Here is a 111,746-nt window from a genome sequence, read left to right on the forward strand (position 1 = left end):
CCTGTGGAACATGTCCATCGGCGAAGTCAACACCGACCTCGACGCGCCGTGGCTGGACTTCACCAAGGGCGACCGCCGCGTCACCGTCGTGGACGCCGCCACGTTCCAGCAGGTCAAGGTGATCGACATGCGGCAGCGCCTGGACGCGTTCGGCCGCTCCGACCTGTCCGACTCGGTGCGCCCGGTGGCGTTCACGCCCGACGAGTCCAAGCTGTACTTCCAGGTGTCGTTCTTCAACGGCTTCCTGGAGTACGACGTCGCCGCCGACCGCATCACCCGCGCCAAGACCCTGCCCAAGAACCCGGCGACCAGCGAGGACCGCACCACCTGGGTCAACGACTCCCGCCACCACGGCATGTCGATGAACCCGGCCGGCACCAAGCTGTGCGTCGCGGGGACCATGGACGACTACGCCACGGTCGTGGATCGAGAGACCCTCGCCGAGGGGCCGCTCGTCCCGGCGGCCAAGCCGTACTGGGCCACGGTCAGCGGTGACGGCAAGGCGTGCGTGATCTCCGAGAGCGGCGCGGACCGGGTGACCGCGATCGACTTCGCGACCGGCCGCAAGATCACTTCGGTGCCGGTGGGCGACCACCCGCAGCGCGTCCGCATCGGGCACGTGCCCGCCGGCTGGACCGGTCCGGCGGTGGGTTGAGTGGGGCGGGTCGGTTCGGCGGTGGGTTGAGGCGGAGGTCCGGCGGGTCCGGGGGTCCGGCTGGTCCGGCTGGTTCGGCGGGGTCGGCGGGGTCGGCGGGGCCGTGCCTGCCGGGCCCGTTCCACCCCGCGTGACCGCCTTGGGCGCGGTAGGTTGGACTGCGCCGGGCGGCTGACCTCACAGGTGCTTTGTTGCACGCTGCTGGCCATAGCGGGGTACTGGCAATTACCGTGTTGACCGTGTCCGAACCGGTAGCCATGCACATGAGCGACGGCCTGCTCAACGCGCCGACGTCGCTGCTGTTCGTCGCGGTCGCCGTGGTGGGGGTCGGCGTCGCCCTCGCCAAGGCCCGGGGTGACCTGGACGACCGCACCGCGCCGCTCGCGGGCCTGGTGGCGGCGTTCGTGTTCGCCACCCAGATGCTCAACTTCCCCGTGCTGCCCGGCGTCAGCGGGCACCTGCTGGGCGGCGCGCTCGCCGCGATCCTGGTCGGACCGTGGGTCGGCGCGCTGTGCGTGACGATCGTGCTGGTGGTGCAGTCGCTGTTCTTCGCCGACGGCGGCGTGACGGCGCTGGGCGCGAACGTCACCAACATGGCCCTGATCGGCACCGCCGTCGGCTACCTGACCGCCGTCGCCCTGCGCGGCCTGGCCAAGCGCGGCAAGGGCGGCCTGGCGCTGGTCGCGTTCCTGTCCGCGCTGGTCAACACCGTGCTGGCGAGCTTCGGCTTCGTCGTGGAGTACGCGATCGGCGGCGCGGGCGGGGTCTCGTTCGGCACCGTCGCCACCGCCGTGCTGGGCGTGCACGTCCTGATCGGCATCGGCGAGGGCATCATCACGGCCGCCACGGTCACCGCCGTCGCCGCCGCCCGACCCGACCTGGTGTACCTGCTGCGCGGCGTGCCGCAGAAGCTGGAGCTGAAGGCGTGAAGCGCTTCTTCGTGTGGTTCGCGCTGGTGAGCCTGGTGCTCGCGGGCGCGGTGTCCTACTTCGCCAGCTCCGACCCCGACGGGCTCGACTTCGTCACCGAGGAGCACGGCATCGCCGAGCACGCCCGGGACCACCCGCTGGCCGACGGCCCGTTCGCCGACTACGCGCTCGGCGGCGACGACCGGTTCACCGGCCTGGCCGGCGTGGTCGGCGTGGTGTTGACGCTGGTCGTGGCCGGCGGGCTGTTCTGGTTGCTGCGCAAGCGTTCGCCGACGGCCCGGTGAACGGCGTCCTGCACCGGCCGGGCGACTCGCCGGTGCACCGCCTCCCGCCGCAGGTCAAGATCGTCGCCGCGGTGGTCTCGGTGCTGTGCGTGGTGGCCACGCCGCGCGAGGCGTTCCCCGCGTTCGGGATCTACCTGCTGGCGATCACGGCCGTGTGGTTCGTCGCCCGCATCCCGCCGACGTGGTTCGCGTCGCGCGCTTTGATCGAGCTGCCGTTCGTGGTGCTGGCCTTCGCACTGCCGTTCACCGGCCACGCCCCGTACGCGGACTTCTTCGGCGTGGCGGTGTCCGTCGAAGGCGCGCTGGCCGGCTGGAACATCCTGGCCAAGGGCACGCTCGGCGTCCTGGTGTCGCTGACCCTGGCCGCCACGACCGCGCCGCAGGACCTGCTGCTGGGCCTGCAACGCCTGCGCATGCCGTCGGTGCTGGTCACCATCGCCACGCTCATGCTGCGCTACGCCGAGGTCGTGGTCGCCGAGGCCAAGCGCATGCGCGTCGCCCGCATCTCCCGCGGCGACGACCCGCGCTTCCTGTGGCAGTTGGGCGCCACCGCGAAGGGCGTCGGCAGCCTGTTCATCCGGTCCTACGAGCGCGGCGAGCGCGTGCACCTGGCTATGGTGTCGCGCGGCTGGACGGGCCGGATGCCGGACGGGCGGGGGAGCGTGGCGGTGGAAGCGGTGCCCGCGACGACGACCGCGCCCGCGTTGCTGGTGGAGAAGCTCGCGTTCGCCTACCCGGACGGCCACCAGGCCCTCTACGGGGTGAACCTGCGCGTCGAACGCGGCGAGCGGGTGGCGGTGCTCGGCCCGAACGGCGCGGGCAAGACGACCTTCGTGCTGCACCTGAACGGCGTGCTGAGCGGGGGCTCGGGGCGGATCGAGGTCGCGGGCCTGCCGGTGACCAAGGAGAACCTGCGCGAGATCCGGCGTCGGGTGGGCGTGGTCTTCCAGGACCCCGACGACCAGCTCTTCCTGCCCACCGTGCGCCAGGACGTGGCGTTCGGCCCGGCGAACTTCGGGCTGCGCGGGGAGGAGTTGGACGAGCGGGTCCGGGCGGCGCTGGCGGCGGTCGGGATGTCCGACGTGGCCGACCGCTCGCCGCTGCACCTGTCCGGTGGTCAGCGCCGGCGGGTGGCGTTGGCGACCGTGCTGGCGTGCGACCCGGAGGTCCTGGTGCTGGACGAGCCGTCGGCGAACCTGGAACCGGTCGCGCGGCGCGAGCTGGCCGAGGTCCTGCTGGGCCTGGACCGGACGATGCTGATGGTCACCCACGACCTGCCGTACGCGCTTCAGATGTGCCCGCGCAGCGTGCTCGTCGACGGCGGCGTGGTGGTGGCGGACGGCCCGACCCGCGAAATCCTCGCCGACGCGGACCTGTTGGCGCGGCATCGGCTTGAACTCCCGTACGGCTTTCGCCTGGACTAGCTGGTGGCGCTTGGTTTGAGCGGCTCGTGGGCGCTGTGCGTGGGTGCAGTGCGCGGGTGCTGTGCGTGGGTGCAGCGCCCACGAGCCGGGTCCTACGGGATGGGGCCTACGGGCTGGTGCAGGTCACTTCGGGTAGCGGGTTGGTGCCGGTCGTGCTCGCGGTGAAGCCGAAGGTCACCGATTGCTCGACGCCCACGGTCCGGTTCCACTCCGCGTTCTTGACGACCACCTCGGCGCCCGAGCCGGACTTCACGCCGTTCCAGACGTTGGTGATGGTCTGGCCGCCGGAGAACGTCCACTTCGCGGTCCAGCCGTTGTACGGGCTGGTGCTGTGGTTCATGATCTCGACCTCGCCCTGGAAGCCGCCGTTCCAGGTGCTGGTGATCTTGTAGATCGCCATGCAGTGCGACCCCGACGGGGGAGGGGTCGTGGTGGTGGTGGTTGTGGTGGTCGTCGTCGTGGTGGTGGGCGGGGTGGTGCCGCCGGGCCGGCCGACGCCGGTCACCTCGCCGTTGCCGCCGTCGAAGACGACGTCGGAGCAGTTGTAGAAGGTCTCCGTCGAGTCCGAGCGCTGCCACACCGAGTAGACGATGTGCCGGCCGGACTTGCCCGACGGGAGCCGACCGCTCCAGTAGTAGTGGCCCTCCGCCGTGCCGACCGAGCCCGAGCGGGGCGGGTCGGTGACCGACAGGAACGGCGTGGACTCCAGGTCGCTCCACGCCAGCGGGCGGTTCGGGCTCCAGCTGTCCTTGGTGACGTAGAGCCGGAAGGTGCCCGGGTGGTGGGCCCACATGTTGTAGGCGTAGTTGAAGTTGGCGCCCGCGGTCAGGTGGGTCACCGGGTAGTCGTCACGGGCGATGTCGAAGCCCGAGAACGTGGGGTTGTTGCCGCTGCAGAGCTTGCCGTCCGGGATGAAACCCGCCATCCGGCCGGCGCCGTCGGAGCGCAGCACGCCGAACCAGTTGTAGAGCGCGTTGGTGCCGCCGGCCTTCACCGCGGCGTCGCAGGCCGGGTTGACCGGGACGATGTTGCCCTGCGGGGTCAGGCCGTCCTGCCAGCACAGGTACGTGCGGCTGCCGGGTTTCATCATGGCGCCGTGGGCGGACGCCGTCGTCGCGTTCACGAGCACGGCGACCAGCAGCCCGGCGGCAGCGAGCGCCGCCGCGGCGAACCATCGTCGGGTCGTCACGTACGTCACCTCCTCGTCGAGGTTCTGGGAGCGCTCCCAGACGGGCTGACTGTAACGGGCCGGTGCCGTTCTGTGAACGAAATGCCGCCTTATGGCCTAGTTCGCCCGTCTCAACGGGTCACCGCTCCGCGCTCTCTAGCTCGGACGCGCTTCGCGCTCTCAAGCGGACGCGCTTCGCGCTCTCAAGATCAAGGGCGGCCTGGAGGCCGCCAGTGGGGGTGACGGGCGTCGTGTCCCCCACCGCATGGCCTGGCGGAGCCGACCACACTTTCCCGGGGTCGGTCGAAAAACTTTTGCTCGTCCCTCGCAAAACTTTTTGGCCCGACCCCGGGAAAGTGCGGTAGCCCTTCGGGCAGGCCATACGGTGGGGGACACGAAGCCCTCGGTTTGTGCATGAATGCACCGCCGCGCGGAGCGCGGCGAAGAGCTGAGCTGAGCTGAGCGCGGAGCGGGGAGTGGGGAGCGGGGAGCGGGGAGCGCGGAAAAGCCGCGCTGTGCGCGGAAAAGCCGTGCGTGCGAAAAAGCCCGTACGCGTGGGGGCGGTGGTGCGAAGCTGGCCGGTGCCGGTGCCGGTGCCGGTGCCGGTGCCGGTGCGGGTGCGGGTGGGTGTGGGTGTGGGTGTTGGGCGGGCGCGGCGGGTTTAGTGGGCTGGTTCTGAGGCGTTTTCCGCGGGAATGTCAGACCCCCGTGAGACCATGGAGACGGGGGCCGGAGGCCGCCCCAACTCCTCCGCCGCGCGGTGCGGGGCCAGGCGTCGCATGCCCGCCGCCGCGCACCGTCGCACCACCCCGGGCTGCTCCCACAACAACCGCAACCCCCGCCGCAGTAGCAGCGGCACGGGCTTGCGCGCCTCTGCCACGTCCCTCGCGAAGCGCCGCACGAACGTCACGAAAGCGTTGGGCGTCAACACGATCGCGTCCGCCAACACCCCCGCCTCGCGGCAGCCGGCCACGAGCCGGTCCGCGAAAAGGCCCTCCGCGATGAACGGCCCGTCCGCCTCCACCACCCGGCACCCGACCCGGCGGTCCTCGCCCAGCACGTAAACCGGGGCCTCGACCCGGCCGGTCGTCGCCAGTTCGATCACGGCCGCCAGCGCGTCCGCGGTGTGCCACGACTCCTCGGCGTCCCAGTCCGGCCGACCGTTCGCGTCGCGCGGCAGCGCCGGGTCGTCGCCCTCGCGGTAGAAGTCGTCCAGGCGCAGCACGGGCCAGCCCAGGTGGGCGGCGAGGGTGGACTTCCCCGAACCGGACGGACCGGCGAGCAGCACGACGCGGGGCTGAACGGCAGGTGACGGCACGGGGTGCAATGGTCGCACATCCACCGCTTGTCCGGGCGTGCAGGGGAAGTGCTCCGCTGTGCACCGGCGCTGGCACTCAGCGCGACGGCCCGCCACGATGTCGGTCATGGAACGCGTGCGCGACGAGGAACACGCTCGACGGCTGCTCAAGGACCTCGAACGCGACAAGCCGCGGCACGAGCGCCCGCCGGACGTGGCCGCGCCCACCGGGGCCGGCTCGGCGGACGTCGTGGCGCAGGGCGGCGACCGGATCGCGCTGGACCCGGCCGAGCTGGCGGAGGCGCTGCGCCGGCTGGACGGGCTGCACGACGAGATCGAGACCCGGCTGGGGGAGTCCGTCGAGCTGGAACGCCCGTTCGGCGATGGCCGCGGCCCGGTCGCCCGGCACATGCGCGCGGCGTTCGGGCTGCGCGGCGGGCACAGCGGGGTGCAGGGCGCGTTGCGGTCCTACCTGGACGAGCTGGGCGCGTTGCGCGAGGCCCTGCGCCAGGTCGGCACCACCCACCAGACCCAGGACGAGGCCGTCGCGGACACGATGAGGCGCAAGTGACCGAGCAGCGCAAGAACCGCTTCCACTCCGACGACCACCGGCCGAGCGCGCGGGCGTTGCGCAAGGCGCGGCGGGTCCGGCGGCAGAAGGAGGCCAACCGGCTGCCGGAGAAGTTCGGCGACATCAACTGGGCCGTCTACACCCACCGCGAGCTGTGGGACATGGTCAAGTCCGCCGACACCGGCCGGATGGGCAAGCGCGCCCACGACTGGCAGGCCCTGGCCGCCGAGGTGGACCGCGCCACCGGGGACGTCCAGCAGCTGGTGCAGCGGCTGGTCGTGTCGTGGCACGGGCCGTCGTCGGTCGTGGCGGCGGAGTCGGCGTCCCGGCTGACGGAGTGGGCGGCCGACGCGTCGCGCCGCGCGTACGGGGTCGGCACCGGCATGACGGCGTACACGTCGGCGGTGGAGGAGGCGGCGCGGCGGATGCCCGAGCCGGTCCACCCGGACGCGGAGAAGTGGTTCCGCGAGGGGTACGACGTGACGACCCTCGACGGGCCCGAGGGCGCGTACTTCCTGCGGCAGCTCCTGGACGACCACAAGCCGGACAAGGAGGAGCAGCAGGCGGCGAAGGCGCGGGCGGTGGACGTGATGGTGGCGTACGAGCACGCCAGCCGCGGGGTGCACGAAGGGTTGCCGACGTTCGACGCCCCCGCGCCGCCGGGTGCGCGGATCGCGGCGGAGCAGGTTCCGGCGGAGCAGACCGCGCGGCCGGTGTTCGACCCGGAGACGCCTGCGCCCGGTCGGCAGGACACTACGACCGTTGCGGCGGTGACCGGGCCGGGTGGTGCGGCGGTGACCGGGCCGGGTGGTGCGGTGGGTTACGGGCCGGGTGGGGCTGCGGGTTACGGGTCTGGTGGGGCTGCGGGTTACGGGTCTGGTGGCTTTGGGCCCGGTGGGGCGGCGGCCGGTGGGTTCGGGCGTGGTGGTGGCGGGTTCGGGCCGATGGGGCCCGGTGGGGCGGCTGGTGTGCTGGGTGGTGCGCCGGGTGTGGCGGCGGCTCGGGGTGGGGTCGTGGGGTCCGCGGCTGGTGGTGCGGGTTACGGCATGTACCCGCCGTTGGCCCCGGCGAACCGGGAAGAGGACCGCGAGCACCGCAACCGCTACGACGACGGCCTGGACCTGCTCGACGACCTGCCGCCCGCGTTCCCGCCGGTGCTGGGCGAATGAGCGACGGCTTCCGGGTCGATCCGGACGAGCTGGCCTGGTACGCGAACCGGCTCGCCGAGTCGGCCGACGAACTCGCCCACGTCGTGTCCGCTGTGGACGGTTCGGTGGGCGACCTGGGGCCGCAGGGGATCACCGAGGCGGTCGACGGGCTGGTCGCCGGGTGGGTGGACCGGTTGCGGGCGGTGGGGTTGGCGGACGTGGCGGTGTCGGTGCGGGAGGCGGGCGAGGCGTACCGGCGGGCGGACGAGTTGCCGTGACCGACTACCGGGGTTTGGGGTTCGACCCGACGCCGGGTGACGCGGAGGCCGTCGCCGCGGTGAGCCGGCGGTGTGCGCTGGGTGTGGACGTGCCGGCGGTGCCCGCGGGCTGGTCGGGTGCGGCGGCGGAGGGGTTGGCGGCGCGGTGGGAGGCCGTGGTGTCCGAGTTGGCGGCGGTGCGCCGTGCGATGCGGGCGGCGGCGGAGGTGCTCGACGCGTGGGCCGGTGAGCTGCTGGGCAACCGGCGGCGGGCGGAGGAGTTGGACGCGCGGGCGGTGCGGTTGCGCCGGGGGCTCGCGGACGCCGCCGACGAGGTGGACCACACCGGGGCGTTGGCGTCGTTCACCCCGGCGCACGGCGAGTCGCACGCGGCGGCGGTGGCCCGGCACGACGAGTTGGCGCGGCGGCTGGAGGAGGTGCTGGCGGAGGCGCGGGCGCTCGAACGGGACCACCACGCCGCGGCCCGCCGGGTCGCCGAACGCCTGCGGGGAACCGAAGCCACGCCTGCCGGTGCGGGCGGGGGCTTCGCTGAAACGCTGGTCGGGTTCTCGGTGGCGGCGGAAGAGTTGGCCTCCGTGTTGTTCGGTGGGCGGCCGCCGGCCCCCGATTCCATTGTCGCGCGCGGGTACGACGATTCCGGTGGTGTGGCCGGTGCCGACGGTGGTGCGCGGCGGGCGGGGGCGGCGTTCTTGGCGGGGCTCGGGTGAGGGTTCCCCCTGTGCCGGGGGTGACCCCGGTGGCGTTGGGTGCGCCCGAGCGCACGGCTGCCGAGCTGGTCGAGGTGTTGCGGCGGATCAAAGGGGTGCGCGATCCCGGGCTTGAGGTGTCCGCCGTCCAGGCCGCCGACCTCGCGCATCGGCACGGGGCCGCGTTGCTCGCCGTCGTGGAGCACCCGCGGGCCGATCCGGCGTTGCTGGTGGCGGCGGTCGTGCCGGGGGAGCGGGTGCCCGACGACCGGGTCGGGTTGGGGCTCGACGGGGCGGCCGTCCTGGACGTCACCGAAGGGGTCACCGCCACCGGGTACCCCGTGGTGATCATCGAACGGGCGTCGGCCGTGGGCGCGCAGCTCCAGGTCGTCGTGCGTGCCGGTCGGACGGCCGTCGTGTTCACCCTGCACTCGCCCACCGGGCGGGGCTGGTTGGACGTCTCCGAGGTGGCCGGGCGGTTCGTGTCCGGGATCGAGTTCAGCGGGAGCGGTACCGCGTCGGCGTCTCGCCCACGACCTGGCGGAACGTCCGCGAGAAGTGGGCGGCGCTGACGAAACCGCAGTCCCGGGCGATCTCGCCGATGCCCTTCGCCGCCTTCGCCGGGTCGCTGAGCAACGCCTTCGCCCGGTCGATCCGCAAGCCCCGGATGCGCTCCGACACGCCCTGGCCGTCGTCGAACAGCTGGTACAGCCGCCGCCGCGAGATGAACAGCGCCTCGGCCACCCGGTCCGCGCTCAACGCCGGGTCGGACAGGTGTTCGCGCATGTAGTCCAACGCCTCCCGGCGGCGCGAGGCCAGGGCGTCCACGCGGTCCAGTTCGGCTTTCAACGCGCTGCGCAGCACCAGTTCCGCCAGCCCGACCAGGTGGTGCGACAGGCCGCGCGGGTCCAGCGCCCGCGCTGCGGCCAGCACGTGCGCCACGGCGCCGGTGAACACCGCGCGCAGCGGCGGCTCGACCGGGACCGGTTGGAACATCAGCGGTTTCAGCTCGCCGAAGCCGATGGTCAGCCGCGCCTCCGCGACGGTCAGCAGCACCACGCCCTCGCGGGAGGCGTGCAGCGACGCGTCCGGCAGCCGCAGCGCCGCGCCCCGCTCGGGCAGGCCCTTGGGCACCGCGCAACCCATCAGCAACTGGACCTCCCGCGGCGGCGCGCCCCCGAGCGCGGCCCTGGCCGCCGCCGCGCCCGACGCCCGGACGGTGAGCAACCCGTGGCCGACGTCCATGCCGGGCAGCGTACGAGCCCACGGCCCCGCGCCCGAGTCCGCGAGGTCCGCTCGGGTTCCCGGGAACTTCGGCGATACCCGCCCGCGCACGCGCCCCGCCCCACTACCTTCGGTCGGCATGGCACGCCGTTCCGGGACCGCGGTCGTCCTGTCCCACCTGGAGTTCGACCTCCTCTGGGAGGACCTGGGCGCGGGTGACCCGCCCTACCCGCTGGAAGTCCCCTCGCACGGCGAGACGATGGCCGAGCGGGACGCCCTGGGCGCGCGGGTGTTCCAGGCGCTCGGAGCGGCCGGCCTGGCCGACGGCGAGGACGTCGCCCCCGAGCTGGAGGACCTGTTCGGCCACCTGACCGGCAGCACGCTGTCCGTGGACGCCCTGGTCTTCCGCCCCCGGCCCTGGCGGGTGCTGGCCGCCGTGCGCGGCGGGCGCGGGGTGCTGGCGGTGCTCAACGACCGCGAGGTCGCGCTCGAACCCGTCACCGACCTGGTCCCGGCCGTGGCGAAGGTCGTCGGCGACGCCCGACCCGGGCCCGGCGACCAGGTCCGGCTGCCCCGCGGCGCGTTCTCGGCGGCCGTCGACGCCTACGCGACCGGCGGCTACGCGGCGCTGGAACGCGCGCTGGCCCAGGCGGGCGTCACCGGGCGCGCCACCCGGGCGCTCACCACGCTGCTGGAGTCCGGCCGGGGCGCGGCGGGCCAGCTCGCCGCCACCGGCCCCGGCGGCCGGACACCCGTGCTGAGCTGGACCGACACCACCGCCGGCCGGTACGCGATGGTGCCCGAGGACGTCGCCGGCGAACCGTGGGTGCGCATCGTCCCGGCCGACGGCGCGGCGCTGGTGCGTCACCTGACCGCGTTGCTGGACGAGGTCCGCTGACCGTCCGACCACCACGCCGGCGCCACCTCGGCCACCACCGCCGTGCCCTGCGCGAGGGCGTCCTCGGTCGCCGCCTCGGCCAGCCGCCGCACGACGCGCGCGAGGTCGTCCGGCCGCAGGGTGAACGCCGACCGGTCGAACTCCAGGCCGACGAGCTTGCCGTGCAGGTCCACGGTCACCGACACGCCGTCGCCGGCCGCCTCGCCGCGGATGTCGTCCAGCCGTGCTCCCAGGCCCATCAGACCCTCCACGTCGTCGGGGTGGTGTCCTCGACCTCGTCCGACCCGCTGGTGCCCAGACCCAGCTCGCCCAGGTCGCCCAGGGCGTGGGCGGCGCGGGCGTCGGCCCGCGCGGTGGCGGTGTTCACCAGGGTCAGGATGGTGCGGGCCAGGTCGCTGCCCTGGCGCAGCGCGCGGCCGTCCAGGGTCAGGTCCAGCAGGCAGCCGCCGGGGCCGACCTCCACCGCGACCCCGCGGTCCGGGTCGTGGGCGTGTGCGCTGATCACGGGTGCACCCCTCCGTAGAACTTGCCCGAGCCGAGGCTGTGGGTGTTGCGGCGGACGGCGTCGCCGGAGTTGCCCTCGATGAGGGTCACGGTGCCGCCGTCGACCTTCTCGACGATGCCGATGTGCGTGCTGGTGGCCGGGCTCTGCGGCCCGGTGCCGAACAGCAGCACGTCACCGGGGCGGACGTGCTTGAGGTTCGTGTACGCCTTGCCGTTGCGCTGACCCCACCGGAAGACGTCACCGGTGAACGGCAGCAGCGGGATGTCCACGCCCGCCTTGCGCCACATGGCCGTGGCGAACGACGAGCACCACGCCGCCGTCGGGCCGTACGGGTTGCGGTTGCTGCCCGGCGGGTTCTCCCGCGTGCCGATCTCCCTGCGCGCCTTGGCCAGGATGGTCCGCGCCCGGCCGCGCTCGCGGGCCCGGGACGGCCTGGCCCGGCCGCGGGTGCGCTCCGGCCGGGCGTCGGCGACGCCGTCGTGCTCGACCTCGCGCTCCAGCGCCTTGAGCCTGCGCGCGGCGTCTTCGAGCTCGTCGCGGGCGGTGCGGAGCGCGGCGGCGGTCTCCTTGGTGTAGCGGGGTTCGAGGTCGGCCGCCGCGGCGACCGCCTTGAGCAGGGCGGCGCGCGTCCCCACCGCCACGCCGGCGTCGAGGACGCGCACGGCCCGGTCCAGGTACTCCTCGACGGCCTGGCGCGCCCGCGTGTGGTTGGTGGCGAGGGTGGCGCTGACGCCGGCGACGACCCTCTCCGCGTCCCGGGCGGCGTCGGCGGTGACCCGGAGTTGGCGGCCGATCCGGTTCGAACGCTTCTCGAAGCCCTCGGACTGGTCGCCCCTCCAGTTGTCCAGGACGGTCCGGGAGGCCTTGCGGTGGTCCTCGTGGCCCTCGGTGAGGGCTTCGGCGGTGCGGTTGAGCGCGTACTGGGCCTTGACGGCGTCCTCGGCCTTGCCCGCCAACGCGTTGCGGTGACCGATCATGCTCTCGGCGAAGTGCTTCGCCAGCGCGCGGGTGTCCACAGTGGTCAGTCCTTCAGGGAGCGGGCGGTGTCGTCGTCCTGGTCCCGGTAGGACCGGGCGGCGCGGGCGGCGGAGTCGGCGAGCCGGTCGGTGTTGTGCGCGACCGCCTTGACCTGCCCGCGCAGGGCGGCGGCGAACCCGTCGAGGGCTTCGGCGAACCCGGACTGCCGGCCGACGCGCCCGAAGCTGTCCTCGGCGATCTCCCGGACGTCCCGCACGTGCCCGCGGCCCAGCGCGGTGAGGTCGTCGGCGGTGCCCCGGGTCCGCCGGGTGAACTCCCGCAGCACGTCGAGGTCCACGGAGAACCCGCCCGACCCGCCGCGACCACCGCCGCCACCCGAACCGCCGCCGCGGGAGCCGTTGTCGCGCAACGCCTTCACGCCCCGCCGCGCCTCGTCCAGGTACCGCCGGTAAGCGCCGTTGGTGTAGGTGGACCACGGCGTCCAGGACCGGCCGTCGCCGGAGATCCGGTTCGCCGCCTTCGCGTTCTCCGCCGGGTCGAACAGCTCCCGGTCGGACTCCAGCCCGAACTCGCGCCGCCGCGCGGGTCCGAGCGAGCCGAGCATGTTGATCTGCCACAGCCCGTAGGAGTCGTCGGGCGGCACGTCGTTGTGGGCGCGGGGGTCGCCGCCGGACTCGGCCAGCGCCACCGCCACCGCGATCGTCAGGTCCTCCCCGCGGAACCCCGCGTCGTGGGCGTGCCGGGCGATCTGCTCGGGACTCAGCCTGCTCATGACGCCGACCCTGGCCCGGCCGCCACCCCGCCGGGTACCCCCGTTGCACGCTCGGACAGCGGCTGTGCACGGGGGAGCTACAGTCGAACATGTGAACGAAGGGCTGTTCGACGAGGGCTTGTTCGGCGCCACCGACGAGGAGAAGGCGCAGCGCATCGCCGCCAACGCCCCGCTCGCGGTGCGGATGCGCCCCCGCACGCTGGACGAGGTGGTCGGCCAGGGCCACCTGCTCGGCCCCGGCGCGCCGCTGCGCCGGCTGGTGGAGGGCTCGTCCCCGGCGTCGGTGATGCTCTACGGCCCGCCCGGCACCGGCAAGACCACCCTCGCCACGCTCGTCTCCCAGGCCACCGGCCGCCGGTTCGCCGCGCTGAGCGCCCTGTCGGCGGGGGTGAAGGAGGTCCGGGCGGTCATCGACGAAGCGCGCCGCCGCCTGGTGCGCTCCGGCGAGTCGACGGTCCTGTTCATCGACGAAGTCCACCGGTTCTCCAAGACCCAGCAGGACGCCCTGCTCGGCGCGGTGGAGGACCGGATCGTGCTCCTGGTCGCCGCGACCACCGAGAACCCCTTCTTCTCGGTCGTCTCACCCCTGCTGTCCCGCTCGCTGGTGCTCCAACTGCGCCCCCTGAGCGACGACGACGTCCGCGCGCTGGTCCGCCGCGCCACCGAGGACGAACGCGGCCTCAACGGGGCCATCACCATCGCCCCCGACGCCGAGGACCACCTGGTCCGCCTGGCCGGCGGCGACGCCCGCCGCGCCCTGACCGCCCTCGAAGCGGCGGCGGACGCGGTCACCGACGGCGTCCTGGACCTGGCCACCCTGGAGGCGACGGTGGACAAGGCGGCCGTGCGCTACGACCGCCAGGGCGACCAGCACTACGACGTGACCAGCGCGTTCATCAAGTCCATCCGGGGCTCGGACGTGGACGCGGCCCTGCACTACCTGGCCCGGATGATCGAGGCGGGCGAGGACCCGCGGTTCATCGCCCGCCGCCTGGTCATCCACGCCAGCGAGGACGTGGGCATGGCCGACCCGACGGCGTTGCAGACCGCGGTGGCCGCCGCCCAGGCCGTCCAGCTCATCGGCTTGCCCGAATGCGCCCTCAACCTGGCGCAGGCCACCGTCCACCTGGCCACCGCGCCCAAGTCCAACGCGGTCACGGTCGCGATCGGCGAGGCCATGTCCGACGTGCGCAAGGGCCTGATCGGGCAGGTCCCGCCGCACCTGCGCGACGGCCACTACGCGGGCGCGGCCAAGCTCGGCAACGCCCAGGGCTACCGGTACCCGCACGACGTCCCCGAGGGCGTGCTGACCCAGCAGTACCCGCCGGACGACCTGGTCGGCCGCGACTACTACGCCCCCACCGGTCGGGGCGCGGAGCGCTACATCGCCGAACGCCTGCCCAAGCTGCGCAAGGTCGTGCGCGGGGACGAGCAGAAAACCTGATGACGATCACGGCTGCCGTCTGCGACGGTGTGCGCCGTGACGGATGCGCCACCGCCCAACGGGCACGCCCTCCTCGACTTCAACTCACCGCTCTCGGACGCCAAGTCCTACGAGCTGATCGCCGGCCTCGGCGACCTCCGGGACAAGACGGTGGTGGACTACGGCTGCGGCTGGGCCGAACTGCTGCTCCGGGCGGTGGAGCACGCGCCGGGGGCGACCGGCGTCGGGGTGGACGGCGACGACTACGCCATCGCGCGCGGCACGGCCAACGCGCGGGCGCGCGGCATCGCCGACCGGGTCCGGCTGGAGTTGGGCGACGTGACCACCTGGGACGGGCCGGTCGCGGACGTGGCGATCTCCATCGGCGCCTCCCACGCCTGGGGTGACGCCCGCGCGGTGCTGGCGGCGATGCGGACCAGGATCCGCCCCGGCGGGCGCCTGCTGCTGGGCGACGGCTACTGGGAGCGGGAACCGTCGGACACCCTCCGCGAGGCGTTCCAGGGCGACGCCCTGGGCACCTTCGAGGACCTGGTGGACCTCGCCCTGGAGTCGGGCTACCGCGTGCTGCGGCTGACCACGGCCAGCCGGGACGAGTGGGACAGCTTCGAGTCCCGCTGGTGCGCCGCCCGCGAGCTGTGGCTGCTGGACAACCCCGACCACCCCGAGGCCGCCGCGGTCCAGAAGGTCGTCGACGACCACCGCGACCTCTGGATCAAGGGCTACCGCGGCGTGCTGGGCTTCGCGTACCTCACGCTCGCCCGCCGGTGAGGGACCCCCGTCCCGTCCGGTCGGGGATGCCGGACGGGACGGGGGTCCCGACCCGGAGCCTGCGGTCACCCACGCGCACCAGCGTCTCGATCGACCTCGTCGTGTAGGCGGGCGGGGCGATCACGCCCGAACAGCGGCTCGCGCCCGACGCCGCGGCCACCGAGCGCGCCACGGTCACCTCGTACTGGTTGTCCAGGCCCTGCACGGTCACCACGCGCACGTCACCGCCCTCGACCGGGCGTTCGTCCACCGCGAGCACCGAGTCCACGCCGCGCAGCCCGAAGGTCTTGCGGACCGCGATCTCGGCGTACTGCGACCACGGGCTCGGCGCGGACGTCCGGCCCCGCAGCTGCTCCGCCACGACCTGCCCGACCAGCGCCGACTTCGCCACCAGGGCCGCCTCGCCGGGGTCGAGCTGGCCGTGCAGGAAGCCGTCCGGCACGACCAGCAGGTTGCCCGCCCACCGGTCGCCGCCCACGTGGCTGACCTCCCACGCCCGACCGGGGTGGTTCTCGCCCAGCACGGCCGCCAGGGGCCGACCCAGCACCGCGCAGCACATGTCCTTGGTGCCGTGCGTGCAGACCAGGAACAGGGGGCCGTCGACGCGCTCGCCGTGGCCGGGGACGCCCGCCGCGACGGCGGCCACGTCCAGCGACGCGAGGTCGGCCAGGTCGGCGACCTCGATCTTCTCCAGCCACCGGTTGCCCGGCACGCCGCTGCCCACGTAGACGGTGTGCGGCGCGTCGGGGTCGCGCTGGTGGCGGCCGGGACGGCGGATCAGCAGCGGGCGCAGTCCGGCGGCCCGCGGCCCGTCCAGCCGCCCCGGCCCGAACACCGAGGCCAAGGTCTGCTCCAACGCGTCGGCGGGCCACGGGCCGGGCTGCTCGACGAGCAGCCACGACGTCATGAGCGTCGCCGTCCCGGCCGGGTTCCCGCCGAGCTGGCGCGTGAGGACCGCGCAACCCGGCAACCAGTCGGAACTTATGTTAGGCATACCTAAGCCTAACGGATCACTCCGGCGCGAGCACCCCTTGTGTGACCAACTCTCCGAGCAGCGCCCGGACGGTGGCCCGGTCGAGGACCGGCGCACCCGCCTCGACCAGCTCCTTGATCGGGTGCCGAGCGGCGCCGACCAGGACCTCCAGCACCGGGGCGGCGGCCTTCGCGAACACCAGCCGCTTGCCCGCCGCGGCCAGCGAAACGGTGTCCCGTCCCAGGTCAAGCACAGCACGCGGGGTCAGCAGCCGCACCTCGGACTCGTCGCCCGGCGGGAGGAGGTCCACCGTCGCCGTCCACGGCAGGCCCACGTGCGAGATCGCGGGGGCCTGCGCGTCGCGGTGGTCCAGGAACCGCGCCACCACGTCGTCGTCCAGCAACGCGGCTACGCGTTCCCGCAACTCACGCGCCCGTTCGGCCTTCTGCTCGGGCGTGCCGAACCGGGGCAGGTCGGTGCGGAACACCTCCTCGGCGCGCAGCTGGTCGGCCAGCCACGCCACCAGGTCCACGCCGGTCGCCCGGTTGAACCCGATGGTCAGGTGCAGCGACTCCTCGCCGACCGCGGACACGTCGTGCCAGTGCCCGCGCGGCACGTAGAGGACGTCGCCGTCCTCCAGCATGAAGTCGTCGATCGGCTCGCCGGTCGGCTTGTCCGGCAGCACCACGTCCCGCTGGAGCGGCGCGGGCCGGGTCACGCCGTGCACGCGCCACCGCTTGCGGCCGGAGATCTGGATGATGAGCGCGTCGTGGTCGTCCCAGTGCACGTCGAAGCCGTGCGTGACGCCCCACCCCGCGTAGAGGTTGACCTGGACCCGTTCCCGCAGTTCGTGCTCCAGTTGGGCGGCCAGGTCGCCGACGGGTCCGAACATCTCGTGGACGGAGTCGAGCACCAGCGTCGCGCCGCCGCGCATCTTCTCGGCGAACGCGGCGGGCAGCAGCCGGGACACCGGTCCCGTGCGCCGGGTCTCGACGGTCTCGGCGTAGGAGTGCGTCGGGACGACCTCGCCGCCCCGCGCGAGCCGCAGCCGGGGGAACTCCAGCCGGTGCTGCCGCAGCACCCGGTTGACCTCCGACCACGGCAGCAGCTCGGCGAACCGCCCCGCCCGACCGGTGAACCGCTGGTGGGTCCGGCCCTGCACCGCGTCGAAGAACTGGCTGACCCCGATCGGTGCGACGAGGTCAGCCAGGGTCGGGACGGTCACTCAGTCGTTGCCGTCGGTGTCGTCCAGGGCGCCGTTGGCCTTGTTGCGGTCGACCGCGCTGGTCAGCGACTCGGCGCTGAGCAGCAGACCGCTGGCCTGGGGGGTCTCGTTCTCCATGCCGGTTCCTCCTCGGGTGGGGGGGGTCGGACGGAAGATCACGCTACGACAACGAACTCGGCGAAGTCATCGGTCATTTGAGTAGTCCTCACTCCGATCCCGTCACGTGGGAACGGCCCAAGGGAGATCCACCAGAGGTCATTCGGGTGCCACCCGGTAACCTCTCTGGAACCACGCCCAAGCTCGCCTTTCAGGAGGACTCGTGTCGCCAGGGCAGATCGCCGCGCTGGTCGCCGCCGGCGCGTTCGTGCTGCTGGTGATCCTGCTGGCCATCCCGTTGATCAAGCTGGGCCGCACGCTGGACGAGGCCACCATCGCCATCCGCAAGGCGCACCAGAACAGCGACCCGATCTTCAGCGGCGCGAACACCACGATCACGCACGTGAACACCCAGCTGGAGCGGGTGGACGGCATCACGGCCAACGCGCGCGCGGTCACCGGCAACGTCTCCGCGCTGACCTCGCTGTTCACCGCCACCCTGGGCGGTCCGCTGGTGAAGGCGGCGGCCCTGTCCTACGGCGTCAGCAAGGCCGTCAAGGCCCGCCGCAAGGCCGCCCAGGAGCCCAAGAAGCACTCCCGCCGGGGTCGGCGATGAGGCGCCTGTTCTGGTTCGGGCTGGGCATCGCCGCGGGCGTGTTCGCCACCCGCAAGGCGGGGCAGGCCGCGCACGCCGCCACCCCGGCGGGCATCGGGGCCAACGTCGGCGAGGGCCTGCGGGAGCTGGCCGGCGCCATCGGGTCGTTCGGCGCGGAGGTCCGCGCGGGAATGACCGAGCGCGAGCAGGAGTTGCAGGACACCGTGGAACGCCAGACGGGCTTCACGCCGGGTCGGCGAGCGCGCAGGGCGAACGACCGCTGAGGTCGTTCGCCTCGCCGTGCCCTGATTTCCACTCGTAGACCCAAGGACAACCCGTGCAGACCCACGAGATCATCAAGCGCTTCCGCGAGCACTTCGAGAACAACGGCCACACGGTCGTGCCGAGCGCCTCGCTCATCCTGGACGACCCGAACCTGCTGTTCGTCAACGCCGGTATGGTGCCGTTCAAGCCCTACTTCCTGGGCGAGGCCCCGCCGCCGTTCAAGCGCGCCACCAGCATCCAGAAGTGCGTGCGCACGCCCGACATCGACGAGGTCGGCAAGACCACCCGCCACAACACGTTCTTCCAGATGGCGGGCAACTTCTCCTTCGGCGACTACTTCAAGGAAGACGCCATCCGCCTGGCCTGGGAGCTGGTCACCAACCCCCAGGACAAGGGCGGCTACGGGTTCGACCCCGAGCGCATCTGGGTGACCGTCTACGAGGACGACGACGAGGCCCAGCAGCTGTGGCAGAAGGTCGCCGGCCTGCCCACCGAGCGCATCCAGCGCCGTGACGGCAAGGACAACTACTGGGACATGGGCGTGCCCGGCCCCGGCGGTCCCTGCTCGGAGATCTACTACGACCGCGGGCCCGCCTACGGCAAGGAGGGCGGCCCGGTCGTCGACGAGGACCGGTACCTGGAGATCTGGAACCTGGTTTTCATGCAGGACGAGCGCGGCGAGCTGAGCCCCAAGCTCGGCCACAAGCCGGTCGGCTCGCTGCCGAACAAGAACATCGACACCGGCATGGGCGTCGAGCGCGTGGCCGTGCTGTTGCAGGGCGTGGACAACGTCTACGAGACCGACCTGGTCCGCCCGGTGATCCAGAAGGCCGAGGAGCTGTCGGGGCGCAAGTACGGCGACAACCCGGTCGACGACGTCCGGTTCCGGGTCATCGCCGACCACGCCCGGTCGGGTGTCCTCATCGTCGGTGACGGCGTCACCCCCGGCAACGAGGCCCGCGGGTACGTGCTGCGCCGCCTGCTGCGCCGCATCGTCCGCTCGGCCCGCCTGCTGGGCGTGACCGAGCCGGTGCTGGTGCAGTTCGCCGAGGTCGTGCGGGACGCCATGGGCCCGGCCTACCCGGACCTGGTCAGCGGGTTCCCGCGGATCGCCCAGGTGCTCAAGGCCGAGGAGGACACGTTCCTGCGCACCCTGGAGGCCGGGTCGCGGATCTTCGACAACGCCGCCGCCGAGGTCAAGGCGGACGGCCGCGCCACCCTGCCGGGTGACAAGGCGTTCCAGCTGCACGACACCTACGGGTTCCCGATCGACCTCACCCTGGAGATGGCCTCGGAAGCGGGCCTGACCGTGGACGAGGACGGGTTCCGCAAGCTGATGGCCGAGCAGCGCGCCCGCGCCAAGGCCGACGCCGCCGGCAAGAAGACCGGCCACGGCGACCAGACCGTGTACCGGGAGCTGCTGGAGCTGGGAGCCACCGAGTTCACCGGCTACTCCGAGCTGGCCTCCGAGGCCACGCTGCGCGGCATCATCAGCGAGGGCAAGCGGGTCCGCTCCGCCAAGGAAGGCGACATCGTCGAGGTCGTCCTGGACCGCACCCCGCTCTACGCGGAGTCCGGCGGCCAGGAGAGCGACGCCGGCGTGATCGTCTCCGGCGGCGCCGAGCTGGAGGTCGTGGACGTCCAGAAGGTGGCCCGCAAGCTGTGGGTGCACCAGGTGCGGGTGGTCTCCGGCGAGATCGCCGAGGGCGAGCACGTCGAGGCCCGCGTGGACCCGGAGTGGCGCGTGGGCGCCCGCCAGGGCCACTCGGGCACGCACGTCGTGCACGCCGCCCTGCGCCAGGTGCTCGGCCCGTCGGCGTTGCAGAGCGGCTCGTACAACAAGCCCGGCTACCTGCGGTTGGACTTCGCCTGGACGGGTGGCCTTTCCGACGAGACGCGCAGCGAGATCGAAGAGGTCTCCAACCTGGCCGTCCGCAAGGACCTGCCGGTGCGCGTGGTCTACACCGACATGGGCGGCGCCCAGGAGATGGGCGCGGTCGCCCTGTTCGGCGAGACCTACGACGACACCGTGCGCGTGGTCGAGATCGGCGGCCCGTGGTCGCGCGAGCTGTGCGGTGGCACCCACGTGGAGCACTCGTCGCAGATCGGCCCGATCACCGTCATCGGCGAGTCGTCGGTCGGTTCGGGCGTGCGCCGCCTGGAGGCCTACGTCGGCATCGAGGCGTTCAAGTACCTGGCCCAGGAGCGGGCCCTGGTGCAGAACGTCGCCGCCATGCTCAAGGTGCCCGACGCCGAGGTCCCGGCCCGCGTCGAAGCCCTGGTGGAGCGGCTGCGCAACGCCGAGAAGGAGCTGGAGCGGGTCCGCGCCGCCCAGCTGATGTCCTCCGCCGGGTCCCTGGCCGAGCAGGCCCTGGACGTGCGCGGCGTCGCCCTGGTGGCGCTGGCCCTGCCCGAGGGCACGGCCGCCGCCGACGTGCGGACCCTGGCCGGCGAGGTGCGCAACCGCCTCGGCGACCGGCCCGGCGTGGTCGGCCTGTTCGCCCCCGACGGCGACAAGGTGAGCTTCGTGGTGGCCACCACGGCCGCCGCCCGCGACCTCGGGCTGGCCGCCGGCAAGCTGGTGCCCGCGTTCGCCCCGGCCGTGGGCGGTCGCGGCGGCGGCAAGCCGGACCTGGCCCAGGGCGGCGGCACCAACCCCGCCGGGGTCGGCGAGGCCCTCGCCGCCCTGCGCACCGAGGTGGACCGCGCCGTTGAGCAGCACTGACCGTCCCGGCGTCGACGACCCCGGCCTCGGCCGGAGGCTGGGCGTCGACGTCGGCTCGGTGCGGGTCGGGGTGGCGCTCAGCGACCCCGGGGCGTTCCTCGCGACCCCGCTGGTTACCCTGTCGCGTGACGAGAAGACCGGCCGGGACCTGGTGGACCTGGCCGGGCTCGTCACCGAGCACGACGTCGTCGAGGTCGTGGTCGGACTGCCCCGAACCCTGGCCGGGCGGCACGGGCCGGCGGCGGAGGCGGCGGCGGCGTACGCTGCGGCGTTGGCCGAGCGCGTCGCACCGGTTCCGGTGCGGTTGCACGACGAACGGCTCACCACCGTCACGGCCGGCCGTGTGCTCGCCGAGCGCGGGGTGAAGGGCAAGAAGCAACGCGCCGTCGTGGACCAGGCAGCCGCCGTCGAGATCCTCCAGTCCTGGCTGGACGCGCGGGCGCGACATGTGGCCCGCTCCGCGGACGAGGAGCAGGCCCCCGGACCGAAGGACCGCACGTGAGCGACGACCTCGGGTTGTTCAGCGAACCTGACGTGCAGCACCGCGAGCAGGACAGGCAGCGCGGCAAGGCCGCGGCAGCCGCCCGCCGGGCCAAGGCGCGCCGGAAGAAGACCGTGCTGTGGCTCGTGGTGGCGCTGGTGCTGGTGGGAGGTGGCGCCGGCGCGTACTACGGGTACCAGCAGCTGCGCGGCATCGGCTCCTACGAGGACTTCGAAGGCGCCGGCGAGGGCGACGTCGTGGTCGAGGTCAAGGACGGCGACCTGGTGACCACGATCGCCACCTCGCTCAAGGAGCAGGGCGTCGTGGCCAGCGCGCGGGCGTTCACCGAGGCGGGGGAGGGCGACTCGCGGGTCACCGCCATCCAGCCCGGCTTCTACCTGATGAAGACGAAGATGTCGGGCAAGGCCGCGGTCGAGCGGATGGTCGACCCGAAGGCCAAGGTCGTGCCGCTGGAGGTCAAGGGCGGCAACGTCCTGCACGACATCACCGCGCCCGACGGCAAGGTCACCAAGGGCATCCTGACGATGCTCTCGGAGGCCTCCTGCGCCGAGCTGGACGGCGTGAAGAAGTGCGTCACCCCGCAGGAGCTGCGGGACGCGGCGGAGAACGCCGACCCGGTGGCCCTGGGCGTCCCCGACTGGGCCGTGCCGGACGTGACCAAGGCGCCCAAGGAGCACCGCCTGGAAGGCCTGATCACCCGGGGCCTGTACCACCTCAAGCCGGGCGCGTCGGCGGTGGAGCTGCTCAAGAGCGTCATCGAGACGTCCAACACCAGGCTCCAGGGCTACGGCATCCCGGGCGGCACGACGAAGACCGGGTTCCGCCCGTACGAGGTGCTGGTCATCGCGTCGCTGGTGGAGAAGGAAGGCCTGGAGAAGGACTTCGGCAAGATCTCCCAGGTCATCTACAAGCGGCTGTCGGAGAACCACATCCTCCAGTTCGACTCGACGGTCAACTACAAGCTGGAACGCCCGATCATCACCACCAGCGACGAGGACCGCGAGCGCTCGGGCCCGTACAACACCTACAGCGTCAAGGGCCTGACCCCGACCCCGATCGGCTCGGTGAGCCGCGAGGCCATCACCGCGGCCATCACGCCCGAGCCCGGTGGGTTCATGTACTTCGTGAAGTGCGAGAAGGACGGCACGTCCTGCTTCTCGGACAACATCGACGAACACAACCGCCTGGTCGCCAAGGCGCGCGCGGAGGGTGTCTTCTGACCGTGGCCGCACGTCACGCCGCGGTGATCGGCTCACCGGTGTCGCACTCGCTGTCCCCCGTGCTGCACAACGCGGCCTTCGCGGCCCTGGGGTTGTCGGACTGGTCCTACGGGCGCGTCGAGTGCGCGGAGGACGGCGTGGAGGCCCTGGTCAGGGGCTTGGACTCGTCGTGGGTGGGCTTGTCGGTCACCATGCCCGGCAAGCGCGCCGCCCTGGCTGTGGCGTCCTCGGTCTCGCCGCGCGCCGCTCTGGTGGGGGCGGCGAACACGTTGGTGCCCACGGCTGAGGGCTGGCACGCCGACAACACGGACGTGGACGGCGTGTTGGGCGCCCTGCGCGCGGCGTGCGGCTTCACTTCCGGCTCCCGAGGCGTGCTCTTGGGCGCCGGCGGCACCGCCACGGCCGCTCTGGTGGCTCTGGCGTCCGTGGGCGTGCGGGACGTGTCGTTGGTCGTGCGCTCGGTGAGCCGGGCGGGTGAGGCTTCGGCGTGCGCCGAGCGAGCCGGTGTCTCGTTGACCTTGGTCCCGTGGGACGAGGCGGACTTCGCCGGTCTGGCGGCTGCGTCGGACGTCCTGGTCAGCACGGTCCCACCGGCGGCCACCGAGCCGATCGCGTCGGAACTGGCCGAGTCGCCGTGCGTGCTGGACGTCATCTACCACCCGTGGCCGACGCCGTTGGCCTACGCGGTGGAGAAGCGCGGCCGTGCCCTGGCGACCGGCCTGGACATGCTGATGCACCAGGCGTTCGGCCAGTCGGAACAGTTCACCGGCCGACCCGCTCCGCGCGAGGCCATGCGCACGGCACTGCGCGCCGCCACGGACAACGTCCTCCCGCTGCCGCTGGGGGAGTAGCCGGGAACACACGCCGGAAGGCCCTGCCCGCGTCGAGGGTGCGGGCAGGGCCTCCCGGAGTGGATCAGGCCTCGTCGAGGTCGGTCGCGATGAGCGACGCGATGGCTTCCAGCGCGGCGTCCGCGCCGTCGCCGTCGGCGGCGAGCACGACCTCGTCGCCGTGCATCGCCCCGAGGGTCATGAGGCCCAGCACGCTGGCCGCCTCGACCGGTTGGCCGTCCTCCTTGCGGATGGTGACCTTCACCGGCTGACCGGCCGCGGCCTTCGCCAGCACCGCCGCCGGGCGGGCGTGCAGGCCCACCTTGCTCGCCACGGTGACCCGTCGCTCAGGCATGATCCGTCCTTTCGTCGTTCACGGATGTGCAGGTCAGGACGCTGCCGCGCCGGACTTGCCGTCCTTGTTCCCGCCGCCGTCCGCCTCCACGGCGCTGGGGTCGGCCTCCGGGTCCTCGTCCTCGTTGCGGCCCGGCGTGCGCAGGTTCCACTTGGTGATGACGAACCGGAACAGGAAGTAGTAGACCACCGCGTAGACCAGGCCGAGCAGGATGATCAGCAGCGGCTTCTGCGCGATGCCGAAGTTGAGCGCGTAGTCGATGAAGCCGGCCGAGAAGTTGAAGCCGTCGTGGATGCCCAGCGCGTTGCTGATCGCCAGCGACGTGCCGGTCAGGAACGCGTGGATCACGTACAGCGGCCACGCCACGAACATGAACGCGAACTCCAGCGGCTCCGTGACGCCGGTGATGAACGCGGTCAGCGCCGCCGAGCCCATGATGCCCGCGATGAGCTTCTTCTGCGCCGGGCGGGCCGTGTGGATGATGGCCAGCGCCGCCGCCGGGAGGGCGAACATGAAGATCGGGAAAAAGCCGGTCTGGAACGTGCCCGCGGTCGGGTCGCCCGCCAGGAAGCGCGGGATGTCGCCGGTCTTGCCCTCGTACTCGCCGAACTGGAACCACACGATGTTGTTGACGATGTGGTGCAGGCCCAGCGGGATCAGCAGGCGGTTGACGAAGCCGTAGATGCCCGCGCCGACGATGGTGCTGCCCGTGACGGCTTCACCGACGGCCTTCAGCCCCTCGTTGAACCAGGGGTAGATCAGGCCCATCAGCACGCCGAGCACCACCATGATGCCCGCGACGATGATCGGCACGAACCGCCGCCCGCCGAAGAACGCCAGGTAGGGAGGCAGCTTGATGCGGTGGTACCGCTGCCACAGCACGGCGGTCAGCAGACCGACGACGATGCCGCCGAGCACGCCGTAGTTGATCAGCACGGGTTTGGCGGCCGGGTCCGTCGGCTGGTCCAGGACCAGCGGCGACATCGCCTTGAACACGCCCGTCAGCACCACGTAGCCGACCACGGCGGCCAGACCGGTGGAGCCGTCGCCGCGGCGGGCGAAGCCGACCGCGATGCCGACCGCGAACAGCAGCGGCAGGTTGGCGAACAGCGCGTCACCCGCGTTGCCGATGACGGTCGCGACCTGGTTCCAGCCCAGCCCGTCCTTGCCGAGCAGGTCGTCCTGGCCCAGCCGCAGCAGCAAGCCTGCGGCGGGCAGGACGGCGATCGGCAGCATGAGGCTGCGACCGAACCGCTGGAGACCTGCGAGTCCCTTGATCTCACGGCCGCCGGTCGCCTGAGGGGCGCTGGCGCTCATGGGTTACCTCCCTTGGCGGAGAAAGGGCCGGATTCCGGGACGGTCCGGTCCAGTTGCATGGTCACCTGGTAGAGATCGCCCCGGTACCAGGACGTCATGTCCTCCACGGGGCGCCCAGCGGAGCTGGTGACCCGGCGGAAGACCAGCAGCGGACTGCCGGTTCGGACACCCAGCAGCCTCGCGGTCTCCGGGTCTGCGCCTTCGGCCCAGACCGTCTGCCCGGCGTGGTCGAGCTGGACGCCGTAGGTGTCGGCGAGCAGCGTGTAGAGGGAGCCGGTCAGGTCGTGCCGGTGCAGGTCGGGGACGACCCGCCGGCTGTACCAGCCGCGCTCCACGGCCAGCGGCACCCCGTCGGCCCGGCGCAGCCGGACCACGTGGCACGCGGGCTCGTGCGGGGGCAGGCCGAGCGCGGTGGCCGCCGCGGGCGGCGGGACCTCCTCGGCGCACCCCAGCACCTCGGTCGCGGGGGTGAGCCCGCGCCTGCGCATGTCGTCGGTGAACGACTCCAGGTAGAGCTGGACGTCCATCCGGCGGCGGGCGGTGAACGTGCCCCGCCCCTTCGCCCTGGTCAGGAGGCCCTCGGCGACGAGCTGACCGACCGCCGCGCGCACCGTGATCCGGGAGACCCGGTACCGCTCGGCGAGGTCGCGCTCGGACGGGATGGCGGAGCCGGGGGGCAGCTCCTGCTCGGCCATGCGCCGCAGGATGTCGCGGAGCTGGGCGTGCTTGGGCTTGGGCCCGTCCACGATCTCGTCGCGGTTCATGACACCTCCCCGTGCTCGCGCTCGCAGACCGGGATTGGTACTTTCCGGTCTAGACCAGTTGGTGCGGGGAGGATGCTCCGCGCGCCAAGCGGGTGTCAACCGCCGTTACGCGACCGTGGCCGAGCGGTGGCACCCTCACCACAGGTGTGTCGAGAGAGGACTGCGAAGTGGCGGACGACAAGGCGGCTGGGATCCTCGCCGCGCTCGGTGGGGCGGACAACATCATCGAGATCGAGCCGTGCATCACGCGGCTGCGCTGCGAGCTGGAGGACGGCTCGGTCGTGGACGAGGCGGCGCTGAAGAAGCTCGGCGCGCACGGCGTCATGCGGCAGGGCAACGTGGTCCAGGTGGTCGTGGGCCCCGAGGCCGACACCATCGCCAGCGACATCGAGGACCTCCTGTGACGGTGCGCGTGGGCAGTCCGGTCAGCGGGCGGGTCGTGCCGCTGTCCGAGGTGCCGGACCCGGTGTTCGCGCAGGCGATGGTGGGCCCGGGGATCGCCGTGGAGCCCGACCGGGTGGCGGCCGAGGTCGTGTCCCCGGTGGACGGCACGGTCGTCACGCTGCACCCGCACGCGTTCGTCGTGGCCACCGGCGACGGCGCGGCGGTGCTGGTGCACCTGGGCATCGACACCGTGAAGCGCAAGGGCGAGGGCTTCACCCTGCACGTGGTGAAGGGTGAGTCGGTCCGGGCCGGCCAGGCGATCGTGACCTGGGACCCGGCCGAGGTCGAGGCCGCCGGCTTCGCCCCGATCTGCCCGGTCGTCGCGCTGGACGCCGGCGCGGACGCGCTGCTCGACCAGGCCCCGGACGGGCCGGTCGCCGCGGGTGACGCGCTGTTCTCCTGGCGGCGCTGACCTCCTCACTCGACGGCGGGCGCGACTGAATGGACCATTCAGTCGCGCCTCGCCTTGTGCGCCGAACGGCCCAGTCGGCACGCTGGGTCCATGGTCATCCACTCGCTGTCAGGTCTTCTGGTCGGGGCCTTCGGGGCCCGTCTGCTGCGTTCGCTGCCGCGCGGCGCGTCCGTGCACTGGGCGTGGTGCGCGCTGCCCACCGCCGGTCTGTGGGCCCTGTCCGCCGCCGCGGGGGTGCCGCCCCGGTGGCTGCCGGTGTCGTTGCTGGTCGCCTGGCTGGGCGTGCTGCTGTCCGTCGTGGACTTCCGGCACCGACGCCTGCCCGACGCGCTGACCCTGCCCGCCTGTCCGCTGGTGGGGGGTGTGCTGGCGGTGTGCGGGGCGGATCTCGCGCGTGCCCTGGGTGGTTGCCTGGCGTACTTCGGGCTGCACTTGGTGGTGCACCGGCTGTCACCGGCGTCCCTGGGCGGGGGAGACGTGAAGCTGTCCGGGGCGCTGGGTGCGGTGCTGGGGTCGGTGTCGTGGGTGGCGCTACCGGTGGGCGCGGTCCTGGCGAGCGCCATCACGCTGTTGGTCGCGCTGTGGCGGCCCAGGGACGGGCCGCCGCACGGGCCGGGGCTGGTCGGCTCGACGTGGCTGGTGTCACTGGCCGGTGGGTAGCGGCGGCGCGCACCTGACAGATTCGGGTGCGACGTCGGTAACCAGGGCTCTCGGTGCTGTTAACGCTGTGAAAGGATTCGCGGCGTGCTGCGCTGGATCACCGCTGGGGAGTCCCACGGACCGGCCCTGGTCGCCGTGCTGGAAGGCATGGTCGCCGGGGTGGAGGTCACCACTGCCGACCTGACCGCCCAACTGGAGCGCCGACGGCTCGGGTTCGGGCGGAGCCCCCGCATGGGGTTCGAGGCCGACGAGGTCGAGATCCTCGGCGGCGTCCGCCACGGCCTCACCCAGGGCGGGCCGATCGCGGTGCGGATCGGCAACACCGAGTGGCCCAAGTGGCAGAAGGTGATGTCCGCCGACCCGGTCGACCCGGGCGAGTTGAAGCCGACCGGCCGCAACGAGGCCCTCACCCGGCCCCGGCCCGGCCACGCCGACCTGCCCGGCATGCAGAAGTTCGGGTTCGACGAGGCCCGGCCGGTGCTGGAGCGGGCCAGTGCCCGCGAGACCGCCGCGCGGACCGCGTTGGGCACGGTGGCCAGGCACTTCCTCAAGCAGGTGTTCGACGTCGACGTCATCAGCCACGTGGTGTCGATCGGGAAGGCCGGGACGCCCGAGGACGCTCCGGTGCCGGGTCCGGGCGACCTCGACGCGATCGACGCCAGCCCGGTGCGGGCGTTCGACCCGCGCGGCACCGAGGCGATGGTGGCCGAGGTCGAGGCGGTGAAGGACGCGGGCGACACGGTCGGCGGCGTGATCGAGGTGATCGCCTACGGCCTGCCGCCGGGCCTGGGGTCCCACGTGCACTGGGACCGCCGGCTCGACGCCCGGCTCGCGGGCGCGCTGATGGGCGTGCAGGCGATGAAGGGCGTGGAGATCGGCGACGGCTTCACCACCGCGCAGCGGTGGGGCAGCCAGGCGCACGACGAGATCGACCGGGGCGCCGGCCCCAAGGGCGTGACGCGCCGCTCGAACCGGGCGGGTGGACTGGAAGGGGGGATCACCAACGGCGAGCCGCTGCGCGTGCGCGTCGCCATGAAGCCGATCTCCACCGTCCCCCGCGCGCTGTCCACTGTGGACGTCCGCACCGGTGAGCCCGCCGTGGCGATCCACCAGCGGTCGGACGTGTGCGCCGTGCCGCGGGCCGGCGTGGTGCTGGAGTCCGTCGTGGCGCTGGTGCTCGCCGAGGCGGCGCTGGAGAAGTTCGGCGGCGACTCGATCGCGGAGACCAAGCGGAACGTGGCGTCCTACCTGGAGGCGCTGGAAGCGCGCTGGGAGGGGCTGTGAGCCCGCGCTTCGTCGTCCTGGGCCCGCCCGGCGCGGGCAAGACGACCGTGGGTCAACTGCTCGCGGCCCGGCTCGGCGCGGCCTTCCGGGACACCGACGACGACGTGGTCGCCACCGCCGGCAAACCCATCTCCGACATCTTCACCACCGACGGCGAGCCGGCGTTCCGGGCGCTGGAGGAGGAGGCGGTCGCCAAGGGCCTGGCCGAGCACGACGGCGTGCTGGCGCTGGGCGGCGGGGCGGTGCTGTCCGCCGCGACGCGCGAGCGGTTGGCGGCGCACACCGTGGTGTTCCTCAACGTCGGCATGGCCGAGGGCGTGCGGCGGACGGGCCTGTCCACCGCGCGGCCCCTACTGGCCGGCGTGAACCCGCGCGCCACCTTCAAGGCGCTGCTGGACGCCCGGCTGCCGCTGTACCGGGAGGTCGCCACGATCGAGGTGGACACCGACCAGTTGGAGCCGGAGCAGGTCGTCGACGCCGTCCTGGCGAAGGCGGAACGGACCTGACCCGGTGGACGTGACCGCCGCTCGCGTCCTCGCGCACCGCGCCGCGGTGCAGGGGCTGCACGACGGCGACCTGGGCGTGCTCGCGTTGGGCGTGGTGGACAGCCCGCCGAACACGGGCGCCGCCGCCCTGGCGGTGCGCGCCCGGCACCGCCTCGACCGGTTCCCCGGCGGCGTGCGGGAACCGGCGGAGCTGTGGGGCGAGGAGGAGTTGGTGCGCGTGCTCAGCCTGCGGGGCGCGCCGCACCTGCACCGGGCGGCCGACGTGCCCGGCCTGCGCCGGCTGCTGCGCCCGCGCACCCCGAAGCAGTTGCAGGCGTGGTGCGGCGGGATGCCCGCGCCGGAACTGTCCGATGTGGATCTCGTGGTCGAGCTGATGCGCCGGGAGTTCCCCGGCGAGACGGCGACGAAGGGCGAGCTGTCCGGCGCGATCAGCCGGCACCTCCCCGAGCGCGCCCGGCCGCACTGCGCGCGGTGCGGCGTCGAGCACGTCATCGAGGGGTTGTTCCGGCTGGGCACCCTGCTCGCGGGCATCGAGCTGGAGCCGCGCGGGGCGAGGCTGGTGTTCCGCGCGCCGGGGCCGAACGACGAGGGCGACTCGACGCTGCTGCGCGACTACGCCCGGTACGTCGGCCCGTTCACCAGGGCGGACGCCGAGAAGTGGCTCGGAACCGGGCCGCGCGCCGACTGGCCCGACCTGCGACCGGTGACGGTCGAGGGCAGGAAACTGCTCGCGCTCGCCGACCCCGCCGCCGCCGACCCCGCCGCCGCCGACCCGGCCGCCACTGACTCGGCCGCCACCGCCGACTCGGCCGCCGCCGCCGACTCCGACTCGGCTGCCGATCCCGGGCTGGCCGACTTCTTCGCCGCCGACGCCCCCGAGCCGCCGGCCGGACTGCTGCTGTTCCCGCGCGACCCCTACCTGCTCGGGCCGCGGTGGCTGGTCGCCGAACCGGACGTGGCCAAGCGCGTCTGGCGGCCGGTGGGCAGTCCCGGGGCCGTGGTCGTCCGCGGCCGGGTCGTGGGGGCGTGGCGGTACGAGGTGAGCGGGCGGACGATGATCTTCCGCGTCGACGGGTGGGCCCGGGTCGAGGGGGCCGCCCGGAAGGCGTTGCGGGAGCAGGCCGACGTGCTCGCCGGGGTGTGGGGCGCGAACGCGCTGGAAGCGACCGTGGTCGAATGGTGACCCGACAAGAGGAGTGGTGATGGGCGAGCCGGTGCGCATCCGCGTGGCCGCGGAGCGGCCGTACGACGTGCTGGTGGGTCGCGGCCTGCTCGGCGACCTGGTGGACGGCCTGCGCGGCACGGCCAAGGCGGCGATCGTCCACACGCCGACGCTCGCCGAGACCGCCGAGGCGGTCCGCGCGGAGCTGGCGGAGGCGGGGATCGACGCCCACCGCGTCGAGGTGCCCGACGCCGAGGACGGCAAGGACCTGCGCGTCGCGGGCTACTGCTGGAACGTGTTCGGCCAGATCGGCCTGGGCCGCGCCGACGCCGTCATCGGCCTGGGCGGCGGCGCGGTGACCGACCTCGCCGGGTTCGTCGCCTCCACGTGGATGCGCGGCGTGAAGCTGGTCAACGTCCCCACGACCCTGCTGGGCATGGTGGACGCGGCGATCGGCGGCAAGACCGGCATCAACACCGACGCGGGCAAGAACCTCGTCGGCACGTTCTACGAGCCGCACGCGGTGTTCGTCGACCTGGCCACCCTGGAGACGCTGCCGCGCAACGAGCTGGTCGCGGGCATGGCCGAGGTGGTCAAGGGCGGGTTCATCGCCGACCCGGCCATCCTCGACCTCATCGAGGCCGACCCCGAGCAGGCGCTCGACCCGACCGGGGACGTCATCGAGGAGCTGGTCCGGCGCAAGATCCAGGTCAAGGCGGACGTGGTGTCCACCGACCTGCGCGAATCCGACCTGCGCGAGATCCTCAACTACGGCCACACCCTGGGCCACGCCATCGAGCGCCGCGAGCGCTACCGGTGGCGGCACGGCGCGGCGATCAGCGTCGGCCTGGTGTTCGCCGCCGAACTGGCCCGCCTCGCCGGCCGCCTGGACGACGCGACCGCCGACCGGCACCGCAGCGTCCTCACCGCGCTGGGCCTGCCCACCAAGTACGACCCGGACGCCCTGCCGCAGCTGCTGGAGGGCATGAAGTCGGACAAGAAGAACCGGTCCGGCGTGCTGCGGTTCGTGGTGCTCGACGGCCTGGCCAAGCCCGGCCGCCTGGAGGGCCCGGACCCGTCGCTGATCGCCGCCGCCTACTCCGCGGTCGCCGACGAGCCGAAGACCGGCGGGAGCGTGCTGCTGTGAAGGTCCTCGTGCTCAACGGCCCGAACCTGGGCCGCCTCGGCACCCGGGAGCCGGACGTCTACGGCCGGACGACGTACGCCGACCTGGTGCGCCTGTGCGAGGACACCGGCCGCGAGCTGGGCGTCGAGGTCGAGGTGCGGCAGACCGACTTCGAGGGCGAGATGCTCGGCTGGCTCCACCGGGCGGCCGACGACGCGACCCCGGTGGTGCTCAACCCGGCCGCGTGGACGCACTACTCGGTGGCGGTGCGCGACGCGTGCTCCCAGCTCACCGCGCCACTGGTGGAGGTGCACATCTCGAACGTGCACAAGCGCGAGGAGTTCCGCCACCACAGCTACATCTCGCCGGTGGCGGAGGGCGTGATCGCGGGCCTGGGCGTGCAGGGCTACGCCCTCGCGCTCCGCTGGCTGGCCGCGAAGCTGGGCCCCGTCGAGGCGTGACGGGCGAGGAGGCCGGCGGGGTCGCGGCGGGCGGGGCGTGCACGGCGCGCTGCACCACGTCGAGCTTTGGGCGCCGGGCTCGGTGGGTGCCGGCCAACACGGACGGTTTCGAAGTGGAGTTGGTCGCGTCCGGTCGGTAGTCACCCGGAAGAGTGAGTGGATCTCTACACTGGACCGGAACCGGGGCCCGCGCACGTCGCTCCCGGTGATCGACACCGGAAGTGGAGACCATGCCCGGCCCGACGAGGCTTCTCGGATGCGCCCTCGCCGTCGCGACCGTCACCGCCTGCGCGCCCGGCGTCGCGGACCCCGCGCCGCCCGCCGCGGCACCGGTGACCACGACGACGAAGCCCGCCCCGAGCAGACCCCCGCAGCCGGTCAAGCCCGTCACCACCGAGCGCGGCCGGCAGAGCCCCGGCGTCGTCGCCGCGGGTTCCGAGGCCCCGTACAACTACGCCCCCTCCGCGATGCTGGAGGGCGGCCGGTACCGGATGTGGTGGTGCAGCCAGGTCCGCCACGCCGAGCCCGGCGGGGACGACGTCCTCTACGCCGAGAGCGCCTCACCGGACGGCGGGTTCGCCGGTCCCGACGGCAGTTCGGGCCTCCCCGTCCTCTCCGGCAGCGTCCACGGCTGGGACGGCGTGCACGCGTGCGACCCGTCCGTGCTCAAGGTCGGCGGCACCTACTACATGTACTACACGGGCGCACCCGGCGACGTGCCCTTCGGCAGCCTGGTCGGCGTCGCCACCAGCCCCGACGGCATCAACTGGACCCGCGCCGCGGGCGGCAACCCGATCCTCGGCCCGGCCAACGACACCATCCGCGACAACCACTACGGCAGCGGCCAGCCCTCGGCGCTGTTCGTCGACGGCTGGTTCTACCTGCTGTTCACCGACACCACCGCCAAGGCCGCCGGGTGGAACGGCGCGGGCCAGTTCGTGCTGCGCGCCAAGGACCCGACCTTCGCCAACCAGGTCGAGGCGCTGGGCGCGGGCGGCTGGGAGAAGGTCGCCGACACCCGCAAGCCGCGCACCCGGTCCGTGGTGGACGCCTTCAGCGCCGACTGGATGTACGTGGACGCGCTGCGCGCCTTCGTGATCGCCCACTCCACCGACGCGGGCACCACGCTGACCTTCTGGAACCACGACTTCGCCACCCAGCCCTTCCCGCCGGTCCACGTGCCCGGCCCGTGGAAGGAGGGCCCCGGCCTGGTCCGCACGCCGGAGGGCCACGCCCCGATCTCCGCCGACGACCCGTGCGGCCGGCTGTCCGTGGACGTCATGCGCGCCACCGTCACCGGCGCGGCGGGCGCGCCCACCGACATCGCCCACTTCGGCCTGGACCTGGTCAACGTGCCGGGCTGCCGCACGAAGGCGCAGGCCGCAGTGCTCAACGGGTTCGCGGTGCCGTCCCCGGAGAACACCATCGACCTGATCGTGGACGGCAAGGTGGTCCGGGTCGAGCGCCGCTCGGTGACCGACCGCCTGGCCACCCGCATCCTCGCGCAGCGCCCGGACATCGTGGACGAACTGCCCGTGGTGGCCCGCATCCCGGCCGGCGTGAAGGCGGTCCGCGCGCCCAACGGCCAGACCGGGCTGCTGGTGGACGGCAAGCTGTGGCGGGTCGGGCCGGAGGAGGTGGCGAAGTTGAACTCGTCGCCGGTCACGGCGGTCACCCAGCAGCAGTGGGACGCCTTCGACCACGCCGGCAACTTGAACCGTTAGCGCGACCGGGACCCGTCGGGCTGCGGCAGGGCGTTGCCCAGCGCCAGCCCGATCCCCGCCGACGCCATGACCAGCAACGCGGTGAACGCGGCACCGCCGGTCAGCGCCGCACCCAGCGACTCCAGGCCCGTCTGGTCCACCACCAGCGACTTGCCCACCACCCCCGCCACGCCCGCGACCGGCCCGGCCACCAGGGCGGCGAAGAACCACACCATGCCCGGCCCCTCCAACCGCCGCCACGCGTCCAGCGCGCCCCACAGCACGCCCGCCACGACCACCAGGCCCAGCGCGATGTAGCGCAGCGACGACGACGCCCCGGGGCTGTGCACGGCCACCGCGTCCGTGCCGACCTGCACCCCGCCGTGCAGCAATCCCATCCAGAGCCCTCGGGGCAGCCACCTGCGCATGGACCCCACCCTAGGCCCACTGTGAACCCACGCCGATGCCTCTAGGCTGCGGGTATGCCGCACGCGACACGCCGCGCCGCCCTGCGCGCCACGCTCCGGGACCGGGAGCTGGACGCCCTGCTGGTGACCAACCTGCTCAACATCCGCTACCTCACCGGGTTCACGGGGTCCAACGCCGCGCTGCTGGTCTCCGCCGAGTCCGACGCCGGCACCGTGTTCTGCACCGACGGCCGCTACCTGACCCAGGCCGAGCGGCAGGTGCCCGACCTCGAACGCGTCATCGACCGGCCGTGCGACCTCGCGCTGGCCCAACGCGCGCACAAGGACGGCGTGCGCCGCGCGGGCTTCGAGAGCCACCACGTCACCGTCGACGGCCTGGACGCGCTGGGCGACGCCGCCGAGGACGTCGAGCTGGTCCGCGCGCCCGGCCTGGTCGAGCAGCTGCGGCTGGTCAAGGACGACGCCGAGGTCGAGGCGCTGCGCATGGCGTGCGCCGCCGCCGACCGGGCGCTGGCGAGCCTGATCGAGCACGGCGGCCTGCGCGCCGGCCGCACCGAGCGGGAGATCGCGCGCGAGCTGGAGAGCCGGATGCTCGACCACGGCGCGGCCGGTCCGAGCTTCGAGTCGATCGTCGCCACCGGCGCGAACTCCGCCGTCCCGCACCACCGGCCCACCGACGCCGTCGTGCACGCCGGCGACCTGGTGAAGCTGGACTTCGGCGCGCTGGTCGACGGCTACCACTCCGACATGACCCGCACCCTGGTCGTCGGGCAGGCCGCGGACTGGCAGCGGGAGCTGTACGAGCTGGTCGCGACCGCGCAGCAGGCGGGCCGGCACGCGCTGGCGCCCGGCGCGGCGGTGTCCGACGTGGACCGCGCGGCCCGCGAGGTGATCGAACGCGCCGGCCACGGGGACCAGTTCCTGCACGGTCTGGGACACGGCGTGGGCCTGCAGATCCACGAGGCTCCGGCGTTGTCCAAGGCGGGTGACGGTACACTTCTGCCCGGTATGGCGGTCACCGTCGAGCCCGGTGTGTACCTGGCCGGGAAGGGTGGTGTCCGCATCGAGGACACGCTCGTGGTGCGCGAAGGCGGCCCCGAACTCCTCACCCTGACCACGAAAGAGCTAGTGGTCGTCTGACGCCCGAACACACGTAACAGGAGAGCCCACCCCGTGGCCACGACCAACGACCTCAAGAACGGCCTGGTGCTGAACCTCGACGGCCAGCTGTGGACCGTCACCGCGTTCCAGCACGTCAAGCCGGGCAAGGGCGGCGCCTTCGTGCGCACCACGTTGAAGCACGTCCTGTCCGGCAAGGTCGTGGACAAGACCTTCAACGCGGGCACCAAGGTCGACACGGCCACCGTGGACAAGCGGAACATGACCTACCTGTACAAGGAGGGTTCCGACTTCATCTTCATGGACGGCGAGACCTACGACCAGATCCCGGTCCCGGCCGAGACCGTGGGCGACGCCGCCAACTACATGCTGGAGAACCAGGAGGCGATGGTCGCCACCCACGAGGGCGTCCCGCTGTTCGTGGAGCTGCCGACCAGCGTCGAGCTGGTCATCCAGCACACCGACCCGGGCCTGCAGGGCGACCGCAGCACCGGCGGCACCAAGCCCGCAACCCTGGAGACCGGCGCGGAGATCCAGGTCCCGCTGTTCGTGACGACCGGCGAGAAGATCAAGGTCGACACCCGCGACGGCCGCTACCTCGGCCGGGTCAACAACTGACATGGGCGCTCGGAGCAAGGCCCGCAAGCGCGCGGTCGACGTCCTGTACGAGGCCGACCTGCGGGCCATGGACGCGGTGACCCTCCTCGCGGAACGCGTGGGGTCCCCGGACGTCCCGCCGATCAACGACTACACGGTGGGCCTGGTCGAGGGTGTCACGGCGCACAAGGCGCGCATCGACGACCTGATCTCGGAGCACTCGGAGGGCTGGACCCTCCAGCGCATGCCGGGGGTGGACCGGGCCGTGCTCCGGGTGGGCCTGTACGAGCTGCTGTGGGCGGCCGACGTGCCCGACGCGGTGGCGATCGACGAGGCGGTGGAGCTGGCCAAGCAGCTGTCCACCGACGACTCGCCGCGGTTCGTCAACGGCGTGCTGGGCCGGATCGCGGTCATCGCGGACCAGCTCCGGGCGGTCCTGTAGGCCTCGTGGAACGACGCGAACCCCCGTCAGGTGCGTCCTGTCGGGGGTTTCGTGCTGTTCAGGCCCGCGCGGGGCCCACGGCCAGGGCCGCCCTCCACGTAGAGCGGCCCTCGTCGTCAGTTGCCCGTCCCAGTGCGCAACGCGTGCTCAGTCTTCCTTGGCCGGGCGCGCCTCGGGCGGCAGGACGCCCCAGTCGATGAGCTGCTCGGTCAGCTCGCCCGGCGTCATGTCGTAGATGATCGCCAGGGAGCGCAGGTCCTCCGTGCGGATCGACAGGACCTTGCCGTTGTAGTCGCCGCGCTGGCTCTGGATGGTGGCCGCGTACCGCGCGAGCGGGCCGACCTTCTCCGCGGGGAGCTGTTGCAGGCGTTCCAGGTTGATCACGATCTTCGTCGCGGGTTCGGCGCCCGACGGCACGCGGCCCTCGGGGAGCAGCTCCGCGACCGGCACACCGTAGAAGTCGGCCAGCTCCGCGAGCTTCTGCACGGTCACGGCCCGGTCTCCGCGCTCGTACGAGCCCACGACCACGGCCTTCCAGCGACCGCCGGACTTCTGCTCGACGCCGTGCAAAGACAAGCCCTGCTGCTGGCGGATCGCGCGGAGCTTTGCCCCCAGCGCCTTGGCGTAGTCGCCCATGTGGCGGTTCTCCGTTCATTCGCCCCGTCAGCCGGTAGGGGACTGCCGCGGGGAGGCTTAGATCAATACGCAGAGTAATGATTGCTCTCCGTGGTCACCAGGTCAAGCTGATCTCGCCGGCCCAGGTGGGCGAGACCACGCGGACCACCCGGTCGATCGAACCCCGGAACCTGATACGGTGCTGGTCAGCCCGGTCGCAACCGGGTGTCCGACGTCCTTTAAGGACCCGTCCAGCGAGGCGGGGAAGGAGGTCCAACCGTGGCGCCACGTCAACGTGGCGCGACGGACCCGGCCGGGGAGCGCGAGCTCCTGTCGGCCGGCGACGTCGCGCGCACTGTCGCCCGAATGGCCCATCAGATCATCGAGAAGACCGCTCTCGATGCACCGAGCGCACCCGAAGTAGTCCTGATGGGGATTCCGAGCCGGGGTGCGCCGCTCGCCCGCCGCCTCGCGGCGAAGATCCGGGAGTTCAGCTCCGTGGCCGTGCCCACCGGCACGCTGGACGTGACCCTCTACCGGGACGACCTGCGCCGGGGCCCCACGCGCCCGCTGGAGGCCACGCGGCTGCCCGAGGGCGGCATCGACGACCGCCTCGTCGTCCTCGTCGACGACGTCCTGTTCTCCGGCCGCACGATCCGCGCCGCCCTGGACGCCCTGCGCGACCACGGCCGGCCCCGCGCCGTGCAGCTGGCGGTGCTGGTCGACCGGGGGCACCGGGAGCTGCCGATCCGCGCGGACTACGTGGGCAAGAACGTCCCCACCGCCCGGTCCGAGGAGGTCCACGTGCTGCTGGAGGAGTTCGACCAGCGCGACGGGGTGGTGCTGCGGTGAGGCACCTGCTGTCCACCGAGGGCATCGACCCGGCGGAGGCCACCGCGATCCTGGACACGGCCGCGAACCTCAAGAAGTCCCTGGAGGGGCGTGAGGTGCGCAAGCTGCCGACGCTGCGCGGGCGCACCGTCATCACGATGTTCTACGAGAACTCCACCCGCACCCGCGTGAGCTTCGAGATCGCGGGCAAGTGGATGAGCGCGGACGTGGTCAACGTCTCCTCGTCGGGCTCCAGCGTCAGCAAGGGCGAGTCGCTGCGCGACACCGCGCTGACCCTCGCGGCGGCCGGCGCGGACTGCGTGATCGTGCGCCACCCGGCGTCCGGGGCCGCCCACCGGCTGGCCGACTGGCTCAAGCACACCGGCACGTCCGTGGTGAACGCCGGCGACGGCATGCACGAGCACCCCACCCAGGCCCTGCTGGACGCGGCCACGCTGCGCGAGCGGCTGGGCGAGCTGCGTGACCGCCGGATCGCGATCGTCGGCGACGTCCTGCACAGCCGGGTCGCCCGCTCGAACGTCCACCTGCTCACCGCCCTGGGCGCGCACGTGACCCTGGTCGCCCCGCCGACCCTGCTGCCCAGCGGTGTGGAGCGCTGGCCGGTCACGGTGTCGCACGACCTGGACGCCGACCTGCCCAGCCAGGACGCCGTGATGCTGCTGCGCGTGCAGGCCGAGCGGATGCACGGCGGGTTCTTCCCCAGCGCCCGCGAGTACTCGATCGCCTACGGCCTCAACGAGCGCCGCCTGGCCCTGCTGCCCGACCACGCCGTGGTGCTGCACCCCGGTCCGATGCTGCGCGGGATGGAGATCGCCTCGTCGGTCGCCGACTCGCCGCGCGCGGCCATCACCGACCAGGTGCGCAACGGCGTGCACGTGCGCATGGCCGTCCTCTACCACCTGCTTGCACACGAGGAGGAGACCCCGTGAGCACCCTGATCCTCAGGGGAGTACGACCGTACGGCGAAGGCGACCCGGTGGACGTGCTGGTCCGCGACGGGGTCATCGCGGAGATCGGGTCCCCGGACGCGGGGGACGCCGAGGTCGTCGAGGCCGATGGCGCGGTCCTGCTCCCCGGCTTCGTCGACCTGCACACCCACCTGCGCGAGCCGGGCCGCGAGGACACCGAGACCATCGAGACCGGGTCCCGCGCCGCCGCCCTGGGCGGCTACACGGCGGTCTTCGCGATGGCCAACACCGACCCGGTCGCGGACAACGCGGTCGTGGTCGAGCACGTCGCCCGCCGGGGCCGGGAGGTCGGCCTGGTGGACGTCCACCCGGTCGGCGCGGTCACCGTGGGCCTGAAGGGCGAGAAGCTCGCCGAGCTGGGCACGATGGCCAAGACCGGCGTCCGGGTGTTCTCCGACGACGGCCACTGCGTGCACGACCCGCTGATCATGCGCCGCGCGCTGGAGTACTCCAAGGCGCTGGACGTGGTGGTCGCGCAGCACGCCGAGGAGCCCCGGCTGACCGTCGGCGCGCAGGCCCACGAGGGCGAGCAGGCCTCGCGCCTGGGCCTGCAGGGCTGGCCGGCCGCCGCCGAGGAGGCGATCGTGGCCCGCGACTGCCTGCTGGCCAAGCAGGTGGGCGCCCGCCTGCACGTCTGCCACGTGTCCACCTCGGGCACCGCGGACGTGCTGAAGTGGGCCAAGGCCCGGGGCACGAAGGTCTCCGCCGAGGTCACCCCGCACCACCTGCTGCTGACCGACGACCGGCTGGCGACCTACGACCCGGTCAACAAGGTCAACCCGCCGCTGCGGACCGGCGCCGACGTCGAGGCGCTGCGCCAGGCCCTCGCGGACGGCACGATCGACTGCGTCGCCACCGACCACGCCCCGCACGCCGTGCAGGACAAGGACTGCGAGTGGTCCGCCGCCCGCCCCGGCATGCTCGGCCTCCAGACCGCCCTCTCGATCGTCGTGGCGACCATGGTCGAGACCGGTCTGCTGGACTGGCGCGGCGTGGCGCGGGTGATGAGCGAGCGCCCCGCCGCGATCGCGGGCCTGCCCGACCAGGGCCGTCCGATCGAGGTCGGCGAGCCCGCCAACCTGGTCCTGGTGGACCCGGACGCCCGGTGGACCGTGCGCGGCGCGGAGCTGGCCAGCATCTCGGCCAACACGCCGTTCGAGGGCATGGAGCTGCCCGGCCGGGTCGTGGCCACGGTGCTGCGCGGGCGCGTGACGGCGACCAGCGGAAGGATCCCGGCATGACCCGCGTCCTGCTGTCCCTGGCGATCCTGGCCGTGTTCCTGCTGTGCCTCTACGGCATGTGGCGGGGCTGGCAGAACCGCGCGAAGCGCCAGGCGGCGCTGCCCGCCTTCCCCCAGCCGCCCGCGGCCACCGGCGCGGCGACGCTGGAGACCACCGGCGTGTACGTGGGCACGACCCTCGGCGACAACTGGCAGGACCGGGTCGCCGTGGGCGACATCGGCCACCGCGCCGAGGCGACCCTGAAGCTGACCGACACCGGTGTGCTGGTCGAGCGCACCGGCGCGAGCCCGATGTGGATCCCGTTGGAGGACGTCCTGGACGCCCGCACCGCCCGCGGCCTCGCGGGCAAGGTGATGGGCCCGGACGGCCTGCTGGTGCTGCGCTGGCGCAACGCCGGCCACACCTTCGACACCGGGTTCCGCGGCGACGACAAGGACGTGTACGAGCAGTGGGTGCAGGCACTGGGAGGCCGCAAGTGACTTCTCCGGCAACGACGGCCGCGGCGCTGGTCCTGGAGGACGGCCGCGTGTTCCGCGGCGAGTCCTACGGCGCGATCGGCGCGAGCCTCGGCGAGGTCGTGTTCTCCACCGGCATGACCGGCTACCAGGAGACGCTGACCGACCCCTCCTACCACCGCCAGATCGTGGTGCAGACCGCGCCGCAGATCGGCAACACCGGCTGGAACGACGAGGACGACGAGTCCGGCCGCATCTGGGTCGCCGGCTACGTGGTGCGCGACCCCGCGCGGGTGCCGTCGAACTGGCGGTCCACGCGCAGCCTGGACGACGAGCTGGTGCGCCAGGGCGTCGTCGGGATCGCGGGCATCGACACCCGCATGCTCACCCGCCACCTGCGCGAGCAGGGCGCGATGCGCGCGGGCGTGTTCTCCGGCGACGAGCTGGGCAGCGTCGAGGAGATGCTCGACCGCGTCCGCACCTCGCCGCAGATGAAGGGCGCCGACCTCGCGGGCGACGTCACCACGCCGCAGCCGTACGTGGTGGACGCGATCGGCGAGCGCCGCTTCCGCGTGGCCGCGCTGGACCTGGGCATCAAGTCCAACACCCCGCGGATGATGGCCGCGCGCGGCATCGAGGTGCACGTCCTGCCGCTGACCTCCACCGTGGACGACGTGCTGTCGGTCAAGCCCGACGGCGTCTTCCTGTCCAACGGCCCCGGCGACCCCGCCACCCAGGCGCACGCCGTGGAGCTGACCCGCAACGTCCTGGACCGGAAGGTGCCGCTGTTCGGCATCTGCTTCGGCAACCAGATCCTGGGCCGCGCGCTGGGCCGCGACACCTACAAGATGCGCTACGGGCACCGCGGCATCAACATCCCGGTCATCGACGTCGCGACCGGCAAGGTGGCCATCACCGCGCAGAACCACGGCTTCGCCCTGGAGGGCGAGCCGGGGGAGGAGTTCGCCTCCGACTTCGGCCGCGTCCAGCTCAGCCACTACTGCCCGAACGACGGCACGGTCGAGGGCGTGCGCGCCCTGGAGGTGCCCGCGTTCAGCGTGCAGTACCACCCGGAGGCGGCGGCCGGTCCGCACGACGCCGCCCCGCTGTTCGACGAGTTCGTGACGATGATGGAGCAGGGGCGCTGACATGCCGAAGAGGACCGATCTCAAGCACGTGCTCGTCATCGGCTCGGGCCCGATCGTCATCGGCCAGGCCTGCGAGTTCGACTACTCCGGCACCCAGGCGTGCCGCGTGCTGCGCGAGGAGGGCCTGCGGGTCAGCCTCGTCAACTCCAACCCCGCGACGATCATGACCGACCCGGAGTTCGCCGACGCCACCTACGTCGAGCCGATCACCCCGGAGTTCGTGGAGAAGGTCATCGCCGCCGAGCGCCCGGACGCCGTCCTGGCGACCCTGGGCGGCCAGACCGCGCTGAACACCGCCATCGCCCTGCACGAGCGGGGCGTGCTGGAGAAGTACGACGTCGAGCTGATCGGCGCGGACATCGACGCCATCCAGCGCGGCGAGGACCGGCAGATGTTCAAGGACATCGTGCGCAAGATCGGCGCGGAGGTCCCGCGCAGCGCGGTGTGCAAGACCATGGAGGAGGTCCGCGAGACCGTCGCGGAGCTGGGCCTCCCGGTGGTCATCCGGCCGTCGTTCACCATGGGCGGCCTCGGCTCGGGCATGGCGCACACCCACGAGGAGCTGGAGCGGCTGGCCGCCACCGGCCTCGCGGAGTCCCCGGTCACCGAGGTGCTGATCGAGGAGAGCGTGCTCGGCTGGAAGGAGTACGAGCTGGAGCTGATGCGCGACCGCAACGACAACGTCGTGGTCGTGTGCTCCATCGAGAACATCGACCCGATGGGCGTGCACACCGGCGACTCGGTGACCGTCGCGCCCGCGATGACCCTGACCGACCGCGAGTTCCAGCAGATGCGCGACGTCGGCATCGCCGTCATCCGCGAGGTCGGCGTGGACACCGGCGGCTGCAACATCCAGTTCGCGTTCAACCCCGAGAACGGCCGCATGGTCGTGATCGAGATGAACCCGCGGGTGTCGCGTTCCTCGGCGCTGGCGTCCAAGGCGACCGGTTTCCCGATCGCCAAGATCGCCGCGAAACTGGCCATCGGGTACACGCTCGACGAAATCCGCAACGACATCACCGGCGAGACGCCGGCGAGTTTCGAACCGACGCTCGACTACGTCGTGGTGAAGGTGCCGCGGTTCGCTTTCGAGAAGTTCCCCGGCGCGGACCGGACGCTCACCACGACGATGAAGTCCGTCGGCGAGGCGATGTCCATCGGCCGCAGCTTCATCGAGGCGCTCGGAAAAGCGCTGCGGTCCATGGAGACCAAGGCGGGCGGTTTCTGGACCACCCCGGACCCCGAGGAGAGCCTGGAGTCCACTCTGGACGCCCTCCGAAAGGGCCACGACGGACGCCTCTACACGTTGGAACGCGCGTTGCGCCTGGGCGCGACCATCGAGCAGGCGCACGAGGCCTCCAAGATCGACCCGTGGTTCATCGAGCAGATCGCCTGGCTGGTCGAGCTGCGCCGGGAGATCGAGGACGCCCCCGTGCTGGGCGCGGACCTGCTGCGCAAGGCCAAGCGGGCGGGCCTGTCCGACCGCCAGATCGCCGCGCTGCGCGCCGAACTGGCAGGTGAGGACGGCGTGCGCAACCTGCGGCACCGCCTGGGCGTGCGGCCGGTGTTCAAGACCGTGGACACCTGCGCCGCCGAGTTCGCCGCGCGCACCCCGTACCACTACTCGGCCTACGAGCTGGACCCCGAGGCCGAGACCGAGGTGACCGAGCAGCCCGACAAGCCGAAGGTGCTGATCCTGGGCTCGGGCCCCAACCGCATCGGCCAGGGCATCGAGTTCGACTACTCGTGCGTGCACGCGGCCATGGCGCTGCGGGCCGCCGGGTACGAGACGGTGATGGTCAACTGCAACCCCGAGACCGTCTCCACCGACTACGACACCTCCGACCGCCTCTACTTCGAGCCGCTGACCTTCGAGGACGTGCTGGAGGTCGTGCACTCCGAGCAGCGCTCGGGCACCGTCGCGGGCGTCGTCGTGCAGCTGGGCGGCCAGACCCCGCTGGGCCTGGCGCGCCGGCTGGAGGAGGCGGGCGTCCCGGTCGTGGGCACCCCGCCGCACGCCATCCACCTCGCCGAGGACCGCGGCGCGTTCGGCCAGGTGCTCACCGACGCGGGCCTGCCCGCGCCGAAGTACGGCACCGCGACCTCGTTCGCGCAGGCCAAGAAGATCGCCGACGAGATCGGCTACCCGGTGCTGGTGCGCCCGTCGTACGTGCTGGGCGGGCGCGGCATGGAGATCGTCTACGACGAGCAGTCGCTCAAGAGCTACATCGCCCGCGCCACCGAGGTCTCCCCGGAGCACCCGGTGCTGGTCGACCGGTTCCTCGACGACGCCATCGAGATCGACGTGGACGCCCTGTTCGACGGCGAGGACGTGTTCATCGGCGGCGTGATGGAGCACATCGAGGAGGCCGGCGTGCACTCCGGCGACTCGGCCTGCGCCCTGCCCCCGATCACCCTGGGCGAGACCGACATCGACAACGTCCGCCGGTCCACCCGGGCCATCGCGGAGGGCATCGGCGTGCGCGGCCTGCTCAACGTCCAGTACGCGCTCAAGGACGACGTCCTGTACGTGCTGGAGGCCAACCCGCGCGCGTCCCGCACGGTGCCGTTCGTGTCCAAGGCGACGGCGGTGCCGCTGGCCAAGGCCGCGGCCCGGATCATGCTCGGCGCGAGCATCGCCGACCTGCGCGCCGAGGGCCTGCTGCCGGCCACCGGCGACGGCGCGAAGCTGCCCCAGCACGCGCCGGTCGCGGTCAAGGAGGCCGTGCTGCCCTTCCACCGGTTCCGCACGCCGGAGGGCCACGGGGTGGACTCGCTGCTCGGGCCGGAGATGAAGTCCACCGGCGAGGTCATGGGCATCGACGTGTCCTTCGGCACCGCCTTCGCCAAGTCCCAGACCGCCTCCTACGGCTCCCTGCCCACGTCGGGCCGGGTGTTCGTGTCGGTGGCCAACCGGGACAAGCGGGCCATGATCTTCCCGGTCAAGCGGCTGGCCGACCTGGGCTTCGAGGTGCTGGCCACCGAGGGCACGGCCGAGGTGCTGCGGCGCAACGGCATCCCGTGCACGGTGGTCCGCAAGCACTCCGACGGCGAGAAGAACATCGTCGACGCCATCCTCGACGGCCACGTCGACATGATCATCAACACCCCGTACGGCAACAGCGGGCCCCGCGTGGACGGCTACGAGATCCGCACGGCGGCGGTCGCCAAGGACATCCCGTGCGTCACCACGATCCAGGGCGCGGCGGCGGCCGTGCACGGCATCGAGGCGGCCATCCGGGGCGACATCGGCGTCCGGCCGTTGCAGGCCCTCCAGGCGGCGCTGCGGGGTGAGGGATGACCTTCGCGCAGCGGCTGGCCAAGGCCGTCTCGCAGCACGGACCGCTGTGCGTGGGCATCGACCCGCACCCCGGCCTGCTCGACGCCTGGGGGCTGCCCCGGGACGTCTCCGGGTTGGAGCGGTTCGCCCTGACCTGCGTCGAGGCGTTCGGCGGTCACGTGGCCCTGGTGAAGCCGCAGGCGGCGTTCTTCGAGTCCCACGGCTCGAAGGGCGTGGCGGTCCTCGAACGCGTCCTGGCGGACCTCAGGGACGCCGGGACGCCGGTTCTGGTGGACGCCAAGCGCGGCGACATCGGCTCGACCATGGCGGCCTACGCCCAGGCGTACCTGTCCGACGGCTCGCCGCTGGCCGGCGACGCGGTCACCCTGTCGCCCTACCTCGGGTTCGGCTCCCTGGAACCGGCGCTCGAAGCCGCACGGGCGAGCGGGCGCGGCGTGTTCGTGCTCGCCCGCACGTCCAACCCGGAAGGGGCCTCCGTGCAGTGCGCGGAGGTCCCCTCCGGGGGCTCGGTCGCGCAGTCGGTGGTGGACGAGGCGGCCCGCCGCAACGCCGGCGCCGACCCGCTCGGTGACGTCGGCCTGGTCGTCGGCGCGACCCTCGACCGGCTCGACATCGACCTGTCTGACCTGCACGGATACGTCCTGGCACCGGGGTTCGGCGCTCAGGGCGCGACCGTGGCGGACCTGCGCCGGCTGTTCGGGGACGAGCTGCGCGGGGTGCTGCCGACCAGCTCCCGGGACGTCCTCAAGCACGGCCCGGACTCCGCATCCTTGCGGTCTGCGGCGCGGCGCGTGGGGGACTCCCTGGAGATGTGATCACCATCAAATCGCGACACGCTTTGCGGTGTCCGCTCACCTGCGTAAACGTTGTTTGGTACGGTCCTGGCCACCGACGGGTCCATACCCCATCGAGCGCATACCACAGGGGTCGTGCGCAGGGCGTTACCGGTGGCGGTGGCGGAGGCGTCGGGGGGTGTTGGTACTACTACCACCCGCCGCGGCAACCAGGCGCTGGAAAAGTTTCACCTGACTGGGACCACCTTGCGCCCAGGCAATTGCGCTTGGAGTACGGTCGCGGCACCGATCCAGAATTGAAATTCCCACACCACGGAGGAAATCGTGGCCCTTCCCCAGCTTACCGAGGAGCAGCGGGCCGCAGCGCTGGAGAAGGCTGCTGCCGCTCGTCGCGCTCGGGCTGAGCTCAAGGAGCGCCTCAAGCGTGGCGGCACGACCCTGACGGACGTGCTGAAGGCCGCCGAGAGCGACGAGGTCCTTGGCAAGATGAAGGTGTCCGCGCTGCTCGAAGCCCTTCCGGGCGTCGGCAAGGTTCGCGCGCAGCAGATCATGGAGCGGCTTGAGATCGCTCCGAGCCGTCGGCTGCGCGGCCTCGGCGAGCGGCAGCGCAAGGCGCTGCTCACCGAGTTCAGCGGCGAGTGACTGATGGCACCGGGGCGGGGTCGGGCGTGCGCGCCCGGCCCCGCCTCACCGTCCTGAGCGGGCCCTCGGGCGTCGGCAAGTCCAGCGTGCTGGCCGAGCTGCGGCGCATGGGGCCCGATGTGCACTTCAGCGTCTCGGTGACCACCCGGAAGCCGAGGCCGGGCGAGGTCGACGGCGTCCACTACCACTTCGTGGACCGGGCCGAGTTCGACGAGATGGTCTCGAACGGCGAGCTGCTGGAGCACGCCGAGTTCGCGGGCAACTGCTACGGCACGCCCCGCGCGCCCGTCGTGGCGGCGCTGGCGTCCGGGCGGCCGTCGCTGCTGGAGATCGAGCTCCAGGGCGCGCGCCAGGTCCGGGCGGCCATGCCGGAGGCCCAGCTGGTGATGCTCGCGCCCCCGTCCTGGGAGGACCTGGTGGGGCGGCTGACCGGCCGCGGCACCGAGGACCCCGCCGTGGTGGCGCGCCGGCTGGAGATCGCCCGCGAGGAACTGGCGGCCGAACCCGAGTTCGACCAGGTCGTCGTGAACGACGACGTGAAATCCGCCGCCGCGCGCTTGCTACACTTGGTGGTCGGCCCAGCGCCCGACGCGTGATGACGCGTGTCCGCGGCGGCTGCAGGACGCCACCCGCTTTGCACAACCAACCGCAGGAGCGTTGACGAGTGACCACGCACACCGAGCTGGGCCCGCTGTCGGGTTCCCCGGAGGGCATCACCAACCCGCCGATCGACGACCTGCTGGAGCAGGTCAGCTCGAAGTACGCGCTGGTGATCTACGCGGCCAAGCGGGCGCGTCAGATCAACGACTACTACGCGCAGCTCGGCGAGGGCCTGCTCGAGTACGTCGGCCCGCTGGTCGAGCCGGGCCCGCGCGAGAAGCCGCTGTCGATCGCGCTCCGGGAGATCCACGCGGGTCTGCTTGAGCACACCGAGGGCGAGTGACGCAGGCGTCTGAAGCCCCTGCCAAGCCCCGGGTCGTGCTCGGGGTGGGTGGGGGCATCGCCGCGTACAAGGCGTGCGAGGTGCTGCGCCGGCTCACCGAGTCCGGGCACTCCGTGCGCGTCGTGCCCACGGACGGCGCGCTGAAGTTCGTCGGCGCGGCCACGTTCGAGGCGTTGTCCGGGCAGCCCGTGCACGCCGACGTGTTCTCCGACGTGCCGTCGGTGCAGCACGTCAAGCTGGGCCAGGAGGCCGACCTGGTCCTCGTCGCCCCGGCCACGGCCAACCTGCTCGCCAAGGCCGCCGCCGGCCTGGCCGACGACCTGCTCACCAACACCCTGCTGACCGCGCGCTGCCCGGTCCTGCTGGTCCCCGCGATGCACACCGAGATGTGGGAGCACCCGGCGACGCGGGCGAACGTGGCGCTGCTGCGGTCGCGCGGCGTGATCGTCGCCGAACCCGCCAGCGGGCGGCTGACCGGCAAGGACACCGGCAAGGGCCGGCTGCCCGAGCCGAGCGAGATCGTCGAGCTGGCCCGGCTGCTGCTGGAGCGCCCCGACGCGCTGCCCCGCGACCTCGAAGGCGTCCACGTCGCCATCTCCGCGGGTGGGACGCGTGAGCCGCTCGACCCCGTGCGGTTCCTGGGCAACCGGTCCTCCGGCCGCCAGGGCTACGCGCTGGCCCGCGTCGCCGCCCAGCGCGGCGCGCGCGTGACGCTGGTCGCCGCGCACACCGCCGACCTGGCCACCCCGGCCGGCGTCGAGCTGGAGCGCGTGGGCACCGCCGCCGAGCTGCGTGACGCGATGCACTTCGTCGCGAAGGACGCCGACGTGGTCGTGATGGCCGCCGCCGTGGCCGACTTCCGGCCGGTGGCCAGCGCCGAGCACAAGATCAAGAAGACCGACCGCGACCCCGACCCCGTGGCCCTGACCCGCAACGCCGACATCCTGGCCGAGCTGGTCGCCGCCCGCCGGGACGGGCAGGTCGTGGTGGGGTTCGCCGCCGAGACCGGCGACGGCGAGGCCGACGTCCTGGAGTACGGGCGCGCGAAGCTCAAGCGCAAGGGCTGCGACTTCCTCGTCGTCAACGCCGTCGGCGACGGCCGCGCGTTCGAGGTCGAGGACAACGCGGGGTGGCTGCTGTCCGCCGACGGCGCCGAAACCCCGATCCCGCACGGGTCGAAAGCCCGGCTGGCGTCCGCACTGTGGGATGCCGTAGCCCCTTCCGCCCGACGATGACCAGCTGGGCGGATCGCCGGATAAGCTTCGACGACCGCATGGATGCCAGATAGGGAGTGCCGTGAGCCAGCACAGCAGCAGGCTGTTCACCAGTGAGTCGGTGACCGAGGGGCACCCGGACAAGATCTGCGACGCGATCAGCGACTCGATCCTGGACGCGTTGCTGGCGAAGGACCCCCGATCGCGCGTGGCGGTGGAGACCCTGATCACCACGGGCCAGGTGCACGTGGCCGGTGAGGTCACCACGGAGACCTACGCGGACATCCCGTCGATCGTGCGGGAGAAGATCCTGGAGATCGGCTACGACTCGTCGGCCAAGGGCTTCGACGGCCGCTCGTGCGGCGTGAACGTGGCCATCGGCTCGCAGTCCCCCGACATCGCGCAGGGCGTGGACACCGCCTACGAGGAGCGCGTCGAGGGCGCCGGCGACGAGATCGACAAGCAGGGCGCGGGCGACCAGGGCCTGATGTTCGGCTACGCGTGCACCGACACGCCGGAGCTGATGCCGCTGCCGATCGCGCTGGCGCACCGCCTGTCGCGGCGGCTGACCGCGGTGCGCAAGGACGGGACGATCCCGTACCTGCGCCCGGACGGCAAGACGCAGGTCACCATCGAGTACGCGGGTGACCAGCCGGTGCGCCTGGACACCGTCGTGGTGTCCACGCAGCACGCCGACGGCATCGACCTGGAGAAGCTGCTGGGCGTGGACGTGCGCGAGCACGTGGTCGCGCCGGAGATCGCCGAGCTGGGCCTGGACACCGCCAACGTCCGCCTGCTGGTGAACCCGACCGGCCGCTTCGTCATCGGCGGCCCGATGGGCGACGCCGGCCTGACCGGCCGCAAGATCATCGTGGACACCTACGGCGGCATGGCCCGCCACGGTGGCGGCGCGTTCTCCGGCAAGGACCCGTCGAAGGTGGACCGCTCCGCCGCGTACGCGATGCGCTGGGTGGCCAAGAACGCGGTCGCCGCGGGCCTGGCGACCCGCATCGAGGTGCAGGTGGCGTACGCGATCGGCAAGGCCGCGCCGGTGGGCCTGTTCGTGGAGACCTTCGGCACCGAGACCGTGGACCCGACCAAGATCCAGCAGGCGATCAGCGAGGTCTTCGACCTGCGCCCGGCCGCGATCATCCGCGACCTGGACCTGCTGCGCCCGATCTACGCGCCCACCGCCGCGTACGGCCACTTCGGCCGCACCGACGTCGAGCTGCCGTGGGAGAGCACCGACCGCGCCGACGCCCTGCGCGCGGCAGCGGGTGCGTGACCGTTTAGCGGACCGGCTGGTCCGCGGCGAGTCCGTGGACCTGACCGACCAGGAAGTACCCGCGTCGCTGATCCGGGACCTGTTGACCGACGACCTCGATCAACGCGGTCTCCGGATCAGCGGCGCGCGCGTCTCCGGGCAGCTGGACCTGTCCGACGTGCGCGTGTCCCGCCCGCTGGTGCTGCGCGACTGCGTCGCGTCCGAGCCGGTCCTGCTCGACCGCGCCCGGTTCGCCTCGGTGGACCTCAGCGGCCTGGTCGCGCCCGCCGTGTCCGCGCCCTGGCTCAAGCTCGACCACTACCTCCTGCTCCAGAACGCCCGCCTGACCTGCGAGGACGGCTGGGCGCTCGACCTGGGCGAGGCGGAGGTCGGGGCGCACGTCAGCCTGCGCGGCTCGTCGTTCAAGGGCGTCGGGTACGCGGTGCACGCCACCAAGCTGCGCACCGGCAGCCAGGTGTTCCTCACCGACGTCCGCGCCGAGGGCACGGTCCGCTTCGACGGCGCCCGCATCGGCGGCAGCCTGCGCTGCCACGGCGCACGGCTGTCCTCGACGGGGTCGGCGCTGCTCGGCGTGGACATGCAGGTGGACGAGAACCTGTTCCTGGGCGAGGGGTTCGAGGCCGTCACCACGTCCGACCGGTACGCGGCGGTGCGCATCCGAGGGGCCCGGCTGGGCGGCCAGCTCGTGCTGCGCGGGTGCTCGCTGCGCGGCGCGCTCGCGCTGGACGTGAAGCAGGTCCGGGCGGGCATGGAGATCCTGTTCAACCCGTCCCTGGTGCACGGCGCGGTGGAGCTGGACGGCCTCACCTACGCCGGCGTGCCGCGTGACGCGACCGTGGACGAGTGGCTGACCCTGCTGGCGGCGCGCACCCCCTGGTACGCCAGCCAGCCCTACAACCAGTTGGCCGCCGCCCACCAGGCCGCCGGCAATGAACGGGACGTGCGCCGCATCCGCGTGGCGCAACAGCGCGACCTGGTCCGCCGGGGCCGCCTGTCCCGCTGGGGCCGCCTGTGGCACCGGGTGACCGGCGCGACCGTCGGCTACGGCTACCGCCCGGCGATGGCCCTGGTCTGGCTCCTGGGCACGCTGCTGACCGCGGTGCTCCTGGTGGCGGGCGTGGCCGGGCCGTCCGGGCTCGTGCGCTCCTGCTCGACGGTCGACCAGATCGGCCACGCCCTCAACGCCGTCACCCCGCTGGCCAAGCCGGAGGGCGTGAAGTGCCAGATCCCCACGACGACCGGCCTGGGCACGTTCGTGGTGGTCTCGACGTGGGTGCTGCAACTGCTGGCTTGGGCCTTCGCCACGCTGTTCGTCGCGGGTTTCACCGGCTTGGTGCGCAAGAACCCCTGAGGTTCATCCACGGCCGATAGAACGTCGGTCATGTCGGTTTCGCGTCGCACCCTGCTCACCGCCGCCGGCCTGGGCGCCGCGGGTTCCCTGTTGCCGCCCTCGGTGTACGAGGCGTTGGCGCGGGAGCCCCGGCGCGGTGGCCTGTCGGCGATCAAGCACGTCGTCCTGCTCATGCAGGAGAACAGGTCCTTCGACCACTACTACGGAACGCTGCGCGGGGTGCGCGGGTTCTCCGACCGCAACGCCCTCGACGGCGTGTTCGACCAGTCCGGCGTGCTGCCGTTCTCGGTGCGCGAGGCGCGCGGGTCGAAGGACGTCCAGTACATCGGCGACCTCGACCACAGCTGGGACGGCGGCCACCGGGCGCTGCGCGGCGGCTGGCACGACAACTGGGTGCCCGCCAAGACGGCCGCGACGATGGCCCACTACGACCGGCTGGACCTGCCGTTCCACTACGAGCTGGCGGACACGTTCACGCTGTGCGACGCGTACTTCTGCTCGGTGCCGACGTCAACCAGCCCGAACCGGAACTACTGGGTGAGCGGCTACACGGGCTTCGAGGCGTCGGGCGCGCGGGCCGTCGGCAACTCCGCGTACGCCGAGGACACCCACCCCGGCTACCCGTGGACCACGTACCCCGAGCGGCTGACGGAGGCCGGGGTGTCGTGGAAGGTGTTCCAGGAGTGGGACAACTACCAGGACAACAACCTGGAGTTCTTCACCCGCTTCAAGGACATCGCCCGCAAGGCGCTGCGCGGCTCGTACAAGTCCCTGGACTCCTTCTACGCGGCGGTGTTCCGCTCGACCAACCCACTGGAGATACTGGCGCGCCTGGAGGAAGGCGTGGCGCTGCTGTCCCCTCCGGAACGCGCCCTCTACGACGCGGCCCTGCGCCGCGTCCGGCCGGGTTCGCTGGGCGCGGAGTTCCGCGCCGCGGTCGAGTCGGGCCGCCTCCCCGCGGTCTCCTACCTGGTCCCGTCCTCGGTGGACTCGGAGCACCCGGGCGCGTCCTCCCCGGCCGCCAGCGCCTCCATCACCTACCAGGTCCTGGACGCGCTCGCCTCGGTGCCGGACGTGTGGGACTCGACCGCGCTGTTCATCACCTACGACGAGAACGACGGCTACTTCGACCACGTGCCTCCGCCTCGCCCACCGCGCGCGGAGCGCGACGAGCACGTGGGCGACCGCCCGCTCGGCCTGGGCCCGCGCGTGCCGATGACGGTGGTGTCGCCGTGGACGGTCGGCGGGTACGTCTGCTCGGAGGTCTTCGACCACACGTCCAACACGCGGTTCCTGGAGCGGTGGTTGGGCGTGGCGGAACCGAACATCAGCGCGTGGCGCCGCCGTGTGGCCGGCGACCTGACCGGAGCGTTCGACTTCACCCGCCGCGGCACCCGCCCGGTGGTGGCGGCCCCCGGCCCGGTGCCCCCGGCCACCCCGCGCTGGCGCCCCACCCCGCCGGCCGACCAGCGGATGCCCGTGCAGGAACCCGGCACCCGCCCGGCCCGGCCGCTGCCGTACCAGCCGGACGTGGCGGGGCGGGTGGTGGACGGGGCGGTGCGGTTGTCGTTGCGGAACGCGGGGAAGTCGAGCGTGAACCTGGCGCTGTACCCGTACCGCGGCGAGTTCGAGTACCCGGTGCACTTCGACGTGGCGGGTTCGACGGAGTTCACCGTGCCGTTCACGGGGGAGTACAGCTTCACGGTGCTGGGCCCGAACGGTTTCCGCCGGGAGTTCGCCGGCGTGGCGGGGGAGTCGGTGGGGGTGGAGTCGTCGGTGAACGGCCACAGCCGGGTGCTGACGGTGACGTTGGCGAACGCGGGCGACCGCGAGGCGGTGTTCGAGGTGCGGGGCGACGGCCGGGACTTCCGCGTGGCGGTGCGCCCGGGCAAACGCCGAACCGTGCCCTGGCTGACCGCCTTCCGCCACGGCTGGTACGACCTGACCATCCGCACCACCACCTTCCACCGCCGCCTGGCCGGCCACGTGGAAAACGGTCGCGAAAGCCTCTCCGGCTGAGCGGCGGCGGCTGCGTGAGTCGGCCGGACGGCGGCGAGGCGCGCGGCGTCGAGGGGCCGGCGGCGGCGAGGGGCGCGGCGTCGGGCTCGCCGTCGGACGGCGGGGCCTCGGGGCCGGCGGCGGGGCGCGGCGGCGGGGGCGCGGCGGCGCGCACCGCCGGCTGCGGTTCCGGCGGGCAGCGCAGCGCTGCGGCGGCTGGCCTCGGCCGGGCGGCGGTGGTGAAGGTGCGGCGGCGGGCAAGGCGCACTTTGGGCGGCGTGGGCGGCCCGGCTTGTGAGCTGAGCGGCCCGGTGAGCGGCGGCGGGTGTCAGAGGACTTCGAGCGGGTCGAGTTTGATCCTGATCGGGGTCGGGTCCTTGCGGGCGCTGCGGGTGGCCTGGAGGGCGGCCAGGTGTTCGGACAGGGCCTTTCCGTGGGCCCGGGACACGCGGACCAGGGCGCGTTCGCGCTGGTCGTCGTCGGACAGCGGGACCGGGCCCAGGATTTCGCCGGTCGGCGGCAGGGGCAGGTCTTCCAGCGCCGTGGCCAGGGCGTCCGGCGGCCCGTCCAGCGTCGCCATGCGGACTGCCGGCGGGAAGCCCAGCTCGGTCCGGGCGGCCAACTCCTGGCTCGCGTGCCACACCGGGTCCCAGCGGACCAGGGCCTGGACCGGCGGCAGGCTGGAGTCGGCGACCACCACGACCTTGCCCGCCGGGCGCGCCAGGGCCGCCGCCGTCATCCACCGGCGGAGGGTCTCTTCCGTCGCCCGCAGGTCGGCGCGGCCGAGCAGGGCCCAGCCGTCGAGCAGCAGGACCGCGCCGTAGCCGCCCTCCGCCGTGGGTTCCGCGCCCGGCGTGGCCACGACCAGCGCACGGCCGCCCGGCACCGCCGCCAGCACCTCGTCACCGCCGGACGTGCGCACGGGGATGCCGCTGAACGCCCGCCCCAGCTCCTCGGCCGTCCGGCGCGCGCCGATCACCTGGCCGCGCAACCGCCGCGACCCGCACGCCGGGCACCGGAACGCCGCCTCCGTCGCCCCGCACCACCGGCAGTACGCGGGCTTCGGCACGCCGTCGTCCGTGCCGCCCGGCAACGCCAGCGGGCCCGCGCACCGGCGGCACCGCGCCGCCACCCTGCACTGCCCGCACGCCAGCGCCGGCACGTACCCCCGGCGCGGCACCTGGATCAGCACCGGCGCGTTCTCCGCGAACGCCGCCCGCGCCGCGTCGAACGCGATCGAGGGCAGCCGCGCACTGCGCGCGGCGGGATCCTTCACGTCCTGCCACGCGCTGTCGCCCACCGCCGCCACGCGCGGCGCGACCGCGCGCAGGGTCTCGCGCGCCGCGACCACCTCGTGCGCCCAGCCGCTGTCCACCAGCAACTGCGCCTCGGCGGTCCGCGCGAACCCGCCGACCAGCAGCGAAGCCCCGCTCAGGTGCGCCCGCTGGACCAGCACGTCCCGCACGTTCGGGTACGGCATGCGCGGCTCGGTGTGCAGGTCGTCGCCGTCGTCCCACACCACGGCCAGCCCGAGGTCGTGCACCGGCGCGAGGGCCGCTCCCCGCGTGCCCAGCACCAGCCGCACCGACCCGCGCCGCACGGCCAGCCACCGCCGGTACCGCTCGGCGGGCCCCAGGTCGGCCGACAGCGTGACCACCGCGTCGGGCCCGGCCAGCGCCGCGCACGCCGCGTGCAGCCGGGCGAGGTCGCGGTGGTCCGGCACTACCACCAGCGCACCCCGACCCGTGCTGACCACGGTCGTGGCCGCCTCGGCCAGGCGTGCGGGCCAGTCCTCGGCGGGCAGCGCCTGCCACACCGCCCGCGCCGTCCGGCCGGCCCGCAGGGCGTCCAGCAGGTTCGGCCCGAACGGGTACCGCGACCAGCCCTCGGCCGAGGGCGCCGCCGGAGCCGGCGCCGGCTCCGGGGACGGCTTGGCCTCGGTGCGGGCGTGCCGGGGTGGCACCGCCATCCGCAGCACGTCGGTCAACGTGCCCGCGTACCGGTCCGCCACCGCCCGCGCCAGGGCCGCCACCTCCGGGGACAGCACCGGCTCCGGTGAGATGACCCGGTCCAGGAACGTCAGCTTGCGGCCGTAGTCCGACTCCTCCACGCGTTCGAGGAGGTAACCGTCGACCAACTGGCCCGCGAACCGCACCCGCACCCGGCAACCGGGCACCGCGTCCGCGTCCTGTTCGGTCGAGACCTGGTAGTCGAACGGACGGTCCAGATGAGGCAGCGGAACGTCCACACAGATCCGGGCGACGGGCAGCGTCGACGCGGGTACGCGTTCCCCGCGACGAGCGCTCGCCTTGCCTGCCATGCGCTGAGGTCTACCAGAGTGCCTCCTCGTGGTCGTCGGGACGGTGGGCCGGGTTGTATGACGTCATGGACCTAGTTTCGAACATGTGTTCGAATAGTGCAAGATCACTTTCGGGTGAACGTCGGGTCGAGCACGTGGTCCAGATCGGCTGCTGAGAAGGCGCTGACCAGCGCGTCCCGCCCCTCGGTGAAGTGCCCCCAGCTGTCGAAGTGCACCGGAACCACCCGGCGCGCCCCCAGGATCCGCGCCGCCGTCGCGGCCTGCGCGCTGTCCAGTGTGAGCAACGCCCCGTCGAAGAGCACCGTCCGCGCGGCGCCGGCGAACAGCACGGCGGTGTCCACCGGCCCGAACCGCTCGGCGATCCGCTCGACGACGTCCAGCGAGGCGTTGTCCCCGCTGACGTACACCGTCGGCAGGTCGGCCGCGGTCAGCACGAACCCGATGACCTCGCCGGTGATCGGCTTGCACCCGTCGGGGCCGTGCTGGGCGGGTGTCGCCGTGACGGTCAGGGCGCCGCCGTCGGGTCGGGGCAGTTCGACGTGCTCCCAGGGCGCGAGCCCGCGCGCCGTCCCGCCGAGCCGCTGGGCGCCGCCGCGGGTGGTCAGGGTCAGCGGCACGTCGGCGAGGTACGCGCGACCGGCGCGGTCGAGGTTGTCGGGGTGCTCGTCGTGGGAGAGCAGGACGGCGTCGACCCGGCCCAGTTCCGCCGGGGTGGTGGCGGTCGGGGCGGTCTTGGTCAGGACGCGCGTGCCGCCCACGGAGTAGTCGCCGGGCGCGTCGAAGGTCGGGTCGGTGAGCAGGCGCAGGCCGCCGACCTCGATCAACGCGGTAGGACCGCCGAAGGTGCTCACGGTGGTCACGGGTTCCCCCTTGTCATGGATAAACGCGGTGTTTGCCGTGAGGAACCTAGCCGCGCCTCACGGGAAAACGCAAGCGTTACCATGAGGGCCATGGAGGTGGTCCCGGCCGCGGGCGCGGAGCAGTACCCGGCGCTCGACTTCGCGAACAGCGCGTTGGCGCTGCCCGGTGGGCAGTACCTGGACCTGTTGGGGGAGCCGGGGAGCGCGTCGCGGTGGTTGGCGGCGCACGACCTCGCGCCCGAGGACGCCGGGCTGCGGGAGATGTGCGCGGCGCAGTTGCGGGCGTTGCGGGAGCAGATCCGGGCGTTGCTGGCGGCGCGGGTCGACGGGATGCCGGCGCCGGCCGGTGCGCTGGTCGCCGTGAACGACGCCCTGACGCGGACGCCCACCGCGGCGCTGTTGCGCTGGGACCCGGTGCGCGGGCTGCATCGCGAGGCGACGCACCCGGTGACCCGGATCGTGGACCACGCCCTGGCGGTGCTGGCGGCGAACGCGGCGGACCTGTTGACCGGGGAGGACGCGGAGCGGTTGGCGGCGTGCGGATCGCCGCCGTGCAACCGGTACCTGCTGCGCACGCACGCCCGACGGCACTGGTGCTCGACCCGCTGCGGGGACCGCGCGCGGGCGGCTCGGGCCTACGCGCGCCGCAAGGGCGAGTGAGCGGCGGGCCGCGGTTCCGCGAGCCTGGGCAGCGGCCGCCGCGCCGCGGTTCCGCGAGCCTGGGCAGCGACCGCCGCGCCCGGTTCCGCGAGCCTGGGCAGCGGCCGCCGGCCCCCGATTCCATTCTCCCACCGGGGTACGACAATTCGGCGTTCCGGTGACAGTGCGGGCCGAAGGGCGCGTCGAGCGGGGGTTCTCCGGGGGAGCGGTTAGGAGTACAAGGGAACGATGCTCCGGTCGACCAGCACCCTCGCCGCCCTCGTCGTGGTGGCCGCCCTCGTCGTCCCGACCTCCACCGCCAACGCCACCGAAGCGCCCCGCGAACCCGAAGCCGTCGGCGCGGGCGGGGTCGTGGCCAGCGTCGACCCCGACGCCTCGCAGATCGGCATCGACGTGCTGCGCCGCGGTGGCAACGCCGTGGACGCCGCCGTCGCCACCGCCGCCGCCCTCGGCGTCACCGACCCGTTCTCCGCGGGCATCGGCGGCGGCGGGTTCCTCGTCTTCTACGACGCCCGGACGCGCAAGGTGTCCACGATCGACGGACGGGAGACCGCGCCCGCCGCCGCCACCGAGAACCTCTTCGTCGAGAACGGCAAGGCGATCCCGTTCGCCGAGGCGGTCACCAGCGGCCTGTCCGTCGGCGTCCCCGGCACGCCCCGCACGTGGCAGCGCGCCCTCCAGCGGTGGGGCACGATCTCGCTCGACAAGGCGCTCAAGCCCGCCGAGGACCTCGCCCGCCGCGGCTTCACCGTCGACGCCACCTTCCACCGCCAGGTCACCGAGAACGCCGCCCGGCTCGGCGACTTCACCTCCAGCGAGGCCCTGTTCCTGCCGGTCCCGGCGGTCGGCAGCACCTTCCGCAACCCCGACCTCGCCGACACCTACCGCGCGCTGCGCAAGGACGGCGTCTCCGCCTTCTACAAGGGCGGCGTCGGGCGGGACGTCGTCAAGGCCGTCAACCAACCGCCGGTCAAGCCCACGTCCACCCGGACCGTCCGCCCCGGCGCGATGACCATGACCGACCTGGGCAACTACAACGCCCCGCAACGCGAACCCAGCCACACCACCTACCGCGGCCTGGACGTCTTCGGCATGGCCCCGCCGTCCTCCGGTGGCACGACGGTCGGCGAGGCGCTGAACATCCTGGAGACCACCAAGCTCGCCGACGAGTCCCGCACCCAGTACCTGCACCGGTTCCTGGAGGCCAGCCGGCTGTCCTTCGCCGACCGCAACCGCTGGGTGGGTGACCCGAGCTTCTCCGACGTCCCGACCGGGGAACTGCTGTCCCAGGCCTACGCCGACAGCCGCGCGTGCCTGATCTCCGCGACCACCGCCATGCCCGGCGCGGTCGCGCCCGGGAACCCGCGCGACCCCGAGCCGTGCGGCACGGACGGCACCGAGGCGCCCACCCCGTACGAGGGCACCGACACCACGCACCTGACCGTCGCCGACCGCTGGGGCAACGTCGCCGCCTACACCCTCACCATCGAGCAGGAGGGCGGCAGCGGCATCGTCGTGCCCGGCCGCGGGTTCCTGCTCAACAACGAGTTGACCGACTTCTCCTTCACCCCGGTCACGCCGGGCGTCCCGGACCCGAACCTGCCCGGCCCGAACAAGCGCCCGCGCTCGTCGATGTCGCCGACGATCGTCCTCGACCACGGCAAGCCGGTCATGGCCCTCGGCTCACCCGGCGGCGCGAGCATCATCACCACCGTCCTGCAGGTCCTGACCCAGCGCCTGGATCGCGGCCTCACGCTGCGCCAGGCCATCGAGGCGCCCCGCGCGTCCCAGCGCAACGCCACCAACACCCAGGCCGAGGCCGCGTTCCTGGCCACCCAGGACGACGAGGCCCTGACCGCCCTGGGCCACCGGTTCGCCTCGACCGGCGAGATCGGCGCGGTGACCGCCGTCGAACGCCTGCCCGACGGCCGGTGGCGGGCCGCCGCCGAACCGACCCGCCGGGGTGGCGGCGCGGCACGCGTCGTCTGGCCCCGCTAGTCGACAAGGGGGCGGCCCCACACCGGGGCCGCCCCCGTCAGTGCAGGGGTTCGCTCCGCAGCACGGTCCGGTCCGCCGCGTACGCCGTGAGCCGCACACCCTTCAACACCTGCGGCTCCAGCGACGGCAGCGCGACGACCCCGGCGAACATCCGGTCCTTCGACTCGACCAACGTCGCCGACGTCAGGTCCTCGGCCAGCGACCACGACGCGGTCAGCCGGTGCGCGTGGTTCCACACCGCCTCGGCGTGGCGGTCGAACAACTAGGCGAACGCGGCCCGGTCACCGCGTCGCCACAGCTCGCCGTCGGTCTCGGCCAAGCGCGCCGCCCCCTGCGTCGTGGCACCCCTCATGCACCTAAGTAGCCGCACCGGTCACCGTTGTTGCAGTCGGCTCATCCCAGATGATGAGCCGCACGGGCTACTCCGAGCGGACGCGCGCTTACGGACCCGCGCGGCACCTTGGTGGTACCGACGAGACCAGGGGAGGCCGACATGACCACCATCACCATGACCACCACGCAGACCAAGACCCCCGCGGTCCCGCACGGCGTGCTGACCGCCACGCGTTTCCTGGGTCACTTCCTCGCCGCGCTGGTGGGTGTGATCCTCCTCGGCCGGGGCATGGAGCACTGACCCCTCGCGCGCTCTCCTAGACTGGCCGTCTGCCCCGTTGCGAGGAGAGTGCGTGACCGTCCAACCCATCCGGCTGTTCGGCGACCCGGTGCTGCGGACCCCCGCCGTCGAGGTCACCGACTTCGACGCGGAGCTGCGCAAACTGGTCAAGGACCTGTGGGACACCATGAGCGACGCCGGGGGCGCGGGGCTGGCGGCGCCGCAGCTCGGCGTGGGCCTGCGCGTGTTCACCTACCACTGCGACGGCTTCGCCGGGCACCTGGTGAACCCGACGTTCGACGTCGTCGGCGAGGAGTTCCAGGAGGGCCCCGAGGGCTGCCTGTCCATCCCGGGCATGTCCTGGGACTGCCGCCGGCACCTGCACGTGGTCGCGCGCGGCTGGAACATGCACGGCGAGCCGGTCGAGGTCGAGGGCTCGGACCTGCTCGCGCGGTGCGTCCAGCACGAGACCGACCACCTCGACGGCGTGCTGTTCCTCGACCGGCTCGACGAGCAGACCCGCAAGCAGGCCATGCGCGAGATCCGGCAGCAGTCCTGGTTCGACGGCGGGGTGCCGACGCTCAAGCAGTCGCCGCACCCGCTGTTCGGGGGTGGTGCGTGATGCGGCTGGTGTTCGCGGGCACGCCCGAGCCGGCGCTGCCGTCGTTGAAGGCGTTGCTGGAGTCGCGGCACGAGGTGGTGGCCGTGGTCACCCGCCCGGACGCGCCCGCCGGCCGCGGTCGGCGCGTCGAGCGCTCGCCGGTCGCGGCGCTGGCCGAGGAGCACGGCATCGAGGTGCTGACGCCGGCGAAGGCGTCGGACCCGGACTTCCAGGCGCGGCTGCGCGCGTTGGAACCGGACCTGTGCCCGGTCGTCGCCTACGGCGCGTTGCTGCCCGAGTCGGCGCTGGCGATCCCCGTCCACGGTTGGGTGAACCTGCACTTCTCGGTGCTGCCCGCGTGGCGCGGCGCGGCCCCGGTGCAGGCGGCGGTGCGGCACGGTGACGACATCACCGGGGCGACGACGTTCCGGATCGTCAAGGCGCTGGACGCCGGTCCGGTGTACGGGGTGGTGACCGAACGGGTGCGCGAGCGCGACACGGCGGGCGACCTGCTGGCGCGGCTCGCGGAGTCCGGGGCCCGGCTGCTGGTGTCCACTGTGGACGGCATCGAGGACGGCACGCTGCGCCCGGTCGAGCAGTCCGAGGAGGGCGTCAGCTACGCCCCCAAGGTCACCGTGGACGACGGCCGGCTGGACTTCGCCGCGCCCGCGGCGGCCCTGGACCGGGTGGCCCGCGCGGTGACGCCGGACCCGGGCGCGTGGGCGGAGTTCCGCGGCGAACGGCTCAAGCTGGGACCGGTCGTGCCGGTCGAGGAGGACGGCCTGGCGCCGGGTGAGCTGAAGGTGGAGCGCAAGCGCGTGCTGGTTGGCACGGGCACCACGCCCGTGGAGCTGACCGAGGTGCAGGCGCAGGGCAAGAAGCGGATGCCCGCCACGGACTGGGCGCGCGGCGTCCGCATCGAGGCGGGGGAACGGATCTCATGACACAGCGCTCGTCCCGACCTTCCCGACCGCGTGGCCCGCACCCGCCGCGCCGCCGCACCGGCCCGTCCCGCCCGCCGGTGGAGGACCCGGCGCGGCAGGCGGCGTTGGACACGTTGCGCGCCGTGCGGCAGCGTGACGCCTACGCGAACCTGGTGCTGCCGGGGCTGTTGCGTGAGCGGCGGATCACCGGTCGTGACGCGGCCCTGGCCACGGAACTGGCTTACGGGACCTCGCGGGCACTGGGGTTGCTGGACGCGGTGCTGACCGCGTGCTCGGACCGGCCGTTGTCCGAAGTGGACGGTTCGGTGCTGGACGCCCTGCGGTTGGGGGCTTATCAGTTGTTGCGCACGCGGATCCCGGCGCACGCGGCCGTCGCGTCCACTGTGGACCTGGTGCGGGCCGAGCTGGGGTCGGGGGCGGCCGGGTTCGCCAACGCGGTGCTGCGGCGGGTGACCGAGCAGGACGAGGCGGGCTGGGTCGAGGAGGTCGCGCCGGACGAGGACACCGACCCGGTCGGTTACCTGGCCATGGCCCATGCGCACCCCCGGTGGATCGCGCAAGCGTTCGCGGAAGCCCTGGGTAGTCGGGGTGAGCCGCTGCGGGAGGCCCTGGCGGCGGACGACGCACGGCCGCTGGTGCACCTGGCCGCGAGGCCGGGGGAGTGCAGCGCTGACGAGTTGGCGGCGATGACGGGTGGGGACGTCGCGCCGTATTCACCCTATGGGGTGCACTTGGAGGCCGGAGCGGGTGATCCCGGTGACCTGGACCCGGTGCGCGAGCGGTTGGCTTCGGTGCAGGACGAGGGCAGTCAGCTGTGCGCGCTGGCGTTGACCCGGGTGCCGCTGGAGGGGTCGGACGAGCGGTGGCTCGACCTGTGTGCCGGGCCGGGTGGCAAGGCGGTGCTGCTGGGGGCGCTGGCTTCGTTGTCGGGGGCTTCGCTGGACGCGGTGGAGAAGGCGCCGCACCGGGCGGAGTTGATCCGCAAGGCGGCGGGGGAGTTGCCGATCACCGTGCACGTGGGTGATGGGCGCGATTCCGGGTTGCCCGAGGGCGGGTTCGACCGGGTGTTGGTGGATGCGCCTTGCACCGGGTTGGGGGCGTTGCGGCGGCGGCCGGAGGCTCGGTGGCGGCGGCAGCCTTCCGATGTGGCGCCGTTGGCGCGGTTGCAGCGGGAGTTGTTGACGGCGGCGTTGGGGTTGGTGCGGCCGGGTGGGGTTGTGGCGTACGTGGTGTGTTCGCCGCACCTGTCGGAGTCGGTGGGGGTGGTGGCGGACGTGGCTCGGCGGACTGGGGCTGAGCGGTTGGACACGCGCGAGTACTTCCCCGGGGTGCCGGATTTGGGCAGTGGGCCGCATGTCCAGTTGTGGCCGCACATGCACGGGACGGACGCGATGTTCTGCTCCATGTTGCGTCGCCCGGCCTGATCGTTCACGTGTCGGATCGTCGGATTGTTGAACGATCCGACGATCGGCGTGTCTTGTGTGTTGGGTCGTGTGCGGCGGATTGGGTGGTGAGTGAGAGCGGGGGTTGTGGGATTGTTGAGCGATCCTTCGATTGACTTGTTGATCAGGGGGTATCGGTGAGTGGGCGGCCGGTGTTGGGGCTTGTCGCGTCGGCGGCCGGTGGTGTGGAGGGTTGGTTGCGGCCCGGGTTGGCCGAACCGCTCGCGCGCCAGGGGTGGCGGTTGGCCGTCACGCTCACCCCTACCGCAGCGCGGTGGCTGGAGGCGCAGTTCGCCGAACTCGGCGCATTGACCGATCTGCCGGTCCGGTGGACCTCCCGGCTGCCCGCGGAACCCAAACCGCACCCCGTCCCCGACGCCTTCGTGTTCGCCCCCGCCACCCTGAACTCCATCGCGAAACTCGCACTCGGCATCAGCGACAACCAAGCCCTCACCGTTCTCTGCGAAGCCCTCGGCCGCGGCACGCCCATGGTGGTTCTCGCCCAAGTTGGCCCAGACCAATCCCATCATCCCGCCTATTCCCGCCACCTGTCGGTCCTGCGGGACGCGGGTGTGAGCGTCGTCTCGGGCGGTCCTGGGGAAGTGCTGAAAGAACTGTCCGCCGTTGCGCCATTCGTCGCACCGGACAATAACTCGTGAATTGACAGCCAACCGAGACGCGTAGCAGGCTGGCCCGTGTCGAAATCGCACGGCCGGGATCGTGAATGGGCTTCGGTTCTCCGGTTCCTGTCCGCACCCGGTGGCCTGTTGGCAATCGACGGCCCGCCGTGCACCGGCAAGTCCCTCCTCCTGCGCGACGCGGTCGACGCCGCCCGCGCCCGCGGCTACACCGCCGTCCTCGTCCACCCCGGCGAACTGGACGACCTCCGGCCCGGCACGAACCCCCTGGTCGCCATCGACCACGCCCACGAGGACGCCGCCGCCGTCCTGGCCGCGCTCCCCGACCTGCGCGCCCGCGGCACCACCACGCTGCTCGCCCTCACCGGCGCCCACGCGGGCCCGGACCTGCGCCGCGTCCTGCCCGCCTACGGGGAGGTCCTCACCCTCGGCCCGGTCGGGGACGACGTCGTCGCCCAACTGCTCAAGGACGTCCTCGGCGCGGAACCCGAACCGGCGCTGCACACCCTGGTGTCCTCCGCGGGCGGCAACCCGCGGCTGGTCGTCGAGCTGATCACCGGCCTGCGCGAGGAGAACCGGCTCGACGTCCGCGACGGCGTCGCCCGCCTCACCGGCACCGGCCTCCCGCACCGCGTCGCCACGCTGGTGTGCGGTCAGGCCGACGCCCTGTCCACCGGGGCCGCGCAACTGCTGCGCGTCGCCGCCGTGCTGGGCCGGTCGTTCCTGCTTCAGGACGTCGCCACGATGATCGGCCGCCCCGCCGGCGCGCTGCTGCCCGCCGTGGACGAGGTGCTGGCCTCGGGACTGGTCGTGTCCGCGGGCGTCCGGCTGGAGTTCGCCTCCGAACTGGGCCTGCGGGCGGTCGTGCAGGCGATCCCGCCGTCCGTGCTGCACGCCCTGCGCCACGACGCCGACCTGCTGCGCGCCGACCTGCGCGAACTGCCGCCCGCGACCCCCGCCGAGCAGCGCGGCGCGGCGGCGGTGCACGACGTCCGGCAGCTCGCCGCCGGCGGCCGGCTCGGCGCGGCCATCGCCCTGGCCCGCGAGACCCTCGCCCGGCGCCTGCACGCCGGTCCCGCCGCCGAGCTGCACACCACCCTGGCGGGCATCCTGCTCGCCGACGGCCGCCCCGCCGACGCCGTCGCCGAGATGGAGCACGCGCTGTCGGTGACCACCGCGCCCGAACCGCTGCGCCGCCTCGCCGCCGCCGGCCGCCTGCTGTCGCTGTACTTCGCCACCGGCAAACGGGCGGGCCCGCACGCGCTGTCCGTGCTGACCGCACGGGACCGGGAGGCCAGCGACGCGGACGTCGTGATGGCCGCGTGCGTGCACTCGTGCCTGGAGTGGAACGCCGGCAACCTCACCGAGGGCATGTACTGGGGCCGCGAGTCGACCCGCTGGGAACTGGACCGGCCGACCGCGTGGTGGCAGTCGCACGCGTCGGTGGCGTTCGCGATGAAGCTGTCGTCGCTGGGCGAGTTCGCCGCCGCCGAGAAGCTGGTGCACGGCGACGGTCCGGACACCGACGAGGCCGTCACCGCCGGCGCGCCCGCCGCCCGCGTGATCGCCCGCGCGCGGGTGCTGGCCCAGGCGGGCAAGCTGGTGCAGGCGCAGGTCGCGGCGCACTCGGGGTTGTCGTTGGCGCACGACCGGGGGCTGCGGCTGCTGGTGCCGCTGGCGTCGGCGGTGCTGGCGGTGGTGGCGTTGCACCGGGGTGACGTGGCGGGGGCGGCCGAGCACGTGCGCCGGTACCGGGGTGGTCTCGCCGGTGGGGAGGCGGTGCTGCACTCCGGGCAGTACGACTGGGTGGAGCTGCTGGTCGCGGAGGCGCAGGGCGGTCCGCAGCGGGCGGCGGAGCTGGCGCGGGAGCGGTTGGCGGACCTGGACGGCGCGCGGCGGATGCTGATCGAGGAGCCCGGCGCGAGCGCGTGGCTGGTGCGGTTGGCGCTGGTGGTCGGGGACGGCCGGCTGGCCGGGGTCGTCGTGGGGGCGGCGGAGGAGTTGGCGGCCGGCAACCCGGGGTGCGCGGCGGTGTCGGTCGGGGCGGACCACGCGCGGGCGTTGCGGGACGGGGACGAGCGGTTGCTGCTGGCGGCGGCCGGGAAGCACCGGCACCCGTGGGCGCAGGCGTCGGCGTACGAGGACCTGGCGGTGCTGGCGGCGGAGTCCGGGCAGGAGCAGCGGGCGCGGGAGCACGCCGAGGCGGCGGTGCGGATCTTCGAGCGCATGGGTGCTTCCGGTGACGCGGCGCGGGTGCGGCGGCGGGCGGGCGTGGCCACGCCGGAGGACGAGGGCGGCGACGAGTGGGGGCGGCTGTCGTCGCCGGAGCGGGACATCGCGCGGCTGGTGGGGGCGGGGCTGACCAACCGGCAGGTGGCGCGGCAGCTCTTCCTGTCGCCGCACACGGTGAACTACCACCTGCGCGGGATCTTCCGGAAGCTCGGGATCTCGTCGCGGGTGGAGCTGGCGCGGCTCGCGGGCGAGCAGGAGCACGCCGAGCTGTAGTGCCCGGCGTCCGCGTCAGGCCGACTGGGCCGGGTGCCGGACGGTGTCGGCCAGCAGGAAGCCCACCTCGTCCACCACGCGCCGCGCGTCGTCCGGGGCCACGACCGCGCAGTGGACACCGCGCGCAGCGACCTCGGCGGCCAGGCACTCCGTGTACGCGATCGCCGCGGCCCGCGAGGCGGCGTAGGCGGCCACGCTCGTCCTGGGCACGGTGGCCGTGTGGGCGGCCACCACCACGATCGTGCCGCGGCGCCTGGCCACCATCCTGGTCGCCACCGCCCTCGACACGTGGAAGACGCCGTCCGCGTTCACGCCGAAGCTGTGCGCCCAGTCCTCGTCGCTGATCGACAGCGCCGGGCCCGGACGCAGGGCCGCCGCCACCGACACCACCGCGTCGATCGGGCCGAACTCGCGTTCCACCTGGTCCACCAGCGCGTCCACGGCCGCGCTCGACCGCACGTCGATCTGCCGGCCCGCGATGCGCACCCCCGCCCGCTGCAACCGCTCCACCAACTCCGCCAGCCGCGGCCCGTCGCCGTCGACCGCCGCCACCAGGACCCCCTGCCGGGCCAGCGACTCCACGACCTCCGTGCCCAACGGCGTGCAGGCGCCCGTCACCAGTGCGATCTTGTGGCTGAATTCGGCTTTCATCCCCAGTGCTCCCCAGTCGCGCTCCCCGCCCACGAACGTAATCCCGCGGACGGTGGCGAGGGAACTACCCGGGTGAGTAGTCGGTGATTTCCGGATCGGGGGGCGGAAAGCCCGCGGGCCGGAGTGAAATGCGACTCCCCGGTAGGTCCGGACATTGCGCAGAACCTAGACTCAGGCCCCGTGGTCCACCAGCCGATGATCGCCCCGAGCATCCTGTCCGCCGACTTCGCCCGCCTCGCCGAGGAGGCCGCGGCCGTCCACGGCGCGGACTGGCTGCACGTCGACGTCATGGACGCGCACTTCGTGCCCAACCTGACGCTCGGCCTGCCCGTGGTGAAGGCGCTGCTCAAGGCGACGGACATCCCGCTGGACTGCCACCTGATGATCGAGGACCCCGACCGCTGGGCCATCGGTTACGCCGAAGCCGGCGCCTACAACGTCACCGTGCACCTCGAAGCCGCCGCCGACCCGGTCCAGCTCGCCAAGAACCTGCGCGCGGCCGGCGCGAAAGCCGGGCTGTCCATCAAGCCGGGCACGCCGATCGAGTCCTGCACCGACGTCCTCAAGCATTACGACACGCTGTTGGTGATGTCGGTCGAGCCCGGTTTCGGCGGGCAGTCTTTCATGGCCGAGGTGCTGGACAAGGTGCGCACCGCGCGCCGGTTGGTCGACTCCGGGCACCTGAACCTGATCGTGGAGATCGACGGCGGCATCAACGAGGACACCATCGCCCAGGCCGCCGAAGCCGGCGTCGACTGCTTCGTCGCGGGCTCGGCCATCTACGACGCGAGCGACCCCGGCGCGGCCATGGCGAAGCTGCGGGCGCTGGCGGCCCGCTCGCGGTGACCACCCCGTCCCCGGCCGAGGCGATGGCGCTGGCCGTCGCGGCCAGCGCCCGGGTCCACGGCACCACCAGCCCCAACCCGCCGGTCGGCGCGGTCGTGCTGGACGCCTCCGGGCGGCTCGCGGGCGTCGGCGCGACGCAGCCGCCGGGCGGTCCGCACGCCGAGGTCGTCGCGCTGGCCGAGGCGGGGCACCGGGCACGCGGCGGCACCGCCGTGGTCACCCTCGAACCGTGCGCCCACCACGGCCGCACCCCGCCGTGCACGGACGCGCTGCTCGAAGCCGGTGTCGCCAGGGTCGTCTACGCCAACGCCGACCCGAACCCGAAGGCCGCCGGGGGAGCGGAGGTCCTGCGCGCCGCAGGCGTGGCCGTCGAGCACCTGCCCACCCACGTCGAGCCGCTGCGCGCGTGGCTGCACTACGCCCGCACCGGCCGCCCGCACGTCACGTGGAAGTACGCCGCCACCCTCGACGGCCGCACCGCCGCCGCCGACGGCACCAGCCGGTGGATCTCCTCCGAGCAGTCCCGCGCCGAGGTGCACGCCCTGCGCACGACCATCGACGCGATCATGGTCGGCACCGGCACCGTGCGCGCCGACGACCCGCGGCTTACCGCCCGGGGAACAGGCGTGACCCGGCAGCCGTTGCGGGTGGTCGTGGGCACCAGCGACCTGCCGCCGCACGCGCGCGTCCTCGACGAACAGGCCGAGACCCTGCACTTGCGCACCCATGACCCGGACGTGGTACTGGGTGAGCTGGCGAAGCGGAACGTGGTGGACGTCCTCCTGGAGGGCGGCCCTACGCTGGCGGGTGCGTTCGCGCGGGCGGGCCGGATCGACCGGGTGCTCGCCTACGTCGCGCCCAAGCTGCTCGGCGACGGGCCGGCCGCCCTGCGGGACGCGGGGGTGTCCACCGTCACCGACGCTGTGGGATTGGTCGTGGAGCAGGTCAGTATGTGCGGGCCGGACGTGCGGATCTCCGCAGTTCCGTCGCCGGCGCACTAGAGGAGGACACGGTGTTCACCGGGATCGTCGAGGAACTGGGTGAGGTCGTCGCCGTCGCGGACCTGCCCGACGCGGCGCGCGTCACCATCAAGGGTCCGGTGGTGACCAGCGACGCCAAGCACGGCGATTCGATCGCGGTGAACGGCGTGTGCCTCACCGTGGTCGACGTCGTCGACGGCGCGTTCACCGCCGACGTCATGCGCGAGACGCTGCGGCGCAGCAGCCTGGCCAAGGTCGCCGAGGGCGACCGGGTCAACCTGGAGCGCGCCGCCGCCCTCGGCCAGCGCATCGGCGGGCACATCGTGCAGGGCCACGTCGACGGGACGGGCACCGTCCTGGCGCGGGAGAAGGCCGAGCACTGGGAGGTCGTCCACATCGGACTGCCGCCCGGCCTCGCCCGGTACGTCGTGGAGAAGGGCTCGATCACCGTGGACGGCGTGTCGCTGACCGTCGTGTCGGTGAGCGAGACCGAGTTCAGCGTCAGCCTCATCCCGACCACCCTGGAGCTGACCACGCTCGGCCGGCGCACGCCCGGCGACCTGGTCAACCTGGAGGTCGACGTGCTGGCCAAGTACGTCGAGCGGCTCGCGACGCCGCATCTGCGCGACACCGGAGCGGAGGGGACGCGGTGAAGGACTTCTCCGACATCGAGCGGGCCGTCAGGGACATCGCCGACGGCCGGCCGGTCATCGTCGTGGACGACGAGGACCGCGAGAACGAGGGCGACCTGATCTTCGCCGCCGAGAAGGCGACGCCGGAGCTGCTCGCCTTCATGGTCCGCTACACCTCCGGGTACGTGTGCGTGGCGCTGACCGAGGCCGACTGCGCCCGGCTCGACCTGCCGCCGATGTACCACACCAACCAGGACCAGCGCGGCACCGCGTACACGGTCACCGTGGACGCCCGCGAGGGCGTGTCCACCGGCATCTCCGCCGCCGACCGGGCCCGCACGATCCGGCTGCTGGCCGACCCGTCCTCGGAGGCCAAGGACTTCAACCGGCCCGGCCACGTGGTGCCGCTGCGCGCCCGCGACGGCGGCGTCCTGCGCCGCCCCGGCCACACCGAGGCCGCCGTGGACCTGTCCCGGCTGGCGGGCCTGGCCCCGGCCGGGGTGCTGTGCGAGATCGTGTCGCAGAAGGACGAAGGCGACATGGCGCGGCGCGACGAGCTGGAGGTCTTCGCCGCCGACCACGACCTCGCCCTGATCACCATCGCCGAGCTCATCGCCTACCGGCGGCGCGTGGAGACCCAGGTGGTGCGGGTCGCCGAGGCGCGCCTGCCCACCGCGCACGGCGTGTTCACCGCCGTGGGCTACGACTCCAAGCTGGACGGCATCGAGCACGTCGCGATGGTGTTCGGCGAGATCGGCGACGGCGAGGACGTGCTGGTCCGCGTGCACTCCGAGTGCCTGACCGGTGACGTGTTCGGCTCGCTGCGCTGCGACTGCGGGCCGCAGCTGGACGCGGCGCTGGAGGCGGTGGCCGCGCAGGGCCGCGGTGTCGTGCTCTACATGCGCGGGCACGAGGGTCGCGGCATCGGCCTGATGCACAAGTTGCAGGCCTACCAGTTGCAGGACCGGGGCGCGGACACCGTGGACGCGAACCTGGCGCTGGGCGTGCCCGCCGACGCCCGCGACTACGGCACCGGCGCGCAGATCCTGTGTGAGCTGGGCATCAAGTCCATGCGCCTGCTGACCAACAACCCGGCCAAGCGGGTCGGCCTAGAGGGCTACGGCCTGCGCGTGCTCGACCGCGTGCCGCTGCCCATCTCGCCGAACCCGGAGAACCTGCACTACCTGCGGACCAAGCGGGACCGGATGGGGCACGAGCTGCACCAGCTGGAGCAGTACGAGGCGTTGAGCCAGGGTGGCGCGATCGTGAGCACGACGGAGGGTGTCGAATGAGCGGCGAGGGCAGGCCGGCGGCGGCGGTCCCGGACGCGACGGGCTTGACGCTGGCGGTGGTGGCCACGAAGTGGCACGAGAAGATCACCTCGCAGCTGGTGGCGCGGGCGCTGGCGGCGGCGGGGGAGGCGGGCGTGGAGTCCCCCACCGTGGCGCGGGTCGCGGGCGCCATCGAGCTGCCCGTGGTGGTGCAGGAACTGGCCCGCACGCACGACGCCGTGGTGGCGCTGGGCGTGGTCGTCCGGGGCGGCACGCCGCACTTCGAGTACGTCTGCGACTCGGTGACGGCCGGCCTGACCCGGATCGCGCTGGACACCTCCACCCCGGTCGGCAACGGCGTGCTGACGTGCGACACCGAGGAGCAGGCCCTGGCGCGCGCCGGGTTCGAGGACTCGGTGGAGGACAAGGGTTTCGAGGCGGTGGTGGCCGCGCTGGACACGGCCCTGGTGCTGCGCGACCTGCGGGCGGGCCAGTGACCACGATGTCGAGCGTCGAGTTCCGCCCCCGCAGGATCCGCACGGTCGCCGTCATCAGCGCGGTGTTCCTGGTGGTGGTGTTCACCATCGTGGGGCTGCTGCTGGGCGACACGCCCACGGGCGTCATCTTCCGGACCTCCGACCAGGTGGCGATGATCATCCTGGGCGTGCTGCTGGCGTGCGGGGTGCTCCTGCTGGCCCGGCCGCGCGTGCGGGCCGACGAGTCCGGCGTGGAGGTCCGCAACGTCGTGACGGCGCGGCGGTTCGAGTGGTCCGAGGTGCTGCACGTGTCGTTCCCGGACGGGGCGTCGTGGGCGCGGCTGGAGCTGCCGGACGACGAGTACGTGTCGATCATGGCGGTGCAGGCGGTGGACCGGGAGCACGCGGTGGCGGCGGTCCGTGCCCTGCGCGACCTGCACAAGGCCGCGACCGGCTGACGCCCGCCGGGTTCGGACGGGCTGTACTTCGCGCCGGCCGGGTGCGACTGCGGGTGCGGCCGACTCCCGGCCGGCTGGGAGTCGGGGCCGGCTGGGAGTCGGCGCGGCGGGCGGCTCTGCGGTTGAGCGGCGCGGCCGGCGGGTTGTGGCCGGTCGGCGCGGTCGGGGTCGGTCGGCGCGGTCGGGGTCGGTTGGTGCTTCACCCTGTGGTCGGTCGGCGGCGTCGGGTTGTCGTACCTCGCTGGGACAATGAGCCCCGGGGCGCTTCGAACCGGATTGTCGTACCCCCGTGGGATCATGGAACCGGGGGCCGGAGGCCGCGCAACCCCCTGATCGTCGTGGTGCCGATGGCGGCGCGCTGTCGGCCATCGGCACTCTTCCCGCCTACCCCCGCCCTGCCTAGGTTCAGGTGACCGACTTGAACCGAGGGGGCCTGAAATGCGTAGACGGTCTGTGCTGGCGGGTGCCGTGGCGGCGGCGGGTGCCGTCACCCTGGGGCTCAACCCCACCGCCAACGCCCAGCGGCCCGGCGCGTCCGCGGCGCCGGAGCTGGACCTGGGCGACTTCCCCGTCGTGGCCCGCGTGCGCGCCCGGCGCGCGCTGGAGCACCTCAAGGTGCTCAGCGACGGCATCGGCCAGCGCATCGGCGGCACCGAGTCCGAGCACCGCGCCCGCGACTACATCGCGGACGTCCTGCGCAAGCTCCGCTACCACGTGGAGCTGCAGCCGTTCTCCGTGCCCGACAAGTACCTGTCCACCCTGACCCTGCCCGACGGCTCCACCTGGAACGCCGCGGCGTCCCGCTTCGGAGCCCTGAACACCTCCGCCACCGGCCCGCTGCTCGACCTCGACAACGGCGCCGCCCTGCCCGCCGACCTCACCGGCCAGGTCGTCCTCCTGGTCAACGTCCCCGCCGGGTCCACCGCCGTCCTCGACGCCGTCGCCAAGGGCGCGAAGGCCGTCCTCATCGGCCGCGTCTCCACCCCGCCCGCCGGCAAGACCAGCGCCTTCTCGCCGGCGCTCACCGCGAACGTCGCCGTCCCCGTGCTCGGCATCGCCCAGGTCCACGTCGAACGCCTGCGCGCCGCCAAGCCCGCCACGATCACCGTGGCCACCACCCACCACCCGAACCTGACCTCGTACAACGTCCTCGCCGAGCGCCCCGGCACGTTCGGCGGCGACGACGTCGTCATGGTGACCGCGCACTACGACAGCGTCCCCGGCTCGCCCGGCGCGAACGACGACGGCAGCGGCACCGTGCTCGCCCTCGAACTGGCCCGCGTCCTGCGCCACCTGCCCACCCACAAGGCGCTCCGCTTCGCCCTGTGGGGCTCGGAGGAGCAGGGCCTGCTCGGGTCGCGCTACTACGTCAACCAGCTGGCCGACCCCGATGCCGCCCGCATCGCCGGCGTCTTCCAGAACGACATGGTCGCCACCAGCCACGGCCCGGCCACCGCGTACTGGCTGCTGTCCGTGGACGGCGGCGACAACGCCACCACCCGCGAGGTCGCCGCGGCCGCCGCCCGCCTCGGCTACGGCTCCCAGGTGCACGGCCCGGTCGCCCGCGGCAGCAGCGACCACGTGCCCTTCCACGAGCGCAAGATCGCCGCCGCCAACTTCTCCTGGCGCGGCGAGGGCGGCCCCCACCAGCTCGAACCGCTCTACCACACGCCCGAGGACACCATCGAGCTCAACGTCAGCCCCGAACGCCTCCAGGTGTCCCTGGAACTCATCGGGGCGGCGGCCTACCGCCTGGCCTGCCAACGGAGCTAGCACGGCCGGGGGTCACCCGCCCGGCAGCGGGCGGGTGATCGGCATGGGCCCAGGACGCCCTCAGCGCTTCAGGTAGTGGAACACCCGCTCGCCCGTGCCGTCGGCGGGATCGGTCACGGCCTGGTACCGGCGATCCCTCTCGACCAGGTTCCCGTGCTCCTTCCCCTCGACCGGAAGGCTCGTGGCGGGAACCACGCAGTACAGCTTGGCTTTCGAGTCGTAGCACCAGGACGGCCACCACAGCACGTCCTCACCGCCCAAGCAGCTCGTCAGCTGCACGCGCTGTCCCTGGTAGCCGATGCACAGGTGCTGCCGGTACGTGCTCTGCACCTTGATCTTCTTGACGCCGGAACCGGTGCCCTGCTCCACCAGGTTCCAGCCTTGCCGCCGGTCGTGCTCCTCGCCGCACGCGGCCGGGAAGAGCGTCGCCGGACCGCCGTCACCGGAGAGCGTGATGCAGTCGCCGGTCTTCTTGTTCAACAGGTAGACGTTGGCGCCCCGGTCCGACGCCCATGCCGGCACACCCGGTGCGGCCAGCAGGAAAACGGTCGCGACAACGGCGACGATCGGCCTGATGTCCTTCATCTTCTTCTCCCCGCGCTCGGTGACGCCCGAAGTCCTCGTGCGTCCGCCCGGGGCTGCCCCGGGCATCGGGCGCCATGCCCGGGATGCCGCCACCGGCCACCTGTGGGGGAACAGCCGTAACCGGCCGGGGACCGACGTGGCGAATCGTGACCGCCCACGCGCTTCGGCGGCCACCCGGGCGCGCCGCGTCCACCACCTGGCAGGCGGGTCAGCGCGTCCGGTCCTCGGCGGCGGTGGTCGCCGGGGCACCGCCGGCCGCGTTGAGGAAGCGCTCGCCGAGCACCCGCAGGTGCTCGGCGAGCTCGGGCGGCGAGACGACGTCGAAGTCCACGCCGATCAGCCCGATCCACAACCCCAGCTCCTCCAGCGACGGCGACCCGGCGGTCAGCAGCGTCCGACCGCCGGCCAACGCCTCCAGGTGCACCGACGTCTTGGACGTCCGCCGCTCGACCTCCTCGATCGGCGCGTGCATGATCAGCTCGGCCCGGTAGGTGTAGGGCGCGACCGTCAGTTGCCGCGAGACGTACGACGCCAGGTCCGCGTCGGGCGGGTCCCTCGGCACGAACCGGGCGCCCAGCGTCGGCTCCTCGGCGATCCGGTCCACCCGGAACGTCCGCCAGTCCGCCCGGTCCACGTCCCACGCCACCAGGTACCAGCGCCGCCCCGTGTGGGCGAGCCCCAGCGGCTCGACGTGCCGCTTGCTCGCCTCCCCGTCCCGCCCGGCGTAGGGGAACCGCAGCCGCTGGTGGTCCCGGCACGCCCCCGCGATGGCCGTCAACGTCCGCGAGTCGACGGTCGCCACGGACGGCGTGAGCGACACGGTGTGCTCCTGCAACGCGTTGACCCGCCGCCGCAGCCGGGACGGCAGCACCTGCTCCAGCTTCGCCAGCGCCCGGACCGACGTCTCCTCGATCCCGGCCACCGTCCCGTTCGCGGCCGTCCGCAGCCCCACCGCCACCGCGACCGCCTCGTCGTCGTCCAGCAGCAGCGGCGGCAGCTCCGCCCCCGCCCCCAGCTGGTAGCCGCCGGACACCCCGGGCACCGAGTTGACCGGGTACCCGAGGCTGCGCAGCTTGTCGACGTCGCGCCGCACCGTCCGCACGTCCACCCCGAGCCGCCCGGCCAGGTCCGCCCCCGTCCAGTCGCGCCGGACCTGGAGCAGGGACAACAGCTTGAGCAGCCGGGCCGAGGTCTCCAACATGGCCGAAGTCTCCCACCGATCGAGGACAACTCCGGTCCTCGTCCCCGTGCCCGCCGCGGACGCGCGCCCGGGTCCGATCTTGCTAACCTCCGGACGTATCACCTGACTGGGAACGGGCGTGGTCCATGAAGTCGCCTCTGTGGTGGGTGCGGCACGACAGGATCGGTCGGAGCAGGCTCGTCATCCTCGCTCTCGGCGTGTTGTCGGTGCTCAGTTCGGTTGTCGCGGATTGGCCGGATCGGTCGGACGCCTTGGTGGCGTCGATGTTCACGGTCGTGTTGTTCGTCGGCGACTACCTGTTCTGGCGCGCCGACCTGCGCCGGGCCGCGAGATCGGACGACGGTCGACCACCCGCGTCCGACGGCTAGCCCGACTTCCGGCGAGCGCCTTCCGGCCACACGACGACCACCGGCACCCCGGACGCCCGCGCGGTCTCGACCACGTCGGCCGTCCCGCCCCGACCGTCGGGCGGGTTGCCGTCCCACACCGCGATCAGCAGCTCCACCGACGCCAGCATCCGCTCGTTGGCCATCACGTACGCGTGCCGGCCCGACAGCTCGTTGGGCAGCACGCTCACCACGTGCGCCCGGGCCAGCAGCTCGTCGTACTCCGCCCGCCGCTCCGGTTTGAGCTTGTCCCGGTAGTCCATCGCGGGCAGCACGACCTCGACCCGGCCGCCCAGGTCCAGGACCGCGCGCGCGAACAGTTGGTCCGCGCCCGGCGCCAGGCAGGTCACCCCCACCAGGGACGACCCGCCCGCCGCCTCGGCCTCCAACGCCGTGCGGATCGCCGCCCGCACGTCGTCGACGCATTCGGGCACCAGGTTGCTGTGCCCGGTGATACCCACGCGCATCAGGCCGTCCGCACACCGCGAATGGCGTCCCGCGTCTCCCGCACCGCCGGGAGGTCGCGGTGGCGCTCGGCTTCCTTCGCGAAGTCGTGCAGCTTGCGCACGACCCGTCCGGACGCCAGGCCCGCCGCCGTGGGCAGCACCTCGTTGATCAGGGCGCACGCCTCTTCGGGCTCGTCCGCGACCATGCGCGTGCGGGCCAGCCCGATGACGTCGAACGCCCGGTTGCGGACCCTCGACGGGTCGCGCAGGGACAACGCCCGGCGGATGTGCTGCTCCGCCTGCGGCGCCTGGCGCGGGTCGTGACCGGCCAGGTCGCGCATCCTGGCCCCGATCACGCCCTCCAGCTCCGCCTCGTCGAAGCTGTCCAGCCACCACGGCTCCGCGCCCGGCCTGCGCTGCGCGAAGCTGTCCTGCGCCTGGCCCACCGCGCGGTGGAACTCGCGAACCTGTCCCATCTGCGCGTACGCCCACGCCTCCCGGGTCCGCAGCAGCGCTTCTAAAGTCGGCGTCGCGCTGCGCCGCGTCCCGTACTGGCCCAACTGCACCAGTTCCAGCCCGTCCTCGGGCCGCCCGAGGTCGAACATCTGCCGCGCCATGGCCGCCAGGCACAGCGCGGCGAACGGGTCGTTGCGGCCCGCCTTCGCCATCCGGATGCCGAGCACGTAGTACCGCTGCGCGGCGTCGTGCATACCGGCGTCCCACGACATGCTCGCCGCCACCTTGGACAGCTCCGCTCCGATGAAGAACGCGCGTTCCGTGGTGGGGCCCGCGGGCGCCCGCGACAGCCGCTCGGCCAGTTCCTCCAACTGCCCCAGCACCGCCTTGCGCGCCAGCCCGTACCCGCCTCGTCCACCCCACCCGCGCAGCCCGTCCGCGACGTGCTGCAACGCGTACAGCTCCTCCTCGCTGATCGCCGCGCTCGACGACCACCGGGACAGGGGCTGGAGGGGGTGGAGCCACCGCTGCAGCGGTTCGACCAGGGCGGGACCCATCGCCACCGCGGCTGCTCCGGTGAGCGCCGCTCGTCTGCTGATCGCCAAGTCGCTCCTCGCCGTCTCCTCGACCGATCTGGCAATGCTCGACGCGTCCCACGCCGCGGCGAGCACATCGGGCGGGGCGCCGTGGTCGGCGGGACCCGCCTGGCTTGGGACACCGACGCGGTCGAACCACAGCCGGTCGCCGGGGATGCGCAGCGCCCGCGCGAACTGGCGCAGCTTCTCGATCCGGTCGATCGGGTTGTCCCCGGTCTCGTACCGCGACAACTGCGCCTGGCTGATCCCCAGCCACGACGCCATGCGGTCCTGGGTGACGCGGCTGACGTGGTGCGGGTGGCGGCGGTAAGCGGCGAGGACCGCTCCCATGTCCCGGTCGGTGAAGGCGGCGACCATCACCTCGTGGTCCCAGAAGTCGGCCGGGACCTCGGGCGGGCCGTACAGCTCGGTACGCGAATTGCGCCGACACCGGTGGCAGAGCCGGTCTGTGTTGTCGGCGGCGATCACCGCTCCGCACAACGGGCAAGCGCGCCTGGTACTGGATGCTCTTCGAGCTTTCGGTTCCATCGGCTCGCTCCCGTCACTGAGCGTGCTCGACAGTCTATCGGCATGTGATCGAGAGTCCATTCATTTCATGCATAAGGCGGGGTGGGGCGTCGTGCCGGACCCACGTGCGGCCGTGAGGTGCATCTACTTGATGCGTCCGGTGCATGGGGACGACCCGGAAGGGGTGTGGTGGCCGGCGGTATATGCGCCCACCCTGCGGTGGTGGCCCGGGACCGGGACGACCCCCGGCCCCGGGTCACCGCCCGCTCCACCCGACCGGGGAGGGACCTCCACGATGAGCATGACCGCGTCAACCAATGCTGACACCACACCGCGTCTCGGGCCGCCCCGCGACCGTGCGCACCAGCAGGCGCTCGGCGAGGCCATCGCGGGTTACCGGCTGCTGGGCTGGAAGGTGTCCGTCACCGAACAGGGCGTGTTCCTGCCGCTGGGCCCCGCCACCACCGCGCTGGCGATGCCCGCGCGGATCGGCTCGCGCGTGCTGGCCGACCTGAAGGCCCGGATGCTGGCCGGGCCCGTCACCGTCATACCCGGACCGCGGGAGCACTGGGTGTTCCTCGCCGAACTCGTCGCCTTGCTGCCCACGCACCTCAAGGCGCCGCCCGAGGTCCAGTTCGTCCGCTCGCCGCAGCGCATCGCCCTGCCGCCCACGATGACGCGCTACGGCTCCCTGCGGTGGGCGAACCCGCCGTCGCACTCGCGGCACTGGTTCCCGCCGTTCACCGCGGTCCTGGCCCTGGCCCGCACGGCCACCGCCGGGGACCGGTAGCGGCCGGTTTGTGAAGATGGGCGAGTGGAACGCAGAACACTGCTGGTGTGCGGTCTGCTCGCCCTGACCGGCTGCTCGTCGACCGGTCCGGCACGCAGGCCCGGCGTCGGCTCCGCCCGTGCGGGGGAGCGGGTCGCCGGGCTCCCGGACGTGCCCGACGGGTCGGGAGCGCTGGTTCCGGTGGGCGCGGACGGCCAGTTGCTGCTGGTCCGCTCGGGTTCGACGGTCCGGGCGTTCAACCCGGCCTGCCCGCACCAGGGCACGGTGGTCAACCCGCCGACCGCCGGCGTGATCACCTGCCCGACCCACCGGTCGACGTTCGACCCGTCCTCGGGCGCGGTGCTGTCGGGTCCGGCGGAGAAGGGGCTGGTCGAAGTACCCGTCCGGGTGACCGGGCAGGACGTCGTGCTCGCTTGACAGCGTCTCGACAGGTTCGCGACAGCGTTGAACCCGGCGTCCCGTGGTGTCGTATTGCGGTAGAGACCGAACGACGACGACCCACCACACGGAGGACCGGTTTTGACCACCACCGACAACCCCGGCCTGTCCCGCCGTTCGATGCTGTGCGGAGTCCTGGTGGCGCTGGCGGTACCCGGCGGCCTGGCCGCGTGCGGCACGGCGAGCACCCCGACCGCCACCACCGGCGGCACCGCGCCCGGCACCACGGGCGGCTCCGCGCCCACGACCACCGGCGGTCCGGCCGCTGAGGGCATCGTGTCCCTGTCCGAGGTCCCCGACGGCGGCGGTGTCGTCGTGGAGGCGGGCGGCAAGAGCCTGGTCGTCACCCGATCGGGTTCGACCGTGAAGGCTTTCGACGCGGCCTGCCCCCACGCGGGGACCACGGTCGGGGCACCTTCGGGTGGCACGATCACCTGTCCGAACCACGGCAGCCAGTTCGCCGCCTCCGACGGCGCGGTGAAGAAGGGTCCGGCGACGTCGGGCCTGAAGGCGGTGGCTGTGAAGGTGCAGGGCGACCAGGTCGTGCTGGCCTGACGGACGCGGTTGCGCACAGACGTGTACGGAGGGCGCTATCGTGGCGGCATGGCCTCCCCCGTCGAGCGCTCTTCCGAGCCGCACCGGTCAACGGTGAGCGGCGCGGATGTCGATCGCCTGGAGCCCGCGCCGGAATGGGCGGGCGATGAGGTCGCGGCGGAGAAGTTCCCCTCGCCCGAAGACATCCGCGCCGCCCTGCTGCCCGAAGAGGCACCGGACTTCGACGCCGCCTACGAGGCCGCGCTGGTCGCCGCCCGCAAAACGTTGCACCTCGACGAACTGCGCCACGTGCTGCGCGCATGGCGGCGGGTGGCCCTGATGACCGAGCAGGACCCCGAGGGGCACCGCCGGACCCTGGCCGCCATCGCGGAGGTCCGGCGCACCGGCCGGCCCCGGCCCGGTAGCGTCTCCTGGAACGATCTCAAGGCCGAACTCGGCCGCTGAGCCGATCCGGGAGCGGTCCACCGTTGGCGTACGACCTCGACATCGACCCGGAAGCGCGCGCCCAGGTAGCCGCCCTACCGCCCGAAGGGCTCGATTCCCTCGCCGAGGCGTTCGAAGTGCTGTCCCTCGTGCCCGAGCGCGGTGAGCCGGTCAACGCCGCCAACCCGACCGGAGGCCTCTACCAGCTCCCGTTCGGCTCCGGCCGCGGGTTGATCACCTACCTGCTGCTGCGGGACCAGCGCCGCGTGGACGTGCTCGTCGTGATGTGGATCGCCTTCACGTAGCCCTCGACAGGGGTCGGGCGCGCGTCTGGGTGTCGGTGGGCGCACGTAGGCTTGTCGGGTGGCCGATCCGTCGACCTATCGCCCCGCGACAGGCTCCATCCCCGACGCCCCTGGCGTGTACAAGTTCCGCGACGCCAACCGGCGCGTCATCTACGTCGGCAAGGCCAAGAGCCTGCGGTCGCGGTTGAACTCGTACTTCGCCGACGTCGCCGGGTTGCACCCGCGCACCCGGCAGATGGTCACCACCGCCGCCGGTGTCGAGTGGACGGTCGTCACCACCGAGGTCGAGGCGCTCCAGTTGGAGTACAACTGGATCAAGGAGTTCGACCCCCGGTTCAACGTCCGCTACCGGGACGACAAGTCCTACCCCGTGCTCGCCGTCACCCTCAACGAGGACTACCCGCGCCTGCACGTCTACCGCGGCCCGCGGCGCAAGGGGGTCCGCTACTTCGGCCCCTACGCCCACGCCTGGGCCATCCGCGAGACCCTCGACCTGCTCCTGCGCGTCTTCCCCGCCCGCACCTGCTCCGCGGGCGTGTTCAAGCGGCACAACCAGATCGGCCGGCCCTGCCTGCTCGGCTACATCGACAAGTGCTCCGCGCCGTGCGTCGGCAAGGTCACGCGGGACGAGCACCGCGACATCGTCCTGGACTTCTGCGACTTCCTGGCCGGCAAGACCGACGCGATGGTCCGCAAGCTCGACCGCGAGATGACCGCCGCCGCCGAGGAGCTGGAGTTCGAGAAGGCCGCCCGCCTGCGTGACGACCTGTCCGCCCTCAAGCGCGCCCTTGAGAAGCAGGCCGTCGTGCTCGGGGACGGCACCGACGCCGACGTGGTCGCCTTCGCCCAGGACGACCTGGAGGTCTCCGTCCAGGTCTTCCACGTCCGGGGCGGGCGGGTGCGCGGGCAGCGCGGGTGGGTCGTGGACAAGGTCGAGGAGGCCGGCGTCGCCGACCTGGTGGACCAGTTCGTCACCCAGTTCTACGGCGAGCAGGTCGAGTCCGCGCAGGCCAGCGGCATCGAGTCGGCCCCGGTGCCGCGCGAGGTGCTGGTGCCCGAGCTGCCCGACGACGTCGCCGCCGTGGAGCGCTGGCTGGGCGACCTGCGCGGCGGGAAGGTCGTGCTGCGGGTGCCGCAGCGCGGGGACAAGCGGGCGCTGATGGAGACCGTCGAGCGCAACGCCAAGGAGGCCTTCCAGCAGCACAAGCTCAAGCGCGCGGGCGACCTCACGGCCCGGTCCGCGGCCCTGCAGGAGCTCCAGGAGGCCCTCGGGCTGGACACCGCGCCGCTGCGCATCGAGTGCACCGACATCAGCCACGTCCAGGGCACGGACGTGGTGGCCTCGCTGGTCGTCTTCGAGGACGGCCTGGCGCGCAAGTCGGAGTACCGGCGCTTCGCCGTCCGTGAGGGGGCCGACCAGGGGGACGTGGCGTCCATCGCCGAGGTGGTGCGCCGCCGGTTCCAGGCGTACCTGCGGGAGAACAGGGACGACGGCCCGCTGCCCGGCATCGACCCGGAGACCGGCAAGCCGCGCAAGTTCGCCTACGCGCCCAACCTGCTCGTGGTCGACGGCGGCGCGCCGCAGGCCCAGGCCGCCAGTGACGTGCTGGCCGAGCTGGGCATCACGGACGTGGCCGTGGTCGGCCTGGCCAAGCGGCTGGAGGAGGTGTGGGTGCCCGGCGAGCCGGACCCGGTGATCCTGCCGCGCACCAGCGAGGCCCTCTACCTGCTGCAACGGGTCCGCGACGAGGCGCACCGGTTCGCCGTGGCCTACCACCGCCAGAAGCGGTCCAAGCGCATGACGACCTCGGCACTGGACGACGTGCCGGGTCTCGGGCAGACGCGGAAAGCGGCGCTGCTCAAGCACTTCGGCTCACTGAAGAAACTCCGTGAGGCGAGCATCGAGGAGATCAGCGGGGTGCCTGGTGTGGGCAGGCGCACCGCCGAGGCCGTGCACGCGACGTTGAGCGCGGCCGGTACCGAAGGGGAGCAATCGTGAGCGCACAGGCCGGCGAGAAGTCCGGCATCGAGGTCGCGGTGGTGACGGGCCTGTCGGGAGCGGGCCGGTCCACCGCCGCGAAGTGCCTGGAGGACCTGGGCTGGTTCGTGGTGGACAACCTGCCGCCCGAGCTGATCGCGACGATGGTGGAGCTGGGCGCGCAGGCGCGGGGGGCCATCACCAGGGTCGCGGTCGTCATGGACGTGCGCAGCAGGGCGTTCACCGACGACCTGGCGGCGGTCATCAAGGACCTGGACGCCCGCGGCTACAAGCCGAAGGTGCTGTTCCTGGAGGCCACCGACGACGTGCTGATCCGCCGCTTCGAGTCGGTGCGCCGCGGCCACCCGTTGCAGGCCGACGGGCGGCTCCAGGACGGCATCGAGGCCGAGCGCGTCCTGCTCACGCCGCTGCGCGAGGAGGCCGACCTGGTGCTGGACACCTCCGCGCTGTCGGTGCACCAGCTGCGCGCCAAGATCGAGGACACCTTCGGCAGCGAGTCGGCCACCCGGACCCGCGTCACCGTGCTGTCCTTCGGCTACAAGTACGGCCTGCCGATGGACGCCGACCTGGTCATGGACGTCCGGTTCCTGCCCAACCCGTTCTGGATCCCGGAGCTGCGCGAGCAGACCGGCCTGGACGGGGACGTGCGCAACTACGTGCTCACCCAGGAGGGCGCGGAGGAGTTCCTGGACCGCTACCACGAGCTGCTGCGCCTGATCGGCGCCGGTTACCGGCGGGAGGGCAAGCGGTACCTCACGCTGGCCGTGGGCTGCACGGGCGGCAAGCACCGCAGCGTCGCCATCTCCGAGGAGCTGGCGTCGCGGCTGGCCGCCGAGGACGGCATGGCCGTGAAGGTCGTGCACCGGGACCTGGGACGCGAGTGAGCTTGAAGGCAGTGGCACTCGGCGGTGGGCGTGGCTTGCACGTCACGCTCACCGCCCTGCGGCGGATCACCGACGACGTGACCGCGGTGGTGACGGTCGCCGACGACGGCGGGTCGTCCGGTCGGCTGCGCCGCGAACTGGGCCTGCTCCCGCCGGGCGACCTGCGCAAGGCGATGGTCGCGCTGGCCGACACCGAGGGCACCGGCGCGCTGTGGGCGGAGCTGTTCCAGCACCGCTTCGGCGGCACGGGCGCGTTGGCCGGGCACGCGATCGGCAACCTGGTCCTGGCGGGCCTGCTGGAGCAGCTGGGCGACCCGGTGGCCGTGCTGGCCGAGGCGGGCAAGCTCCTGGGCGTGCGCGGGCGCGTGCTGCCGATGTGCACCGAGCCGCTGGAGATCGAGGCGGACGTCACCGGGCTGGACGAGGACCTCGACGTGGTGCGGCGCATCCGCGGCCAGGTCGCGGTCGCCACCACCCCCGGCCGGGTGCAGCGCATCCGCCTGCACGGGCCGGGCGGCCCCGGTGAGCCCCCGCAGGGGTGCCCGGAGGCGGTGCGGGCCGTGCTGGACGCGGACGTCGTGCTGCTCGGGCCGGGGTCGTGGTTCACCAGCGTGCTGCCGCACCTGCTGGTGCCGTCCCTGCACGAGGCGCTGACCCGCACGTCGGCGAAGAAGGTCGTCGTGCTCAACCTCGTCCCCCAACCGGGGGAAACCGCCGGGTTCTCCCCGGAGCTGCACCTGGACGTGCTGTGCGCGCACGCCCCGGATCTGCGCGTCGACGCCGTCATCGCGGACGCCGACGCGGTGCCCGTGCCGGACCGCCTGCGGCGCGCCGCCGCAGCTCTGGGGGCCGCGGCGCACCTGTCGCCGATCGCCCAGGCCGGTTCACCCGACCGTCACGACCCGGCCGCTCTCGCGTTGAGCATTCGTCGGGCGTTGGACGGCCTGCCTGCGGGGCCCGGCGAGCCGTCGAGTACAACGCTGGTGGAACAACGCGAGACCAGGGGAGGCGATGCGCCGTGGCGATGACGTCCGCGGTCAAGGACGAGCTGAGCAGGCTGGCCGTCTCCAAGACGTGCTGCCGGCGGGCCGAGGTCGCGTCGCTGCTGCGGTTCGCGGGCGGCCTGCACATCGTCGGCGGGCGGGTCGTGGTGGAGGCCGAGCTGGACCTCGGCTCGACCGCGCGCCGGCTGCGCCGGGAGATCCACGACCTGTTCGGCCACCAGTCCGACGTCTTCACCATCACCTCCAGCGGCCTGCGCAAGGGCACCCGCTTCGTGGTGCGGGTGGTCAAGGACGGCGAGGGCCTGGCCCGCCAGACCGGCCTGCTGGACCCGCGCGGCCGTCCCGTGCGGGGCCTGCCCGCGCCGGTGGTGTCGGGCGGGGTGTGCGACGCGGAGGCAGCGTGGCGCGGGGCGTTCCTGGCGCACGGGTCGCTGACCGAGCCGGGCCGGTCGTCCTCGATGGAGGTCACCTGCCCGGGTCCGGAAGCCGCTCTGGCGCTGGTCGGCGCGGCGCGGCGGATGGGCATCGGCTCGAAGTCCCGCGAGGTCCGGGGCGCGGAGCGGGTGGTGATAAGGGACGGCGACGCGATCGGCGCGATGCTGACCCGCCTGGGCGCGCACGACAGCGTGCTGGCCTGGGAGGAACGCCGCATGCGCCGCGAGGTCCGCGCCACGGCCAACCGCCTGGCCAACTTCGACGACGCCAACCTGCGCCGCTCGGCCCGCGCGGCGGTCGCGGCGGCTGCCCGGGTGCAGCGCGCCCTGGAGATCCTCGGGCCGGAGGCCCCGGACCACCTGGCGGCGGCCGGCGCCCTGCGCCTGGCGCACCGCCAGGCGTCCCTGGAGGAGCTGGGCCAGCTCTCGGACCCGCAGATGACCAAGGACGCCGTCGCCGGGCGCATCCGGCGGTTGCTCGCGATGGCCGACAAGCGGGCGCGTGAGCTGGGCATGCCGGACACGGAGTCGGCGGTCACGGCGGAAATGCTGGAGGCCGAGGTCTGACCGCCGACTCCGGCGGTCAGACGACCAGTTCCACCGCGCAGGTGAGGCCGGGCGCCTTGGACAGCTTGACGTCCGTGGTCAGCAGCGGGACTTCGAGCGCCGTCGCGAGGGCGACGTACAGCGCGTCGTAGAACCGGACCGTGTCACGCAACTCCCACGCGTGGCGGGAAACGGCGCCGGCGTGCGGGTACCGGTGGTCGATCAGACCCTCCAGCACCGCGAGTTCGGCCCGCGCGGTCTCCTCGGTGACCTCCTTGCGTCGGACGGCCCGCCTGAGCACGTCGCCGACCTCGGCGTCGATCAGGTGGGGCGCGTGGCAGATCGACTCGGTGATCCGCTTGCGCAGCACCACCCCCACCGCGGTCTGCCCGCGCAGCGCATCCACGGCCGCGCTCGCGTCCACCACGTACTCAGTCACGTCGGACCTCTTCCCGGGCCTCGCGGATGGTCTCGTCGCTGATGCCGGGACCGGGGTCGTTCGCGATGACCCGTTCGAGGAGGGCCATCAGTTCGGCCTTGTCCGGGCGGATTGCGGTTTTGATGAGAAGCTCCCTCATGTAGACCTGCAGTGACTGGCCGGCCACCGCCGCGCGCCGGCGGAAGGTCTCGGCCACCTCGTCGGGAACGTCTCGCACCTGGATCGTCGCCATAGCGCCAATCTAGCGCTACTTCAGCGCTACAACAGCGCGACCGGGCGGCGCGGTCGGTGTCCCCCGAGAAAGCCAGGGTAGGAGTGCTGGGCGCACACGTCGTTCGGCGGGTGCGCACAACATGCGCACCCGCACGTCTGGGGTCGTCGGCGGGGCAAGGGTCTTTCGGTCCTCTCGCCGAAGACGTTCACCGGGCCGTTGGAGTCCTTGTGCCCGGCGGGAAACCAAGATCAACTCCGACACACCGGACAGGGATCACTCCACTGACCGGAGGTGCGACTTGTACTCCAACCGCAGGCTGGCCGCGTTGGCCATCGCCGTCGTCGGCGGCGCGGTGCTCGGGGCGGCGCTGTTCACCGGCGTCGCCCGGGCGCACGCGCCCGACCCCGGGACCGGCTTCGTCGGCACGGCCGAGGTTCGGACGCCCTTCGGCTGGAACGCGCCAAGTCAACGCCTCGGCGGTCTCCTGCACGCCGGAATCCGTCCGATCGTGCACCGCTGTGCGCACCTGGGTCGCGGGTGAGGAGCGCCGGGTGCGAGTCCGCTCCGCTCGACCGCCGGCCTGACCTGTGGGCTGTGTCACGTCGGGGCGGGGAACGGGCCGGGGGTGCGCGCCGCCCAGGACTTGCGGGTCGGCGGTCGGGTTGCGACTGTCGGGTGAGGTCGTCGGGTCGGTTGTTCACGGGATCGTCACGGCGCGGGGCCGGGTCGGTGAACGGACCGTGCCGGCATTGCGCAAGGCGATTGCGGGAAAGGTCACGCACGGTCGCGGTTACTGAACCGTAGCACTGGATTTTCTTGCTCGATAAAGAGATCCTGGTGGTCCACGTGACCAGGGGCGCAGTGCGGGGACTAGGCTGGCTCGCGGCTGCTCGAAACAGTCAATCCGCACGCCCACTGGCACATCGCCAGTCGAGTATCGAGGAGACTCACCGTGACGGTTCGCGTAGGTGTCAACGGTTTCGGCCGCATCGGTCGCAACTTCTGGCGCGCCGTTCAGGCCGGCGGGCACGACATCGAGATCGTCGCCTTCAACGACCTCGGTGACGTCAACACGATGGCGCACCTGCTGAAGTACGACAGCATCCTCGGTCGTCTCCCGTACGACGTGAAGGTCACCGACGAGGGCATCGAGGTCGACGGCAAGACCATCAAGGCGCTGGCCGAGCGCGACCCGGGCAAGCTGCCCTGGAAGGACCTCGGCGTGGACGTCGTGGTCGAGTCGACCGGCTTCTTCACCGACGCCACCGTCGCGCGCAAGCACGTCGACGAGGGCGGCGCGAAGAAGGTCATCATCTCCGCCCCCGCCAAGAACGAGGACCTGACCGTCGTCCTGGGCGCCAACGACAGCCAGTACGACGGCTCGCAGACGGTCATCTCGAACGCCTCCTGCACCACCAACTGCCTCGCCCCGCTGGCCAAGGTGCTGCACGACGCGTTCACCATCGAGCGCGGTCTGATGACCACGATCCACGCCTACACCCAGGACCAGAACCTCCAGGACGCGCCGCACAAGGACCTGCGCCGCGCCCGGGCCGCCGCGCTGAACATCGTGCCCACCAGCACCGGTGCCGCGAAGGCGATCGGCCTGGTCCTGCCGGAGCTCAACGGCAAGCTGGACGGCTACGCGCTGCGCGTGCCGACCCCCACCGGCTCGGCCACCGACCTCACCGTCACCGTCGGCCGCGAGACCACCGTGGACGAGGTCAACGCCGCCTACAAGGCCGCCGCCGAGGGCGCGCTCAAGGGCTACCTGCGCTACAACGAGGACCCGATCGTGTCGACCGACATCGTCACCGACCCGGCGTCCTGCATCTACGACGCGCCGCTGACCAAGGTCATCGGCAACCAGATCAAGGTCGTCGGCTGGTACGACAACGAGTGGGGCTACTCCAACCGCCTCGCCGACCTGGTCAACCTGGTCGCCTCCAAGCTCTGACCCCGAAGGCGACACCGGTGAAGACTCTCAGCGACCTGATCGCCGAGGGTGTGTCGGGTCGGCGCGTCCTGGTGCGCGCCGACCTGAACGTCCCCCTCGACGGCGACAAGATCACCGACGACGGCCGCGTCCGCGCGTCGGTGCCCACCCTCAAGGCACTGCTCGACGGGGGCGCGCGCGTCCTCGTCGCCGCGCACCTGGGCCGCCCCAAGGGCGAGCCCGACCCGAAGTTCTCCCTCGCCCCGGTCGCGGTGCGGCTGGGCGAGCTGCTCGGCCGGACCGTCGAGCTGGGCACCGAGGCGGGCGCCGACGGCACCGTCACGCTGCTGGAGAACATCCGCTTCGACCCGCGCGAGACCAGCAAGGTCGACGCGGAGCGCGAGGCGTTCGCCGACGAGCTGGCGGCCAAGGCCGACGCGTTCGTCTCCGACGGCTTCGGCGTCGTGCACCGCAAGCAGGCGTCGGTCTACGACGTGGCCAAGAAGCTCCCGCACTACGCGGGCGGCCTCGTGCTGGCCGAGGTCGAGGTGCTGCACAAGCTCACCGAGGACCTCCAGCGCCCGTACGTCGTGGTGCTCGGCGGCGCGAAGGTGTCCGACAAGCTCGGCGTCATCGCGAACCTGCTCACCAAGGTCGACCGGCTGCTCATCGGCGGCGGCATGGCCTACACCTTCCTCAAGGCCCAGGGCCACGAGGTCGGCGGCTCGCTGCTCCAGTCCGACCAGCTGGAGCAGGTCTCCGGCTTCCTCGCCGAGGCCGAGCGGCGCGGCGTCGAGCTGGTGCTCCCGGTCGACGTGCTCGCCGCGACCCACTTCGCCGCCGACGCGGAGTTCGAGGTCGTCAAGGCCGACGCCATCCCCGCCGACCGGCAGGGCCTGGACATCGGCCCGGAGACGCGCGAGCTGTTCGCGGCGAAGCTGGCCGACGCCAAGACCGTGTTCTGGAACGGCCCGATGGGCGTGTTCGAGTTCGACGCGTTCGCCGGCGGCACCCGTGCCGTCGCCGAAGCGCTGGTCAAGAGCGACGCGTTCACCGTGGTCGGCGGCGGCGACTCGGCCGCGGCCGTGCGCGCGCTGGGCCTGCCCGAGGACGGGTTCTCGCACATCTCCACCGGTGGTGGGGCGTCTCTTGAGTTCCTCGAAGGCAAGGAACTCCCCGGCGTGTCGGTCTTGGAGGACTGATGGCCCAGCGTCAGCCGCTCATCGCCGGCAACTGGAAGATGAACCTCAACCACCTCGAAGCGATCGCCCTGGTGCAGAAGATCGCCTTCGCGCTGCCGGAGAAGTACTTCGCGAAGGTCGAGGTGGCGGTGCTGCCGCCGTTCGTCGACATCCGGTCCATCCAGACCCTGGTCGACGGCGACAAGCTGCTGCTCAAGTACGGCGCGCAGGACCTGTCCCCGCACGACTCGGGCGCCTACACCGGCGACGTGTCCGGCCCGATGCTGGCCAAGCTGGGCTGCTCCTACGTCACCGTGGGCCACTCCGAGCGCCGCGAGTACCACCACGAGGACGACGGCCTGGTCAACCGCAAGGTCAAGGCCGCGCTCAAGCACGGCGTCACGCCGATCTTCTGCCTGGGCGAGCAGCTGCCGGTGCGCGAGGCGGGCGACCACGTCCGGCACTGCACCGACCAGCTGGTGGCGGGCCTCAAGGGCCTGTCCGCCGACCAGGTGAAGGACGTCGTCGTCGCGTACGAGCCGGTGTGGGCGATCGGCACCGGCAAGGTCGCCTCGTCCGCCGACGCGCAGGAGGTGTGCGCGGCCCTGCGGGCCAAGCTCGCCGAGCTGCACGGCGAGGACGTGGCTTCGGCCGTTCGGGTGCTTTACGGCGGTTCGGTCAAGTCGGGCAACATCGGCGAGCTGGTCGCGCAGAAGGACATCGACGGCGCCCTCGTGGGCGGTGCGAGCCTGGATGCGGACGAGTTCACCAAGCTCTGTGCCCTGGCGGCCGGCGGCCCTCTACCCTGAGTCTCGAACATCCCCAAACCACCGCGGTGGTCCACGGTCGGCAGTTGACCGGGTACTCTGTGGCGTCACCTGCCTGACAGCGAGGAAGAAATGATCCTGTTCCTTCAGATCCTGCTGATCGTCTCCAGCTTGCTGCTCATCCTCCTGGTGCTGCTGCACCGCGGTCGCGGCGGCGGTCTGTCCTCGTTGTTCGGCGGCGGTATGCAGTCGAGCCTGTCCGGGTCGAGCGTGGTGGAGAAGAACCTGGACCGCCTGACGCTGTTCGTCGGTGCGATCTGGGTGATCGCGATCGTCGGCATCGGACTGCTGCTCAAGGTCAACTGACGACAGGGATAACCACAGTGGTGGGGGTGTGAGGGTCGATGGCTGGTGGTAACGCGATTCGCGGTACCCGCGTCGGCGCAGGCCCGATGGGCGAATCGGAGCGCGGCGAGTCCGCGCCCCGGCGCCGGGTGTCGTACTGGTGCGCCAACGGGCACGAGTCGCGTCCGTCGTTCGCGGTCGAGGCGGAGATCCCGGAGAACTGGGACTGCCCGCGGTGCGGTCTGCCGGCGGGCCGGGACGAGCAGGCCCCGCCTGCTCCTCCGCGCAACGAGCCGTACAAGACGCACTTGGCGTACGTGAAGGAGCGCCGCTCCGACGCGGACGGCGAGGCGATCCTCCAAGAGGCGCTCACCAAGCTGCGCAAGCAGCGGGAAGAGCCCTAGCAGGTACGGGCACGACAACGGCCCCCGGCGGACTCCCGAGTCCACCGGGGGCCGTTGTCGTGCCCGGAGCGGGGTGGGTTGGCGGGCAGGTTGAGGCCGAGCGGCCGGCGGGATGGCGTGGACAGGTGCGGCCCGGCCCGGCCCGGCGCGGCCTGGCTCGGTCCGGCTCGGCTCGGCCCGGCCTGGCTCGGCCCGGCTCGGCGTGGCTTGCTCCGCACCCCGTTGGCCCGGTGCGCGCGTGCCCGGTCGGCGTTCCTCCCTCGACCCCCGATCAGGTGCGGCGGCGCAGGGCGCTGAACTGGCGGCGCAGCAGCAGCGCGCCCACCAGGATGAAGAAGACCAGGACCACCAGGGTCGAGGTGGTGCCGCCGGTCGAACTGGTCAGCGCCACGTCCACGCTGCCCACCAGCACGATGCCGCAGTCCGCCCGGATCACGTGCCGCCCCGGCTGGATCGTCGCGAACTCCACCCGCGTGCTGAACGTCCCCGACCCGTCCGCCCGCGCCTTGCCCACGTCCTCGCCCAGCGACGACAGCTTCACCTCCGAACCCGGCCGGCACCCCGTCCCGGTCGCGGTCAGCGGGTCGCCGGGCTGGATGTTGTCCTTGTCCAGGGTCAGCGCGCCGTCGCCGTCGAACGGCTTGGTGGTCGTGGCCGGGGTCGACGCGCTGCTGGAGTCGGTGGTCGTGGTCGTCGTCGTGGTCGGCGAGGACGTGGTGGTCGTCGGCGGGCGGGTTGTGGTGGTGGTCGGCGCGGTGGTGGTGGTGACCGGTGGGGCGGTGGTGGTCGTGGTGACCGGGGGACGGGTCGTGGTGGTCGGGGTGGCCGTCACGGTGAAGCTGTCGGTCGGGTAGGCCGACGCCGCGCACACCGGCACCGCCGTCACCCGGTGACCCCCGATCGACGCGCCGGCGGGCACGGTGGCCGTGCCCGAACCCGCGCCCCGGCCGGCGTGGCGGCCGGAACCGACGACCTGTCTGCCGTCCCACACGATGCGCACCGTGTAGTCGGAGCAGTCGGGGTCCAGGTACACGCCGGTCCACGACAGCGTGAACGCGGCACCCGCCGGACCGGTGTCTGGAGTGGCGACCGCGGCGGCCGAGGGCTGGGCCGATGCCGGTGTGGCAACAAGGGTGGTAACGCCATAGGCCACGGCACCGAGTAGAGCTAGTGTTCCAGCCGTTCGCATACCGACTCCCGGACTCGTCCGTGCCCATGAACTTTCGAGGTGCCCCTGTGAGACGCATTATGAGCAGGGTCGGTTTACTGCTCTCCCTCGGGATCTTCCTGGGCGGCGGCACCTCCACCGCGCACGCCGTCACCCCCGACGCGGTCACCGTGAGCGCCATTGTGGACGGCAAACGGGTCACCGCGGACGATGAGCTCGTGCTCGACCCGGCCACCTCGACGCGCGTCGAAGTGACCGTCCACAACGGAACGGACACCGTCCGCCACGTCAAGACCGTCCGCCTGACCGGCACCGCGCTGGCGCTGACGTTCTTCTCCTACGACACGACCGTGCCGTTCGACGTGCCCGCGAAGCAGAGCGTCACCAAGGCGTTCGTGCTCGACCTCGGCCAGCTCGGCACCCAGGCGACCGGCCTGCTGCCCACCGACATCGAGGTGCTCGACGTCAACCGCGAGGTCCTCGCGACCGTCGGCGCGACCGGAGACGTCCGGGGCTCGCTGTGGTCGGTCTACGGGGTGTTCGGCATCGCCGTGTTCGTCCTGACCCTGCTCGCGTGGGCGGGCGCGCTGTGGGGCCTGGCGCGGCGCAAGCTGCCCGCGAACCGGTGGCAGCGCGCCATGCAGTTCCTGCCCGCCGGCGTCGGCACCGGCCTGGTCGCGGTGATCTCGCTGTCCGTGCTGCGCGTGGTGGCGCCGTCGCCCGCCGCCGAGATCCCGTTCCTGCTCGGCGCCGCGGCGGCGGCCCTGCTGCTGGGCTACCTGACCCCGCACCCGGCGCCGGACGAGCCGCCCGCCGACCCGGAGGCCACCCAGCGCATCACCCGCCCGCTGCCGGGTGGTGCGGCGTGACGGTGAGCCCCAGCGTCGTCGCGGCCCTGCCGCAGTACGACATCGGCGGCCAGATCGGTCGCGGCGGCATGGGCGTGGTGTACGCGGGCGTGCACCGGCCGCTGGGCCGCCCGGTGGCGATCAAGCGCCTCCCGCAGGTCCTCGCCGAGGACGACCGCATGAGCGCCCGGTTCGAGCACGAGGCCCGGCTGCTGGCCCGCCTGGACCACCCGCACATCGTGCCGGTGTACGACTACGTCCAGCACCACGGCGAGCACCTGCTGGTGATGGAGAAGCTCGACGGCGGCACGGTGTGGTCGAAGTTCAGCGAGCACGGCTTCACCCCGGCCCAGTCCTGCGCGCTCCTGCTGGCCACCCTGTCCGGCCTGCACGCCGCCCACGGCGCGGGCGTCCTGCACCTGGACGTGAAGCCCAAGAACCTGCTGTTCACCGCGCAGGGCGCGCTGAAGGTCGCCGACTTCGGCATCTCCCAGGTGGTCAGCGAGGGCGCGACCCTGGTGACCCACGGCGGCCAGGTCCTGGGCACCCCCGCCTACCTGGCCCCGGAACAGGCGCTGGGCAACCCGCTGAGCCCGGCGGCGGACGTCTACGGCGCGGCCACCGTGCTCTACGAACTGCTCAGCGGACGCCTCCCGTTCGACAGCGGCGGCGGCGCGCTGGCCATGATCCAGCGCCACGTCCACCAGGACCCGCGCCCGCTGACCGACGTCCCGCCGCCGCTGGCGGAGGTCGTCATGCGCGGCATCCAGCGCGACCCGCAGTCCCGGTACCGCAACGCCGAGACCTTCGCGATCGACCTGGCGGGCGCGGCGGCGGAGGTCTTCGGCCGGGACTGGCTGGTGCGGGTCGGTCTGCCGGTGCACCTGGCGCCGCAGGTCGCGGCGGCGAGCACCCGTCCGGCCACGCACCCGTCGGTGCCGCGGGAGACACTGGACATCCCCGTCCGGGCGACGATGGTGGACCAGCCGCCCTTGTGGTCCGGTCGGCAACCCCTGGTGCCGGCGAAGGACCTGATCGAGCCGCCCAAGCCCGCGGTGTGGTTCGCGGTCGCGGCGGCGTTGTTCGCGCTGCTGGTGGTGGCCCTGCCGTTCGCCGTGCCCGGCCGCGACCTGCCGGTCCTGCCGCACGACATGACCAAGCCGGTGGTGGTGGAGGGCGCGACCCGGCTCACGGTCGAGGCCGTGGGCGTCACGCTGGCCGACGTGGCGGGCCCCGGCGCGTTCGAACTGCCCGGGGCGAGCCGGTGGATCATCGGCGGGGCGGCCTCGGCGACGGCGGAGACGGCCGAAGGGGAACGCGAGTTCTCCCTCCAGCCGACGACCACGCCGATGATCAGCATCATGGGCGCCGGCAGCGCGGTGCTGCTGCTGTTCACGCTGGCCTACCTGGAGTCGCTGCTGCGGTCGCTGCGCCGGCGGCAGTCCGGCACGGCGGCGGTGGTCGCGGCGGCCCCGCTGGGGTTCGGGCTCGGTGTCGCGGTGTGGCTCCTCCCGACGGTCCTGCTCCGGCACGAGCCCGCGTTGTGGCCCGCCGTCGTGGGCGGCGTGCTGGGCGCGGGCGCGGCGGTCTGCACCGCCATCGCCACCCGGCGGGCGGCTCAACGGCACTGAGTTGGTTCGGCGTGCACGGCAGGGGGGAGTGCGCGCCGAGATCGTGGGGCCGGTCGCTCTCGCGGGCCGGTCGCTCTCGCGGGTCAGTCGATCTTGCGGGTCAGTCGATCTTGCGGGTCAGCGGGAAGGTGACCGCCACGCGGAAGCCGCCGTCGTCGCACGGTCCCGCCTCGAACGTGCCGTCCAGCAGGGCCGCCCGTTCGCGCAGGCCCACCAGGCCGTGGCCGCCGCTGGGCAGGGTCGCGCACTCGTGGGGCGCGAGCGGCGGGTCGTTGCGGATCTCCACGTGGAGTTCGTCCGCGTCGGCGTCGATGCGGACCGCGGTCGCCGCGCCGCCCGCGTGCTTGCGGACGTTGGTCAGCGCCTCCTGGACGGTTCGGTAGACCGCACCGGAGATCGGGGCCGGCAGGTCGTCCACCTCGCCCAGCACGGTCAGCGCCGCGGGCAGGCCCGAGGACGCCAGCAGCTGCGGCAGGTCCTCGATCCTGGGCTGCGGCGAGTCGTCGCCCGAGGTCGTGCGCAGGACGCTGACCAGCTGGCGCAGCTCGTCCAGCGTGCGCGTGCTCAGCATCCGGATGGTGCCCGCCACCTGCTGGGCGTTCGGGTCGGCCGCGGCCATCCGCAGGGCGCCCGCCTGCATGGCGATCAGGCTCACCTGGTGCGACACCACGTCGTGCATCTCCCGCGCCAGGCGGGCGCGTTCGTCGGCCCGCACGGCGTGCGCGTGCAGCATGCGCTCGCGCTCCCGGCTCTCGGCCAGTTCGGCGATGCGGGCGGACAGCTGCTCCCGCGCGTGCGCCAGCAGGCCGATCGCGATGGGCATGCCGGCCACGATGCAGCCGTAGATGGCGTCGTGGACGTGGGTCTTCCAGTCCAGCGCCAGGAACTCCTCCGGCGGCCACAGGAAGAACCGGCTGAACCACACCAGGCCCGCCGCGACGTAGGTCTGGGTGGACAGCAGCTTGCGCCGCGCCAGGGTGCCCAGGGCGATCATCGCCGCCAGCTGCGCCATGCCGGCCAGGAAGCCCGGGACGGTCAGCAGGACCACCAGGAACGGGAACCGGCGGCGGAACACCAGGGCCGCGACCGCCACGACGGACAGGGCGTAGTTGTAGACCTTCGCGTCCGGCGCGAACCAGAACCACACGTCGAACGCCGCGATCGCCACGGCCGCCACGTCCAGCAGGAGCTGCCGGTGGCGGGCGAGCCACGCCCGGAGGCCGCGGGCAGCGTCGGCCACCCGTTCGGTGGGGACGCCGTTGACCCCGCCGCTCGGCAGCCTCTCGACAGCGTTGCCGGCCAGGACCCGTCCTCCCGTCTCAGCCATCCGCCGCTTGTCACCGTACTGGGCTGTCATCACGCTTGGCATGACCCGCTCCTTAGCCCGCGCCGTCCTCGCACCGTCCACCCTCACCCAACGAGACGTGCTGATTACTCGTACGGGACGCGGAGCCCTCTACAAAGTTGCGAGCGCGAACGTCCGTTAAACGGACGCGTGAACGAGATCACGCCGCCCACCCGGAGGTGGACGGCGTGATCGTGGTCGAACGGGTCAGGCCAGCGGAGGGGTGAACAGGTCCGGCACCTTCGCCGCCGCCGCCGAGTCGAGCAGCCACAGCGTGCGGCGCTGCCCGCGCGCGCCGGCCGCCGGCAGCTGGACCTCGCCGGCGCCGGTCAGGGCCATCGCCACGGCCGCCGCCTTGCCCGCGCCCGTGGTCATCAGCCACACCTCGCGGGCGCGGCTCGCGGCCGGCAGGGTCAGGCTGACCCGGGTCGGCGGCGGCTTCGGGCAGTTGCGGACCGCCACGACCGTGCGCTCCTCCTCGTACACCGCCGGGGAGGACGGGAACACCGACAGCGTGTGCCCCTCCTCGCCCACGCCGAGCAGGCACACGTCGAACGACGGCACCGGGCCGTGGTCCTCCGGGAGCGCCTTCGCGGCCAGCAGGTCGGCGTAGGCGTCGGCCGCCGCGTCCGGGTCGTCGCCGAACCGGCCGTCGGAAGGCTCCATGACGTGCACCCGCGCCGGGTCCACCGGGACGTGGTCGAGCAGCGCCGCCCGCGCCTGGGTCTCGTTGCGGTCCGGGTGCCCGGCGGGCAGGAACCGCTCGTCGCCCCAGTACAGGTCCACGCGGGACCAGTCCACGGCGTCGCGCGCCGGGGTGGCGCGCAGCTGCTCCAGCACCGCGATGCCGGTCCGGCCGCCGGTCAGCACCAGCGACGCCGAGCCGCGCGCGGTCTGCGCGTCCACCAGCCGGGTGACCAGGCGGGCCGCCGCGGCGGCGGCCAGCAGGTCGCCGTCGCGGTGCACCACCACCTCGGGCCGGCTCATCCCTTGGCCTTCGCCGCCGCGCCCTTGCCCGCGACCTTCACCGGGCCGCGGGCCGCCGCCTTGGCGGGCTTGGCGGGCTTGGCCTTGGCGGCCTTCGCCGCCTTGGCCGGGGTGCTCGCCCCGGCCTTCACCGCCCCGCCCGCAGCCGACTTGCCCGCAGCCGCCCCGCCCGCTGCCGCCCCGCCCGCTGCCGACTTGCTCGCGGCCGACTTGCCCGCTGCCGACTTGCCGGCGGCGGCCGTCGCGCCCGAGGTGGCCGTCGTGCCCGAGGCGTCGGCCGGAGCGGCGTCGGCGGGCGTGTCGCCGTTGGGCTTGGTGGTGACCGGGGCCGGCGCGGCGCCGTTGGCCGAGGCCGCGGGCTTGCGGGTCACCGGCTTGCGGGCCGCCGCCGACGCGGTCTTCGCCGGGGTCCGGCCGCGCACGACCTTGCCCAGCGACCGCAGGGCCAGCTCGTACACCTCGTCCGGGTCCAGCCGGCGCAGCTCCTCGGCCAGGCAGTCGCGGATCTCGCGGCGCTGCAGCGCCACCCGCCGCTGCGGCTGGCCGGGCTGGGTCAGCGTGCCGACCTTGCCGTCCGGCCGCACCAGCTCCACCACCCCGGACCTGCGCTCCAGCCGCACGTCCACGATGCCCTCGCCGCGCACGGCCTTGGTCCGCTTCACCGGCGCCTTGAGCGACCCGGCGAGCCACGCCGCGAGCAGGTCGGTGGACGGGGAGTCCGCCTCGCCGCCGACCTCGGCCTCGGTCACCCGCTCGTACGGGGGCAGGTCGAACGCCGAGGCGAGCATGGCCCGCCACAGCGTCAGCCGCGTCCACGCGAGGTCGGTGTCGCCCGGCGTGTACCCGGCCCGGCGCTGGTCCAGCGCCTTGATCGGGTTCTTCTCCGCCGCCGCGTCGGTGATGCGGCGCTGCGCGAGCCGGCCGATCGGGTCCTGCGCGGGCACGGCCGGCGCCTCGTGCGGCCACCACGCCACCACCGGGGTGTCCGGCAGCAGCAGCGGCACCACGCACGACGCGCCCTCGTTGGCCAGCTCGCCGTACAGGCGCAGCACGATCACCTCGGACGCGCCGGCGTCGCCGCCGACCCGGATCTGGGCGTCCAGCCGGGGTGCGGCCCGGCGGGCGCCGCGCGCGACGACGATCACGCGGCACGGGTGCTCGCGGCTCGCGTCGTTGGCCGCGTCCACCGCGTCCTCGGTCTTCGCGCCGTCGTCGGTCACGATGACCAGCGTCAGGACCCGGCCGAGGGTGACCGCGCCGCCCTCCTCGCGCAGCTGCACGAGCTTGCTGTTGACCTGCGACGTGGTGGTCGAGGGCAGGTCGATGATCACGGACGCCTCCAGTGCCTGCCGGTGCGGGCCAGCATCTCGTCCGCCGACGCCGGTCCCCAGGTGCCTGCCTTGTACTTCTCCGGCGCGCCGGTGGCGGCCCAGTGCTTGAGGACCGGGTCCAGGATCTCCCAGGACAGCTCGACCTCGTCGTTCTTCGGGAACAGCGACGGCTCGCCGAGCAGCACGTCCAGCAGCAGCCGCTCGTAGGCCTCGGGCGAGGACTCGGTGAAGGCGTGGCCGTACCCGAAGTCCATCGTGACGTCCCGGACCTCCATGGTGTTGCCCGGCACCTTCGAGCCGAACCGCATGGTCACGCCCTCGTCCGGCTGCACCCGCACGACCAGGGCGTTCTGCCCCAGCTCCTCGGTGGCGGTGTCGTCGAAGGGCAGGTGCGGGGCGCGCTTGAACACCACGGCCACCTCGGTGACCCGGCGGCCCAGCCGCTTGCCGGTGCGCAGGTAGAACGGCACCCCGGCCCACCGGCGCGTGTTGATCTCGCAGGTGATCGCCGCGTAGGTCTCGGTGGTGGAGTCCTTGGCGAAGCCGCCCTCCTCCAGCAGGCCGGGCACCTTCTGCCCGCCCTGCCAGCCACCGGTGTACTGGCCGCGCGCCGTGGTCTCGTCGAACGGGCCGACGGGCCGGGTCGCGGACAGCACCTTGACCTTCTCCGCCCGCAGGTCGCTGGGCCGGAACGACACCGGCTCCTCCATCGCCGTGAGGGCGAGCAGTTGGAGCAGGTGGTTCTGGATCACGTCGCGGGCCGCGCCGATGCCGTCGTAGTAGCCCGCGCGACCGCCCAGGCCGATGTCCTCGGCCATGGTGATCTGCACGTGGTCGACGTAGTTCGCGTTCCAGATGGGTTCGTAGAGCTGGTTGGCGAACCGCAGCGCCAGGATGTTCTGCACCGTCTCCTTGCCGAGGTAGTGGTCGATGCGGAACACCGACTCCTCGGGGAAGACGTCGTTGACGATCTTGTTGAGCTGCTTGGCGCTGTGCAGGTCGTGGCCGAACGGCTTCTCGATGACCACGCGCCGCCACTGCCCGGGGTTGTCCGCGGGCGGGGTGGCGAGGCCGGCGCGCTTGAGCTGGTTGACCACGGTGGTGAACGCGCTGGGCGGCACCGACAGGTAGAACGCGTGGTTGCCGCCCGTGCCGCGCTCGCGGTCGAGGTCGGCCAGCGTGGTGGCCAGCGTGTCGAACGCGATGTCGTCGTCGAAGGTGCCCTGGACGAACCGGATGCCCTCGGCGAGCTGGTCCCAGACCTCCTGCCGGAACGGCGTGCGGGCGTGCTGCTTGACCGCGTCGTGCACGACCTGCATGAAGTCCTGGTCGGCCCAGTCGCGGCGGGCGAAGCCGACGAGCGCGAAGCCCGGCGGCAGCAGGCCGCGGTTGGCCAGGTCGTAGATCGCGGGCATGAGCTTCTTGCGCGACAGGTCACCGGTCACGCCGAAGATCACCAGGCCGCTGGGGCCCGCGATGCGCGGCAGCCGCTTGTCCCGCGGATCGCGCAACGGGTTGCGCTTGGTCGGAGCTGTCACGACCCGTCCTCCTGGATGGCCTCGACGAGCTGGGCCAGCCCGGCGACCCGGTCGGTCAGGTGCAGCCGCAGCACGGGACGACCGCGCTCGGCCAGCACCTGGCCGTCGCCCAGCGCCTGCGCCAGTTGCAGCGTGCTCAGGTCGTAAGGCCTGCCCGGCACGTCCAGCTGGTACTCCGAGGCGCCGGTGAGCTGGAGGAACACGCCGTTCTGGTGACCGCCCTTGTGGTACTGGCCGGTCGAGTGCAGGAACCGCGGGCCCCAGCCGAACGTGGTCTGCAGGTGCGACCGCTGCGCCAGCTCCGCGCGGGTGAGCGCGAAGGACGCGTCGTCCAGCCGGTCCAGGTAGGCCTGCACGGACAGGTAGCCGTGGTCCGGCGCGGCGGCGACCAGCGCCTTGATCGCGTCGGCGACGGTCTTCACGTCCGGGGACAGCCAGCCCTCGCTCGGGTACACCTCGACCGGGCCGTCCACGAAGGCCGGCTGGACCGGGGAAGCGGCCGGGGCGTCCAGGAGGGACCGCGCCGCCTTCTTCGCGGCCTCCACGTCGGGCTGGTCGAACGGGTTGATCTCCAGCACCCGCCCCACCAGCGCGGTGGCGTACTCCCACACCAGGAACTGCGCGCCCAGCGTGCCCTCGACCGCGATCGAGGACGAGCCGGTGGCCGGTCCGATCGCGACGGTCGTGGCGTCCGAGCGGGCGTCCACGAACCCGGGCGCGCCCGGACCCTCGACCACGACCGGCAGCAGGCCGGTGCCGTTCTTGCCGGTCGACTCGGCGATCAGCTGCTCGGCCCAGTCGCCGAGGCCGGAGATGCCCGACCCGGTGTCGGCGAACACGATCTTCTCCGCGCCGTGCGCGTGCGCCACCGCGAAGGTAGCCGCGAGCACGATGGCCGGGTTGTCCGCGTCGTCGGCCGACACCAGCGGGGCCGCCGCGGCGGCCTCGTCCAGCAGCGCGCCGATGTCCGCGCCCGCGAGCCCGGCGGGCACCAGGCCGAACGTGGTCAGCGCCGAGTACCGGCCGCCCACGTGCGGGTCGGCCAGGAACACCCTGCGGTACCCGGCCTCGCGGGAGGCGGCCTCCAGCGGCGAGCCCGGGTCGGTGACCACGACGATCCGCGACGCGGCGTCGACGCCCTCGTCGGCGAACGCCTTCTCGAAGATCCGGCGGTGGCTGTCGGTCTCGACGGTGCCGCCGGACTTGGACGACACCACGAGCACCGTGCGGGTCAGGTCGCCCTCCAGGGCGTCGGCGACCTGGCCGGGGTCGGTCGTGTCCAGCACGACCAGCGGCACGCCGGCGGTGCCGGTGATGACCTCGGGCGCGAGCGACGAGCCGCCCATGCCCGCGAGCACCACGCGGTCCACGCCCTCGGCGCGCAGCTCGTCGCGCAGGGCCTCGATCTCGGCGACCAGCGGGCGCGACGTCTCGTGCAGGGTGGTCCACGCGAGGCGGATGGACGCCTCGGACTCCGCCGCGGGACCCCACAGCGTGGCGTCCCCGGCGGTGAGCTTGCTCGCGGCCTGGTCGCGGACCAGGTCGCCCACCACGGTGGCGACCTGGTCTTCATTCGGCGAGCGGACGATCTCCACAGAGATCACCTCGGTCATGTCAGCCCTTCGCCTGGTTCAACTGTCCGGTCACCGTCTCCAGCAGCTCCGCCCAGGACTTCTCGAACTTGTCGACGCCCTCGGTCTCCAGCACGGCGAACACGTCGTCGAGGTCGATGCCGACCCCGGCCAGCGCGTCGAAGACCTCCTGCGCCCGCGCGGCCCGCCCGGTCACGGTGTCACCGGTGATCCTGCCGTGGTCGGCGACGGCGTGCAGGGTCTTCTCCGGCATCGTGTTGACCGTGTCGGCCACGACCAGCTCGTCCACGTACCGCGTGTCGGAGTAGTTCGGGTCCTTCACGCCGGTGGACGCCCACAGTGGACGCTGCGCGCGGGCGCCCTCGGCGGCCAGCGCCGCCCAGCGCTCGCCCTTGAAGGTCTCCTCGAACGCCGCGTAGGCCAGCACCGCGTTGGCGATGGCGGCCTTGCCGCGCAGCTCCTTGGCGGCCGGGGTGTCCAGCGCGTCCAGCCGCTTGTCGATCTCGGTGTCCACCCGGGACACGAAGAACGAGGCCACGGAGTGGATGCCGCGCAGGTCGTGGCCGTTCGCCTTGGCCTGCTCCAGGCCCGCGATGAACGCCTCCATGACGTCGCGGTAGCGCTCGACGGAGAAGATCAGCGTCACGTTCACGCTGACGCCCTCGGCGAGCACCTTGGTGATCGCGGGCAGGCCCGCGATCGTCGCCGGGATCTTGACCAGCAGGTTCGGCCGGTCCACGACCTTGGCCAGGTCCAGCGCCTCGGCGATGGTGCCCTCGGTGTCGTGCGCCAGGCGCGGGTCCACCTCGATGGACACGCGGCCGTCCACGCCGTCGGTGGCGGTGTAGATGTCGCGGAACAGGTCGCACGCGTTGCGCACGTCCGTGGTGGTGATCTCGCGGACGGCGGCGTCGGTGTCGGCGCCGCGCGCGGCCAGCTCACGCACCTGCTCGTCGTAGGCGCTGCCCTTGGCCAGGGCGGCGGCGAAGATCGTCGGGTTGGTGGTCACGCCGACCACGTGCTGGTTGGCGACCAGGCCGGCGAGGTTGCCGGTGTTCAGCCGCTCGCGGGACAGGTCGTCCAGCCAGATCGACACACCGGCGTCGCTGAGCTGGGCCAGCGGGTTGGCAGTCATTTCATCGCCCCTTAACGGAAGTTCAGCGGACCTTGGCCAGCGACCGGCGGGCCGCCGCGACGACGTTCTCGGTGGTGAAGCCGAACTCGCGGAACAGCGTCTGGTAGTCCGCGGAGGCGCCGAAGTGCTCGATCGACACGATCTCGCCCGCGTCGCCCGCGAACCGGTGCCACGGCTGCGCGATACCGGCCTCGACGACCACGCGCGCCTTCACCGAGGACGGGATCACCGACTCGCGGTAGGCCTCGTCCTGCGCGTCGAACCACTCGACGGACGGCATGGACACCACACGGGTGGCAACGCCCTCGGCCTCCAGCACCTTCCGCGCCTCGGCCGCGATCTGCAGCTCCGAGCCCGTGGCGATGATCACCAGCTCCGGCTCGCCGTCGCCGGCCAGCACGTAGCCGCCGCGCTTGACGCCCTCGACCGCCTTCTCCTTGGTGCCCTCCAGCACCGGCAGGTTCTGGCGGGACAGCGCGAGGCCCACGGGACCCTCGGTCTGCTCGATGGTCGCCTTCCACGCCGCGGCCGTCTCGTTCGCGTCGCCGGGGCGCACGACGGTCAGGCCGGGGATGGCGCGCAGGGCGGCCAGGTGCTCGATCGGCTGGTGGGTCGGGCCGTCCTCGCCCAGGCCGATGGAGTCGTGCGTCCACACGTAGGTGACCGGCGACTTCATCAGCGCGGCCAGGCGGACCGCCGGGCGCATGTAGTCGGAGAACACCAGGAACGTGCCGCCGTACGGGCGGGTCGGGCCGTGCAGCGCGATGCCGTTGAGGATCGAGCCCATGGCGTGCTCGCGGACGCCGAAGTGCAGCGTGCGGCCGTACGGGTGGGCCTTCCACATGCCCGTGGAGATCGACTCCGGGCCGAACGAGTCCGAGCCCTTCATCGTGGTCAGGTTGGACTCGGCGAGGTCGGCCGAGCCGCCCCACAGCTCCGGCAGCACGTCGGCCAGCGCGGTCAGCGTCTCACCGGAGGCCTTGCGGGTCGGCACGCCCTTGGGGTCCGGGTCCCACGACGGCAGCGCGTCGGCCCAGCCCTCGGGCAGCTCGCGGGCGACCAGGCGGTCGAACAGCGCCTTGCGCTCCGGGTTGGCCGCCGCCCACGCGTCGAAGGAGGACTGCCACTCGGCCTTGGCGGCCTCGCCGCGCTTGACGACCTCGCGGGCGTGGGCGAGGACCTCGTCGGCGACCTCGAAGGTCTGCTCGGGGTCGAAGCCGAGGATCTCCTTGACGGCCTTGACCTCGTCGTTGCCCAGGGCCGCGCCGTGGGCGGCGCCCGTGTTCTGCTTGTTCGGCGCGGGGAAGCCGATGATGGTGCGCAGCAGGATGAAGGAGGGCCGCTCGGTCTCGGCCTTGGCCTTCTCCAGCGCCTCCAGGATGCCGGAGACGTTCTCGCCGCCCTCGACGACCTGCACGTGCCAGCCGTAGGCCTCGTAGCGCTTGGCGGTGTCCTCGGACAGCGCGATGGCGGTGTCGTCCTCGATGGAGATCTTGTTGTCGTCGTAGATCACCGTGAGGTTGCCCAGCTTCTGGGTGCCCGCGATCGAGGACGCCTCGGAGGTCACGCCCTCCTCGATGTCGCCGTCGGAGGCGATCACGAAGATGTGGTGGTCGAACGGGCTCTCGCCCAGCGGGGTCTCCGGGTCCCACAGGCCGCGCTCGCGGCGGGCGCCCATCGCCATGCCCACGGCGGAGGCCAGGCCCTGGCCCAGCGGGCCGGTGGTGATCTCCACGCCGGGGGTGTGGCGGTGCTCGGGGTGGCCGGGGGTCTGCGAGCCCCACGTGCGCAGCGCCTTGAGGTCGTCCAGCTCCAGCCCGTAGCCGGACAGGAAGAGCTGGACGTAGAGGGTGAGGCTGGAGTGGCCCGCGCTGAGCACGAACCGGTCGCGGCCGACCCAGTCCGGGTCGGCGGGGTCGTGGCGCATCACGCGCTGGAACAGCGTGTAGGCCAGCGGCGCGAGGCTCATCGCGGTGCCGGGGTGGCCGTTGCCGACCTTCTGCACGGCGTCCGCGGCGAGGACACGCGCAGTGTCGACGGCGCGCTTGTCGAGCTCCGTCCAGTCGTCGGGCAGATGGGCCTCGGTCAGCCGGGTGATGTCATCGGTGACGGACACGGACTTCCAGCTCCAGTCTCACGTAGGCGGCGGTGTCTTCGACGGTCGGTCTCAATCGATCCCGTCAGGCCCTATCCGCGGTTTTCCCTCGTCCGCCGGTCAGCCTAGTGGGCGGTAGCGGCGTCCGTGCGACTTGCGCAATGTGGGTGTACGCACAGGGCATACGAGCGGGTCCCCCCCGGCGTTCAGACGTACCCGAACGGGCTGTGTTTTCAACGCGCGGTTACGATCTGCTCATCCCCCGACCCGACCGAGGAGTGCGATGAGTGCCGTCAGCGAGCTTCCGGCGCGGTCGCCCCGACAGGTGGTCGGGGCGTACGTGGCCCTCACCAAGCCCCGCGTCATCGAGCTGCTGCTGATCACGACCATCCCGGCGATGCTCCTGGCCGCCCGCGGCCTGCCGCCGTTGTGGCTGATCGCGTGCACCCTGACCGGCGGCACCCTGGCCGCGGGCTCGGCGAACGCACTGAACTGCTACGTCGACGCCGACATCGACTCGGTGATGAAGCGCACCGGCGCCCGGCCGCTGGCCCAGAACGCCATCCCGCCGCGCAACGCGCTGATCTTCGGCGTGGTGCTGGGCGTGGTGTCGTTCGGCTTCCTGTGGCTGACGACGAACCTGATCTCGGCGGTCTTCGCCGTCGCGACGATCCTGTTCTACATCTTCGTCTACACGCTGGTGCTCAAGCGGCGGACGTCGCAGAACATCATCTGGGGCGGCATGGCGGGCTGCATGCCGGTGATCATCGGCTGGTCGTCGGTGACCGGGACGGTCGCGTGGCCGGCGCTGGTGATGTTCGGCGTGATCTTCTTCTGGACCCCGCCGCACACGTGGGCGCTGGCGATGAAGTTCAAGGAGGACTACGCGCGGGCGGGCGTGCCGATGCTGCCGGTGGTGGCGACGGCGCAGCAGGTGACGCGGCAGATCGTGATCTACTCGTGGATCACCGTGGTGTGCACGCTGTTGCTGGCGCCGGTGACGTCGTGGATCTACGTGACCGTGGCGGCCGTGTCGGGCGTGTGGTTCGCGGTCTTCGCGCACCGGCTGCACGGGGTCGTGCGGCGCGGCGGGTCGACGAACACGATGAAGTTCTTCCACATGTCGAACCTGTACCTGATGTTCGTGTTCTGCGGGTTGGCGGTGGACGCGGTCATCGGCCTGCCGGTCCTGGGCCGGTCGTTCTAGTCCTCTCCGAGCGCGGGCTCGGGCCGGTGGCCGGCCGGTAAGCCGATGTCCGGGCGGTGAGTCGCCACACCGCCCTCCGCGTCGTCAGCCGAGCCCGCTCACAGGCACGCCATCCGCTCCACCACCGCCTTGCGCAACCGCGTCAGCGCCCGGTGCTGCGCGACCCGCACCGCGCCCGGTGTCGACTCGACCGCCTCCGCCGTCTCCTCCGCGGACAGCCCCACCACCACGCGCAGCACCAGGATCTCCCGCTGCTTCGCCGGCAGCAGGGCCAGCAGCCGCGACATCTCCTCCGACAGCTCCCCGCGCAGCACCAACGCCTCCGGACCGGCCTCGGGCAGCGGGCCGTCGGGCACGTCGGCCACCGGGTCCACGCGGTTGCGGGCGTTGTAGCGGTGCGCGTCGGCGACCTTGTGGGCCGCGATGCCGTACACGAACGCCAGGAACGGCCGCCCCTGGTCGCGGTAGCGGGGGAGCGCTTGCAGGACCGCCAGGCACACCTCCTGCGCCACGTCGTCCGCCGCCGACGTCCCCAGCCGCGCCCGGCAGTAGCGCAGCACGGCCGGCCGCACCACCCTGAGCAGCTGTTCCACCGACCGGCGGTTGCCCGCGAGGGCCGCCACCACGGTCTCGGGGGTCACCGTCTCGGGTAACGGGACCGTCCTGTCGTCGGCGAACACCTCGCACCTCCACCCCCACCGCGGTCGCGCGCCACGGCTTCGCGGGTGTGGGACGCGCCACTGTGCGTGGTCTTACGTGAGTATTCAGCCCAACTTCCGTGCGCAAATGGAGTAACTCGGGCCAAGGGTCGTTTAAGAGACAGCGGCCAGTAGTCGGTCTACTGTCGGATCGTTCAACGATTCTACGATGCACTGCCAGAGTTCGAGGTTCGCCGTCGCCCAGCGGGAGTAGGTGGCCGCCGCCTCCGGGTCGTAGAAGTAGTACCCCTCGTCCGCCTTGGCCTGCTGCTCGCCGACGATCTTGTGCGCCAGCTCGCGCAGCGTGATGCCGTTCTCCTCCAGGTACTTGGGCGCGAGCACCACCGGCGTCACCGGCAGCGCCTTGAACAGCGTGTCCGCGTCCGACAGCGCCTGCGCCTCCAGCGAGATGCCCCGGTGCCGGGTCCGCATCTCGGCCTCGTCGACGACGAGGTCGACCCGGGCGGAGACCTGCGGGCACACGCCCGCCCGGGCCAGGATGGACAGTCGCAGGTCCCGACCGTCCACCGGCAGCGAATTCTTGCGCACCATGTAGTTCACGTCGTGCACCAGAGCGGCCACCTCGACCAGCGCGGCGTCCGCGCCGTTGCGCCGGGCGAAGTGGACCGCCTTGTCGCGCACGAAACTCACGTGGTGCCAACCGTGGAACTGCAGCTTCGCCGCGAGGTCGTGGCACAGGCGCCACACCTCGCGCTCGACCTCGAAGATCGACCGTGCGGTGACCGTACTCATCGGACCCTCCCGTGCCGGGTGGGCCGATGGTAAGGCGGGCCGGTGATCCTTAGAGCGTGTTCGTCAGTTCCTCCAACCTGGACTCCACGGGCACGTGCCGGTGGCTGGTCCGGGTGTCCGGGTCGAACGACAGGCTCCACGGCGTGACCGCGCGGCTCTTGACCAGGAACGTCAGCGTGTCGTCCGCCGCCTTGGGGATGCGGTGGAACTCGTGCGCCAACATCGTCCCGGCGTCACCCTCGACGGCCTCCGTGCTGCGCAGCAACGTGGTGTCCACGATCGACCCGCCGTCCGGCGCGAGCCGGGCGTCGAAGCGTTCGTGCAGGTAGGACCCGGCGAGCAGGACCGTGCAGAAGTGGTAGCGGTGGTTGTGGATGGAATCGGCGTAGCCGTGGCGCCAGTCCTGCTGCGGCTTGTACTCGTGCAGCCAGAACGTGAACGGCTCGGCCGGCTCGTCGCGCAGGCACCACGCGAAGTGCGTGGTCGTCTCGCGCGATCTGGCGACGACGCGCATCTCCTCGCGTGGCGTCAACGACCGTAAATGCGCACGAAGTCCGTCCCGCAGGCCCGGCCGTCCCGCCCACTCCCGGAACCGGCCCTCGACGCGTGCCCAGTGGTCGGCGACAGGGGAGCCGACAACGCGGGGTTCGAGGACGGGGGAGTCGGTGACGGGACGGTCGGCCACGGCGACGATCGTGGCCAGCTCCGCGAGGGCGGAGCACCCGGCAGACTCGGTGAACACGAATTGATCAGCTCCCCAACTGAGCGGAGGTGGAGAATTCCCGGCGGAATGCGTGGAACTTCTCTTCGAGCGCGCGGAACCCCTCCGCCGTCAGCGGGGCGCCGGTGATCTTCTCGAAGAGGACGAGGAAGTCCTCGCGCGTGGTGCCCGGCGTGATGACGACGTGGAGCCCCGCCTTGGAATTGCTGATGCGCAGGAACTCCGCGCGTTCCATGCCGTAGAGGAACGACCCCTCGGAAAAACGCAGGGTGCGCGGGTAGAGCCGGACTATGCCCGCGCTGGTGTTGCTGTACAGGGTGAGCCACGCACTGTCGTCGAACAGTTCGAGCCGGTCCAGCGGCGGGTCCGACACGATCGTCAGGTCGATCCGCGAGCACCGGCTGCGCGCGCAGAACAGACCGACCAGGCCGATCGAGATCTGCTCGCGCAACCGGTCCACGATGGTGTCGTAGTCGCCGTCCGCGCCCTCGTGGCGCAGCAGGTAGCGGGCCCGGCCGCTGATCGCGTCGTCGTCCCGCGGGTCGGCCAGGACGGCGCGGAGCTCGCACTCCGCCTGCGACAACAGCAGTCGGCAGGCCGCGTACCGGCCCGCGAAGCCGCGGAACCCGTAGAGCCTGGTGCGCTCCAGGTCCTGCATCATCACCTGGTTGAACACCGGGTCCGGCCGGGCGGTGGGCTCGAACACGTGGGTGGGGAAGAACTCGCGGTCCAACGCCCGGTACTCGAAGGTCAGCTCGCGCAGCGCCTTGCGGCTCTCCTCGACCACCGGCGTGACCAGCGCGCGTTGCGCGGCCGAACTGGTGATCAGGGTCTGCGTGAAACCGACGACGGCGGAGATCATCGTGCCGGTGCCGAGGGACAGGACGAAGTTGCGGATCGCGCCGGGGTCCATCGTGCTGGAAATGGCCAGGCAGGTCCCCGAGGTCACCACGAGGATCAACAGGAGCAGGCCTGTCCTGGTCCAGAACAATTCCTGCAACAGGTTGCCGCGATCGCCGGCCGGCTTCGCGGACACGGTGGGTCACCTCCTTCGGCCTTGCACCCGAAAGGCCGAATGCCGTCAGTATCCGATCAAGTGCGCGGAGTTACTGTACGCTGGGGTGTCGAACTGCGATAGCGGTAATTAGTGCACAATTGCGGTTTCGCGTGAAGATCGAAAACAGCGCACGGTGACCGGCGTTGGGCCTGCTGGTGGGCCTGGCGGCACGGCGGACGAGCCCACGCCATAAGGTCTGCAACCATGCGTACCGTCGGCCGTACGGCCCTGGCTCTCGTGCCCCTGTTGTCCGCCGGACTGGCGCTGACCGCGTGCACCGCGAGCGACCGGCCGTCCACCAAGACCAACACCCCGTCGGCCACCCCGACCGCCGCCGCCAGCGAGGCGCAGTCGCTGCCCACGCCCAGCGGCCCGCCGTGCGAGCCGGCCCAGTACCAGGTGACCGGCGCGGCGGGCGCGAAGCCCGCGATCACCGTGCCCACCGGCTGCAAGCCGCAGGACGGCCTGCTGGTCAAGGACCTCACCGAGGGCACCGGCGCCGAGATCAAGCAGGGCAGCGCCGCCGAGGTGCACTACGTCCTGGCGACCTTCCGCGACCGCAAGACCCGCGAGGCCTCCTGGGACGCGGGCAAGCCGCTGGAGCTGGAGAACATCGGCCAGGCCCGGGTCATCCAGGGCTGGAACGAGGGCCTGATCGGCCTCAAGGAAGGCGGCCGTCGCCTCCTGGTGGTCCCGCCGGACAAGGGCTACCCGGACGGCAAGGGCTCCATCGCCCCCGGCGAGACCCTGATCTTCGTCGTGGACGCGGTGAAGGTCCAGTCCTGACCCTCGGCCCCGCCAACGCTCCGCGCGCCACCCGGGCGCGCGGAGCGTTCCGCTGTCTGGGCTGTCTGGGCTGTCTGGGCTGTCTGGGCTGTCGGGTTGCCAGCGGTTTCAGGGCAGGAGCAGCAGCTTGCCGGTGGTGCGGCGGCCCTCCAGGTCCTCGTGCGCCCGCCGCGCGTCGGCCAACGGGTAGCGGCCACCGACGCGGACCTTCAAAGCGCCGCTCTCGACGGCCGCGAACAGCTCCCGCGCCCGCCACTCCAGCTCCTCCCGGGCGGCCGTGTACGCGCCCAGGCTCGGCCGGGTCAGGTACACCGACCCGGCCTGGTTGAGCCGCTGCGGGTCGACCGGCGGCACCGGGCCGCTGGACGCGCCGAACAGCACCAGGTAGCCGCGCGGCTTCAGGCTCGCCAGGCTGCCGTCGAACGTCGAGGCGCCGACGCCGTCGTACACCGCCGCCACGCCCGCGCCGCCGGTCAGCTCCCGCACCGCGGGCGCGAACTCCACCCGGTCGTACCGGACGACCTCGTCCGCGCCCGCCTCCCGCGCCAGCGCCTCCTTGGCCTCGGTGGACACCGTGGCGATCACCCGGGCCCCGCGCGCCTTGGCCAGCTGCACCAGCAGCAGCCCCACCCCGCCGGCGGCGGCGTGCACCAGGACGGTGTCGCCCTCCCGGACGGGGTAGGTGGACGCGACCAGGTAGTGCGCGGTCATGCCCTGGAGCATCAGCGCGGCGGCCGTCTCGTCGGCCACGCCGTCGGGCACCGGCACGGCCGCCGCGGCGGGCACGACGGCCTGTTCGGCGTAGCTGCCCTGCGCGTGCGCCCACGCCACCCGGTCGCCGACGGCGACACCGGTCACGTCCGGGCCGACGGCGGCGACCCGCCCCGCGCCCTCCAGACCGATGCCGAAGGGCACGGGCAGCGGGTAGCGGCCCTCCCGGTGGTAGGTGTCGATGAAGTTGACGCCGGCGGCGGCCACGTCCACCAGCAGCTCCCCGGAACCCGGTGCGCGCGCCTCGACCTCGCCGAACTCCAGCACCTCCGGTCCGCCGGTCGCGCGCACCACCACTGCCTTGGGCATAGTCAGCCGTCCTCCGTTGTCCGTTGCCTGTTCCCACCCAACCCGCGCGGGCCCGGGACTGTTCCGCGTCTCACCGGCCGAGAGCGACGCGCCGCGCCAGGCCCAGCGGCAGCGCGCCGGACCCGGCGAGCTTGTCGTGGAACTCCCGCTGCGTGCCGGTGAACTCCTCGCGGATCTTCTCGATCTCCAACGCGCCGGTCAGGTACGACGGGGCCTGCGTGGGCCACGCGCAGTACCGCGTCACCTCGCCCTGCGCCGTGCCCGGCGTGAGCGACGCCTTGGTCGTCATGAACCGCTCCGCCTGCTCGACGGTCATGTCCCCGCAGTGCAGCGCGGTGTCCACGATCATGCGCGCCGCGCGGAACAGCCGCGCCTCGACGTGCGCCAGCTCCTGCGCGCGGGCCTTGCGCTCGTCGCCGACCTGCTCGGCGGTGAAGTAGCCGTGCTCGCGCAGCAGCTTCTCCGCGTACAGCGCCCAGCCCTCGGAGAAGTACGGCGTGCGGAACACCTTGCGCACCGGCCGGTCCTGCGCGGCCAGCCACGACAGGTGCCAGTGGTGGCCGGGGTAGGCCTCGTGCACGGCGATCGTCGCGAGCTGGGCGCGGGAGTTGGTGCGCAGCCGCTGCTCGGTCTGCTCGGCGGTGAAGCCCTCCGGCGGCCACGGCACGAAGAAGTGCCCGACGCGGCCGTTGGTCAGCGGCGCGGGGGACATGTAGGAGGCGACGGACAGCACCGGCCGCTGGAACGTCGGCGACGGCACCACCCGGCACTCCTCGCCGTCGGCCAGCGTCACCAGTCCGCGCTCGACCAGGAAGGCCCGCGCCCGCAGCGTCTCCGCCTCGTACTCGGCGCGCATCGCCTCGGGCGTGGGCGGGTGGTCGTCCTGCAGCGCGGCCATCACCGAGTGCCAGTCGTCGGTGCCCGCGAGCCGCTTCATCTCGGCTTCCAGGTCGGCGTAGGCGGCCTTGCCGCGCTCGTGCAGCTCGCCCGCGCCGTAGCCCAGGACCTCGTGCTCCAGCAGCAGTTGCGAGTACAGCGCCTCGCCCATCCGCCAGTCGCCGCGGGCCCGGGTCGCGAACTCGTCGAGGAACGCGGCGAACCGGTCGAACGCGGCGGCGGCCGGTTCGGCGGCGTCGGCCAGCTTCGCCCGCAGGCCGGGGTCGCCGACCTCGGCGGGCAGCGTGCCGGTGAGGAACGCGCGACCGGTCTTGGCCTGCGCGGCGGCCCGCTCCACGATCTTGGGCGCGGCCAGCTCGGGGTCGAGGTTGCGCTCGGCGTGCGCCAGCAGCGCGGGCACCTCGGCCAGCCGGGCGACGACGCTGTCCACCAGCTCCGGTTCCGGGCGCAGCCGGTGCAGGAACGCGGTGAACAGCGGGTACAGCACGGCCGCGGTGTAGGTCGACGGGTCGCGTCGCCACGCCGGCCACGTCGCCTTGGCCCGGACGCCCTTGAGCACGGACACGACCAGGTCGAGGTCGACCGACTCCTCCAGGTCGTCGGTGCGCACGGCGGCGAACCGGTCGAGCCAGACGCCCGCCTCGCGCTCCTGCTCGGCCAGGGCGGTGGCGCTGAAGTCGCCGAGCGTGTGGTCGTGCTCCAGCGAGCCCAGCATCGCGGCGGTCGCGGGGTTGCGGTCGAAGTGCCAGGTGAGGAACTCGCCGACCAGGCTTTGTGGTGTGGTGGTTTCGGTCACGTGCACGGAAGTTACCCGCAGGTTCTAGTCTTGTCGGGTGGCAGAGGACAAGAAGGTCGGCGCGGCGGTGAAGACGGCGACGCGGTTCGTGGCGGAGCACGGCAAGCCCGCCCGCGCGGTGGTGCAGAACATCGGCCGGGCCGGCGCCCGCGTGGTGCTGGTCGGCGACGACGGCGCGATGGGCGACGTCGTGCTGCCCGACGTGGCCTCGGCGGAGGCCCTGGTCGAGGCCGTGGCCGACCTGGAGAAGCACGAATGGGACCGCGAGACCACCGCGGCGACGAAGATCGGCCCGGCGCACCGCCGCAAGATGGCATCCCCCTGGGCGATCTGACCGCTGTTTCTTCGCTGCCGGGAGACCTTGGCAAGCGAAACGCGCCTGTTTAGGCTGCGCTGGTGAAGGTCCTCCTCGCGAGCTGCGCGTCCCTGCCCACCGGTGACGGCGACGACGACGCCCTGGTCGGCGCGCTGGCCGACGTCGGCGTGGACGCGGCGTGGACGGTCT

At 72.7% G+C, this 111,746-nt stretch carries 118 protein-coding genes and 1 pseudogene (2 of these 119 running past the window's edge); 81 read left to right on the forward strand and 38 right to left on the reverse strand.

All coding sequences use genetic code 11. The features are described 5' to 3' along the window. The 5 genes and pseudogenes from ABD126_RS18465 to ABD126_RS18485 form a co-directional block, all read left to right on the forward strand. On the forward strand, nucleotides 1–655 hold the 3' portion of the coding sequence (locus tag ABD126_RS18465) for a YncE family protein (RefSeq protein WP_425542845.1). The gene continues 572 nt to the left of window position 1, outside the view; only the last 655 of its 1,227 coding nucleotides appear in the window; the start codon falls outside the window, past its left edge; it ends in the stop codon at nucleotides 653–655. A 239-nt stretch (nucleotides 656–894) separates the two neighbouring features. Further along, complete coding sequence (locus ABD126_RS18470; protein WP_343935109.1) at nucleotides 895–1,584, forward strand: energy-coupling factor ABC transporter permease; 690 nt, start codon at nucleotides 895–897, stop codon at nucleotides 1,582–1,584. Next, on the forward strand, nucleotides 1,581–1,868 hold the full coding sequence (locus tag ABD126_RS18475; RefSeq protein ID WP_343935110.1) for a PDGLE domain-containing protein: 288 nt from the start codon (nucleotides 1,581–1,583) through the stop codon (nucleotides 1,866–1,868). Before ABD126_RS18470 ends, ABD126_RS18475 begins: the two co-directional genes overlap by 4 nt. Nucleotides 1,869–1,948: 80 nt before the next feature. After that, nucleotides 1,949–2,446 (forward strand): annotated as a pseudogene (locus ABD126_RS18480) (energy-coupling factor transporter transmembrane component T family protein); the annotation flags it as partial. Nucleotides 2,447–2,509: 63 nt separating this feature from the next. Next, nucleotides 2,510–3,292, forward strand: coding sequence for an energy-coupling factor ABC transporter ATP-binding protein (locus ABD126_RS18485; protein ID WP_343935241.1), 783 nt, complete (start codon nucleotides 2,510–2,512; stop codon nucleotides 3,290–3,292). 106 nt (nucleotides 3,293–3,398) lie between these two features. Here the strand turns inward: ABD126_RS18485 and ABD126_RS18490 are convergent, their stop codons facing one another. Together ABD126_RS18490 and ABD126_RS18495 are read right to left on the reverse strand one after the other, a co-directional pair. Next, nucleotides 3,399–4,481 carry a lytic polysaccharide monooxygenase auxiliary activity family 9 protein gene (locus tag ABD126_RS18490; protein ID WP_343935111.1) on the reverse strand — a complete coding sequence of 361 codons (1,083 nt, stop codon included), beginning with the start codon at nucleotides 4,479–4,481 and terminating at the stop codon, nucleotides 3,399–3,401. A 640-nt stretch (nucleotides 4,482–5,121) separates the two neighbouring features. Continuing rightward, entirely contained in the window at nucleotides 5,122–5,778 is a 657-nt protein-coding gene (locus ABD126_RS18495) for a uridine kinase family protein (protein ID WP_343935112.1), read from the reverse strand. 106 nt (nucleotides 5,779–5,884) lie between these two features. Here ABD126_RS18495 and ABD126_RS18500 point away from each other — a divergent pair, with 106 nt between their 5' ends. The 5 genes from ABD126_RS18500 to ABD126_RS18520 are packed head-to-tail and all read left to right on the forward strand — an operon-like array spanning nucleotide 5,885 to nucleotide 9,012. After that, the gene (locus ABD126_RS18500; RefSeq protein ID WP_343935113.1) at nucleotides 5,885–6,328 is read left to right on the forward strand and encodes a hypothetical protein; all 444 of its coding nucleotides are present in this window, start codon (nucleotides 5,885–5,887) and stop codon (nucleotides 6,326–6,328) included. Then, nucleotides 6,325–7,497, forward strand: a complete 1,173-nt coding sequence (locus tag ABD126_RS18505; protein WP_343935114.1) for a PPE domain-containing protein — start codon at nucleotides 6,325–6,327, stop codon at nucleotides 7,495–7,497. The genes ABD126_RS18500 and ABD126_RS18505 overlap by 4 nt, the downstream gene beginning before the upstream one ends. After that, nucleotides 7,494–7,754, forward strand: coding sequence for a WXG100 family type VII secretion target (locus ABD126_RS18510; protein WP_343935115.1), 261 nt, complete (start codon nucleotides 7,494–7,496; stop codon nucleotides 7,752–7,754). Before ABD126_RS18505 ends, ABD126_RS18510 begins: the two co-directional genes overlap by 4 nt. Continuing rightward, nucleotides 7,751–8,461: a hypothetical protein gene (locus ABD126_RS18515; RefSeq protein WP_343935116.1), complete on the forward strand. Its 711-nt coding sequence runs from the start codon at nucleotides 7,751–7,753 to the stop codon at nucleotides 8,459–8,461. The genes ABD126_RS18510 and ABD126_RS18515 overlap by 4 nt, the downstream gene beginning before the upstream one ends. Before the next feature lie 11 nt (nucleotides 8,462–8,472). Further along, on the forward strand, nucleotides 8,473–9,012 hold the full coding sequence (locus ABD126_RS18520) for a hypothetical protein (protein WP_343935117.1): 540 nt from the start codon (nucleotides 8,473–8,475) through the stop codon (nucleotides 9,010–9,012). On the opposite strand, the gene ABD126_RS18525 is transcribed toward ABD126_RS18520, so the two are convergent. Then, entirely contained in the window at nucleotides 8,939–9,685 is a 747-nt protein-coding gene (locus ABD126_RS18525; RefSeq protein ID WP_343935118.1) for a helix-turn-helix transcriptional regulator, read from the reverse strand. The genes ABD126_RS18520 and ABD126_RS18525 overlap by 74 nt on opposite strands. Nucleotides 9,686–9,803: 118 nt before the next feature. Here ABD126_RS18525 and ABD126_RS18530 point away from each other — a divergent pair, with 118 nt between their 5' ends. Then, nucleotides 9,804–10,562, forward strand: coding sequence for an ESX secretion-associated protein EspG (locus ABD126_RS18530; RefSeq protein ID WP_343935119.1), 759 nt, complete (start codon nucleotides 9,804–9,806; stop codon nucleotides 10,560–10,562). Here ABD126_RS18530 and ABD126_RS18535 read toward each other — a convergent pair. Genes ABD126_RS18535 through ABD126_RS18550 form a run of 4 tightly spaced genes read right to left on the reverse strand, consistent with a single transcriptional unit; the run spans nucleotide 10,529 to nucleotide 12,817 of the window. Next, on the reverse strand, nucleotides 10,529–10,801 hold the full coding sequence (locus ABD126_RS18535; protein ID WP_343935120.1) for a YbaB/EbfC family nucleoid-associated protein: 273 nt from the start codon (nucleotides 10,799–10,801) through the stop codon (nucleotides 10,529–10,531). The two genes, ABD126_RS18530 and ABD126_RS18535, sit on opposite strands and share 34 nt — an antisense overlap. Beyond that, the gene (locus tag ABD126_RS18540) at nucleotides 10,801–11,067 is read right to left on the reverse strand and encodes a YbaB/EbfC family DNA-binding protein (protein ID WP_343935121.1); all 267 of its coding nucleotides are present in this window, start codon (nucleotides 11,065–11,067) and stop codon (nucleotides 10,801–10,803) included. Before ABD126_RS18540 ends, ABD126_RS18535 begins: the two co-directional genes overlap by 1 nt. Continuing rightward, nucleotides 11,064–12,083, reverse strand: coding sequence for a CHAP domain-containing protein (locus ABD126_RS18545; RefSeq protein ID WP_343935122.1), 1,020 nt, complete (start codon nucleotides 12,081–12,083; stop codon nucleotides 11,064–11,066). Before ABD126_RS18545 ends, ABD126_RS18540 begins: the two co-directional genes overlap by 4 nt. A gap of 5 nt (nucleotides 12,084–12,088) precedes the next feature. Further along, on the reverse strand, nucleotides 12,089–12,817 hold the full coding sequence (locus ABD126_RS18550; protein ID WP_343935123.1) for a type VII secretion target: 729 nt from the start codon (nucleotides 12,815–12,817) through the stop codon (nucleotides 12,089–12,091). A gap of 91 nt (nucleotides 12,818–12,908) precedes the next feature. Between ABD126_RS18550 and ABD126_RS18555 the strand changes: the two genes are divergently transcribed. Beyond that, nucleotides 12,909–14,261, forward strand: coding sequence for a replication-associated recombination protein A (locus tag ABD126_RS18555; RefSeq protein WP_343935124.1), 1,353 nt, complete (start codon nucleotides 12,909–12,911; stop codon nucleotides 14,259–14,261). A 36-nt stretch (nucleotides 14,262–14,297) separates the two neighbouring features. Then, nucleotides 14,298–15,029: an SAM-dependent methyltransferase gene (locus ABD126_RS18560; RefSeq protein WP_343935125.1), complete on the forward strand. Its 732-nt coding sequence runs from the start codon at nucleotides 14,298–14,300 to the stop codon at nucleotides 15,027–15,029. On the opposite strand, the gene ABD126_RS18565 is transcribed toward ABD126_RS18560, so the two are convergent. Next, nucleotides 15,010–16,023, reverse strand: coding sequence for a ferredoxin family protein (locus ABD126_RS18565; protein WP_343935126.1), 1,014 nt, complete (start codon nucleotides 16,021–16,023; stop codon nucleotides 15,010–15,012). The genes ABD126_RS18560 and ABD126_RS18565 overlap by 20 nt on opposite strands. Before the next feature lie 16 nt (nucleotides 16,024–16,039). After that, complete coding sequence (locus ABD126_RS18570; RefSeq protein ID WP_343935127.1) at nucleotides 16,040–17,227, reverse strand: cupin domain-containing protein; 1,188 nt, start codon at nucleotides 17,225–17,227, stop codon at nucleotides 16,040–16,042. Nucleotides 17,228–17,546: 319 nt separating this feature from the next. Here ABD126_RS18570 and ABD126_RS18575 point away from each other — a divergent pair, with 319 nt between their 5' ends. From ABD126_RS18575 to ABD126_RS18600, 6 genes are read left to right on the forward strand one after another with little or no spacing between them, the layout of a single operon-like run. After that, nucleotides 17,547–17,939 (forward strand): DUF948 domain-containing protein, encoded by a 393-nt coding sequence (locus tag ABD126_RS18575; RefSeq protein WP_343935128.1) that lies wholly within the window; start codon nucleotides 17,547–17,549, stop codon nucleotides 17,937–17,939. Continuing rightward, entirely contained in the window at nucleotides 17,936–18,202 is a 267-nt protein-coding gene (locus tag ABD126_RS18580; RefSeq protein ID WP_121227867.1) for a hypothetical protein, read from the forward strand. The genes ABD126_RS18575 and ABD126_RS18580 overlap by 4 nt, the downstream gene beginning before the upstream one ends. A gap of 53 nt (nucleotides 18,203–18,255) precedes the next feature. Continuing rightward, nucleotides 18,256–20,928 (forward strand): alanine--tRNA ligase, encoded by a 2,673-nt coding sequence (gene alaS, locus ABD126_RS18585; protein WP_343935129.1) that lies wholly within the window; start codon nucleotides 18,256–18,258, stop codon nucleotides 20,926–20,928. Next, nucleotides 20,915–21,430 (forward strand): Holliday junction resolvase RuvX, encoded by a 516-nt coding sequence (gene ruvX, locus ABD126_RS18590; protein ID WP_343935130.1) that lies wholly within the window; start codon nucleotides 20,915–20,917, stop codon nucleotides 21,428–21,430. The genes alaS and ruvX overlap by 14 nt, the downstream gene beginning before the upstream one ends. After that, nucleotides 21,427–22,650 carry an endolytic transglycosylase MltG gene (gene mltG / locus ABD126_RS18595; protein WP_343935131.1) on the forward strand — a complete coding sequence of 408 codons (1,224 nt, stop codon included), beginning with the start codon at nucleotides 21,427–21,429 and terminating at the stop codon, nucleotides 22,648–22,650. The genes ruvX and mltG overlap by 4 nt, the downstream gene beginning before the upstream one ends. Before the next feature lie 2 nt (nucleotides 22,651–22,652). Then, nucleotides 22,653–23,501, forward strand: coding sequence for a shikimate dehydrogenase (locus ABD126_RS18600; RefSeq protein WP_343935132.1), 849 nt, complete (start codon nucleotides 22,653–22,655; stop codon nucleotides 23,499–23,501). A 64-nt stretch (nucleotides 23,502–23,565) separates the two neighbouring features. On the opposite strand, the gene ABD126_RS18605 is transcribed toward ABD126_RS18600, so the two are convergent. Genes ABD126_RS18605 through ABD126_RS18615 form a run of 3 tightly spaced genes read right to left on the reverse strand, consistent with a single transcriptional unit; the run spans nucleotide 23,566 to nucleotide 25,916 of the window. Next, nucleotides 23,566–23,835 (reverse strand): HPr family phosphocarrier protein, encoded by a 270-nt coding sequence (locus ABD126_RS18605; protein ID WP_343935133.1) that lies wholly within the window; start codon nucleotides 23,833–23,835, stop codon nucleotides 23,566–23,568. Between the two features lie 33 nt (nucleotides 23,836–23,868). Continuing rightward, nucleotides 23,869–25,152: a PTS transporter subunit EIIC gene (locus tag ABD126_RS18610; protein ID WP_343935134.1), complete on the reverse strand. Its 1,284-nt coding sequence runs from the start codon at nucleotides 25,150–25,152 to the stop codon at nucleotides 23,869–23,871. Continuing rightward, nucleotides 25,149–25,916 (reverse strand): GntR family transcriptional regulator, encoded by a 768-nt coding sequence (locus tag ABD126_RS18615; RefSeq protein ID WP_343935135.1) that lies wholly within the window; start codon nucleotides 25,914–25,916, stop codon nucleotides 25,149–25,151. The genes ABD126_RS18610 and ABD126_RS18615 overlap by 4 nt, the downstream gene beginning before the upstream one ends. Before the next feature lie 167 nt (nucleotides 25,917–26,083). Here ABD126_RS18615 and ABD126_RS18620 point away from each other — a divergent pair, with 167 nt between their 5' ends. The 9 genes from ABD126_RS18620 to ABD126_RS18660 all read left to right on the forward strand — a co-directional run bounded on the left by ABD126_RS18620 (nucleotide 26,084) and on the right by ABD126_RS18660 (nucleotide 33,695). Further along, nucleotides 26,084–26,320, forward strand: a complete 237-nt coding sequence (locus tag ABD126_RS18620) for a PTS sugar transporter subunit IIB (protein ID WP_309114811.1) — start codon at nucleotides 26,084–26,086, stop codon at nucleotides 26,318–26,320. Next, a complete protein-coding gene (locus ABD126_RS18625; RefSeq protein WP_343935136.1) occupies nucleotides 26,317–26,772 on the forward strand; it encodes a PTS sugar transporter subunit IIA in 456 nt (151 codons plus the stop codon). The genes ABD126_RS18620 and ABD126_RS18625 overlap by 4 nt, the downstream gene beginning before the upstream one ends. Before the next feature lie 90 nt (nucleotides 26,773–26,862). Continuing rightward, nucleotides 26,863–27,432, forward strand: coding sequence for a prepilin peptidase (locus ABD126_RS18630; RefSeq protein WP_343935137.1), 570 nt, complete (start codon nucleotides 26,863–26,865; stop codon nucleotides 27,430–27,432). A gap of 84 nt (nucleotides 27,433–27,516) precedes the next feature. Then, nucleotides 27,517–28,716: a chorismate synthase gene (gene aroC / locus ABD126_RS18635; RefSeq protein WP_343935138.1), complete on the forward strand. Its 1,200-nt coding sequence runs from the start codon at nucleotides 27,517–27,519 to the stop codon at nucleotides 28,714–28,716. Beyond that, the gene (locus tag ABD126_RS18640) at nucleotides 28,713–29,222 is read left to right on the forward strand and encodes a shikimate kinase (protein ID WP_343935139.1); all 510 of its coding nucleotides are present in this window, start codon (nucleotides 28,713–28,715) and stop codon (nucleotides 29,220–29,222) included. The genes aroC and ABD126_RS18640 overlap by 4 nt, the downstream gene beginning before the upstream one ends. Before the next feature lie 10 nt (nucleotides 29,223–29,232). After that, the gene (locus tag ABD126_RS18645; RefSeq protein WP_343935140.1) at nucleotides 29,233–30,405 is read left to right on the forward strand and encodes a DNA glycosylase AlkZ-like family protein; all 1,173 of its coding nucleotides are present in this window, start codon (nucleotides 29,233–29,235) and stop codon (nucleotides 30,403–30,405) included. Nucleotides 30,406–30,424: 19 nt separating this feature from the next. Continuing rightward, nucleotides 30,425–31,531: a 3-dehydroquinate synthase gene (gene aroB / locus ABD126_RS18650; RefSeq protein ID WP_343935141.1), complete on the forward strand. Its 1,107-nt coding sequence runs from the start codon at nucleotides 30,425–30,427 to the stop codon at nucleotides 31,529–31,531. Then, on the forward strand, nucleotides 31,528–31,971 hold the full coding sequence (aroQ, locus tag ABD126_RS18655) for a type II 3-dehydroquinate dehydratase (protein ID WP_343935142.1): 444 nt from the start codon (nucleotides 31,528–31,530) through the stop codon (nucleotides 31,969–31,971). The genes aroB and aroQ overlap by 4 nt, the downstream gene beginning before the upstream one ends. A gap of 230 nt (nucleotides 31,972–32,201) precedes the next feature. Beyond that, on the forward strand, nucleotides 32,202–33,695 hold the full coding sequence (locus tag ABD126_RS18660; RefSeq protein WP_343935143.1) for a glycoside hydrolase family protein: 1,494 nt from the start codon (nucleotides 32,202–32,204) through the stop codon (nucleotides 33,693–33,695). Here the strand turns inward: ABD126_RS18660 and ABD126_RS18665 are convergent. Next, nucleotides 33,692–34,102, reverse strand: coding sequence for a B-4DMT family transporter (locus tag ABD126_RS18665; protein WP_343935144.1), 411 nt, complete (start codon nucleotides 34,100–34,102; stop codon nucleotides 33,692–33,694). The genes ABD126_RS18660 and ABD126_RS18665 overlap by 4 nt on opposite strands. A 54-nt stretch (nucleotides 34,103–34,156) precedes the next feature. On the opposite strand from ABD126_RS18665, the gene ABD126_RS18670 reads away from it, so the two are divergent. From ABD126_RS18670 to nusB, 3 genes are read left to right on the forward strand one after another with little or no spacing between them, the layout of a single operon-like run. Further along, on the forward strand, nucleotides 34,157–35,242 hold the full coding sequence (locus ABD126_RS18670; RefSeq protein WP_343935145.1) for a M24 family metallopeptidase: 1,086 nt from the start codon (nucleotides 34,157–34,159) through the stop codon (nucleotides 35,240–35,242). A gap of 33 nt (nucleotides 35,243–35,275) precedes the next feature. Beyond that, complete coding sequence (gene efp / locus ABD126_RS18675) at nucleotides 35,276–35,839, forward strand: elongation factor P (RefSeq protein ID WP_309114823.1); 564 nt, start codon at nucleotides 35,276–35,278, stop codon at nucleotides 35,837–35,839. Nucleotide 35,840: 1 nt separating this feature from the next. Beyond that, a complete protein-coding gene (nusB, locus tag ABD126_RS18680) occupies nucleotides 35,841–36,260 on the forward strand; it encodes a transcription antitermination factor NusB (protein ID WP_343935146.1) in 420 nt (139 codons plus the stop codon). Nucleotides 36,261–36,407: 147 nt separating this feature from the next. Here nusB and bldD read toward each other — a convergent pair whose 3' ends face one another. Then, nucleotides 36,408–36,896 (reverse strand): transcriptional regulator BldD, encoded by a 489-nt coding sequence (gene bldD, locus ABD126_RS18685; RefSeq protein WP_015103676.1) that lies wholly within the window; start codon nucleotides 36,894–36,896, stop codon nucleotides 36,408–36,410. Nucleotides 36,897–37,154: 258 nt separating this feature from the next. Between bldD and pyrR the strand changes: the two genes are divergently transcribed. The 14 genes from pyrR to ABD126_RS18755 all read left to right on the forward strand — a co-directional run bounded on the left by pyrR (nucleotide 37,155) and on the right by ABD126_RS18755 (nucleotide 53,088). Next, on the forward strand, nucleotides 37,155–37,727 hold the full coding sequence (gene pyrR / locus ABD126_RS18690; protein WP_343935147.1) for a bifunctional pyr operon transcriptional regulator/uracil phosphoribosyltransferase PyrR: 573 nt from the start codon (nucleotides 37,155–37,157) through the stop codon (nucleotides 37,725–37,727). Continuing rightward, on the forward strand, nucleotides 37,724–38,656 hold the full coding sequence (locus ABD126_RS18695; protein WP_343935148.1) for an aspartate carbamoyltransferase catalytic subunit: 933 nt from the start codon (nucleotides 37,724–37,726) through the stop codon (nucleotides 38,654–38,656). Before pyrR ends, ABD126_RS18695 begins: the two co-directional genes overlap by 4 nt. Then, a complete protein-coding gene (locus ABD126_RS18700; protein ID WP_343935149.1) occupies nucleotides 38,653–39,936 on the forward strand; it encodes a dihydroorotase in 1,284 nt (427 codons plus the stop codon). The genes ABD126_RS18695 and ABD126_RS18700 overlap by 4 nt, the downstream gene beginning before the upstream one ends. Further along, the gene (locus ABD126_RS18705; protein WP_343935150.1) at nucleotides 39,933–40,415 is read left to right on the forward strand and encodes a PH-like domain-containing protein; all 483 of its coding nucleotides are present in this window, start codon (nucleotides 39,933–39,935) and stop codon (nucleotides 40,413–40,415) included. Before ABD126_RS18700 ends, ABD126_RS18705 begins: the two co-directional genes overlap by 4 nt. Further along, nucleotides 40,412–41,539: a glutamine-hydrolyzing carbamoyl-phosphate synthase small subunit gene (gene carA / locus ABD126_RS18710; RefSeq protein ID WP_343935151.1), complete on the forward strand. Its 1,128-nt coding sequence runs from the start codon at nucleotides 40,412–40,414 to the stop codon at nucleotides 41,537–41,539. Before ABD126_RS18705 ends, carA begins: the two co-directional genes overlap by 4 nt. A 1-nt stretch (nucleotide 41,540) precedes the next feature. Beyond that, a complete protein-coding gene (gene carB / locus ABD126_RS18715; protein WP_343935152.1) occupies nucleotides 41,541–44,840 on the forward strand; it encodes a carbamoyl-phosphate synthase large subunit in 3,300 nt (1,099 codons plus the stop codon). Beyond that, nucleotides 44,837–45,655, forward strand: coding sequence for an orotidine-5'-phosphate decarboxylase (gene pyrF / locus ABD126_RS18720; RefSeq protein ID WP_343935153.1), 819 nt, complete (start codon nucleotides 44,837–44,839; stop codon nucleotides 45,653–45,655). The genes carB and pyrF overlap by 4 nt, the downstream gene beginning before the upstream one ends. 303 nt (nucleotides 45,656–45,958) lie before the next feature. Continuing rightward, entirely contained in the window at nucleotides 45,959–46,276 is a 318-nt protein-coding gene (gene mihF / locus ABD126_RS18725) for an integration host factor, actinobacterial type (protein ID WP_033427832.1), read from the forward strand. Next, complete coding sequence (gene gmk, locus ABD126_RS18730) at nucleotides 46,273–46,872, forward strand: guanylate kinase (RefSeq protein ID WP_343935154.1); 600 nt, start codon at nucleotides 46,273–46,275, stop codon at nucleotides 46,870–46,872. Before mihF ends, gmk begins: the two co-directional genes overlap by 4 nt. 68 nt (nucleotides 46,873–46,940) lie before the next feature. Further along, nucleotides 46,941–47,219: a DNA-directed RNA polymerase subunit omega gene (gene rpoZ / locus ABD126_RS18735; RefSeq protein WP_015103666.1), complete on the forward strand. Its 279-nt coding sequence runs from the start codon at nucleotides 46,941–46,943 to the stop codon at nucleotides 47,217–47,219. Further along, nucleotides 47,216–48,454: a bifunctional phosphopantothenoylcysteine decarboxylase/phosphopantothenate--cysteine ligase CoaBC gene (coaBC, locus tag ABD126_RS18740; RefSeq protein ID WP_343935155.1), complete on the forward strand. Its 1,239-nt coding sequence runs from the start codon at nucleotides 47,216–47,218 to the stop codon at nucleotides 48,452–48,454. Before rpoZ ends, coaBC begins: the two co-directional genes overlap by 4 nt. Nucleotides 48,455–48,515: 61 nt before the next feature. Continuing rightward, nucleotides 48,516–49,718 (forward strand): methionine adenosyltransferase, encoded by a 1,203-nt coding sequence (gene metK / locus ABD126_RS18745; RefSeq protein WP_343935156.1) that lies wholly within the window; start codon nucleotides 48,516–48,518, stop codon nucleotides 49,716–49,718. Further along, nucleotides 49,711–51,069, forward strand: coding sequence for a hypothetical protein (locus tag ABD126_RS18750; RefSeq protein ID WP_343935157.1), 1,359 nt, complete (start codon nucleotides 49,711–49,713; stop codon nucleotides 51,067–51,069). Before metK ends, ABD126_RS18750 begins: the two co-directional genes overlap by 8 nt. 30 nt (nucleotides 51,070–51,099) lie before the next feature. Further along, the gene (locus ABD126_RS18755) at nucleotides 51,100–53,088 is read left to right on the forward strand and encodes a phosphocholine-specific phospholipase C (protein ID WP_343935158.1); all 1,989 of its coding nucleotides are present in this window, start codon (nucleotides 51,100–51,102) and stop codon (nucleotides 53,086–53,088) included. Nucleotides 53,089–53,395: 307 nt separating this feature from the next. On the opposite strand, the gene ABD126_RS18760 is transcribed toward ABD126_RS18755, so the two are convergent. Together ABD126_RS18760 and ABD126_RS18765 are read right to left on the reverse strand one after the other, a co-directional pair. Next, entirely contained in the window at nucleotides 53,396–55,387 is a 1,992-nt protein-coding gene (locus ABD126_RS18760) for a primosomal protein N' (protein ID WP_343935159.1), read from the reverse strand. Between the two features lie 104 nt (nucleotides 55,388–55,491). Next, on the reverse strand, nucleotides 55,492–56,247 hold the full coding sequence (locus ABD126_RS18765; protein WP_343935160.1) for an MBL fold metallo-hydrolase: 756 nt from the start codon (nucleotides 56,245–56,247) through the stop codon (nucleotides 55,492–55,494). A gap of 90 nt (nucleotides 56,248–56,337) precedes the next feature. Between ABD126_RS18765 and ABD126_RS18770 the strand changes: the two genes are divergently transcribed. Together ABD126_RS18770 and ggt are read left to right on the forward strand one after the other, a co-directional pair. Next, a complete protein-coding gene (locus ABD126_RS18770) occupies nucleotides 56,338–56,907 on the forward strand; it encodes a CGNR zinc finger domain-containing protein (protein WP_343935161.1) in 570 nt (189 codons plus the stop codon). 228 nt (nucleotides 56,908–57,135) lie between these two features. After that, nucleotides 57,136–58,905: a gamma-glutamyltransferase gene (ggt, locus tag ABD126_RS18775; RefSeq protein ID WP_343935162.1), complete on the forward strand. Its 1,770-nt coding sequence runs from the start codon at nucleotides 57,136–57,138 to the stop codon at nucleotides 58,903–58,905. Nucleotides 58,906–58,942: 37 nt separating this feature from the next. Here ggt and ABD126_RS38815 read toward each other — a convergent pair whose 3' ends face one another. After that, complete coding sequence (locus ABD126_RS38815) at nucleotides 58,943–59,167, reverse strand: hypothetical protein (protein ID WP_425542846.1); 225 nt, start codon at nucleotides 59,165–59,167, stop codon at nucleotides 58,943–58,945. Nucleotides 59,168–59,398: 231 nt separating this feature from the next. Between ABD126_RS38815 and ABD126_RS18785 the strand changes: the two genes are divergently transcribed. The 6 genes from ABD126_RS18785 to ABD126_RS18810 all read left to right on the forward strand — a co-directional run bounded on the left by ABD126_RS18785 (nucleotide 59,399) and on the right by ABD126_RS18810 (nucleotide 65,648). Beyond that, on the forward strand, nucleotides 59,399–59,539 hold the full coding sequence (locus tag ABD126_RS18785) for a hypothetical protein (protein WP_343935163.1): 141 nt from the start codon (nucleotides 59,399–59,401) through the stop codon (nucleotides 59,537–59,539). A 52-nt stretch (nucleotides 59,540–59,591) separates the two neighbouring features. Then, nucleotides 59,592–60,140, forward strand: a complete 549-nt coding sequence (gene def, locus ABD126_RS18790) for a peptide deformylase (protein WP_343935164.1) — start codon at nucleotides 59,592–59,594, stop codon at nucleotides 60,138–60,140. Then, nucleotides 60,140–61,063 (forward strand): methionyl-tRNA formyltransferase, encoded by a 924-nt coding sequence (fmt, locus tag ABD126_RS18795; protein ID WP_343935165.1) that lies wholly within the window; start codon nucleotides 60,140–60,142, stop codon nucleotides 61,061–61,063. Before def ends, fmt begins: the two co-directional genes overlap by 1 nt. Next, complete coding sequence (locus ABD126_RS18800; RefSeq protein WP_343935166.1) at nucleotides 61,060–62,487, forward strand: RsmB/NOP family class I SAM-dependent RNA methyltransferase; 1,428 nt, start codon at nucleotides 61,060–61,062, stop codon at nucleotides 62,485–62,487. The genes fmt and ABD126_RS18800 overlap by 4 nt, the downstream gene beginning before the upstream one ends. 203 nt (nucleotides 62,488–62,690) lie before the next feature. Continuing rightward, nucleotides 62,691–63,164 (forward strand): flavoprotein, encoded by a 474-nt coding sequence (locus tag ABD126_RS18805; protein ID WP_343935242.1) that lies wholly within the window; start codon nucleotides 62,691–62,693, stop codon nucleotides 63,162–63,164. Nucleotides 63,165–63,272: 108 nt separating this feature from the next. Continuing rightward, entirely contained in the window at nucleotides 63,273–65,648 is a 2,376-nt protein-coding gene (locus ABD126_RS18810) for a helix-turn-helix transcriptional regulator (RefSeq protein ID WP_343935167.1), read from the forward strand. Nucleotides 65,649–65,663: 15 nt separating this feature from the next. Here ABD126_RS18810 and ABD126_RS18815 read toward each other — a convergent pair whose 3' ends face one another. Beyond that, nucleotides 65,664–66,299 carry an SDR family NAD(P)-dependent oxidoreductase gene (locus tag ABD126_RS18815; RefSeq protein WP_343935168.1) on the reverse strand — a complete coding sequence of 212 codons (636 nt, stop codon included), beginning with the start codon at nucleotides 66,297–66,299 and terminating at the stop codon, nucleotides 65,664–65,666. A 195-nt stretch (nucleotides 66,300–66,494) separates the two neighbouring features. Here ABD126_RS18815 and rpe point away from each other — a divergent pair, with 195 nt between their 5' ends. The 7 genes from rpe (at nucleotide 66,495) to ABD126_RS18850 (ending at nucleotide 72,735) form a co-directional block, all read left to right on the forward strand. Next, nucleotides 66,495–67,145 (forward strand): ribulose-phosphate 3-epimerase, encoded by a 651-nt coding sequence (gene rpe / locus ABD126_RS18820; RefSeq protein ID WP_343935244.1) that lies wholly within the window; start codon nucleotides 66,495–66,497, stop codon nucleotides 67,143–67,145. A gap of 23 nt (nucleotides 67,146–67,168) precedes the next feature. Beyond that, on the forward strand, nucleotides 67,169–68,146 hold the full coding sequence (ribD, locus tag ABD126_RS18825; RefSeq protein ID WP_343935245.1) for a bifunctional diaminohydroxyphosphoribosylaminopyrimidine deaminase/5-amino-6-(5-phosphoribosylamino)uracil reductase RibD: 978 nt from the start codon (nucleotides 67,169–67,171) through the stop codon (nucleotides 68,144–68,146). 11 nt (nucleotides 68,147–68,157) lie between these two features. Further along, nucleotides 68,158–68,778 carry a riboflavin synthase gene (locus tag ABD126_RS18830; protein ID WP_343935169.1) on the forward strand — a complete coding sequence of 207 codons (621 nt, stop codon included), beginning with the start codon at nucleotides 68,158–68,160 and terminating at the stop codon, nucleotides 68,776–68,778. Next, nucleotides 68,775–70,049 (forward strand): bifunctional 3,4-dihydroxy-2-butanone-4-phosphate synthase/GTP cyclohydrolase II, encoded by a 1,275-nt coding sequence (locus ABD126_RS18835; RefSeq protein WP_343935170.1) that lies wholly within the window; start codon nucleotides 68,775–68,777, stop codon nucleotides 70,047–70,049. Before ABD126_RS18830 ends, ABD126_RS18835 begins: the two co-directional genes overlap by 4 nt. Next, a complete protein-coding gene (gene ribH / locus ABD126_RS18840; protein WP_343935171.1) occupies nucleotides 70,046–70,525 on the forward strand; it encodes a 6,7-dimethyl-8-ribityllumazine synthase in 480 nt (159 codons plus the stop codon). Before ABD126_RS18835 ends, ribH begins: the two co-directional genes overlap by 4 nt. Nucleotides 70,526–70,530: 5 nt before the next feature. Next, a complete protein-coding gene (locus ABD126_RS18845; RefSeq protein ID WP_343935172.1) occupies nucleotides 70,531–70,962 on the forward strand; it encodes a PH domain-containing protein in 432 nt (143 codons plus the stop codon). Nucleotides 70,963–71,400: 438 nt separating this feature from the next. Further along, nucleotides 71,401–72,735, forward strand: coding sequence for a M28 family peptidase (locus tag ABD126_RS18850; protein ID WP_343935173.1), 1,335 nt, complete (start codon nucleotides 71,401–71,403; stop codon nucleotides 72,733–72,735). 60 nt (nucleotides 72,736–72,795) lie between these two features. Here the strand turns inward: ABD126_RS18850 and ABD126_RS18855 are convergent, their stop codons facing one another. The 4 genes from ABD126_RS18855 to ABD126_RS18870 form a co-directional block, all read right to left on the reverse strand. Further along, nucleotides 72,796–73,320, reverse strand: a complete 525-nt coding sequence (locus ABD126_RS18855) for a hypothetical protein (protein WP_343935174.1) — start codon at nucleotides 73,318–73,320, stop codon at nucleotides 72,796–72,798. A 208-nt stretch (nucleotides 73,321–73,528) separates the two neighbouring features. Beyond that, nucleotides 73,529–74,521 (reverse strand): helix-turn-helix transcriptional regulator, encoded by a 993-nt coding sequence (locus tag ABD126_RS18860; protein ID WP_343935175.1) that lies wholly within the window; start codon nucleotides 74,519–74,521, stop codon nucleotides 73,529–73,531. Nucleotides 74,522–74,885: 364 nt separating this feature from the next. After that, entirely contained in the window at nucleotides 74,886–75,374 is a 489-nt protein-coding gene (locus ABD126_RS18865; protein WP_343935176.1) for a hypothetical protein, read from the reverse strand. Further along, the gene (locus tag ABD126_RS18870) at nucleotides 75,374–76,873 is read right to left on the reverse strand and encodes a helix-turn-helix domain-containing protein (protein WP_343935177.1); all 1,500 of its coding nucleotides are present in this window, start codon (nucleotides 76,871–76,873) and stop codon (nucleotides 75,374–75,376) included. Before ABD126_RS18870 ends, ABD126_RS18865 begins: the two co-directional genes overlap by 1 nt. Nucleotides 76,874–77,207: 334 nt before the next feature. On the opposite strand from ABD126_RS18870, the gene ABD126_RS18875 reads away from it, so the two are divergent. From ABD126_RS18875 to whiA, 9 genes are all read left to right on the forward strand, one after another. Continuing rightward, nucleotides 77,208–77,702, forward strand: a complete 495-nt coding sequence (locus ABD126_RS18875; RefSeq protein ID WP_343935178.1) for a hypothetical protein — start codon at nucleotides 77,208–77,210, stop codon at nucleotides 77,700–77,702. Nucleotides 77,703–77,726: 24 nt separating this feature from the next. Next, the gene (locus tag ABD126_RS18880) at nucleotides 77,727–78,119 is read left to right on the forward strand and encodes a Rieske (2Fe-2S) protein (protein WP_343935179.1); all 393 of its coding nucleotides are present in this window, start codon (nucleotides 77,727–77,729) and stop codon (nucleotides 78,117–78,119) included. 102 nt (nucleotides 78,120–78,221) lie between these two features. Beyond that, nucleotides 78,222–78,695: a Rieske (2Fe-2S) protein gene (locus ABD126_RS18885; protein ID WP_343935180.1), complete on the forward strand. Its 474-nt coding sequence runs from the start codon at nucleotides 78,222–78,224 to the stop codon at nucleotides 78,693–78,695. A 48-nt stretch (nucleotides 78,696–78,743) separates the two neighbouring features. After that, entirely contained in the window at nucleotides 78,744–79,139 is a 396-nt protein-coding gene (locus ABD126_RS18890) for a DUF6247 family protein (protein WP_343935181.1), read from the forward strand. A gap of 23 nt (nucleotides 79,140–79,162) precedes the next feature. Further along, entirely contained in the window at nucleotides 79,163–79,423 is a 261-nt protein-coding gene (locus ABD126_RS18895; protein ID WP_343935182.1) for a hypothetical protein, read from the forward strand. Between the two features lie 58 nt (nucleotides 79,424–79,481). Further along, entirely contained in the window at nucleotides 79,482–81,422 is a 1,941-nt protein-coding gene (gene uvrC, locus ABD126_RS18900) for an excinuclease ABC subunit UvrC (protein WP_343935183.1), read from the forward strand. Nucleotides 81,423–81,448: 26 nt separating this feature from the next. Next, nucleotides 81,449–82,306 carry an RNase adapter RapZ gene (gene rapZ, locus ABD126_RS18905; RefSeq protein WP_380567358.1) on the forward strand — a complete coding sequence of 286 codons (858 nt, stop codon included), beginning with the start codon at nucleotides 81,449–81,451 and terminating at the stop codon, nucleotides 82,304–82,306. Between the two features lie 2 nt (nucleotides 82,307–82,308). After that, a complete protein-coding gene (locus tag ABD126_RS18910; protein WP_343935185.1) occupies nucleotides 82,309–83,334 on the forward strand; it encodes a gluconeogenesis factor YvcK family protein in 1,026 nt (341 codons plus the stop codon). Further along, nucleotides 83,325–84,311: a DNA-binding protein WhiA gene (whiA, locus tag ABD126_RS18915; protein ID WP_121227983.1), complete on the forward strand. Its 987-nt coding sequence runs from the start codon at nucleotides 83,325–83,327 to the stop codon at nucleotides 84,309–84,311. The genes ABD126_RS18910 and whiA overlap by 10 nt, the downstream gene beginning before the upstream one ends. A 16-nt stretch (nucleotides 84,312–84,327) precedes the next feature. Here whiA and ABD126_RS18920 read toward each other — a convergent pair whose 3' ends face one another. Both ABD126_RS18920 and ABD126_RS18925 read right to left on the reverse strand, forming a co-directional pair. Next, a complete protein-coding gene (locus ABD126_RS18920; protein ID WP_343935186.1) occupies nucleotides 84,328–84,729 on the reverse strand; it encodes a type II toxin-antitoxin system VapC family toxin in 402 nt (133 codons plus the stop codon). Beyond that, nucleotides 84,722–84,961 carry a FitA-like ribbon-helix-helix domain-containing protein gene (locus tag ABD126_RS18925; RefSeq protein ID WP_343935187.1) on the reverse strand — a complete coding sequence of 80 codons (240 nt, stop codon included), beginning with the start codon at nucleotides 84,959–84,961 and terminating at the stop codon, nucleotides 84,722–84,724. The genes ABD126_RS18920 and ABD126_RS18925 overlap by 8 nt, the downstream gene beginning before the upstream one ends. Before the next feature lie 280 nt (nucleotides 84,962–85,241). Between ABD126_RS18925 and ABD126_RS18930 the strand changes: the two genes are divergently transcribed. The 6 genes from ABD126_RS18930 (at nucleotide 85,242) to ABD126_RS18955 (ending at nucleotide 89,576) form a co-directional block, all read left to right on the forward strand. Beyond that, the gene (locus ABD126_RS18930; protein ID WP_343935188.1) at nucleotides 85,242–85,484 is read left to right on the forward strand and encodes a hypothetical protein; all 243 of its coding nucleotides are present in this window, start codon (nucleotides 85,242–85,244) and stop codon (nucleotides 85,482–85,484) included. A 411-nt stretch (nucleotides 85,485–85,895) separates the two neighbouring features. After that, on the forward strand, nucleotides 85,896–86,900 hold the full coding sequence (gene gap, locus ABD126_RS18935; protein ID WP_309118027.1) for a type I glyceraldehyde-3-phosphate dehydrogenase: 1,005 nt from the start codon (nucleotides 85,896–85,898) through the stop codon (nucleotides 86,898–86,900). Nucleotides 86,901–86,917: 17 nt separating this feature from the next. Continuing rightward, nucleotides 86,918–88,081, forward strand: a complete 1,164-nt coding sequence (locus ABD126_RS18940) for a phosphoglycerate kinase (RefSeq protein WP_343935189.1) — start codon at nucleotides 86,918–86,920, stop codon at nucleotides 88,079–88,081. Next, complete coding sequence (gene tpiA / locus ABD126_RS18945; protein ID WP_343935190.1) at nucleotides 88,081–88,869, forward strand: triose-phosphate isomerase; 789 nt, start codon at nucleotides 88,081–88,083, stop codon at nucleotides 88,867–88,869. Before ABD126_RS18940 ends, tpiA begins: the two co-directional genes overlap by 1 nt. 90 nt (nucleotides 88,870–88,959) lie before the next feature. Next, a complete protein-coding gene (secG, locus tag ABD126_RS18950) occupies nucleotides 88,960–89,193 on the forward strand; it encodes a preprotein translocase subunit SecG (protein ID WP_337724459.1) in 234 nt (77 codons plus the stop codon). A gap of 38 nt (nucleotides 89,194–89,231) precedes the next feature. Beyond that, nucleotides 89,232–89,576 carry an RNA polymerase-binding protein RbpA gene (locus ABD126_RS18955; protein ID WP_219445881.1) on the forward strand — a complete coding sequence of 115 codons (345 nt, stop codon included), beginning with the start codon at nucleotides 89,232–89,234 and terminating at the stop codon, nucleotides 89,574–89,576. A 271-nt stretch (nucleotides 89,577–89,847) separates the two neighbouring features. Here the strand turns inward: ABD126_RS18955 and ABD126_RS18960 are convergent, their stop codons facing one another. After that, nucleotides 89,848–90,729, reverse strand: a complete 882-nt coding sequence (locus tag ABD126_RS18960; RefSeq protein ID WP_343935191.1) for a hypothetical protein — start codon at nucleotides 90,727–90,729, stop codon at nucleotides 89,848–89,850. 95 nt (nucleotides 90,730–90,824) lie between these two features. Here ABD126_RS18960 and ABD126_RS18965 point away from each other — a divergent pair, with 95 nt between their 5' ends. Both ABD126_RS18965 and ABD126_RS18970 read left to right on the forward strand, forming a co-directional pair. Then, nucleotides 90,825–91,613 (forward strand): hypothetical protein, encoded by a 789-nt coding sequence (locus ABD126_RS18965; protein ID WP_343935192.1) that lies wholly within the window; start codon nucleotides 90,825–90,827, stop codon nucleotides 91,611–91,613. Beyond that, on the forward strand, nucleotides 91,610–93,223 hold the full coding sequence (locus tag ABD126_RS18970) for a serine/threonine-protein kinase (RefSeq protein WP_343935193.1): 1,614 nt from the start codon (nucleotides 91,610–91,612) through the stop codon (nucleotides 93,221–93,223). The genes ABD126_RS18965 and ABD126_RS18970 overlap by 4 nt, the downstream gene beginning before the upstream one ends. 100 nt (nucleotides 93,224–93,323) lie before the next feature. On the opposite strand, the gene ABD126_RS18975 is transcribed toward ABD126_RS18970, so the two are convergent. From ABD126_RS18975 to tkt, 7 genes are all read right to left on the reverse strand, one after another. Next, a complete protein-coding gene (locus tag ABD126_RS18975) occupies nucleotides 93,324–94,550 on the reverse strand; it encodes a sensor histidine kinase (protein WP_343935194.1) in 1,227 nt (408 codons plus the stop codon). Nucleotides 94,551–94,775: 225 nt separating this feature from the next. Continuing rightward, the gene (gene pgl / locus ABD126_RS18980; protein ID WP_343935195.1) at nucleotides 94,776–95,555 is read right to left on the reverse strand and encodes a 6-phosphogluconolactonase; all 780 of its coding nucleotides are present in this window, start codon (nucleotides 95,553–95,555) and stop codon (nucleotides 94,776–94,778) included. Further along, nucleotides 95,552–96,886, reverse strand: a complete 1,335-nt coding sequence (opcA, locus tag ABD126_RS18985; protein ID WP_343935196.1) for a glucose-6-phosphate dehydrogenase assembly protein OpcA — start codon at nucleotides 96,884–96,886, stop codon at nucleotides 95,552–95,554. Before opcA ends, pgl begins: the two co-directional genes overlap by 4 nt. Continuing rightward, on the reverse strand, nucleotides 96,883–98,424 hold the full coding sequence (gene zwf, locus ABD126_RS18990) for a glucose-6-phosphate dehydrogenase (RefSeq protein WP_343935197.1): 1,542 nt from the start codon (nucleotides 98,422–98,424) through the stop codon (nucleotides 96,883–96,885). The genes opcA and zwf overlap by 4 nt, the downstream gene beginning before the upstream one ends. Further along, complete coding sequence (locus tag ABD126_RS18995) at nucleotides 98,421–100,037, reverse strand: glucose-6-phosphate isomerase (protein WP_343935198.1); 1,617 nt, start codon at nucleotides 100,035–100,037, stop codon at nucleotides 98,421–98,423. The genes zwf and ABD126_RS18995 overlap by 4 nt, the downstream gene beginning before the upstream one ends. A 1-nt stretch (nucleotide 100,038) precedes the next feature. Further along, the gene (gene tal / locus ABD126_RS19000; RefSeq protein ID WP_343935199.1) at nucleotides 100,039–101,151 is read right to left on the reverse strand and encodes a transaldolase; all 1,113 of its coding nucleotides are present in this window, start codon (nucleotides 101,149–101,151) and stop codon (nucleotides 100,039–100,041) included. Nucleotides 101,152–101,173: 22 nt separating this feature from the next. Continuing rightward, on the reverse strand, nucleotides 101,174–103,267 hold the full coding sequence (gene tkt, locus ABD126_RS19005) for a transketolase (RefSeq protein ID WP_343935200.1): 2,094 nt from the start codon (nucleotides 103,265–103,267) through the stop codon (nucleotides 101,174–101,176). Between the two features lie 262 nt (nucleotides 103,268–103,529). Here tkt and ABD126_RS19010 point away from each other — a divergent pair, with 262 nt between their 5' ends. After that, a complete protein-coding gene (locus tag ABD126_RS19010) occupies nucleotides 103,530–104,453 on the forward strand; it encodes a heme o synthase (RefSeq protein ID WP_343935201.1) in 924 nt (307 codons plus the stop codon). A 98-nt stretch (nucleotides 104,454–104,551) separates the two neighbouring features. On the opposite strand, the gene ABD126_RS19015 is transcribed toward ABD126_RS19010, so the two are convergent. From ABD126_RS19015 to ABD126_RS19030, 4 genes are all read right to left on the reverse strand, one after another. After that, nucleotides 104,552–105,133 (reverse strand): sigma-70 family RNA polymerase sigma factor, encoded by a 582-nt coding sequence (locus tag ABD126_RS19015; protein ID WP_343935202.1) that lies wholly within the window; start codon nucleotides 105,131–105,133, stop codon nucleotides 104,552–104,554. A gap of 132 nt (nucleotides 105,134–105,265) precedes the next feature. After that, the gene (locus tag ABD126_RS19020) at nucleotides 105,266–105,904 is read right to left on the reverse strand and encodes an HD domain-containing protein (protein ID WP_343935203.1); all 639 of its coding nucleotides are present in this window, start codon (nucleotides 105,902–105,904) and stop codon (nucleotides 105,266–105,268) included. 49 nt (nucleotides 105,905–105,953) lie between these two features. After that, the gene (locus ABD126_RS19025) at nucleotides 105,954–106,589 is read right to left on the reverse strand and encodes a hypothetical protein (protein ID WP_343935247.1); all 636 of its coding nucleotides are present in this window, start codon (nucleotides 106,587–106,589) and stop codon (nucleotides 105,954–105,956) included. A 64-nt stretch (nucleotides 106,590–106,653) separates the two neighbouring features. Further along, on the reverse strand, nucleotides 106,654–107,661 hold the full coding sequence (locus ABD126_RS19030; RefSeq protein ID WP_343935204.1) for a hypothetical protein: 1,008 nt from the start codon (nucleotides 107,659–107,661) through the stop codon (nucleotides 106,654–106,656). A 225-nt stretch (nucleotides 107,662–107,886) separates the two neighbouring features. On the opposite strand from ABD126_RS19030, the gene ABD126_RS19035 reads away from it, so the two are divergent. Continuing rightward, nucleotides 107,887–108,468, forward strand: a complete 582-nt coding sequence (locus ABD126_RS19035; protein ID WP_343935205.1) for an FKBP-type peptidyl-prolyl cis-trans isomerase — start codon at nucleotides 107,887–107,889, stop codon at nucleotides 108,466–108,468. A gap of 108 nt (nucleotides 108,469–108,576) precedes the next feature. On the opposite strand, the gene ABD126_RS19040 is transcribed toward ABD126_RS19035, so the two are convergent. Both ABD126_RS19040 and ABD126_RS19045 read right to left on the reverse strand, forming a co-directional pair. After that, nucleotides 108,577–109,548 carry a quinone oxidoreductase family protein gene (locus ABD126_RS19040; protein ID WP_343935206.1) on the reverse strand — a complete coding sequence of 324 codons (972 nt, stop codon included), beginning with the start codon at nucleotides 109,546–109,548 and terminating at the stop codon, nucleotides 108,577–108,579. 70 nt (nucleotides 109,549–109,618) lie between these two features. Continuing rightward, nucleotides 109,619–111,241 (reverse strand): DUF885 domain-containing protein, encoded by a 1,623-nt coding sequence (locus tag ABD126_RS19045; RefSeq protein ID WP_343935207.1) that lies wholly within the window; start codon nucleotides 111,239–111,241, stop codon nucleotides 109,619–109,621. A 37-nt stretch (nucleotides 111,242–111,278) separates the two neighbouring features. On the opposite strand from ABD126_RS19045, the gene ABD126_RS19050 reads away from it, so the two are divergent. After that, entirely contained in the window at nucleotides 111,279–111,575 is a 297-nt protein-coding gene (locus ABD126_RS19050; protein ID WP_343935208.1) for a hypothetical protein, read from the forward strand. A 59-nt stretch (nucleotides 111,576–111,634) separates the two neighbouring features. Next, nucleotides 111,635–111,746: the 5' portion of an ATP-grasp domain-containing protein gene (locus ABD126_RS19055; protein ID WP_343935248.1), read on the forward strand. 746 nt of this gene lie beyond the right edge of the window; 112 of the gene's 858 nt are visible here — the first part of the coding sequence; it begins with the start codon at nucleotides 111,635–111,637; its stop codon lies off the right edge, out of view.

Source organism: Saccharothrix mutabilis subsp. mutabilis (assembly GCF_039521145.1).
In the GTDB taxonomy this organism is placed as follows: Bacteria; Actinomycetota; Actinomycetes; order Mycobacteriales; family Pseudonocardiaceae; genus Actinosynnema; species Actinosynnema mutabilis.

Coding starts and splice junctions, on each gene's coding strand:
- ABD126_RS18485 (WP_343935241.1), top strand. CDS start 2,510: ATGCCGGACGGGCGGGGGAGCGTGGCGGTGGAAGCGGTGCCCGCGACG.
- ABD126_RS18500 (WP_343935113.1), top strand. CDS start 5,885: ATGGAACGCGTGCGCGACGAGGAACACGCTCGACGGCTGCTCAAGGAC.
- ABD126_RS18510 (WP_343935115.1), top strand. CDS start 7,494: ATGAGCGACGGCTTCCGGGTCGATCCGGACGAGCTGGCCTGGTACGCG.
- ABD126_RS18525 (WP_343935118.1), bottom strand. CDS start 9,685: ATGGACGTCGGCCACGGGTTGCTCACCGTCCGGGCGTCGGGCGCGGCG.
- ABD126_RS18530 (WP_343935119.1), top strand. CDS start 9,804: ATGGCACGCCGTTCCGGGACCGCGGTCGTCCTGTCCCACCTGGAGTTC.
- ABD126_RS18535 (WP_343935120.1), bottom strand. CDS start 10,801: ATGGGCCTGGGAGCACGGCTGGACGACATCCGCGGCGAGGCGGCCGGC.
- ABD126_RS18550 (WP_343935123.1), bottom strand. CDS start 12,817: ATGAGCAGGCTGAGTCCCGAGCAGATCGCCCGGCACGCCCACGACGCG.
- ABD126_RS18565 (WP_343935126.1), bottom strand. CDS start 16,023: ATGCCTAACATAAGTTCCGACTGGTTGCCGGGTTGCGCGGTCCTCACG.
- ABD126_RS18580 (WP_121227867.1), top strand. CDS start 17,936: ATGAGGCGCCTGTTCTGGTTCGGGCTGGGCATCGCCGCGGGCGTGTTC.
- ABD126_RS18605 (WP_343935133.1), bottom strand. CDS start 23,835: ATGCCTGAGCGACGGGTCACCGTGGCGAGCAAGGTGGGCCTGCACGCC.
- ABD126_RS18610 (WP_343935134.1), bottom strand. CDS start 25,152: ATGAGCGCCAGCGCCCCTCAGGCGACCGGCGGCCGTGAGATCAAGGGA.
- ABD126_RS18615 (WP_343935135.1), bottom strand. CDS start 25,916: ATGAACCGCGACGAGATCGTGGACGGGCCCAAGCCCAAGCACGCCCAG.
- ABD126_RS18630 (WP_343935137.1), top strand. CDS start 26,863: ATGGTCATCCACTCGCTGTCAGGTCTTCTGGTCGGGGCCTTCGGGGCC.
- aroB (WP_343935141.1), top strand. CDS start 30,425: ATGGGCGAGCCGGTGCGCATCCGCGTGGCCGCGGAGCGGCCGTACGAC.
- ABD126_RS18660 (WP_343935143.1), top strand. CDS start 32,202: ATGCCCGGCCCGACGAGGCTTCTCGGATGCGCCCTCGCCGTCGCGACC.
- ABD126_RS18665 (WP_343935144.1), bottom strand. CDS start 34,102: ATGCGCAGGTGGCTGCCCCGAGGGCTCTGGATGGGATTGCTGCACGGC.
- ABD126_RS18670 (WP_343935145.1), top strand. CDS start 34,157: ATGCCGCACGCGACACGCCGCGCCGCCCTGCGCGCCACGCTCCGGGAC.
- nusB (WP_343935146.1), top strand. CDS start 35,841: ATGGGCGCTCGGAGCAAGGCCCGCAAGCGCGCGGTCGACGTCCTGTAC.
- bldD (WP_015103676.1), bottom strand. CDS start 36,896: ATGGGCGACTACGCCAAGGCGCTGGGGGCAAAGCTCCGCGCGATCCGC.
- ABD126_RS18705 (WP_343935150.1), top strand. CDS start 39,933: ATGACCCGCGTCCTGCTGTCCCTGGCGATCCTGGCCGTGTTCCTGCTG.
- carB (WP_343935152.1), top strand. CDS start 41,541: ATGCCGAAGAGGACCGATCTCAAGCACGTGCTCGTCATCGGCTCGGGC.
- pyrF (WP_343935153.1), top strand. CDS start 44,837: ATGACCTTCGCGCAGCGGCTGGCCAAGGCCGTCTCGCAGCACGGACCG.
- ABD126_RS18755 (WP_343935158.1), top strand. CDS start 51,100: ATGTCGGTTTCGCGTCGCACCCTGCTCACCGCCGCCGGCCTGGGCGCC.
- ABD126_RS18760 (WP_343935159.1), bottom strand. CDS start 55,387: ATGGCAGGCAAGGCGAGCGCTCGTCGCGGGGAACGCGTACCCGCGTCG.
- ABD126_RS18770 (WP_343935161.1), top strand. CDS start 56,338: ATGGAGGTGGTCCCGGCCGCGGGCGCGGAGCAGTACCCGGCGCTCGAC.
- ggt (WP_343935162.1), top strand. CDS start 57,136: ATGCTCCGGTCGACCAGCACCCTCGCCGCCCTCGTCGTGGTGGCCGCC.
- ABD126_RS18785 (WP_343935163.1), top strand. CDS start 59,399: ATGACCACCATCACCATGACCACCACGCAGACCAAGACCCCCGCGGTC.
- fmt (WP_343935165.1), top strand. CDS start 60,140: ATGCGGCTGGTGTTCGCGGGCACGCCCGAGCCGGCGCTGCCGTCGTTG.
- ABD126_RS18800 (WP_343935166.1), top strand. CDS start 61,060: ATGACACAGCGCTCGTCCCGACCTTCCCGACCGCGTGGCCCGCACCCG.
- ABD126_RS18815 (WP_343935168.1), bottom strand. CDS start 66,299: ATGAAAGCCGAATTCAGCCACAAGATCGCACTGGTGACGGGCGCCTGC.
- rpe (WP_343935244.1), top strand. CDS start 66,495: ATGATCGCCCCGAGCATCCTGTCCGCCGACTTCGCCCGCCTCGCCGAG.
- ribD (WP_343935245.1), top strand. CDS start 67,169: ATGGCGCTGGCCGTCGCGGCCAGCGCCCGGGTCCACGGCACCACCAGC.
- ribH (WP_343935171.1), top strand. CDS start 70,046: ATGAGCGGCGAGGGCAGGCCGGCGGCGGCGGTCCCGGACGCGACGGGC.
- ABD126_RS18845 (WP_343935172.1), top strand. CDS start 70,531: ATGTCGAGCGTCGAGTTCCGCCCCCGCAGGATCCGCACGGTCGCCGTC.
- ABD126_RS18850 (WP_343935173.1), top strand. CDS start 71,401: ATGCGTAGACGGTCTGTGCTGGCGGGTGCCGTGGCGGCGGCGGGTGCC.
- ABD126_RS18855 (WP_343935174.1), bottom strand. CDS start 73,320: ATGAAGGACATCAGGCCGATCGTCGCCGTTGTCGCGACCGTTTTCCTG.
- ABD126_RS18860 (WP_343935175.1), bottom strand. CDS start 74,521: ATGTTGGAGACCTCGGCCCGGCTGCTCAAGCTGTTGTCCCTGCTCCAG.
- ABD126_RS18865 (WP_343935176.1), bottom strand. CDS start 75,374: ATGCGCGTGGGTATCACCGGGCACAGCAACCTGGTGCCCGAATGCGTC.
- ABD126_RS18875 (WP_343935178.1), top strand. CDS start 77,208: ATGAGCATGACCGCGTCAACCAATGCTGACACCACACCGCGTCTCGGG.
- ABD126_RS18890 (WP_343935181.1), top strand. CDS start 78,744: ATGGCCTCCCCCGTCGAGCGCTCTTCCGAGCCGCACCGGTCAACGGTG.
- ABD126_RS18925 (WP_343935187.1), bottom strand. CDS start 84,961: ATGGCGACGATCCAGGTGCGAGACGTTCCCGACGAGGTGGCCGAGACC.
- tpiA (WP_343935190.1), top strand. CDS start 88,081: ATGGCCCAGCGTCAGCCGCTCATCGCCGGCAACTGGAAGATGAACCTC.
- secG (WP_337724459.1), top strand. CDS start 88,960: ATGATCCTGTTCCTTCAGATCCTGCTGATCGTCTCCAGCTTGCTGCTC.
- ABD126_RS18955 (WP_219445881.1), top strand. CDS start 89,232: ATGGCTGGTGGTAACGCGATTCGCGGTACCCGCGTCGGCGCAGGCCCG.
- ABD126_RS18965 (WP_343935192.1), top strand. CDS start 90,825: ATGAGCAGGGTCGGTTTACTGCTCTCCCTCGGGATCTTCCTGGGCGGC.
- ABD126_RS18975 (WP_343935194.1), bottom strand. CDS start 94,550: ATGGCTGAGACGGGAGGACGGGTCCTGGCCGGCAACGCTGTCGAGAGG.
- pgl (WP_343935195.1), bottom strand. CDS start 95,555: ATGAGCCGGCCCGAGGTGGTGGTGCACCGCGACGGCGACCTGCTGGCC.
- ABD126_RS18995 (WP_343935198.1), bottom strand. CDS start 100,037: ATGACCGAGGTGATCTCTGTGGAGATCGTCCGCTCGCCGAATGAAGAC.
- tal (WP_343935199.1), bottom strand. CDS start 101,151: ATGACTGCCAACCCGCTGGCCCAGCTCAGCGACGCCGGTGTGTCGATC.
- ABD126_RS19010 (WP_343935201.1), top strand. CDS start 103,530: ATGAGTGCCGTCAGCGAGCTTCCGGCGCGGTCGCCCCGACAGGTGGTC.
- ABD126_RS19020 (WP_343935203.1), bottom strand. CDS start 105,904: ATGAGTACGGTCACCGCACGGTCGATCTTCGAGGTCGAGCGCGAGGTG.
- ABD126_RS19035 (WP_343935205.1), top strand. CDS start 107,887: ATGCGTACCGTCGGCCGTACGGCCCTGGCTCTCGTGCCCCTGTTGTCC.
- ABD126_RS19040 (WP_343935206.1), bottom strand. CDS start 109,548: ATGCCCAAGGCAGTGGTGGTGCGCGCGACCGGCGGACCGGAGGTGCTG.